This is a genomic window from Paenibacillus sp. GM1FR (assembly GCF_002803315.1).
In the GTDB taxonomy this organism is placed as follows: domain Bacteria; phylum Bacillota; class Bacilli; order Paenibacillales; family Paenibacillaceae; genus Paenibacillus; species Paenibacillus amylolyticus.
Genome location: NZ_MKZL01000011.1, coordinates 1038085 through 1153427, shown reverse-complemented (window position 1 = coordinate 1153427; position 115343 = coordinate 1038085). Strand labels below are relative to the sequence as shown.

General features: G+C 47.0%; 98 protein-coding genes (2 of these 98 only partly in view). 23 read left to right on the top strand and 75 right to left on the bottom strand.

Going from position 1 to position 115343, the window contains the following annotated elements; genetic code table 11:
• Positions 1-206 carry the 3' portion of a helix-turn-helix domain-containing protein gene (locus PAEAM_RS10885; protein WP_100527497.1) on the top strand. It extends 352 nt beyond the left edge of the window, so 206 of the gene's 558 nt are visible here — the last part of the coding sequence; its start codon lies beyond the left edge, outside the window; its stop codon occupies positions 204-206.
• Positions 207-260: 54 nt separating this feature from the next.
• Complete coding sequence (locus PAEAM_RS10880) at positions 261-734, top strand: YbaK/EbsC family protein (RefSeq protein ID WP_100527496.1); 474 nt, start codon at positions 261-263, stop codon at positions 732-734.
• 154 nt (positions 735-888) lie between these two features.
• Here the strand turns inward: PAEAM_RS10880 and PAEAM_RS10875 are convergent, their stop codons facing one another.
• The 10 genes from PAEAM_RS10875 to PAEAM_RS10830 form a co-directional block, all read right to left on the bottom strand.
• On the bottom strand, positions 889-3396 hold the full coding sequence (locus PAEAM_RS10875; protein WP_100527495.1) for a WG repeat-containing protein: 2508 nt from the start codon (positions 3394-3396) through the stop codon (positions 889-891).
• Between the two features lie 180 nt (positions 3397-3576).
• Positions 3577-4983 carry a DUF4179 domain-containing protein gene (locus tag PAEAM_RS10870; protein WP_100527494.1) on the bottom strand — a complete coding sequence of 469 codons (1407 nt, stop codon included), beginning with the start codon at positions 4981-4983 and terminating at the stop codon, positions 3577-3579.
• 13 nt (positions 4984-4996) lie between these two features.
• Positions 4997-5539, bottom strand: coding sequence for a sigma-70 family RNA polymerase sigma factor (locus PAEAM_RS10865; RefSeq protein ID WP_165789874.1), 543 nt, complete (start codon positions 5537-5539; stop codon positions 4997-4999).
• Positions 5540-5763: 224 nt separating this feature from the next.
• On the bottom strand, positions 5764-6042 hold the full coding sequence (locus tag PAEAM_RS10860) for a hypothetical protein (RefSeq protein WP_100527492.1): 279 nt from the start codon (positions 6040-6042) through the stop codon (positions 5764-5766).
• A complete protein-coding gene (locus PAEAM_RS10855; protein ID WP_100527491.1) occupies positions 6029-7861 on the bottom strand; it encodes a hypothetical protein in 1833 nt (610 codons plus the stop codon). Before PAEAM_RS10855 ends, PAEAM_RS10860 begins: the two co-directional genes overlap by 14 nt.
• Positions 7862-7865: 4 nt before the next feature.
• Positions 7866-11423 carry a DUF4132 domain-containing protein gene (locus PAEAM_RS10850; protein ID WP_100527490.1) on the bottom strand — a complete coding sequence of 1186 codons (3558 nt, stop codon included), beginning with the start codon at positions 11421-11423 and terminating at the stop codon, positions 7866-7868.
• Positions 11424-11442: 19 nt separating this feature from the next.
• Positions 11443-12666 carry a VWA domain-containing protein gene (locus tag PAEAM_RS10845; protein WP_243391298.1) on the bottom strand — a complete coding sequence of 408 codons (1224 nt, stop codon included), beginning with the start codon at positions 12664-12666 and terminating at the stop codon, positions 11443-11445.
• Entirely contained in the window at positions 12651-15119 is a 2469-nt protein-coding gene (locus PAEAM_RS10840) for a DUF5682 family protein (RefSeq protein WP_076317709.1), read from the bottom strand. The genes PAEAM_RS10845 and PAEAM_RS10840 overlap by 16 nt, the downstream gene beginning before the upstream one ends.
• Positions 15107-16207, bottom strand: coding sequence for an ATP-binding protein (locus PAEAM_RS10835; protein WP_017688223.1), 1101 nt, complete (start codon positions 16205-16207; stop codon positions 15107-15109). The genes PAEAM_RS10840 and PAEAM_RS10835 overlap by 13 nt, the downstream gene beginning before the upstream one ends.
• A gap of 421 nt (positions 16208-16628) precedes the next feature.
• Positions 16629-17606, bottom strand: a complete 978-nt coding sequence (locus PAEAM_RS10830) for an aldo/keto reductase (RefSeq protein ID WP_100527666.1) — start codon at positions 17604-17606, stop codon at positions 16629-16631.
• A 189-nt stretch (positions 17607-17795) separates the two neighbouring features.
• Here PAEAM_RS10830 and PAEAM_RS10825 point away from each other — a divergent pair, with 189 nt between their 5' ends.
• The 4 genes from PAEAM_RS10825 to PAEAM_RS10810 all read left to right on the top strand — a co-directional run bounded on the left by PAEAM_RS10825 (position 17796) and on the right by PAEAM_RS10810 (position 21249).
• On the top strand, positions 17796-18995 hold the full coding sequence (locus tag PAEAM_RS10825; protein ID WP_100527489.1) for a cytochrome P450 family protein: 1200 nt from the start codon (positions 17796-17798) through the stop codon (positions 18993-18995).
• Positions 18996-19035: 40 nt separating this feature from the next.
• Positions 19036-19377, top strand: a complete 342-nt coding sequence (locus PAEAM_RS10820) for a ribosomal protein L7/L12 (protein WP_243391297.1) — start codon at positions 19036-19038, stop codon at positions 19375-19377.
• Between the two features lie 170 nt (positions 19378-19547).
• Complete coding sequence (locus PAEAM_RS10815; protein ID WP_036613842.1) at positions 19548-19832, top strand: ArsR/SmtB family transcription factor; 285 nt, start codon at positions 19548-19550, stop codon at positions 19830-19832.
• Positions 19833-20064: 232 nt separating this feature from the next.
• On the top strand, positions 20065-21249 hold the full coding sequence (locus tag PAEAM_RS10810) for an MFS transporter (RefSeq protein ID WP_100527488.1): 1185 nt from the start codon (positions 20065-20067) through the stop codon (positions 21247-21249).
• A gap of 109 nt (positions 21250-21358) precedes the next feature.
• On the opposite strand, the gene PAEAM_RS10805 is transcribed toward PAEAM_RS10810, so the two are convergent.
• The 9 genes from PAEAM_RS10805 to PAEAM_RS10765 all read right to left on the bottom strand — a co-directional run bounded on the left by PAEAM_RS10805 (position 21359) and on the right by PAEAM_RS10765 (position 32127).
• Entirely contained in the window at positions 21359-22114 is a 756-nt protein-coding gene (locus PAEAM_RS10805; protein WP_076250445.1) for an SDR family NAD(P)-dependent oxidoreductase, read from the bottom strand.
• 323 nt (positions 22115-22437) lie between these two features.
• Positions 22438-24165, bottom strand: a complete 1728-nt coding sequence (gene poxB / locus PAEAM_RS10800) for a ubiquinone-dependent pyruvate dehydrogenase (protein WP_100527487.1) — start codon at positions 24163-24165, stop codon at positions 22438-22440.
• A 257-nt stretch (positions 24166-24422) separates the two neighbouring features.
• Positions 24423-25184, bottom strand: coding sequence for an SDR family NAD(P)-dependent oxidoreductase (locus PAEAM_RS10795; RefSeq protein WP_100527486.1), 762 nt, complete (start codon positions 25182-25184; stop codon positions 24423-24425).
• A 151-nt stretch (positions 25185-25335) separates the two neighbouring features.
• Positions 25336-25641: a Dabb family protein gene (locus PAEAM_RS10790; RefSeq protein ID WP_076317704.1), complete on the bottom strand. Its 306-nt coding sequence runs from the start codon at positions 25639-25641 to the stop codon at positions 25336-25338.
• Between the two features lie 149 nt (positions 25642-25790).
• Complete coding sequence (locus PAEAM_RS10785; protein ID WP_036613829.1) at positions 25791-26042, bottom strand: type B 50S ribosomal protein L31; 252 nt, start codon at positions 26040-26042, stop codon at positions 25791-25793.
• Positions 26043-26186: 144 nt separating this feature from the next.
• Complete coding sequence (locus tag PAEAM_RS10780) at positions 26187-26453, bottom strand: HPr family phosphocarrier protein (protein ID WP_026081056.1); 267 nt, start codon at positions 26451-26453, stop codon at positions 26187-26189.
• Between the two features lie 167 nt (positions 26454-26620).
• Positions 26621-27688 carry an NAD(P)-dependent alcohol dehydrogenase gene (locus PAEAM_RS10775; RefSeq protein WP_100527485.1) on the bottom strand — a complete coding sequence of 356 codons (1068 nt, stop codon included), beginning with the start codon at positions 27686-27688 and terminating at the stop codon, positions 26621-26623.
• A 105-nt stretch (positions 27689-27793) separates the two neighbouring features.
• The gene (locus PAEAM_RS10770) at positions 27794-29941 is read right to left on the bottom strand and encodes an alpha-glucuronidase family glycosyl hydrolase (RefSeq protein WP_100527484.1); all 2148 of its coding nucleotides are present in this window, start codon (positions 29939-29941) and stop codon (positions 27794-27796) included.
• The gene (locus PAEAM_RS10765; protein WP_100527483.1) at positions 29938-32127 is read right to left on the bottom strand and encodes a glycoside hydrolase family 52 protein; all 2190 of its coding nucleotides are present in this window, start codon (positions 32125-32127) and stop codon (positions 29938-29940) included. Before PAEAM_RS10765 ends, PAEAM_RS10770 begins: the two co-directional genes overlap by 4 nt.
• Before the next feature lie 219 nt (positions 32128-32346).
• Between PAEAM_RS10765 and PAEAM_RS10760 the strand changes: the two genes are divergently transcribed.
• Positions 32347-33258, top strand: a complete 912-nt coding sequence (locus PAEAM_RS10760; RefSeq protein ID WP_100527482.1) for an AraC family transcriptional regulator — start codon at positions 32347-32349, stop codon at positions 33256-33258.
• A gap of 30 nt (positions 33259-33288) precedes the next feature.
• On the opposite strand, the gene PAEAM_RS10755 is transcribed toward PAEAM_RS10760, so the two are convergent.
• Together PAEAM_RS10755 and PAEAM_RS10750 are read right to left on the bottom strand one after the other, a co-directional pair.
• The gene (locus tag PAEAM_RS10755) at positions 33289-34692 is read right to left on the bottom strand and encodes an aldehyde dehydrogenase (RefSeq protein ID WP_017688209.1); all 1404 of its coding nucleotides are present in this window, start codon (positions 34690-34692) and stop codon (positions 33289-33291) included.
• A gap of 90 nt (positions 34693-34782) precedes the next feature.
• Positions 34783-35085 carry an ArsR/SmtB family transcription factor gene (locus tag PAEAM_RS10750; RefSeq protein ID WP_100527481.1) on the bottom strand — a complete coding sequence of 101 codons (303 nt, stop codon included), beginning with the start codon at positions 35083-35085 and terminating at the stop codon, positions 34783-34785.
• Positions 35086-35356: 271 nt separating this feature from the next.
• Here PAEAM_RS10750 and PAEAM_RS10745 point away from each other — a divergent pair, with 271 nt between their 5' ends.
• The 5 genes from PAEAM_RS10745 (at position 35357) to PAEAM_RS10725 (ending at position 39335) form a co-directional block, all read left to right on the top strand.
• Positions 35357-36034 (top strand): GntR family transcriptional regulator, encoded by a 678-nt coding sequence (locus tag PAEAM_RS10745; RefSeq protein ID WP_026081054.1) that lies wholly within the window; start codon positions 35357-35359, stop codon positions 36032-36034.
• Positions 36035-36074: 40 nt separating this feature from the next.
• Positions 36075-37142: a mannonate dehydratase gene (gene uxuA / locus PAEAM_RS10740; protein WP_100527480.1), complete on the top strand. Its 1068-nt coding sequence runs from the start codon at positions 36075-36077 to the stop codon at positions 37140-37142.
• Positions 37139-38002 (top strand): SDR family oxidoreductase, encoded by an 864-nt coding sequence (locus PAEAM_RS10735; RefSeq protein WP_100527479.1) that lies wholly within the window; start codon positions 37139-37141, stop codon positions 38000-38002. Before uxuA ends, PAEAM_RS10735 begins: the two co-directional genes overlap by 4 nt.
• A 206-nt stretch (positions 38003-38208) precedes the next feature.
• The gene (locus tag PAEAM_RS10730; RefSeq protein ID WP_100527478.1) at positions 38209-38937 is read left to right on the top strand and encodes a DUF421 domain-containing protein; all 729 of its coding nucleotides are present in this window, start codon (positions 38209-38211) and stop codon (positions 38935-38937) included.
• Positions 38938-38963: 26 nt separating this feature from the next.
• Positions 38964-39335: a DUF4363 family protein gene (locus PAEAM_RS10725; protein WP_076328606.1), complete on the top strand. Its 372-nt coding sequence runs from the start codon at positions 38964-38966 to the stop codon at positions 39333-39335.
• A 115-nt stretch (positions 39336-39450) separates the two neighbouring features.
• Here the strand turns inward: PAEAM_RS10725 and PAEAM_RS10720 are convergent, their stop codons facing one another.
• From PAEAM_RS10720 to rpmG, 6 genes are all read right to left on the bottom strand, one after another.
• Positions 39451-40152 (bottom strand): M50 family metallopeptidase, encoded by a 702-nt coding sequence (locus PAEAM_RS10720; RefSeq protein ID WP_100527477.1) that lies wholly within the window; start codon positions 40150-40152, stop codon positions 39451-39453.
• Between the two features lie 43 nt (positions 40153-40195).
• A complete protein-coding gene (locus PAEAM_RS10715) occupies positions 40196-40678 on the bottom strand; it encodes a hypothetical protein (protein ID WP_100527476.1) in 483 nt (160 codons plus the stop codon).
• A 165-nt stretch (positions 40679-40843) separates the two neighbouring features.
• Positions 40844-41932, bottom strand: a complete 1089-nt coding sequence (locus PAEAM_RS10710) for a metal ABC transporter substrate-binding protein (RefSeq protein ID WP_100527475.1) — start codon at positions 41930-41932, stop codon at positions 40844-40846.
• Complete coding sequence (locus PAEAM_RS10705) at positions 41919-42812, bottom strand: metal ABC transporter permease (protein ID WP_047843303.1); 894 nt, start codon at positions 42810-42812, stop codon at positions 41919-41921. The genes PAEAM_RS10710 and PAEAM_RS10705 overlap by 14 nt, the downstream gene beginning before the upstream one ends.
• Positions 42758-43465 (bottom strand): metal ABC transporter ATP-binding protein, encoded by a 708-nt coding sequence (locus tag PAEAM_RS10700; RefSeq protein WP_100527474.1) that lies wholly within the window; start codon positions 43463-43465, stop codon positions 42758-42760. The genes PAEAM_RS10705 and PAEAM_RS10700 overlap by 55 nt, the downstream gene beginning before the upstream one ends.
• Before the next feature lie 49 nt (positions 43466-43514).
• Positions 43515-43664 carry a 50S ribosomal protein L33 gene (rpmG, locus tag PAEAM_RS10695; protein ID WP_036613813.1) on the bottom strand — a complete coding sequence of 50 codons (150 nt, stop codon included), beginning with the start codon at positions 43662-43664 and terminating at the stop codon, positions 43515-43517.
• Positions 43665-43833: 169 nt separating this feature from the next.
• Between rpmG and PAEAM_RS10690 the strand changes: the two genes are divergently transcribed.
• Positions 43834-44691, top strand: a complete 858-nt coding sequence (locus PAEAM_RS10690) for a stalk domain-containing protein (RefSeq protein ID WP_074095366.1) — start codon at positions 43834-43836, stop codon at positions 44689-44691.
• A 69-nt stretch (positions 44692-44760) separates the two neighbouring features.
• On the opposite strand, the gene PAEAM_RS10685 is transcribed toward PAEAM_RS10690, so the two are convergent.
• Complete coding sequence (locus PAEAM_RS10685; protein ID WP_100527473.1) at positions 44761-44979, bottom strand: GTP-binding protein; 219 nt, start codon at positions 44977-44979, stop codon at positions 44761-44763.
• A 99-nt stretch (positions 44980-45078) separates the two neighbouring features.
• Between PAEAM_RS10685 and PAEAM_RS10680 the strand changes: the two genes are divergently transcribed.
• Complete coding sequence (locus tag PAEAM_RS10680) at positions 45079-46119, top strand: permease (RefSeq protein WP_100527472.1); 1041 nt, start codon at positions 45079-45081, stop codon at positions 46117-46119.
• An 82-nt stretch (positions 46120-46201) separates the two neighbouring features.
• On the top strand, positions 46202-47185 hold the full coding sequence (locus PAEAM_RS10675; protein ID WP_100527471.1) for a TIGR03943 family putative permease subunit: 984 nt from the start codon (positions 46202-46204) through the stop codon (positions 47183-47185).
• Positions 47186-47307: 122 nt separating this feature from the next.
• On the opposite strand, the gene PAEAM_RS10670 is transcribed toward PAEAM_RS10675, so the two are convergent.
• The 6 genes from PAEAM_RS10670 to PAEAM_RS10645 all read right to left on the bottom strand — a co-directional run bounded on the left by PAEAM_RS10670 (position 47308) and on the right by PAEAM_RS10645 (position 54111).
• A complete protein-coding gene (locus tag PAEAM_RS10670; RefSeq protein WP_047843307.1) occupies positions 47308-48609 on the bottom strand; it encodes a pyrimidine-nucleoside phosphorylase in 1302 nt (433 codons plus the stop codon).
• 244 nt (positions 48610-48853) lie between these two features.
• Entirely contained in the window at positions 48854-49561 is a 708-nt protein-coding gene (gene deoD / locus PAEAM_RS10665; RefSeq protein WP_017688193.1) for a purine-nucleoside phosphorylase, read from the bottom strand.
• A 96-nt stretch (positions 49562-49657) separates the two neighbouring features.
• On the bottom strand, positions 49658-50836 hold the full coding sequence (deoB, locus tag PAEAM_RS10660) for a phosphopentomutase (RefSeq protein WP_047843308.1): 1179 nt from the start codon (positions 50834-50836) through the stop codon (positions 49658-49660).
• Between the two features lie 29 nt (positions 50837-50865).
• Positions 50866-52053 (bottom strand): NupC/NupG family nucleoside CNT transporter, encoded by a 1188-nt coding sequence (locus tag PAEAM_RS10655; protein ID WP_036613804.1) that lies wholly within the window; start codon positions 52051-52053, stop codon positions 50866-50868.
• A gap of 255 nt (positions 52054-52308) precedes the next feature.
• Positions 52309-52959, bottom strand: a complete 651-nt coding sequence (gene deoC / locus PAEAM_RS10650; RefSeq protein WP_036613998.1) for a deoxyribose-phosphate aldolase — start codon at positions 52957-52959, stop codon at positions 52309-52311.
• A 213-nt stretch (positions 52960-53172) separates the two neighbouring features.
• Complete coding sequence (locus tag PAEAM_RS10645; RefSeq protein WP_100527664.1) at positions 53173-54111, bottom strand: sugar-binding transcriptional regulator; 939 nt, start codon at positions 54109-54111, stop codon at positions 53173-53175.
• A 236-nt stretch (positions 54112-54347) separates the two neighbouring features.
• On the opposite strand from PAEAM_RS10645, the gene PAEAM_RS10640 reads away from it, so the two are divergent.
• Complete coding sequence (locus PAEAM_RS10640; protein WP_100527470.1) at positions 54348-54974, top strand: FMN-dependent NADH-azoreductase; 627 nt, start codon at positions 54348-54350, stop codon at positions 54972-54974.
• Positions 54975-55113: 139 nt separating this feature from the next.
• On the opposite strand, the gene PAEAM_RS10635 is transcribed toward PAEAM_RS10640, so the two are convergent.
• The 13 genes from PAEAM_RS10635 to PAEAM_RS10575 all read right to left on the bottom strand — a co-directional run bounded on the left by PAEAM_RS10635 (position 55114) and on the right by PAEAM_RS10575 (position 71407).
• Positions 55114-55464, bottom strand: coding sequence for a hypothetical protein (locus tag PAEAM_RS10635; protein WP_036613800.1), 351 nt, complete (start codon positions 55462-55464; stop codon positions 55114-55116).
• Positions 55465-55549: 85 nt separating this feature from the next.
• Positions 55550-56737, bottom strand: coding sequence for an MFS transporter (locus PAEAM_RS10630; protein ID WP_100527469.1), 1188 nt, complete (start codon positions 56735-56737; stop codon positions 55550-55552).
• A gap of 82 nt (positions 56738-56819) precedes the next feature.
• Positions 56820-58037, bottom strand: a complete 1218-nt coding sequence (locus PAEAM_RS10625) for a M24 family metallopeptidase (RefSeq protein WP_100527468.1) — start codon at positions 58035-58037, stop codon at positions 56820-56822.
• Entirely contained in the window at positions 58030-58875 is an 846-nt protein-coding gene (locus PAEAM_RS10620; protein ID WP_100527467.1) for an ABC transporter permease, read from the bottom strand. The genes PAEAM_RS10625 and PAEAM_RS10620 overlap by 8 nt, the downstream gene beginning before the upstream one ends.
• A complete protein-coding gene (locus PAEAM_RS10615) occupies positions 58868-59785 on the bottom strand; it encodes an ABC transporter permease (RefSeq protein WP_100527466.1) in 918 nt (305 codons plus the stop codon). Before PAEAM_RS10615 ends, PAEAM_RS10620 begins: the two co-directional genes overlap by 8 nt.
• The gene (locus tag PAEAM_RS10610; protein WP_076250384.1) at positions 59782-60912 is read right to left on the bottom strand and encodes an ABC transporter ATP-binding protein; all 1131 of its coding nucleotides are present in this window, start codon (positions 60910-60912) and stop codon (positions 59782-59784) included. The genes PAEAM_RS10615 and PAEAM_RS10610 overlap by 4 nt, the downstream gene beginning before the upstream one ends.
• A gap of 72 nt (positions 60913-60984) precedes the next feature.
• A complete protein-coding gene (locus PAEAM_RS10605; protein ID WP_100527465.1) occupies positions 60985-62121 on the bottom strand; it encodes an ABC transporter substrate-binding protein in 1137 nt (378 codons plus the stop codon).
• A 68-nt stretch (positions 62122-62189) separates the two neighbouring features.
• Positions 62190-64163 (bottom strand): hydantoinase B/oxoprolinase family protein, encoded by a 1974-nt coding sequence (locus tag PAEAM_RS10600; RefSeq protein ID WP_100527464.1) that lies wholly within the window; start codon positions 64161-64163, stop codon positions 62190-62192.
• Entirely contained in the window at positions 64160-66208 is a 2049-nt protein-coding gene (locus PAEAM_RS10595; RefSeq protein WP_100527463.1) for a hydantoinase/oxoprolinase family protein, read from the bottom strand. The genes PAEAM_RS10600 and PAEAM_RS10595 overlap by 4 nt, the downstream gene beginning before the upstream one ends.
• Positions 66209-66249: 41 nt before the next feature.
• Positions 66250-66987 (bottom strand): FCD domain-containing protein, encoded by a 738-nt coding sequence (locus PAEAM_RS10590; protein WP_240768039.1) that lies wholly within the window; start codon positions 66985-66987, stop codon positions 66250-66252.
• A 281-nt stretch (positions 66988-67268) separates the two neighbouring features.
• Complete coding sequence (locus PAEAM_RS10585) at positions 67269-67931, bottom strand: class II aldolase/adducin family protein (protein WP_100527462.1); 663 nt, start codon at positions 67929-67931, stop codon at positions 67269-67271.
• Positions 67932-68001: 70 nt separating this feature from the next.
• On the bottom strand, positions 68002-69492 hold the full coding sequence (locus tag PAEAM_RS10580; protein WP_100527461.1) for a rhamnulokinase: 1491 nt from the start codon (positions 69490-69492) through the stop codon (positions 68002-68004).
• A gap of 124 nt (positions 69493-69616) precedes the next feature.
• Positions 69617-71407, bottom strand: coding sequence for an L-fucose isomerase (locus tag PAEAM_RS10575; protein ID WP_100527460.1), 1791 nt, complete (start codon positions 71405-71407; stop codon positions 69617-69619).
• 411 nt (positions 71408-71818) lie between these two features.
• Here PAEAM_RS10575 and PAEAM_RS10570 point away from each other — a divergent pair, with 411 nt between their 5' ends.
• The gene (locus tag PAEAM_RS10570; RefSeq protein WP_100527459.1) at positions 71819-72835 is read left to right on the top strand and encodes a LacI family DNA-binding transcriptional regulator; all 1017 of its coding nucleotides are present in this window, start codon (positions 71819-71821) and stop codon (positions 72833-72835) included.
• 236 nt (positions 72836-73071) lie between these two features.
• Here PAEAM_RS10570 and PAEAM_RS10565 read toward each other — a convergent pair whose 3' ends face one another.
• Genes PAEAM_RS10565 through PAEAM_RS10555 form a run of 3 tightly spaced genes read right to left on the bottom strand, consistent with a single transcriptional unit; the run spans position 73072 to position 75780 of the window.
• Positions 73072-73965, bottom strand: a complete 894-nt coding sequence (locus tag PAEAM_RS10565) for an NAD-dependent epimerase/dehydratase family protein (RefSeq protein ID WP_100527458.1) — start codon at positions 73963-73965, stop codon at positions 73072-73074.
• A gap of 12 nt (positions 73966-73977) precedes the next feature.
• The gene (locus PAEAM_RS10560; protein ID WP_481856109.1) at positions 73978-74769 is read right to left on the bottom strand and encodes an SAM-dependent methyltransferase; all 792 of its coding nucleotides are present in this window, start codon (positions 74767-74769) and stop codon (positions 73978-73980) included.
• 30 nt (positions 74770-74799) lie between these two features.
• Positions 74800-75780 (bottom strand): Gfo/Idh/MocA family protein, encoded by a 981-nt coding sequence (locus PAEAM_RS10555; RefSeq protein ID WP_100527457.1) that lies wholly within the window; start codon positions 75778-75780, stop codon positions 74800-74802.
• 190 nt (positions 75781-75970) lie between these two features.
• On the opposite strand from PAEAM_RS10555, the gene PAEAM_RS10550 reads away from it, so the two are divergent.
• Together PAEAM_RS10550 and PAEAM_RS10545 are read left to right on the top strand one after the other, a co-directional pair.
• A complete protein-coding gene (locus tag PAEAM_RS10550) occupies positions 75971-76555 on the top strand; it encodes a bifunctional transcriptional activator/DNA repair enzyme AdaA (protein WP_207765565.1) in 585 nt (194 codons plus the stop codon).
• Entirely contained in the window at positions 76552-77370 is an 819-nt protein-coding gene (locus tag PAEAM_RS10545) for an SPL family radical SAM protein (protein ID WP_100527456.1), read from the top strand. The genes PAEAM_RS10550 and PAEAM_RS10545 overlap by 4 nt, the downstream gene beginning before the upstream one ends.
• Positions 77371-77538: 168 nt before the next feature.
• Here the strand turns inward: PAEAM_RS10545 and PAEAM_RS10540 are convergent, their stop codons facing one another.
• From PAEAM_RS10540 to paiA, 6 genes are all read right to left on the bottom strand, one after another.
• Positions 77539-78645, bottom strand: coding sequence for a Gfo/Idh/MocA family protein (locus tag PAEAM_RS10540; protein ID WP_100527455.1), 1107 nt, complete (start codon positions 78643-78645; stop codon positions 77539-77541).
• A gap of 96 nt (positions 78646-78741) precedes the next feature.
• Complete coding sequence (locus PAEAM_RS10535) at positions 78742-79467, bottom strand: ThuA domain-containing protein (RefSeq protein ID WP_100527454.1); 726 nt, start codon at positions 79465-79467, stop codon at positions 78742-78744.
• Between the two features lie 70 nt (positions 79468-79537).
• Positions 79538-80710 (bottom strand): Gfo/Idh/MocA family protein, encoded by a 1173-nt coding sequence (locus PAEAM_RS10530; RefSeq protein ID WP_100527453.1) that lies wholly within the window; start codon positions 80708-80710, stop codon positions 79538-79540.
• 54 nt (positions 80711-80764) lie between these two features.
• Positions 80765-81814 carry a LacI family DNA-binding transcriptional regulator gene (locus tag PAEAM_RS10525; protein WP_100527452.1) on the bottom strand — a complete coding sequence of 350 codons (1050 nt, stop codon included), beginning with the start codon at positions 81812-81814 and terminating at the stop codon, positions 80765-80767.
• Between the two features lie 507 nt (positions 81815-82321).
• Positions 82322-83404: a class II fructose-bisphosphatase gene (gene glpX, locus PAEAM_RS10520; protein ID WP_036613775.1), complete on the bottom strand. Its 1083-nt coding sequence runs from the start codon at positions 83402-83404 to the stop codon at positions 82322-82324.
• Positions 83405-84095: 691 nt separating this feature from the next.
• Positions 84096-84614 (bottom strand): spermidine/spermine N(1)-acetyltransferase, encoded by a 519-nt coding sequence (gene paiA, locus PAEAM_RS10515; RefSeq protein WP_100527451.1) that lies wholly within the window; start codon positions 84612-84614, stop codon positions 84096-84098.
• 124 nt (positions 84615-84738) lie between these two features.
• Between paiA and PAEAM_RS10510 the strand changes: the two genes are divergently transcribed.
• Positions 84739-85152 carry a DUF6198 family protein gene (locus PAEAM_RS10510; RefSeq protein WP_100527661.1) on the top strand — a complete coding sequence of 138 codons (414 nt, stop codon included), beginning with the start codon at positions 84739-84741 and terminating at the stop codon, positions 85150-85152.
• A gap of 82 nt (positions 85153-85234) precedes the next feature.
• Here PAEAM_RS10510 and PAEAM_RS10505 read toward each other — a convergent pair whose 3' ends face one another.
• The 19 genes from PAEAM_RS10505 to PAEAM_RS10415 form a co-directional block, all read right to left on the bottom strand.
• Positions 85235-87814 carry a glycosyl hydrolase gene (locus PAEAM_RS10505; RefSeq protein WP_100527450.1) on the bottom strand — a complete coding sequence of 860 codons (2580 nt, stop codon included), beginning with the start codon at positions 87812-87814 and terminating at the stop codon, positions 85235-85237.
• 362 nt (positions 87815-88176) lie between these two features.
• Entirely contained in the window at positions 88177-88695 is a 519-nt protein-coding gene (locus PAEAM_RS10500) for a (2Fe-2S)-binding protein (protein WP_100527449.1), read from the bottom strand.
• Positions 88692-91220: a molybdopterin cofactor-binding domain-containing protein gene (locus tag PAEAM_RS10495; protein ID WP_100527448.1), complete on the bottom strand. Its 2529-nt coding sequence runs from the start codon at positions 91218-91220 to the stop codon at positions 88692-88694. Before PAEAM_RS10495 ends, PAEAM_RS10500 begins: the two co-directional genes overlap by 4 nt.
• A gap of 33 nt (positions 91221-91253) precedes the next feature.
• Complete coding sequence (locus PAEAM_RS10490) at positions 91254-92168, bottom strand: FAD binding domain-containing protein (RefSeq protein WP_100527447.1); 915 nt, start codon at positions 92166-92168, stop codon at positions 91254-91256.
• 290 nt (positions 92169-92458) lie between these two features.
• A complete protein-coding gene (locus PAEAM_RS10485) occupies positions 92459-93106 on the bottom strand; it encodes a nucleotidyltransferase family protein (protein WP_100527446.1) in 648 nt (215 codons plus the stop codon).
• The gene (locus PAEAM_RS31755; protein WP_165789873.1) at positions 93072-94352 is read right to left on the bottom strand and encodes an XdhC family protein; all 1281 of its coding nucleotides are present in this window, start codon (positions 94350-94352) and stop codon (positions 93072-93074) included. Before PAEAM_RS31755 ends, PAEAM_RS10485 begins: the two co-directional genes overlap by 35 nt.
• A gap of 42 nt (positions 94353-94394) precedes the next feature.
• Positions 94395-95717, bottom strand: a complete 1323-nt coding sequence (locus tag PAEAM_RS10475) for a 5'-deoxyadenosine deaminase (RefSeq protein WP_036613764.1) — start codon at positions 95715-95717, stop codon at positions 94395-94397.
• A gap of 137 nt (positions 95718-95854) precedes the next feature.
• Entirely contained in the window at positions 95855-97450 is a 1596-nt protein-coding gene (gene ggt / locus PAEAM_RS10470; protein ID WP_100527445.1) for a gamma-glutamyltransferase, read from the bottom strand.
• Positions 97444-98685, bottom strand: a complete 1242-nt coding sequence (locus PAEAM_RS10465; RefSeq protein WP_100527444.1) for a pyridoxal-phosphate-dependent aminotransferase family protein — start codon at positions 98683-98685, stop codon at positions 97444-97446. The genes ggt and PAEAM_RS10465 overlap by 7 nt, the downstream gene beginning before the upstream one ends.
• A 6-nt stretch (positions 98686-98691) precedes the next feature.
• Positions 98692-99999, bottom strand: coding sequence for a Zn-dependent hydrolase (locus PAEAM_RS10460; protein WP_100527443.1), 1308 nt, complete (start codon positions 99997-99999; stop codon positions 98692-98694).
• Positions 99996-101399, bottom strand: coding sequence for an allantoinase AllB (gene allB / locus PAEAM_RS10455; protein ID WP_100527442.1), 1404 nt, complete (start codon positions 101397-101399; stop codon positions 99996-99998). The genes PAEAM_RS10460 and allB overlap by 4 nt, the downstream gene beginning before the upstream one ends.
• Before the next feature lie 43 nt (positions 101400-101442).
• Positions 101443-101820, bottom strand: a complete 378-nt coding sequence (uraH, locus tag PAEAM_RS10450; RefSeq protein WP_100527441.1) for a hydroxyisourate hydrolase — start codon at positions 101818-101820, stop codon at positions 101443-101445.
• The gene (gene pucL, locus PAEAM_RS10445) at positions 101820-103325 is read right to left on the bottom strand and encodes a factor-independent urate hydroxylase (protein WP_100527440.1); all 1506 of its coding nucleotides are present in this window, start codon (positions 103323-103325) and stop codon (positions 101820-101822) included. The genes uraH and pucL overlap by 1 nt, the downstream gene beginning before the upstream one ends.
• A gap of 239 nt (positions 103326-103564) precedes the next feature.
• Entirely contained in the window at positions 103565-105187 is a 1623-nt protein-coding gene (locus PAEAM_RS10440) for a PucR family transcriptional regulator (RefSeq protein ID WP_036613758.1), read from the bottom strand.
• A gap of 221 nt (positions 105188-105408) precedes the next feature.
• Positions 105409-108153 (bottom strand): CHASE3 domain-containing protein, encoded by a 2745-nt coding sequence (locus PAEAM_RS10435; RefSeq protein WP_243391296.1) that lies wholly within the window; start codon positions 108151-108153, stop codon positions 105409-105411.
• Positions 108154-108329: 176 nt separating this feature from the next.
• The gene (gene fumC, locus PAEAM_RS10430) at positions 108330-109718 is read right to left on the bottom strand and encodes a class II fumarate hydratase (protein ID WP_074095411.1); all 1389 of its coding nucleotides are present in this window, start codon (positions 109716-109718) and stop codon (positions 108330-108332) included.
• A gap of 132 nt (positions 109719-109850) precedes the next feature.
• The gene (locus PAEAM_RS10425; RefSeq protein ID WP_100527438.1) at positions 109851-110861 is read right to left on the bottom strand and encodes an aldose 1-epimerase; all 1011 of its coding nucleotides are present in this window, start codon (positions 110859-110861) and stop codon (positions 109851-109853) included.
• Between the two features lie 179 nt (positions 110862-111040).
• Complete coding sequence (locus tag PAEAM_RS10420) at positions 111041-111850, bottom strand: MBL fold metallo-hydrolase (protein ID WP_100527437.1); 810 nt, start codon at positions 111848-111850, stop codon at positions 111041-111043.
• A 180-nt stretch (positions 111851-112030) separates the two neighbouring features.
• Positions 112031-112303, bottom strand: coding sequence for a hypothetical protein (locus tag PAEAM_RS10415; RefSeq protein ID WP_036613754.1), 273 nt, complete (start codon positions 112301-112303; stop codon positions 112031-112033).
• A 210-nt stretch (positions 112304-112513) separates the two neighbouring features.
• Between PAEAM_RS10415 and PAEAM_RS10410 the strand changes: the two genes are divergently transcribed.
• From PAEAM_RS10410 to PAEAM_RS10400, 3 genes are all read left to right on the top strand, one after another.
• Entirely contained in the window at positions 112514-113746 is a 1233-nt protein-coding gene (locus PAEAM_RS10410; protein ID WP_074095414.1) for an aminopeptidase, read from the top strand.
• An 89-nt stretch (positions 113747-113835) separates the two neighbouring features.
• The gene (locus PAEAM_RS10405) at positions 113836-115068 is read left to right on the top strand and encodes an aminopeptidase (RefSeq protein ID WP_100527436.1); all 1233 of its coding nucleotides are present in this window, start codon (positions 113836-113838) and stop codon (positions 115066-115068) included.
• Between the two features lie 247 nt (positions 115069-115315).
• A protein-coding gene (locus tag PAEAM_RS10400; protein ID WP_100527435.1) for an RNA polymerase sigma factor crosses the window boundary here: on the top strand, positions 115316-115343 show its beginning. The gene runs 563 nt beyond the window's last position; the window shows 28 of its 591 coding nt (coding positions 1-28); it begins with the start codon at positions 115316-115318; the stop codon falls past the right edge of the window.

Below are 115343 nucleotides of genomic sequence, written 5' to 3'. Positions count from 1 at the left end.
ACCATCCATCTGAAAGGCACCTTGAAGGTGTGGAAGAATATGTTTTTGTGGTACAAGGTATGTTAGAAATGGTAGTCAACACAAAAAAAATTGTTCTAAAAGAAAATCAAGCACTCCGCTTTCGTGCTAATGTTTTTCATTCCTACAATAATCCCTATCAAGAACCATGTGTCATTTACAACATGATTTTTTACCCAAGAACATAGGCAAGTTTCATCTATGATCTTCTAGAAAATATTTAAAAATGAGGTGTGATGATTATGGCAATTGAAAAAGTAAAAGATTTTTTTAAACAATATGGTATGGATTCTCAAATTATCGAATTTGAAGTATCTAGTGCAACCGTGGATTTGGCTGCATCTGCATTAGGTTGTGAGCCAGAGAGAATCGCAAAAACACTTTCTTTTATGGTGAATGGACAAGCTGTTTTAGTAGTTGCTGCCGGGGATGCAAAAGTGGATAACAAAAAATTCAAAGAGTATTTCAAAACAAAAGCAAAAATGCTTTCTCCTGATGAAGCCATTGATATGGTTGGTCATGCCATTGGAGGTGTTTGTCCATTTGCTATTAAAAATGATGTTTCTGTTTATCTAGACATATCTCTAAAACGTTTTGACACAATCTATCCATCTTGCGGGAGTAGCAATAGTGCTATTGAACTTACAATAGAACAATTAGAAAAATACTCTAGTTATTCAGAGTGGATTGATGTATGTAAAGGATGGAATGATTGATTTATAGTAGTTCTATATGGGGTAGCGCCAACATTTTGACTGTTATATAAGCTAAGTATCAGCGGACATTTGCTTGAAGCAGGAAAAATCCGCTGTCTTTGTGCCTCAACGTCCTTAGCGTATATTTTCGTTAAAATGTTGGCTGTCCCCTCAATCAATTATGAAAAGCTCTCCAGAACGAACCTTCTGTATTAATGATATCCTTGATCTGGACAAAAGGAATCGTAAACGTTGGAAACCCTGCCGCATAGGGTGCGATATCATACGGGTTGAAGTAGAGATGAAGAGCATCCGCTGTGACAAAAAACGGCTGATCCGCACTAATCCCCGTATAGGTGTCCGGAAACACATACGAGTATTGAGGATCATTTTTGATCTGATCCCCCACAATCTGGCTCAACTCTTTTACATAGTCACTATTTGGTTTAAATAAATCCTTCAACTCATACAACTGACCATTCGTCAGATTAATGATCGCATAGATCATCGTAGGCATACCATGCGCTGCACCCGCCGGGTAGTTATAACCTGTGAGTTGCAGTTGCAGCAATTGCTGCTGATAAAACGTAATATCAAAATCACCTGTATACGTATAATCCAGCTGCTGATCGGCAGGGATCGGTTTAACTTGGGAGAGTTGCTTCAACTTGGCATTCAGCGCAATTTGCTCCGCTTGGTTCGTTAATCCCTCCACCTGCGGATAATATACGAGATAGTCCCTGTTCGGTTTGTACTTCTCTTCGCGTACACGGTACGGAGGATGAAGTGGAACGATTGTATTTTGCCGCCAGATGATCTGTCCGGCCCGGTTCACATACGATAAGCGCTGGTCTACATAGGCCTTAATCAGATCTGGTGCCACGACCTCCAGCGTACCCGAACCTTCTACATGTGGATACCCAGCGGCAGGTCTTCCACTCAGATCCAGCAGATAGGTTTGTCTGCCATCCGATGCGGAAGCAAGACCGTTTTTGTAATTGCCTACTTCGCGATATAGGAACTCCGTAAGTCTTCTGCCATTGGTATCTGCAATCGCGTATACAGAGCCAATATACGGCTGCTCCGGATGAATTGCTTGCCCCAGCGCATAACGATGCTCGCCTAGTTCGCGGATGTCATTATAGGCGGGTTGAATGATAAACGATCCCTCCGTATTAATAACACCGTAGATCGATTTGTAGTCCTCTGCTGTATTAACGATCGCTTGCCCGTTGTTAAAAGGAAATGCCGATGAAAATTTGGGCTGAATACGAATATTACCCCGTTCGTCGATGTACCCATATTTGCCCGAGGCCTCTTTTTGAAAAGCAAGCAGTCCATCCCCTAATGGTCCCACATAGGCATATGGATACGTTGCGAGCCGATGTCCATTGCGATTAATGAGTGCATATTCATTGTCCTTAATCTGCACAATCGCTTTACCATCTTGAAAATCATTCGCAGAAGCGAACTGTGCAGGTATCACCTCATTGCCCGACGCATCCAGATAACCATACCGACTCACCGATCCATCTGCCTGCCCAGGATTAGAATCGTAAAATAACGCTCGACCGTCGTTCATATTTGAGATATACGGGTACGCCCGTCTGGTCAGGACTGTACCTTGTTCATTAATCATCTTAAATCCTTGAGAATCAATTGTTATCGCCCGTTCTTCGGAAAAGGAATTGATGGAATCGTATACAGGTTGAACGACATACTGCCCCTGAAGATTAATAACGCCGGCACGACCATCCTTCACAACCACAGCCAATCCATTGGGCTGAAACGCTTGCGCGTCATCCAGAACCGGCTCAAGCCGAATGTGGCCTTGGGCATCCATGTACCCCCAACGCGTCCCACTCGTGGTTCGAACGGAGACTGGATATAACCATGTCGCTACCCGGGCATGACTTATAGGGACCATTGCCTGCTTAATTTTCTTTTCTAGCTCCAGCAGCGCCTCTCTGGAAGGGTACGCTTCCGGGAAGCTGAGTGCTTTTTGAACGGAAGCGAGTGCTGCGGGATACTGGCCCGCATGGTACTGAGCATCCGCAAGGTAATACCAGTAAAAGATATAATCAGGATATTGCTGGGTTAGTTGCTCGTAATATTGCACCACTTTGGGATAATAGGTTGCATATACGTCCGGTGCAGGAACCCATTTCCCATTCTGCCATCGGATAATCTCCACACGATAGGCTTCACCTGTGTCATGTATCCAGAGTGCAATCTCCACTTTCCCATCTCGGCCATGCGGACCAGGCATATCTATAATCTCTGCATAGCTATAGTATAGATCGTCAGGCGCCAGATCTTTGAGCCCTGATTCCGTCCACTCATATACGGCAAGCTTAGACCATATAGAACCAATCCGCCAACCGATAATGAGATTGTTCCTTGCCGTTGAAGTTACAGGGGCTGCAGTCATTAAAGTCACCCCATACCCCAATCCCTTAATTAGTGCCATCTTGATCCAATGTCCTTGAACAAATTTCAGAATGAGCAAATACAGCTCACCATTCAACTGATAGACTGCAGCAATCTCCGGCATACCGTCACCGGTAAGATCTGCCGCATAGATCGCTGGATGTTGAACAGGTTTATCAATAGTGACGACCGTTGCACCAGCCGGAATATGTTGATTCACAATTTGCGTTAACAGCGGTTCGCTCATGGACATCTCAGTTTCCTCCCTTATGACCGCATTCGCCTAATGGTATGCGTCATAAATCGGGATATGACATGTAATTCATTTTATATAAGTTGAACTAAAGAATATTCACACTTACCACTCCGATGACAGAACACCTTCCGATCGCTGTTATCCCCATATTTTTGATTCACCTTTTAATTATTCTTCTTACAAAGTTACTTTCTCTCCATTGATTAGCAGGTAGCTCACATCATTCACCGGAATGGTCTTAGGGGATATCCACTTAATGAGATCCTGATCCAGCTGGAGGAAACCTGATGCGCCAGACAACTTTGTACCATCCTTCAGGTGTACTTCAATACTCAAGTCCTCCATCCGAATCTTGTTCAGTGCCTCCCCTGTAAGCGTGACGCCAACTGCGGATAGGGTTACAGTTGCCCGTGAGGCTCCATTTGCATCAAGCTGAACGTTTCCTGTTTTACTCAAACCATTTTCACTCAAGTTAAAGGTCGTTTTCCAATTCCCTTGTATAACTTCACTAATACTCGTAAAGCTGCCTTGAAGTCTCAGCTTATCTAATTCGTTAACAGCGGACAGATCATACACATACTCATCGTAATCCCCACCAATGTCTACTCCATTTTTCATGTATCTCCCGTAGCTAATAGAATATTGGGGAATATCGAGCTTTTGACCTTGCTCATCCGTGAAGTAGAAGTATCCATGATTATACTCGCCAATCTCATTATCCGGATTAATCTGAATGTGTAACTTGCCATCCACAAAACCCATATTGGAAATATGCGCCCAATTAATACCCTCAACAGGGATATTCGTTACATCCTGATGCAATACCGGAATTGGATCGGTTTCCATTTGAATATCAATTTCACCTCCCCAGCCACTTATACGATCTCGATCCAGGATATCATAGCTATTGATTTGCTTTTCATGTAGCAACTTCTCCCAGTCCACTTGTACGTTGTAACCATCTTGAAGAGATGTACCGGACATCAGCGTATTAATCTGAACGGTAATTCGATTTTTGCTCACTTTTCCTTGAATGAGAAATCGGACAATAGCCGTTTTATTAGCTTCATCATAATGAATAATCTGAGCGTTGTTTGCATTACCTCCGGTGACCCTGTAATCATATACATCCAGCGTCTCGTCAATACGTTGACCCGTCAGATCCGATAATGAAACATAGATTTCCGTTGTATCTCCGTCCCTGACAGCACCTATAACCTCCATTCGAATCCCTTGATCTTCACTCACCTGGTGAACAGGCTGAAGAATGCCAATCCGATCTGCACCTAGAAAATGAAGAATAGAAGGCAGGTCAATGATGCCCATGGATGCAGCTGCCCCTGTAACAAGACATAACGATAACGCAGCGGTTACAGGAATATAGATGGCTTTGCGATACTTTCTTCTCCTATTCATGGACTCCTTTGTCTGTGCGGATGGAGCGGATGGATATAATATAGGTGGATAAAATGATGAATCTGATCTTGTAATGTTTGTTGGTTCATTCATCGCCAATTTATCATAGAACAACTTTTTAATGTTAAAGAGGTTCTGCTCAGTGAATTCTTTTTCGGATTCTCCCATATGATCGCCTCCTTTATTTCCTGTTCATCCACCATGTCCTCAATCGTTGCCTGGAGCGATAAAGCTTGTTATGGACTTGCCTAACGTGTAGGGACAATGCTTCCGATATCTCATGGGGTCTCTGTCCTTCGTAAAACCGACGTTTCATAATCTCCCGTTCCGGTTCTGGAAAAGATTCAATCATTTGATTAAGTTCCGTATATGTCTCTTTACTGACCATCTGAACCAACAAATCATCCGTTTGCACCGAATGAATCTCCTCTTCATATGTAAGCTCAGTTCTTCGATTAAGTTTCCGGTAGCGATCAATCGCTTTATGTTTTGTGATTGTTGCAAGGTAATTTTTCAGGCTACTTCGCCCAGATTGGAATGCATCCGGATTCTGCCAAAAAGCAAAAAATGTATCTGCTACGCATTCTTCAATCTCTTCTGTCGATGCATGATGTAGGATGGAATGAGCAATCTTCCATAACAAACCTGCATAGTGGTTCATCACCCATTCCATGGCTTCAGGATCACGATTCACTACTGCCTTCCGTATTTGTTCTTCTTCCACGATTACATGTACCCTCCCTTCCATCCTCATATGATCACGAGTGCTCGTGTTGATCCGTGCTTCCTACCTATATTCGTTTGGCAAATGACTTTTACTTACTCCACGATAAAAAAAGATTTGCAGTGTCCTTGTGGTCTTCTGCAAATCTTCTTATATCCTATAATACATCGTATTTATTACATCATATCGCTCTCATGGGTCTTCGCTTGGATTACTAACCAAAATTACGCCTCTTCTTGCACACTGAGCTGTACATATTGGGTGAGACGACAATACTGAAATAACAGCAACTCTTCATTACCTTGTCCAAGAGCCACGCTACGCCCTTCCTTGATGAGGTGATTCAACAACTCATGCAGGAAACTCATCTGCAACCGCAAGGATTCCGCTGCGAGCTGCTCAAGTACCTCAATATCTCGGATCGTAAACTGAGATAACCCGCGCAGCAGCAACTCTTCTGACCAGCCGTTAATTTTCTGCATGAACTGATTATATTCTTCCAAGTCTGCCCATCCTCCCATTACCGATATCCAGTTTCAGACTGAGCACCGTTTTGCCCTTCAGGAAACTGATTGGGCTAATCCGTTTTGGTTCCACACGCACAAAGGCATAGAAGTGTTCAAGCGATTGGGAACCATATCCTGACTCCAGTCTTTTGATCATCGCCTGCCAGTCAGATGAATACGGGAGAGTGAGTGCCAGTCTTTCCCCTTCGGTATTCTCAACCGTCAGGACAAGCTCCTGCGTTTGTTTGACAAAGTTATGGTCCACGATTCGAGCAACTCTGATCACTGCCAATCGTTCTTTGGGAGCAGCAAACAAGTCGAACGATCGCGATTCCTCTTGAAGTACTGACGTTACGTCTTGCATGGTTTTGCCCATATTCAACGTTTCCACACCCGTTCGTGGCAAAATCGCAAGTTTGGCACCTTCCCCGGAAGAGATCCGGCGTTCTTCATTCACTTTAACTGAATGGAATTGAACTTCTTCACCCACGAACTGGCGAAAGGTCAGATTAGGCAACCATGGTGTGAATGCACCATAATGCTCTGTATACGAGAACTGCTGATCATCATAATATACAGCACGTACATCGCTATAAGTGTAGATTTCCTCATCATCAAAACAATAGAAATAATAAGTGATTCCACGGAAACCGGATCGTGTCTCCCACGCATCAGCTCCCAGTCCATACAGGTGAAGTGAAGGAACCGTAAAGTATTTACTTCGAAAACTGCCAATGAGCTGACTCTGCTGAATGACAGATACCTTTTCTTCTTCAAGAACCTGGAGTGCAAGATACAGCTTGCTTACCCGATCCAACATGGATTGCATGGAGAAACGTATATGTCTGTTGAAAAACAACTGTAGTTCCCCTTGAATCCCTCGTAAACTGCGTTCTATGTCAGGTAGGTTGCCACTATGAGCTGCAATTGCCAAAGTCTCCAGTTGTGCCATATAGGACTGAGGAAGGCGGGCCAGTCCCGTCTTCAACAATCCTGCCAGCATAACCCGACATTCCTGCACTGTCTGAAGAGAGAACTTGGCTTCGTACACCCGTCCACTTAATGCATCCCTATCATCCAGGCCTTTTAGGTTGCGGTACCGTAGCAAAGCTTCAAGCTTGGCCATTTTCCCGGCTGTCTGCTGCACCTTACATAGTGCTTTTGCAAGGTTCGCTTCCTCAGTAAAAGACACCTCGATATTCTGGGTGGTCAGATGAACCGTAAGAAGTGAATCTTCAAAGATCTTAATTTCCTCTGGGTATCTCAGTCGGAAAACAACTTCCTCAATCATGGAAGAACTATACGATTTAATTAACACGGGAAGGTCAGACTCCGTCATCCAGCGGAAGCGAGACTCGATCTCACGTGATACTGTATGCGGAATTTCGCTTGGATCATCCACATTTGATACTAAGTTTGATGCTGATTCTGTTACTGATACGTTTTTTGGTACGTCCAACGGATCATTATCCGATATCCCTGAGTCCTTATCCAGCGTATGCTTCTCGTCTGCATTCATTGAATCCTCTGCCGTATATTCCCGTTGATCATACAGAATTGCAATAAGCACATGCTTGCAGATATGATCGGCCGGGCAGGAGCATTCCCAATGATCCAGCGTATTTTCAAGCGTACATTGTGTCCCGTCACTGAGCTGACAACTCACAGATGATGCATTCCATGTGTACGTTACACTTACACCATTGTCCAACTCTTTCAAAGACCTTTTGTACAACCCCTTGTTGGCATACCGAATCAAATAATCCTCCGTACACAGCTTCGAAAAACTTCGGAATTTTTCCTTGAATCCATTCACGTCATCAACGCCCCGTTGCTCTCAGAATGTCGTAGATCGTTTCACTGAACACGCGACCTGGAACGTTGCCTAGAGCAATGGGTTTGTTGTCACCATAGTAATAATATTGCTTGTTATTCGGTTTGAAGAAATGAAGGGATTCCAGGGTAATGTCATCCAATCCCTCGTAATACGTGATGCTCGTACCGCTGAATTGCAATTCTGCAACAAGATCTCCGTACTCTTTATAAAATTCATGATACCAGCCGCCGTCCTGTGCCGGTCCTTTGATCCAACCGTATTTCTCCAGTGCTTTGGGGAAAGCCGTTGGTGAAAAATCAGACTCGGGCAGATGATCGTATTCATTCTTCGTTTTATCCTCATCTTCTGGCTGGTGAATCTCACGATTCAATTGCTCGAATGGCTGCTTGATCTCGTAATCCTCCAACTGCGTTGTCCAACCTTCAAGCGTTGCCTGATCCAGTTCCAACGGGTGTATAAGTCCCACCTGCGCATCCGAAGGCAGATCGACCTCATCTTCATCCACAGAATTGAAGGTGCCGTCCTCCATATAACGGAAGGTGCTGATCAGAGCGCCATCCTCATACGTTCCCCAGATCAGACCAACAGCAAATTTTTGCATGATTACATTTTGTACAAACAATGCTTTCCACTCATCGGCAGACCACAGACGTTGCTTGGACAATGACTCTTCCAGACGCTGCGCCTGAATGTTAACCATGGATTTGAGATCTTTTTTCAGCTGTGTGAAACGTGCCTTGGACTGCGCTGCCAATTCAGGATCATCTTTCTGTGCAGGAGCAGGCAGACTTTTCACGGATTTGCCCGTTTCTTCATTTAAGACAACGACTTGTAAGTCTCCATTGACCTTAACCAGGAAGGAACGCTCTCCGTAACTCAGCTGCATAGTTCCTTTTTCATCAAAACCAAGTGTGGTGACCAGCCGATCCTCCAGTTGTTCCGAGGTAAGTCCCATATTATCGGCTGCAAGTTGCAATGCTTCTTCTGCTGCACCTTTCACCTGACGGTTCTTCACGCCACGTTTGATCTTGTCAATCGCCATAAGAGCGGATGGATCTTTCAGATAAGCGAGCACTTTTACAGCATCTGCTGCAATCGCGCCACGACTGTTTTCTGTCCATTCCTTAATTTGCGGAGCCAGAATATTCACAATGTGAATATCGCCAAAGAGTGCTGATACATACATCACCCATTTCTCTTTTGCAGGAGCACCTTCCTGAATCCAGACCTGGAGCAGTTCACTTGCAAAACGAGCGAGCGATGCCTCACTTACGTAATCTCGTAATTCATTCAACCGTTCATTAGGACCGGATGTATGATCCAATGATTGGACCAAAGCATACTGTTTAATCCGGTCATCTAAAGGCTGATTGTCTTCAATACGTATCAGTGAAGGGAGATCTTTCAAGGACAACCAGCTCAGTCTCGACAACTTTTTGGCATCCGCCTGATCAGCGAGTGCAGCATGGGCATACTCTGGACTTAGATCTGCGGTATCCAGCAGAATTTGGATCAAGCTCTTCCAATCGTCGGACTTCTCTTTCTTCAAAAGCTCACCGTACAGTTCCTTGCTGTTTTCCAGACTGCGGATTGCGGTCAGAGCCATTTCTTTGATCGCCACTTTTTTCTCCGAGAGGTAGACGAGCGTATACAAGTCCTGATCAGGAATTCGGTTGAATTCCGCTAACGCCACGCCGTTGGCCTTTTTGGAAGAATCCTGCAATCCGGCACGAATCGCTTCGGCCAATATTTTCTTCGATAACTCATCACGCTGTTCAAAGGTAATCTCCAGAATTAAAATGCGTGTATCTGTTGGCAGTTTCTTGTACTGTGTCAGTGCATAGTCCAGATTCTGCTGAATGATTCGGCGGTATTCGTCATGCGGCATCGATTTGTATCTGTAGTCGGTCATGCCATTAAGTGAGATCAGGCTGGTTAGCAATTTCTCACGTTGCACCTCAGGATCTTGCCCGTAACGTTGAAGCAGCTGCTCTCCACTAAACGCGTATGAATTGTACATGTCCGAGATAATATCCAGTGTCCAATCGGGATGAGTGGTCAGGATTGCGAACCTGCGCATCGCCTCTGAATCCAAGGGCAGAAAACTAATACTAATGAGGTTGTGAACACGCTTCTTATCCCGATTCAGTTGATTAAACAACCCGCGACTATTCGGGTCCTCCCAATATTCCTCCAGGGTGTTTTCCCCACTTAAGTATCTTGCAATCGCAAGTCCTTGACGTCCCCCGTCCAAAGGATGCCGAAGAGCGTTAAATACCGCTTGCTCCAGTAACCCCTCCGCATTAGGCAATGTCAATCCTTGATCCTCCATGAATTTCTGAATGCAGAGTTTGAGGAATGGCGGTTTGATAATCTCGTATGCTCGAATCGCTTGTTCAGGACGATTCGCGATCGCGGATTGTAACATGTTCCAAGATACCGTGTACGAATTAAGCTCGTCCCGCAACATTTCAACCAACTGATAAGGTTCATCCAGAGGCACAAGTCCAGCAAGTAGATCATTTGGACTCTTGGCTCTAGGGTCCATACTCAGCAAGTAACGGCGAACTTCAAGTGGATAAATCTCATGTAATTGATGTACTGTGTGAAGCAAAACATGCCCAATCTCACTATTTGTATCAAGGAACCGTTGTTTACCTCCACTAATGTTAATCAGGTACAACAAGGCACCACTCACAATTACCATAGTTTGATGGAATACTGTGTTTGAACATTGCTCTTTTGAAGAGAAAGACGTATTGGGATACAGTTCAGCTATGAGCTGACTACGCTTCTCCTTGAGGAATTCATCCTTCAATTCTTGGGAAGATCCGTTATGCTTCCCTTGAATATTACTGACCACTACAGGTTCAATCAACGTATGTAGCTCGTCCCGCAACTTATCTGCATCATTAGCCATCACATGTTGAAACAACACTGGTAACGATTGAACAGAAGATTGAACCTCTGCAAGATGAGAAGCCGTGTCACTGAGTCTTGAATATAATTCCAGCAGCATTAAAGCATTAATTACATCCCGGTAGTCCCCTTGACTGTCCGCTTTTTTGGAATCAAAAAGCCACTGGGCACGCTTTAATTTACTCTTTAATTCAGTCAGAATTTCGTTCTCGCCTGCAAACTGTTTGATCTTCTCCAACCGGGACAACAATCCATCCATGCGATCTGCGCTTTTGCTCTTCCCGCTTAATCCGTAGGCTTCGGAGTCATTTCCCATACAGACAGTAAAGGCATCCGTTCTCCATGAATTTCTTTTGGAATAATTGGATTCCAGATATATCACAATAGCCCCGGCACGGTAAAAGATATCTCCATCGTCTTTTTTGGCAAGCTTCATGAGCAGATCAATCGTTTGATACACATAATGACTCGAATTTCCCATCATATCCGGAAACTTGTCTGTCGTTCCCAAGACGTAATCAATAATTTCGGAGCTACGATCTGTTTTCAATGAATACTCGTTTGAACAGGTTACTGCGAATTTCTCCACCAAAGTTTCAACTGCGCGGTCTGCGGTAAGCATTACACATTCCTCCTTGAATTTAAGTGATGATCTCGCCAATCCAATCCGCGAGTTCGTTAGGCGTAATTGCTGCTACATGTGCCCCCATATTGGTTAATGTCTGTGCGGCATGTTTGTTATAGACTGAATCCCCGTTAAAATCGAGCGCGGTGAGAACCAGTAGCTTGCATCCTGTATCGATGATATCTTTACAGGCTTTGTACATTTGCGCGATCGGGTACCCTTCCTCCAGATCACTGACCAGAATAAAGATGGTTTTGCCTGGATTATCGATTAACGTCTCGCCATATCGCAACGCTTTGGTAATATGTGTGCCCCCGCCGAGCTGTACATTCATGAGCACGTCTACGGGGTCTTCCAGCCTGTCGCTCAGATCAACAACCTGCGTATCAAATATGAATAATTTCGTGCGCAGCGCATTCAAGCGATAGAAGATGCTGGCCATCACCGAACTGTAGATGACTGAATCCAGCATACTGCCACTCTCGTCCACACCAATGATGATGTTCCACTTGTTATGGGGCTGGATATTCCCGTCGAAATACAGACGATCAATTACAAACCTGCGCTTGTTTTTATCGTAATTCTTCAAATTCTTGGTGATAGTTCGCTTGAAATTCAGATTGCGCAAAGATCGTACTGAACTCGAGGTATAGCGACTGCGCTTGCCCATGATACTCGCTCGGGTCTGAGATTCCAGCTTACTACGCAGCTCTTCAACCACAGTTCGCACGATATCCTTGGCGCTTTTTAACACCTCACCTTTCATCCGTCCTTTGAACTGCATAATATTCTTGAGCAGATTCATGTTGGGTTCAAGGGATTCAAGCAGCTTTTTGTCCGTTAACAATTCTGTCAGCCCATAACGATCAAGCGCCTGTTTTTCCAATATTTCGACCGTTGGTTTGGGGAATAGGTCCCTGACTTTGTGCAGCCATTTTGGTACAGTCAGATTAGATGCACCGCGTCCTCCCTCTTTTCGATAACCTTGTTCTTCACCGTATTCACGGTTATAGAGATACCCCAGAATCTCATCGATTTCCGTATATTGAAATTCAGCCGAAGTGTATTGGTCTGTATTACACAACCCTTCTTCGGCCGATTCACCGAGAATCAGACGCCATCGATTTAAGGTTTCAGCAGAATGTTGATCCCCTCGGTTGCTTCCATCCGTATTGGAACTTCCATTGATTTCTCTGGTTTCGTCCGTTGTCCGATTCGCTTCATTCATATTAGCTTCCATGCGGCAAACTCCTTTCGAAGCGCTTCATCCCACGTCTTGGACTGAATCAGCATCTGTTCATCGACCGCAGGCCTCAACATCTCCTCTGGTTCAACCTGATGCAGACTCGCCACCCGTTCAGCAATCAAGCCCGTCTCCATTGGTGTAAAGTAGGTGAATGCCAACCGCAATTCCGGTACCATACTGATGAAGTCGTCGTATGACAGCTGTTCAATCAGATAATTCAACTCAGACAACAGCTGATCTTCATATAAAAAAGCGTCACGTGCTACAGTGAATACTCCCTGCAAAAAAAGTGCCGTTTGACGGGTCTGATCCGGTGTACCATGGATATACCCGCGAGCACGATCAACAATCTCATCCCTGGGCCTGTCACCTAGCCCTGAGGAAATAGCCACACACACACCCTCCAGCTGAGCCGGAAGCTGCTGATCCGACAGAAGCTCATTCAGATGTATTCGGAATGTCTCATCCTGAAAATACCCCTCTGATGACTCCGCGAGCATAGCTAACAGCTTCAATCCCTGAATAATGGCTTCATGTTCATCCGGATTGGCTCTGGAGAGCTGTAACAACTTGTCCACGGCGTTTCTATAAGCTTCGGATACCAGATCAGGGAGATGTTGCTCGTCAGATAATCCCAGCAACCTGCGGTGTTGATGAATTCGGTTCAAGATATGCAGACTGTTACATAAGGATAGAAAATTCCCGTCGGTTCTCAGCGCCGAGCGCACCTGTTCATAGAGTTTCATCGCTGTGTCTTGAAGCCCCATGAGCAACGCTTGAAGCATGAGTCGGGCAAGTTCACCGCTATGATGATCCGGTACTTCCTGCATCTGTTCTTCCATTTTGCGTGTAGCGGCCCCGGCAAGTGTTCCACCATAGAGAGAGTTCTCTATCAATCTGGCTTCAATGCGGGATGAGTACATATAAACCCAGGTTTCGCGAACAAGATTCATATCACGCTCTGCGATCCAGTCCGGCCCCGATTGCCGTTTCGCGAATTCCGGAACCAGATAGGTGATGCATTGAATCAATTGGCTTATCTGACGATGCTCCGGTTTCGCATACAGATCCAGCACTTTCTTGTGTTGACCTGTTGTACGAATCTGCAGTTTGTACTCTGTACAACGCGCCTTGAAGTCCTCCACGATGGGAATACTGAATGAATTGGGAGCCACGCTTCCAATGACGTCTCCTGTCAATAACTGCTGCAGCTCTTGCAGCGGTTTATCAGTCGCTAAGGTAAGCTCCCCCTTCACAAAGGAAGAGAGTGCTGCATCCATCAACTCATAGACGCCGCCTTCCCTTTTACCACGAAGCCCGGCAAGACCTTGTATCATACTGTATGCCTCAATTGCATCACTCGTTGATACATGCTCGTGTCCATCCCGTAATTGGCGCATCAGCCGAGATAACAAGTCCAGAGCCGTTAGATTATACGGTGTACTCTTTTTGCGAAGCAGCTGGTTCCAGATCTGATCGTAATAATTTACATAAGGCATGCCGCTCGCATATCCATTGAGCCGATCCGCCTCAGCAAAGGTATAGACCATCGGGTACATTTGTTGGTGAACCGTATCTGGATTAACCGCACTTTGTTGAGACGTTCCTGGTTTACCTTGTCCATCCAAACGTTGGTCTGTATGTCGTTTATTCATTTCTGGCTGTTCCAATTCCGATTCATGTTTCTCTAACATCAACAGTCCATACGTATGAAACCCACCGGTAATGACAAGCACACGGTCATGCTCCTGCACCGCTTGTTGAATATGTTGTTTCATATGTGCTTCTCTTGCCAGATCACCTGAAGACTGTAATCGTTCCGTGGAATAGCACATTCGGGATAAAGTACAATACGTGAATACATCCTGCACGAATGCCCGAGTGGATTTTTCCAGACCACCAATTTCAAACACCTTTTCCCACAATTCATCAAAACTGCGACAGTTTGTTTTTTGGCATAATCGGTTAATGAAATCAGACCCCGCAAGCAAGGTTTCGTCCTGAATAGAGATCTCCTTTTGTTCCGTCTGGCCGGATCTGGATGCACGAGTGGAGAAGTGTTGATAGTCCAGATCAATAAACTTCGCCGGAATATCCAGCCGTTTTGCTTCTTTCAAAGCTACATATTCAGGCGAATAACGAAGCATCGGATAATAGCAAGCTTCTCTCTCCAATTCACTCTCATAGGTATAGTACAGACTGACAGGAGGTATCGTTGCCTCATCACTCAGCACCGAAATTAATGGATTACCGCTCTCCGGTCCTTCGATCAGAATAATATCCGGTTTGTAGTCCCCGATTAATCGTAACAAGTGATATGAACATGCAGGGCTATGGTGTCGTATTGGATAATAGACCGTAGGATTACTCAGGTTATATACCTGGGACTCGAACAAGGATTGTAACTGATCAACATCAGGGTCCAGAACTGCTGTTAACCGATCCATTTTCTCTCCTCATAATAGTCCTTCCACATTCCCTCTTCTCTGGAACGCTCTTTTACGACCTTGGAGAAGTAGGTTTTGAGAATGGACAGATCCTTGTCGTTTTCCTTTGCAATGGTCCCCAGCATGTTCTGCACCAACCGATCCAGCCCAATAGCTTTATCTTCGTAATAATAGGAAGTCATCGCACTCTGGACATAGACAGACACCGCTTCCGCCGTACTCATGGATGCTTGAGGGGTATCGAGCTTGTATCCTTCCCGTGTCATGCCGGTGCGTAGTTCCATAAATGTTGTAGCCAGCAATTCAACCACATCCGGGTTAATGTCAATATCAATTCCACTATGTAATAACAGGCTTCGTGCCTGGGATTCAATAATTTTGGCTTCCATCTTCACGTTATGAATGGGCTTGATTGTTTCAAAATTGAAGCGACGTTTCAATGCACCACTCATTTCGTTAACACCTTTATCCCGAATATTAGCTGTAGCAATGACGTTAAATCCTGGTTGGGCAAACAGTACACCACCGTCCAGTTCAGGAATGCTCATAACCTTGTCACTGAGAATACTGATCAGACTATCCTGCGCTTCAGCTGGACAACGTGTAATCTCTTCAAAACGGGTAAGAATGCCTTTCTTCATGCCGTTATATAACGGTGATGGCACAAGTGCCGCTTCCGAAGGGCCTTTATCAAGCAGCATGGCGTAATTCCAGGAATACTTGATCATATCCTCTGTTGTGCCTGCTGTACCTTGAATCGTGTTTAGACTGGTACCGGAGATCGCTGCGGTCAGCAGTTCGCTAAGCATGGTCTTGGCTGTCCCGGGTTCTCCCACGAGCATTAATCCTCGATTGCCTGCCAGAGTAACCACTGCACGTTCAATTAACACGTCATTGCCATAGAATTTGCGGGTAATCGTGATCTCTTCTCCATTTAATAATGCAGGCTTATCCCTGCCAATAATAAAATCGCGCACATAGGCGGGAGATAACAGCCAGTTCGGGGGACGTTTCCCCTGATCTTCCTCTCGTAGCGCGCGTAATTCAACCTCGTATAATGTCTCGGCGGGTGGTTTAAGCATCTCCATCGTCAAGGTGTCTCCTCTCACGTAAACAGATCGTATGTTCTTATTCCTATCATTTTATCACAGCACTCCAGCAACTACCCGGTAAAACGATAAAAATGGTTGAAACGTCCTTCTTATCAGCACTTCTTCTAAGTCCATGGACATAGCCTCTAGCGCAAATATGAAGGTGAAATATCCTTACAGCCATGCCAACACACTGGTTTCGGATCAGAATCAGCATGCTTATTACCCATTTAAAAGCATTGTAGGTCATATGACCTTAGGATTCATTAAACTTTCGATCATGTGTTTCAACCAAATGAAGCCGATTATTACAAAGAAGACACAGGCCATCAGCAGCCTGTGTCTTCTTATATGTTCAAATCTCACCCAACATCTATGAATTTTGATCGAAACGAACCAATCTCTCAGAATTCCCTACTTACATTCTACGCCCGCATGAAGCGGAATACAGCTCGTACCACTCATAACGGGTAAGCTCAATATTTGTTGCATCACGACAGGCCAGAATACGTTCTGGTCGAATCGAACCAATGACAGGTTGAATCCCTGCTGGATGCTTCATTAACCAAGCCAGTACGATGGATTCCGGTGTAACTCCACGCTCCTTAGCCATTCGATCAACCAGTTGAGCCGTATGCTCAATCTCCGCGCGCTGTCCCTCAACTACCCTGCCAGTAAATCGCCCTTGAGCAAGTGGACCCCAAGCCTGCAGTTGAATATGCTCTGTCTGACAATATTCCATTGTGCCATAAGGAAATACGTTGTCTCTGGCTTGCGGCCGATTTACCGTCACACCAGCCTCTACGAATCCGATTTTGTCCAGACTCATCTCCAGCTGGTTCACAATCAGAGGTACTTTACTATGAAGCTGAAGAAGACGAATCTGTTCAGAACCCATGTTGGACACACCAAAATGGCGCACTTTACCGGAATGATGCAGCTCAGCCAGTGCTTCTCCAATCTCTTGCGGATGGGCAAGTGGGTCAGGACGATGTAACAGCAAAATATCCAGATAATCGATTCCGAGCCGTTCCAGGATACCGTCCACACTCGCCAGGATATGTGCACCTGAGGTGTCATAACGCTGCGGTCCTTCATCATCACCCACAAGACGTATACCACACTTCGACTGTATAATGATCTGTTCACGCAAGCCGGGAGTTTCAGATAAAACTCGCCCCAAGACATGCTCTGCCTTACCACGTGTGTAAATATCCGCCAGGTCAAAGTGATTAATGCCTATTTCGATAGCTGCTTCTACCGCTCGATGACCTTCCACAACAAGATCTGAAGTAATGGGAAGACCATCCCATTCACCCCCAAACCGCATACAGCCAAGAACCATTCGACTTGTCGGAATCTGGTGATGATGCAAAGGAAGTTGTGAGTAAGACATGTCAGCGTTCACCTCATTTTCATTTTTACCAAGCATAATAACCGATTCTCTCTACCATGTCTTCTTCCATCTTCCTCTATTTTCCTGCTCTATCATCCATATGAAGAAAAAACAAGGTTTCAAAAGCTTGTGTATTGAATATATAGAGGGTGCAGGTATTATGCAGGAATATGAGAGGAGATTTTGCATTTGAACCCAAATGAACCGAACGAATCCTCAAGGCCAGCGTTTTTTACCAAAGAATTCACGCATAACCCTTATCCGGTGTATGAAAAGTTAAGAAAAGATGAGTCCTTTTTCAGAGTCATGTTTCCTCACGGGGAATTCGGCTGGATTATTACGCGATACGAGGATGCAGTCCAGATCCTGAAAGATCCTCGCTTCAGCAAAGATATGGTCCGACGTTACGGCGCTGACAATCAAAGCATCTTCTCCAATAATATGTTGTTCTCCGATCCGCCGGATCATAAACGTCTTCGGGGACTTGTGCAGAAAGCATTCACACCCAAACTGGTCGCAGACATGCGGAGCCATATTCAGGACATTGCTGATGAACTGCTGGACAACCTCCCGTCACAGGAAAAAATGAATCTGATCGATGACTTTGCCTTCCCGCTGCCCATCATTGTCATTAGTGAAATTCTGGGAGTCCCTCTTGAGGATCGTGACAAATTCCGCATCTGGTCCAATACGATAATTGATGCTTCCATAGCCGAGAGCGCCGAGCTGTTTGAGCAGCATGCCAAGGAGTTTACGGATTACCTGACGGCCTGGTTTGCGAAAGTTCGCCAAGATCCCGGCACTGATCTGATCAGCCAGCTCGTCATTGCGGAAGAATCCGGGCAGCAATTAACTGAACAAGAACTGCTTGGCGTTGTCTCCTTATTAATTATTGCCGGTCATGAAACAACCGTGAATCTGATTGGAAATGGAATTCTCGCCCTGCTGGAGCATCCGGAGCAACGCGAACTGCTCATCAACCAGCCCGAGCTTATTCACAATGCCATTGAAGAGATGCTTCGCTATAACGGACCGGTGGAGTTCAGCACATCCCGCTGGGCTCTGGAAGATATTGAATTCCGTGGACAACGTATCGCTCAAGGTGACCTTGTCATTGTTGCGCTTGATTCCGCCAACAGGGACGAACAGCAGTTTAAGGATGCTGATATTTTCGATATCACACGTGAGAAGAGTCCGCATCTGGCTTTTGGCAAAGGCATTCATCTCTGCCTGGGAGCACCGCTTGCTCGTCTGGAAGGTGAGATTGCAGTCAGCACACTTCTGAATCGTTTTCCAAATATACAGCTTCAGGCAGATGTGAATGAACTGGAATGGAGACCTGGTATGAATGTTCGTGGTGTCAAGGAAATCCCGGTTCAACTAAAATAATGGCTAAATATGAATAAATGAAAGTGAGGCACATGACATCATGGAAATGAACACCTTGGTATGGATCGTTTTGCTGCTTCTGATCTTTGTGTTACTGGTCAGAGTCACCAGCCTGCAACGTCAATTGAATGAATTGAAAAGAGATGTGGAGCGTCTGGAGAACGGTTCAACCGCAGGCGCACGCTCCGACTTCAATTACACCTTGTCGCCGAAGGAAGCATCCCCTTCCCACACAAGCCAACCAGCCCAAACTGATCTGGATTTGGAGCTGCTTACACTTATACAACAAGGGAAAAAAATTATGGCGATCAAACGACTGCGTGAAGCCAGAGGTCTTTCGTTGAAGGAAGCCAAAGACTATGTTGATTCCCTGGATCGGTAATATACAACTCACATAACTCTCGGGGGAAGTTACTCCAGACTTTCGGCTGTTAACACAGACGCAGTAGAAATTATGGAATCTTCGTCCGAGAGTTTACTTTTCAAATGACATATGCTACTGTATTTCTATATTACTAGAAATAAGAAATAAAGACGAAAGGACGGATCATTATGCAATCAAACTCGAATGAGATTGAACAAGTCGTCAAAATTCATAAAGCACTGGGCGAGCAAACACGGTACAAAATCATTCAGATCTTATCGGGCGAAAGCAACCTGTGTCCTGCCGATCTGGAGAGCCGCCTTGTTACGGTTGCCCTATCGACTCTGTCTCATCATCTGAAACAGCTGTCCGATTGCGGCCTGCTTACATCGCAGAAGAAAGGTACTTATATCTACTACAGCCTGAACACGGAGACCGCACAAAAGTTTGTTCCCTATCTGCTAAATAAATAAAAAAAATTTGAGTTATATTTCTATATAATTAGAAATATTGAAACAACGCACGATATTTATTAGTAAAACTAGGTCACCTAAGTTTACGCTTATACCATTATTCATTATCTAGGTTGTAACATTACCATTCGGCAGATGGGTTGCATTCAGAGCATTCATGTCTTGTTCTATCGTCTTTATTTCTATATTTCTAAAAATATAATAATTATAATCAGAAAGAGGTTATGTTCCCATGTCTTCTACGCTCAAAATCTTTGTTCTTGCCTTGGTCAGTTTCCTTGTAGGAACGTCCGAATATGTCATTGCCGGCATTTTGGATCGCATTGCAGATACCATGAATATCTCTTTAATCGCTGCCGGACAGCTCATTACGATTTTTTCACTCGTATATGCGCTCGGTACACCTGTCATTATTGCACTGACTTCGCGCTGGGACCGTCGCAAGCTGTTGCTATACTTCCTCGGTCTATTCGTTGTGGCTAATGTTCTTGCTTACCTGTTGCCGGGTTATGGACTGTTCGTCGCAGCACGAGTGTTGATGGCTTTAGGCGCGGGCGTTGTTGTTGTCACGGCATTAACGGTTGCTTCCCAAATAGCGGCGGAGGGCAAACAAGCTAGTGCAATCGCCACAGTAATCACTGGATTTACGGCTTCTTTGATCGTTGGCGTTCCGCTCGGAAGGCTTGTAGCTGCATCTTGGGATTGGAAGCTTGTTTTTGCCGGTATCGCCGTTCTTGGCATTCTCGCCATGCTGGTAATCGCGGCCGCCATTCCGCCTTCCAAAGCAGAAGCGCCTGTTCCGCTGAAGAAACAACTGTCTTTGCTCAAACAGCCACGAATTGTACTGGCACTGCTGGTGACATTTTTCTGGTTAGGTGGTTATTCCATTGCCTACACGTACATTTCACCTTACCTTGTATCCGTTTCAGGAATGAGCGAAGCACTACTCAGTTCAGCTTTACTCGCATTTGGCATAGCAAGTCTGATCGGTTCAAAAGTTGGAGGGTTCAGTGCTGACCGTTTGGGTGTCAAACGTACGTTGATCACAGGCATGACATTGCATATCGTAAGTCTGGTCCTGTTGAATATAACGGCAAGCTCTCATCTCGCTGTCTTCCTTGTTCTGATTTTGTGGTCTTTTGCCGCCTGGTCTTCGGGTCCAACTCAGCAATATAACCTGGTCACCATGGCTCCGGAATCCTCTGGCATCATGCTTAGTCTGAACAGTTCGGTGATGCAATTAGCCATGGCTGCCGGCGCAGGTATTGGCGGAATCGCGGTCAGCAGCGTTTCATTATCATCCATTACCTGGATTGGCGCTGTCGGGGTTGCTGTTGCCGTCATCATCGTTATAGGCTCGTATCGTTCAGCACCTCTCAAAAGTACACAAACCAATACATCGCACAACGTTGCCTGATATGAATTCGTAGTATAAAAGACAAACCAAAAAGAGAGGCACTGTATGCATACAGTGGCCTCTCTTTAACCATTTTAACGGCTATTCTATTACCGATAAACAGAACTCTTTATTGGGCCGTAACTGCACCATCGATCGGATATACTGCACCATTGATATAAGGCGCTTCATCTCCAAGCAGGAAGGAAACCAGGTTCGCGATCTCTTCCGGTCTGCCCAGACGTCCAGATGGAATGCTATCAACGGTTGCCTTGAATACTTCAGGGTTGTCTTTACCGAACTGAATGACCATCGGCGTCTCAATTGTACCTGGGGCAATCGCATTTACACGAATGTTGTCCTTGCCATATTCAATCGCAGCTGTACGCGTCAAGCCCACCACGCCATGTTTGGTTGCTGCGTAAGGTGCAACTGCAGGTACACCAACAATACCGGCTGTGGAGGCCGTGTTCAGAATGGAACCTCCACCTGTTTTGAGCATTTCAGTAATTACATACTTCAACCCGTAGAATACACTTCTCAGGTTAATATCAATAATCTGGTCAAACTGCTCAATTGTATGTTCGATCAGCTTGATACCAGGACCAGCAATACCTGCATTATTAAAGAACATGTCGATTCGTCCGAACTCTTCGACTGTTTTTTTCACATAATTCTCAACTTCAGGTGCTTTACTTACATCTGCTTGTACAAAAATAGCTTTACTTCCCAGCTTCTCAATCTGCTTAACCGTTTCAAGACCTGTCTCTTCGACAAGATCCACAACGACAATGGATGCACCCTTCTCAGCCAGCTTCAATGCTGCTGCTTGGCCCAATCCACTTCCTGCTCCAGTAATAATGGCTACTTTTCCTGCGTGACTCATGTTGATCTCCTCCATGTGTGTGTGTCATCTTGTGATTGGATCGATGAATACGATATGAAACGTACTTACATGCAATGATGCAATATGTAGGTCAAAAATGGCATAAAACCTTCCTGACTTTACCTATTCTAATAGACTTTCGACATAAAAACAAATCATATAATATGTATTCATACTATATCACCTGTCACATTTTCAGCATTTTAATTGAAGGAGCACACAACTATTACGTCTTGTTGCATGCTCCTCTTTTACAAAAAAAATACTTTTTAAGTCAGTATCTCTACAACTTCAAACGGTGCATATCCGCTTATCAAAACACTTTAACGCAGTAAATTTGTTTTTGCCAATTCAATAATTTCGTCCCCGCGTCCGTTGAGCACGGCTTTCATCATCCACAAGGTGAATCCTTCCGCCTGTTTGATATCAATCTTCGGAGGTAAGGACAATTCCTGACGATTCACCACCACGTCAATCAACACAGGACCATCATGCTGAAGCGCACGCTGCACAGCTCCTTCGAGTTCATCCGGATCCTCAACCCGAATACCTTCCATGCCCATGGCTTGAGCAACCATCGCAAAGTTGGGATTGACAAGCTCTGTTCCCGATTCCAGGAATCCGGCAGCTTTCATCTCCAACTCAACAAAACCGAGTGCTCCATTATTAAACACCACAACTTTAATCGGCAGATTATGCTGTTTCAATGTCAACAGATCACCCATCAGCATCGTAATACCGCCATCACCCGACAACGAGATGACTTGTCTGCCCGGATCAGCGACCTGAGCACCAATTGCCTGTGGCAAAGCGTTTGCCATCGTACCATGACTGAATGAACCGAGCAGCCTGCGATTACGAGACATCTCGATATAACGGGCCGCCCATACTGTCGGAGTTCCGACATCACAGGTGAAAATGGCATTTTCAGCTGCGGCATCACTAATGACCTTGGTCAGGTACTGCGGATGAATGGGCTTTTTACCCGGTTTTCCAACGGCCAGCTCGTCCAGATCTTTGCGTACTTTCACATAACGATCCACACTTTTACGCAGATGTTTGTCACTGTGTTCTTCTGTCAGATAAGGAAGCAAAGTTTCAATGGTCGCTTTCACATCCCCACATACGCCGTAATCCAGCTTCGTGCGCCGACCCAGATGGGAAGATTGAATGTCGACCTGAAGGACTTTCGCATCTTCGGGATAGAATTGGCGATATGGGAAATCCGTTCCCAGCATTAATAATACATCACAGTCCATCATGGCATGATAACCGGATGAATACCCAATTAGACCCGTAAGACCCACGGAATAGGGGTTGTCATACTCCAAATATTCCTTGCCTCGTAGCGCAATAACCATCGGGGATTTCAAGCGATCACAGAGCTGCATAAGGGGTTCCCGAGCGCCCGCGCAGCCTGCACCGCACAACAACGTAATTTTTTTGCCTTGATTCAGATATTCCGCCAGTTTAACGAGTTCCGGCTCAGAAGGATGTACCACGGGGTTGGTTGCGTGATACACATGCTCAGGTACAGGAAGATCCGCTGCTTCAAGTCCTGCTACATCCCCCGGCAATACAACGACGGACACACCTGAACGTGCAACTGCTGTCTGAATGGCCATCGTCAGAGAACGTGGCATCTGTTTGGCTGTTGTAATGACTTCACAATAATCGCTACATTCCTGAAACAGATACTCCGGATGGGTCGCCTGAAAATATTCACTGCCAATCTCGTCACTTGGGATATGTGCAGCGATAGCGAGTACAGGAACACGATTGCGGTGACAGTCGTACAGACCATTAATCAGATGCATATTACCAGGACCACTGCTACCTGCGCAGACAGCGATACTTCCACTGACCTGAGCGTCCGCCCCAGCAGCAAATGCAGCTACTTCTTCATGACGTACATGAATCCATTCGATCTTGCCCGAACGACGGATGGAGTCGAGTACCGCATTCAAGGAGTCTCCAACAATGCCATATATGCGTTTGATGCCAGCGTTCAATAAGGATTCAACCAGAACGTCCGCGACTGTTTTTTTCATAAGTGATGGGTCTCCTTTAATTGCTCATTTTGATTATGTTTCCACTCGGTTAATATACCTATTCTTATACCCCAATCTTCTGAAACCCGAACCAACTCAATATGTATGTCTGGATATATGAAACTAAAAACACCCCCTTGAACCGTTATTTCATTGTTAGCAAAATGCCAAAAAATCCGCTTGTCGAATGACAAACGGATTACGGTTAAACTACGTTTATTGTTATTTCATGTGAATTCCCAAATCCAAATCAGACACTAGATAGCAGGCATCACATTGCCACCACTTACCGGGATATAGGCACCTGTGATAAATGAGGACAGATCCGAAGCGAGAAAAGCTACCGCATTGGCGATTTCCTGATCTTCACCCCTGCGCTTCAGCGGCACGGTACGCGTATATGCCTCATCATGTCCAGGCTCACTGGACCGATTACGTTCGCTAATTGTCCATCCAGGTGCAACCTGGTTTACGGTAATCTGATACTCACCAACCTCCTTGGCAAGTACGCGATATACGCCATCCATTCCACGCTTACCAGCGGTATAGGCCGATTGGTGAGCGAAATTTTGCATGGCACATTCCGTATTGATGCCAATGAACCGACCGGCTCTGATATCTTGCATATGTGGTATGAAAGCTTTGGCAAGATACACACTCTGCATGACACAGGATTCAAATTGGCTCAAGTAATCTTCAGGAGACTGTTCCAATACCGTTGTCCATTCATATTGAATGACCGCATTGGCAACAACGATATCCACTCCGCCGAGGACAGACTGAATCTCATCACGCATCCGAAATGCTGTATCCTGCTTTGTAATATCTCCCTGTACAATAACAGCCTGACGACCGAGTGCTTCAATCTCACCTTGAAGCTCCCGAGCCTTGGTATCATTATTTATGTAATGTAGAGCCAGATTGGCGCCACAGGCTGCCAACGTGCGGGCGATGACTCTCCCCAGCTGTCCGGTTGCTCCTGTAACTAGAGCCGTTTTTCCTGAGAGATCCAATTGCATAACAGCGAAAACCTCCTTGTATTAGTTTGTTCGAAAACGATTTCGTAAATATGTTATTTTTGTTCATTAATGACGCGTTATTCAGAGAGATATACAGCATTGTTCAATGCTGTATATGGTAGTTCAACTTTTTTCCTATATGTGGAGACTATTAATTATGATGTTGAATGAGATCAATTTCCTGGAAGCGACTGACTTCCTTTTCCCAACGCTCTTCTACATATTGACGGTGAACCGGGTGATTGTTGTATGCATCATACGCAGCCTGATCCGCAAAGACCATAGAGAAACTGTAGTCAAACTCATTCTTCTCACTTACCTGTTTCAGAACCTGAAATTGCTCTACGCCAGGAATGACAGCCAGTGCATCCGAACTTTCCTTCAAAAAGGCTTCGGCCTCCGGTGTATCTTTACCCGCGTAAAGTGTAAACGTTACCATATGTGTGATGCTGCTCATCTCTATTTCCTCCTCCAATATGTTCTTACTCGTTTCCTAGTGTACATCCGAATGTGTTGTAAGCGCAATAATTGGTTGAATTAATTTTTAATGTACACAAAAAGACCTCAGGACAAATCCCGAGGTTTTTTTGTAATGTATGGACAAACTTATTTGGTGATGTTGTATTTACGGTTAAATTTATCAACACGGCCACCGATATCCACGTTTCTTTGTTTACCAGTGAAGAACGGGTGGGATGCGGAACTAGTGTCCACACGGATTACTGGGTAAGAGTTACCGTCTTCCCATTCCATAGTTTCGTTAGAGAACTTCGTGGAAGAACTCAGGAATTTGAAATCAGCACTTGCATCGTAAAAAATTACGAGTTGTGTCTTTGGATGGATGTCAACTTTTGGCATAATCTATTTACACTCCTTTAATATGGGTACTTCTTTAGAATCAAACTACATTTTATTATACTCTTTTTTTGGACAAAGTACCAGCAGGTTTTGAGGAATAGCTAAAAAAAATATGATATCTGTGATTTTGCACCTAATCAGGTGTCACGCCGTCCCTTTCTCCAGTACATTCAACATGTACTCCAAAGCCTCCAGTTCATCCCTGCCTCTTGTCTGTAATCTGACAACACTACCATATCGAATGGGTAGTAACGCCATTCCAAGCAGGCTTTTGACATCTACACGATGCTCATGCTCAGACTCCATATACGACAAAATAATATCCGAGGAAAAACGCGACGCTTGAGAAGATACCGACATCAAATCATCCCGATGAAAATCAGCGTGTATCATAAATTCATGTACTCTCACAACCTTCAGTTCCTTTCGCTAAGTACTTATTCACCAATATGGTGTGTATCCATTTATATATTAAAATCTTCATGAATTATACCATGTTATGGGAGCTTGACCCATACTTTTTTGCAAAAAAAACAAAAAAAAAGAGTCCTGAACCGCAGGACTCTTCCAGGTTGTTCTTACATACCATTCGGATATACCATGACCTTCAGACTGCCGCTTTTATTGTGTAATGCACGCTCCATCGCTTGCTGTGTCTCTTCGAGTGAATAACGATCTGTAATCAGGGACATCACGTCATGCTGGCCGGAGCTCAGAAATTCAATTCCTGCCGGATACGTATTGGCATAACGGAATATGCCATAGATATCAACTTCATTGTCCGCAATAAATGGAACATTGAGTGCGATCTCGTCCTGTGCAGGCAGGCCCACAATCGCAAGTTTTCCTCCACGTCGAAGTGAATACAGAGCAGATTGTAGCGCCTTCGGATTCCCCGCTGTTTCCCATGCAGTATCAACACCCACACCATTTGTTAACTCGCGAATCACAGCCAGCGCATCTTCATTCCGCACATTAATGGTATGAGTGGCACCCATGCGGCGAGCTGCTTCCAGCCTAACTTCCTCCAGATCCGTTACTATGATCTTCTCTACACCGAAAGATTTGGCAGCAGCCACAGCCATGAGTCCAACGGGACCCATGCCCATAATCGCCAGGGTTGTACCCGGAGCCAGTTTGCTGCGGCGTGCAGCGTGAATACCAACAGAGAATGGCTCGTTCATAGCTGCTTCCTCATAAGACAGATGATCCGGGATCGGGAATACCATATCTTCACGCATCACCATGTATTGTACAAATGCCCCATCCACCGGAGGGGTCGCTAGAAATTGTACATCCGGACACAGGTTATAGCGACCTTCCTTGCATGCCGTGCAGCGTCCGCAAGTCACCCCAGGCTCAATAGCAACCCGATCCCCTGTTTTCAGACGTGATACGTTCGAGCCAACAGCAGCAATGATCCCCGCACACTCATGACCCAGAATGATCGGTTTCTCCACCACAAATCTGCCAATGCGTCCATGTTCAAAATAATGCACATCTGAGCCACACACCCCGACAGCCATAACCTGGATTAACACCTCATCCGCAGCCGGTTGCGGGACAGGTTGTTCCTCAATAATAATGTGTCCTGGCTCTGTCATGATAGCAGCTTTCATGGTCTCGGGCAGTTGATGTTGTCCCATACGGTTCTCCTCCTCATGTATGTCCATGCTGTCTATTGTACATCAAAGAAAACAAGGATCTTCTTTCTTCCTAATTACCAAGTTCATCTGCATCCGCAATTCCACTCAATAGATAGTTCGACCTTGTTCATCCGCAATGCCGCTCTTGCGATAGAAGTAGGTATTGATCATGTCCCGCCATTCCTTTGCATGTTCGGCCTGGTTGTCCTGTAATGAAGCAACTTTACTGAAAATGACTGGGTCGATTTTGCCCTCCAGCTGTCTCCATGTCTCGGCTAACGCCTCCGCCTGCGCAACACCTTCAAAGTGTGTATCATAAATATGTTGAATGACCGTTTTACCCGAATGCAGAACATGGGTGTACGGCACGTGATGGAAAAATAAGATCAGCTCATCCGGACAGGTGTCTACGGACTCATAACGATCAGCATTCTCAGGGTGATACTGTGAAGTGTATCCTGTACCGCTGTTCACGGTTCGATCTACACCAATGCCATGACAATCGGCAAAGTGATACGTTCCCCATTTGGAATACTCGTATCCATCTACATTCGGCCCGTAGTGATGTTCTGGATTAACCATCCAACCCACACCGAGAGGCGCAGTGTAATTCTCATAGATATCTAGTGAAGTCAAAAGCATGCCCGTAACCTGCCGCACAACTTCGTCTTCATGTCCAAAAGTGAGTCTCACCCACTCATCGGCAATCTCTTCCGCGGACAGCTCCGGGTTCCACGCAAGTCTTCCATATCCATATAGATTCGCCTGAGCGAGTGGATGTCCTGTCCAACAGGCATCTGCACCAATATTGGATACTGCGGCGAAGCCACTGTATGGTCGTTTATACAGAGAACCGTCCGCAATTCGCTTGATCTCTGAACCTTCGCCTTTGGCGTATGTGTCAAAGTCCAATACTTCTTTCCACTGGGGAACCAGATAACAGAGATGACGTTGTTGCCCCGTATACTCCTGTGTAATCTGAAATTCAATCACCTGATTTGTATTTTCCATAGCACCGAACAGCGGGGATACCGCCTCTCTCACCTGAAAGTCCATCGGCCCGTTTTTGATCTGCAAAATGACATTTTCAGCAAAACGCCCGTCCAGCGGCGTAAAGTGGTCATAGGCTGCACGTGCACGGTCAGTGGAACGATCCCGCCAGTCCTGCTTGCAGTTATAGACGAAGCAACGCCAGATGACCAATCCACCGAATGGCCGAAGGGCTTCAGCCAACATGTTCGCACCGTCGGCATGATCACGGTTATACGTGAACGGTCCCGGACGATTCTCGGAGTCTGCCTTGATCAGGTAACCGCCAAAATCGGGAATCGCTGCGTACACCTTGGCCGTTTGAATGTTCCACCATTCCCGTACTTGCGCATCCAGCGGATCAGCTGTACGCAATCCACCAATCTCAATTGGACTTGCGTAGTTGGCGCACAGGAACAATCGAATACCATACGCTCTGAATTCAGCGGTAACCTTCGCCACATCACTAAGATAACGTTCCGTCAGAAACAGGCTCTCACGGCGGTGTACATTGACGTTGTTGATCGATATAGCATTGATTCCCGTGGAAGCGAGCAAACGTGCGTAATCCCGGATGCGTCCCAAGTCCAACGTGAATTCCCCATTATCATAGAAAATGGATTCTCCTGCGTACCCACGCTCAATGCTGCCGTCCACGTTATCCCACTGATTAATCATCCGTAGCGCATTGGCTGGCTGCTCTCTAATGAAGCTCCACTTATTCACAGCGTCATCCGCCTCATGTGCTCTTCCTTGATCCATTGTCAGCTCACGAAGCAGATGGAATGCACCATACAGCACACCTTGGGGAGTCTCTGATCCAATGACCAGTACACCTTCGCTCTTGTTCTCACGAATGATGTACCCTTCCCCTTGAACAGTTGAACGCTCTGTCTCGCTGAACGACCCAGCAACCGAATCGCTCTCTGTCCAAGTGCCGATTCGTATTGCGGGAGCGGAAGCATGATTGTCCCGTTCACTTTCCTGAGCATCAGACAGATGACTGACCGACGGTTTCACGCCATATAACCTCTCCAGTCCCCGTGAAAGTTCGGTCAGAGCTGTTGTGATCACTCCATGGTTCTCTTCCACCAGTATCAGTTTGCTCCATGCAGGAGCCGTCTTTTGGGTAAACTCATTCGCTCTTGGCAATTCAGAGTGATATCCCAGCCACGCATCGTACTGTGGACCCGACAAAGCAGATTGAACGACGGATTGGCTCATTGTACCGCCTCCTTGCTGGCATAGATCTGTGCAAGGTGATTCCCTTTTCCTTCGAGTAGCCATAGAATCGACGTTACACCACGCGGATAGTACTTGCTGCCAACCGCCACACCAGACAGGATCTGGTCACTCCAGCACCAGTAGGATTCCTCCGGATGCAGCAGCCAGTTGACATGGGCCGCGTCTGCTGCCTTGCCTGTCTCATTCCATTCCACACCCAGCAGCTCTCTAGCGATAAACTGGGACAAATAGATTTTGCTCAGCCACGAGTTATTGCTTGTTGAGGACAGTTTCCAGCCTCCATCTTCGAACAGACATGTTCCCGGGACAAGAACCGTCTTCAGATGAGTTTGGAGTGCTTTCAGATAAGGGCCAAAGCGACCATTGACATCCAGTGCTGCTTCACAGCCTGTAAAGTACGGGAACACCAGACCTTCAATCGCCGGAATGATTCGAGAATCATTATTTTCTGCAATAACAGCTGGAATGTAGCCGCCATCAGTCAATTGTGCAGCAATACTGGCAGCGCAGCGATCTGCTTGAAGCCCTGCTTGATGGGACAGATCTGCCAACTTCTCAGTTGCGAACAGCTTCTCCAATGCAACATAGACCGCCCAACATTTACCCGCCAGATAGATATTATTGCGAGACTGACCAAGTGACACATCCAGGCTGTCGTAAGTTGTAATCTCCGCTCCACCTTGGGTACGACTGCTATCCAGACCCATCAGACCGTTACGCTGCTCTGCGTCGGGATGGTCACGATTAAGCATGCTTTCGAAGCAATCCTCGATAACAGGCAACATGTTTTTCACAAAAGCTTGATCCTGTGTCTGTTCAATGTATACTGTCGCGCAGCAGAGCCAGTTCACCAGCTCCTCGTGGCTCATCTGTGAGAAACAGTCGTCAATGCCAACCAACTCATATGCCGAGTGTCCAGGGCGTGAGAACACATTGGCAACACCAATATCATGGGTAAAGGTAATTCCGCCCGGATATAACTTCTCTTCCCCCGGGAAACGAACCTGATCCGTATAACTGTATCGTTTCACAAACCACTCCAGCTCATTACGCACCGTCCATGGATTCAAGGCAAGCTCGAAGTACAACTGATCAGCCGTCAGATCAAGTGTGTTCATCATCCGATACTCCCCTTCGTTCACCACCCAGAGTGGCTCACCATCGGCATCCAGCAGTTGAGTACTGGCATAATAGCTGTGAATGGAATGAGCAAGCATGAATGATTGATCTTCGGTCAAAGCAGCCGATCCAAGGCGCTGTTCAACCTCTCCACAGGATGCAGTCAACTCACTAAAGCGTTGTAGTGCATACTCTCCTGCTGCCTGAATATCGGAGAAATAGCGCGTATACCAATACGTTGTATCCATTCCGGTCGTCACAATGCCCCCGCGATAGAAACATACTGCGAATTGATACGTACGTTTCTCTCCAGCCGGAACCTCCATCAGTAGTGCAGCGGTTGAGCCCAGTCCAAATGCCAGATTCTCCCGATGTTTCTCCTGCAACAGTTTCTCCAGCGTAAATCCGCGTGCGGGCCACAGTCCATCATCTGCTGACATAATCGCTGTAAGTCGACCTTGGCCCACACCTGTGATGGAGCCACCTTCCGGTCCCCCAATCAGACGCATCGCAGAGTACGGATCATTGCCCTGATAGCCAAAGTAGGCTTTGCGGGGTTGTTGACCTGCCGTATTGTCAATCGTCATCTCAACCAATACGGCAGGTACGAGTGCATCCATTAATTCTTCACGATCCCCATTCGTTGGATCAGGTACTGGACGTACAGGCGAGTAGATACGGAACGTCAGATCTCCAGCGGTCCACGTATCCGTACCTGAGGTAAATTCACGGGTAATATCTTCATCGCGAAAAGCCGTAATAAGAGGTTTTGGAACTTTGGACGCTGTTGTCGACGCCGTTTCCCCGTTATCCAACTTCTCTACATCATAGCGGCTGCTCTCATCCTCGGAAGCTTCATAAAAAGGAAACGCCTGATAATTGTCGCCATCACGAGATTGTAATCCAATATATACATTCTGGTCTGCCGGCTTGCCGAGTTCAAGACCCAGCCCGCCTTTGGCTCCTTTGTAACCCAGTGTAAAACTCGCAAAAGCACCAATGGGTGCGTGATGTGCATTATAAAAGATGGATTTGGACGTATTCATGAATCATAACCCCTCTCAGAATGGTTGCATACGTTTTCATTAGCCCCATCCTAACACGTGGTTCCACCTCCGACCATGATCAAATCAATCGGATATTTACCCAAATCAAGCTGATAGACTATAATAGATTAAAGCGGTTACACAAAAACATTCCATTAGATATACGTGCGTAATCAAAATCACATTTTTTGAACAACCTCATATGAAGGGGGATCTTCCATGTCTTCAACGTATTTGCCTCCTACTTTGGGAGAAAGTGTCCATGAAGTTTTTTATCCAGATGTACAAACAACGGTCAATCTGTTTGCCATTCATTTACGAAGTGTGGGTATGGACTGGGATTATCCGGCACATGAGCACCCTCAATATGAATTGAATTATGTCACGGAAGGCGAGCAACGCATGATGGTGAATGGTACCCTATACATTCAAAAGGCTGGCGAACTGCTCCTGATTCCTCCGGGAAGCATTCATTCCAGCCAGAGCCATAACGGCAAGGGATTCACGTATTTTTGCATGCATTTTGACATTGATGATCAGTTGTTCTTATCGTTGCTGGCGCGCATCAAACAAGTGCGATTCAGTGCGGATAGTCCGGTTACACAGCAGATTGAGCCGGTTCTGCGCAAATTGATGTCATCTGCGGATGATGAAACAGCAAATACGATGGTACAGCGTATGCAGCTTCAATCTGCGGTATTTGAACTATTTGGCCATCTGTGGGAGGCGGTCTCGAAAGAGGCAGCTCACTGGTTTACCGACGGACACGAGAAGATCGAACTCGCCCACCAGATTCGTAATCGGTTGCAAGGCCTGATGAGTCAGCAATTCAAACAGGGACACGAGTCCAACGGTCACTATGGCATTGATGATATTGCAGCAGAGCTGGGCATCAGTTCTTCTCACTGTAATCGCGTGTTCAGGCAGGTGTTTGGTCAGTCTCCACGTGCTGTATTATCCCAGTTGGTTTTGCATGAAGCGAAGCTTCTTCTGGGCAATCCGAAGCTGTCCGTTCAAAATATTGCCGTCATGCTTGGTTATAAGGATATTGCCCATTTCAGTCGTCAATTCAAGCGCTGGTCCGGCATGTCACCCTCCCGTTACCGACAGGAACAGCCTGCTCTGGAATAGGTCTAGTAGCAGGCTGTTTGTCTTTCTGATTTATTTCAACAAACGCTTAATCAACTTCAGCTTGTTATCATACGGTGGATACAGAATCGGCAGATTCAACTTGGTGCTTTTTTTCAGTACACTTTTGAGATGGGAGAAGGTTTCGAAGCTGTACTGCCCATGATACGAGCCAACACCGGAATGACCAACACCGCCAAACGGCAGACGTGGATTCGCTACATGCGTGATCGTATCGTTAATGCAGCCGCCTCCAAAAGAAACTTCGCGCAGTACTTTGTCCTGAACCCGGGTGTCGGAAGTGAACAGATACAAGGCGAGTGGTTTCGGCCGCTTTACGATTTCTACAATGGCTTCATCAATGTTACGGTAGCTAATGATTGGCAGAATGGGGCCAAAAATCTCATCTTCCATCGTTGCTGCATCCCAGGACTCCGCATCAATTAAAGTAGGTTCAATGAAGCGATCTTCCTCATCCGAAGCTCCCCCATATATCACTTTGGCCTGATCCCGCTCAATCAAAGTCGTCAGACGTTTAAAATGTCCCTTGTTCACGATTCGCCCATAGTCCTTGTTGTGCTGGATATCCGAACCAAAGAAAGACACGATTGCTGCCTTCATCTCTGTAATTAACGGTTCCTTCACGCGCTCATGCACAAGTAAATAATCGGGTGCGATACAGGTCTGTCCTGTATTGAGCAGTTTGCCCCATATAATGCGCTCCGCAGCCACTTTGATATCCGCCTGTTCATCCACGATGACCGGACTTTTGCCTCCCAGTTCTAACGTAACGGGAACGAGATTTTTGGCAGCTGCCTCCATCACAATCTTACCAACCGGTACACTGCCTGTAAAAAAGATATAGTCGAATGGCGCGTTAATCAGCGCTGTTGTTGTATCTTTTGCACCATCGAGCACTTGTACGTATGCCGGTTCGAACACACTCGCAATCATTTCACGTACAACAGCGGACACCGCAGGTGTATTCTCTGACGCTTTGAGCACGGCTGTGTTACCTGCTGCAATAGCACCTACCAATGGTTCGATTAAGAGTTGAAAAGGATAATTAAACGGTCCGATGATCAGAACTGCCCCGTAGGGTTCGGGTATGATATAACTTTTCGAACCCAGGAGCGCCATTTGCGTTTTCACTTTAACGGGTTTCACCCATTTATTCACTTTACGAATGGTGTGTGTGATGCTGTCCATCATAAATCCGATCTCGGTTGTGTAGGATTCAAACTCACTTTTGCCCAAATCCTGATAGAGAGCTTCTGTCAGTCTGGATTCGTACTTTTGAATGGCCTGCTTCAGTTGGGTCAGATGGGCAATTCGAGCTTCTGCCGATCTTGTTGCCCCGGAACGAAAGAACTGTCGTTGCTGCTCTAAAATCTGTTCAACTTCCTGACTGGTTACTTCCTGTATAGTCGTTGTCATATATACATACTCCTCTATTCATTATTGATCAAGCGTTTAAACTTACGAACCTATAAGGCACATGCAAAAGCATGTTTTATCACGATTAATCTACAGACACTCTTCTTCCAAAGCAGCTACCAGTTCCTTCAACAGTTTCACCGATGCATTCAATGAAGCCGAATAATAACGCTGTGTGCCCTTCTGCTCCACAGATATAAGTCCCTTCTCTAACAACAGCTTGAGATGATGAGATATGGCTGGGCGGGATAGGCTGGATTGTTCGGTAATTTCATTCACTGTCATTCTGCCTTTCTCGGTGAGTGTCAGCAAAATGGATTGACGGTGGTTGTCACTTAACACCTGAAATAACGGGATACAGGTTTGAAAAACGCTAATTGCTTTTTGTCCCATGGGTTCACCTCTATACTATTTCTTCTTCATTATTTCTACGTATATTTCTCTGTTTGATGTCTGTTAGTTTAAACATTCGAACCTAATGACTGAATTGTACTCTTTAATCACTTGAACTGCAAGTGAACCATCAACTAAATTTAAAACAATACCGATAAAGCGCTTCCATACTACCATACAAGTATGGTAGTATGGCATTGAAGGAGTTGAAGTTGTGGAATATACCCCAAAGTTATCATCCAAAGCCGGTTTGTTGCCTGTTGCGAGCAATATGTCTTCCATGAATAATAAGCAATCTTACTCAACGCGAGATGTCGTTTACTTCACGCTGAAACAACTCATTTTGAGTCTGAAAATGCCTCCGGGAACAGCTATTTCTGAGAAGGAAATTTCGCTGGAGTTCCAGGTAAGCCGGACACCTGTTCGAGAAAGTTTTGTAAGGCTTGCACAGGAAGGTCTGCTGGAAGTGTATCCACAGCGCGGCACATACGTCTCTCTGATTCAGGTCGATCTCGTTGAGGAAGCACGGTTCATGCGTGAACAGCTCGAACGAGCCGTAATCAGGCTCGCCTGCGAGAACTTTCCGAACGAACAGATGGTCGCTCTTGAACAGAACCTTGCGTGGCAACAGGAATGCAGGGTCAAACCGGATGATGAACGAATGTTCCAATTGGATGAGGAATTCCATAGCACTCTTTTTGCAGGCTGCAACAAAAGCAACACCTGGACTGTTATCCAGCAGATGAATGTACATTTGAATCGAAGTCGCATGTTACGCCTGTCCTCGGACCACCAGTGGGATCACCTGATTGAACAGCACCGGTCTATGGTCAAGGCCATTCAGCAGCATGATGCCGACACAGCAGAGCGACTGATGCAGGAACACTTGCATTTAACTGTCACCGATTTGGCTGTCCTGCAGGATACATATCCGTCCTATTTTCAATGACTGAATTTTTCTTCCTACTATTCATGATGAGGTGAACGTGATGAGAATGGTTTTTCGCTGGTTCGGCGAAGGCAATGATACGGTAACGCTGGATCATATCCGGCAGATTCCGGGTGTTGAAGGTATTGTGTGGGCACTGCACGATGTTCCTGCTGGCGAGGAATGGCCGATGGACAAAATACTCGCTGTCAAAACAGCAGCAGACAAGGCCGGGTTACATCTGGATGTCGTTGAGAGTGTAAACATCCATGAGGATATCAAGTTGGGCCTGCCATCAAGGGATAAATACATTGCAAATTATATTAAAACAATGGAGAAACTGGCTCAGGTGGGTGTGAAGGTCATCTGTTACAACTTTATGCCGATCTTCGACTGGCTTCGCACGGATATGCACAAGGAAATGGAGGATGGCTCAACTGCCCTCTTCTATGAGCACAGTAAACTCGCAGATATAGAACCTCTAGAACTCGTTCGACGCATTACGGAGAACTCCGCACTCACCATGCCAGGTTGGGAACCGGAACGATTGCAGTATTTAACAGGTCTGTTCGAAGCCTACAAGGATGTAACCGAGGAGCATATGTGGGAGCACGCACGTTATTTCCTGCAAGAGATTATGCCTACAGCCGAACGGCTGGGGATTCGAATGGCCATCCATCCGGATGACCCGCCATGGCCAATCTTTGGATTACCAAAGATTATTACAAGTCAGGAGAATGTTCGGAAATATTTGAATCTTTATGATAGCCCTTACAACAGCGTGACACTATGCAGTGGCTCTTTGGGAGCGAATGCTGATAATGACATTATCGGGATGATACACGAGTTCAAGGATCGGATTCCATTTGCCCACATTCGTAATGTAAAAATCTACGATAACGGTGACTTTATCGAAACCTCACATCGCAGTCAGGATGGCAGTGTTGATATTGCAGGGGTTGTTGAGGCTTATCACGATATCGGTTATGAAGGTTATGCAAGACCCGACCACGGTCGTCATCTCTGGGGAGAACAGTGCCGACCTGGGTATGGACTCTATGACCGGGCTTTGGGCATCATGTATCTCTGGGGCGTCTGGGATTCCCTGCAAAGGAGGGCAAAAGCATGAGTGAACGTCAATATGAACGCTCATCTCGTCTTGAAGGCAGAACAGCTGTAATCACCGGAGGTGCTGGAGTATTATGCCGCTCCATGGCGGAAGAACTCGCTCGGCACGGTGCAAGTGTAGCCATCCTGAACCGCACGGTGTCCAAGGGACAGGAAGTTGTATCTGCGATAGAAGCTGCCGGTGGCAAAGCGATTGCTATTGCCTGTGACGTAACCCAGGCCGATAGTGTGCAAGCAGCGGCAGATTCGGTACTGGAACAGCTCGGACCATGTGATATTCTGATCAATGGCGCGGGTGGCAATAACGCCAGTGCCAACACCACAAATGAAATCTTCAGATTGGAAGATCTGGAAAAGAGCGATGTCACTACATTTTTTGATGTGAGTGTAGAGGGATTTCGTCAGGTGATGGATTTGAATTTTGTCGGTTCTCTCATCCCTACTCAAATCTTTGCAAAACATATGATAGAGCGCGATGTTCCCGCTACTGTCATAAACATTTCTTCCATGAGCGCCCCATCGCCCATGACGAAAGTTCCTGCGTATAGCGCTGCGAAGGCAGCCATTAACAACTTCACGCAATGGCTCGCCGTTCATCTGGCCGAATCCGGAATTCGTGTCAACGCTATTGCACCCGGGTTTTTCTTGACCGAGCAAAACCGTAATCTATTACTGCAACCAGACGGCTCACCTACGGAACGTTCCAGTAAAATTATTGCTCATACACCCATGCGCCGTTTTGGCAAACCGGAAGACCTGCTTGGCACATTGATGTGGCTTGCGGATGAAAGGCAGTCCGGCTTTGTCACTGGCACAGTCATTCCGGTAGATGGCGGATTTATGGCGTATTCAGGTGTATAACGATTAACGTGTAAATGAATCAGTTCAACTAATATAGGTATTTAATGAAACCGAAGCTTGGGATACATACCCAGGTTTCGGTTTTTTGCGTTCAAGCATAAGATCATCTAGCGTAGGAAAAGCTTGTTATAATACATGTTCAAAAGCAAACTTTTTAAACAACCTCTTATTAGAGCTACGGTGAACTAAAGGAAGGTGATACATATATGATGGAAGAAACATGGGTTGTTGCCGTACGGTCTATTATTGCCTTTCTGACCCTGATCATCTATACAAGGGTGCTGGGCAAACAGCAGATGGGTAACTTGACGTATTTTGATTACATTAACGGTATTACAATCGGTTCCATTGCGGGTACGTTTGCAACCGATCTCTCGTCCAAGGCGTGGATTCATTTTGTGGCCTTGACCATTTTCACAATCATTACGATCATCTTTCAGTATATTACGCTGAAGAATCGCACCATCTCCAAATTAATGGACTCAGACCCCACATTGATCATCCAGAACGGTAAAATTCTCGAACAGAACCTGAGTAAAATGCGAGTCAAATTTGACGAATTGACCATGATGCTGCGGCAAAAGGATGTATTTGATATTACGACGCTGGATTATGCGATTCTGGAACCGGATGGCAGCCTCTCGATTGTTTTGAAACCTGAGAATCAGCCTGTAACCGCCAAAGACATGCATATGCATCCTCCAAAGAGTAAGCTGATGACTGAGATTATCATTGATGGCCTGCTGATTAAGCAAAATCTGGAGGAAAGACACAAAGATATTAATTGGCTCAGTGAACAGCTTAAGAAACAAAAGATCACGATACAGGATATTGCTTTTGCCGCCATATTGCCTAATGACAAATTGTATGTTGATCTGTTCGAAGATAAAATCACCGAAAAAATCGATATGGGCGATTATGAGGGACCTTTCTAAAATCTTTACATCAAGGAGGCGGTTGAATGAAAACGCGTTTCTGGCTGTTATATGTGCTTCCGATCTTCCTCATTCTTGTATTCGTTGCGATTATGGCTAGCGGAGCCTTTCTCAAAAAGCCCTTTGGCAACGATGATCGCTTGCTTGAATCTATACAAACGTTAGAGAAACAGGTTGAAGGTAAAAAATGGACTGAAGCCAAGTCTCAAGTTAATTACGCAATGAAGGCCTGGGATAAAGTCGTCAACCGCATTCAGTTCAGTGTGGAACGTGAAACGATATATGATATTCTGGGCACGCTTGCTCGGATCAAGGGCGGCGTTGCGGCAGAGGATGATAAGGCGATTATGGAAGAGATTTATTACTTTTATGTGTTATGGGATAATCTTGGAGATTAGGTTCAATATCTTTAATATCAGGCTTGAATATAAGAAGTAAGTCCAACAACAAAAGGCACTATCCTTTTATGAAGAAAGGAAGTGCCTTCTTTGCTTTGATATAACTTTATATCCATTACGCTCTTCGTAATCCCCGAGACCGTGACGATCGCGAAGTGCCTTCTTTGCGGAAAAAGAGACCGAGTGCTCCCTTGGCACACCACAGTGCAAACAAAGCGAACAGCGTGCCCCAAAACAGCGCGGGAAGGAATGTCTGTTGAGCGAGATTCGCTGCATCCCCTGCCCGTGAAGGCTGAGTCCAGGACATAAATCCAACGTATACAGCACTAACAACCGACTCTTCCAGCGTAAGAAACGCCAGTAACAGATAATAGTACTTCACGATCTTGGCACCAAAAATCATAATGACAACGTTCAGTACGATGAACCCGGTCAGCCATAACATGCCGAACTCCCCTCTTACATATAACAGGAGCGACACCAGAGCGACAGCCGTCATAATACCAAGTCCCCACATGTGCAAGCCTTTGCGGTATAAGTAAAACAACAGCAAGGCGAACAGTGATGCACTGATATATCCCGCCAGAGAAACCAGGATCGATCTGCCTGGCGTCAGCATGGAAGAGTAAGTTACACCACTATGATCAGCGTATAATTCAATGCGCAGCACTTTACCGGACAATACCAGTGTCATTAGTGCATGACCGAATTCGTGAATCATCGTATCCAGGTTACGGAACAAGGACGAAAATGGGATGAATCGTGTAAGAAAGACGGAGCCTAGTAGAAAAAGTATCGTATTGACCCACTTATTCAATCGTGCCATACCTCCTTTACCTTCAAGTAAACAAGCCTATCCTTTATATTACGCTTTTTTCACTCGATTCGTTTCGGCTTCCAAACTGTAAGGCACAGTGCTCCATCCACCAGCAGAAGCTCCGATTGTGTCCAATGAAAAAAGAAGATAGATCATAGCGGCCCTTTTCGGCCTCTAGCGTAACGAGCAGTCGATTCCGCATCCGACGGATAGCATAGTGCACGAATTGATCTGCAACCTCACTTTGTATCAGGGTAACATAAGCATAAAGGGAATGATCGACAGGTTCATCAAGCGGACTCACCCCTGCACATGAAAATTCCGTCCTCACGCCCGCACTCTGAAGTATGGACAATGCCTTCACAAGCTCGGCATCAACTTCAACACCGTTCCAAATCTCTGTTTTCTTCGCGGATACTGTATGTTTATCACGTTCCGTCCAGTGCATCAGCTCCAGCTTACGCCGTCTCCACAGATGGGCAGGCTGTTCACTTAACAGCACTTCATGTTCCTCATTTAAATTCATGCAATGCGTCCTCCTGTTCTCCTTGATCCGGTCACCTTATTAAACAAAGAGAGAGCACATCCCTGTGCTCTCTGCTTTGCAAAAAGGCAAAGGAATGGCGATCCATTCCTCAGCATGTTGTATTATTGTACCTTTTTCGGTGACAGGCATCAAACTGATTTTTAATTATTCGTTTAGTGCCAGTTTCAGAGCCTCCAGATTCTGTCTCATCACGCTAATGTAGTCCATTCCCGCCGCAATTTCTTCCTCGGTGAGTCCCTCAATCGGATTCAATACAGCCGTCTTGGCCCCCACTTCACTTGCGATCGTCTCAGACACTTTGGATGAAACCAGTGTTTCGAAGAAAATGGTCTTCACCTGATGCTCTTTCGCAAAATCAATGACAGATGCCATCTGCGCTGCTGAAGGTTCTTGCTCAGGAGACAATCCTGCGATGGGCACCTGTTGCAACCCATATTCCTTGGCAAGGTAACCAAATGCAGCGTGTTGTGTGATGAAATCCTTGCGTTTGCTATCCGTCACAGCCGCTTTGAAGTCCTGATCCAGTGACTCCAATTGAGCAATGTAGGCATCTGCATTCTGCTTGAACTGTTCAGCATGTTTCGGGGCAGCCTGCGCCAAACCTTCTTCAATATTGCGCACTTCCTTTACAGCCAATGCAGGTGACAGCCATACGTGGGGGTCTAGTCCACCGTGATCGTGATCATGTCCTGCTTCTGATTCTGCTTCTGCCTCTGCGTCATGATCATGGTCGTGTTCTTCTGTAGTCGCTTCATCCGCATGCTCATGATCGTGGTCATGTTCTGTTGCCTCTGAATCTTCTTGATGGTGTTCATGCTCTCCACCTTCAAGAAGGTTGATGCCTTTGCTCGCTTCCACCTGAATGAGTGAAGCATTGCTCAGGCTTCCGGTGACCTGATCAATCCAAGATTCCATGCCCGCACCGTTGTATACAAGCACATCCGCTTTTTCAATGCTGGCAATATCTTGTGGTGTAGGCTCCCAATCATGGGGCTCCATTCCTGCTGGAACGAGTGTATGCACATCGGCCAGATCACCTGCCACATTTTTGGTGAACTCATACATCGGGTAGAAGCTGACCTGCACGTTTAATTTTGCGGTTTCCGTCTCGACTGGAACGGAATTGCCTGTCGAAGCTGTATTTGCATCAGAAGCGGATTTTTGTCCGCAGCCTGCGACGATAAGTGTGAGACTGAACAACAATCCGAGCGTAGCTTTTTTACTGAATTTCATGTGATGTATTCCTCCTAGAATGGTTGACCAGAATGACGTGCTGTGATTTCGTTTCTTTGCGGTGACGCTTGCGGTTATATCGTGCAATCAGCTTTTGCGCTGATATTCCAGTCAATAGGATGACCAACAGGATAAGTGCAATTGTTCCTCCCGGTGGTGTATTTAGATGGTAAGATGTTGTGAGTCCGCTAAAAATACCGATTAAACCTGTAATTACCGCGACAATAATCGCTGCTGTAAAACTGCGAGACACTCTTAGTGCCAAGGCAGCAGGCAATACAATGAGAGCAGACACCAGCAACACTCCGACGATCGGCATGGCTGAAGCTACAGTCATTCCTGTCAGAATAGCAAATGCAAACGATAACCCTCTTACCTGAACGCCTCCAATGGAAGCAGTCTCTTCATCAAACGTAAAGTTATACAACGGTCTCCGGAGCAGGATGAAAAAAAGTAAACCAATGACACACACACCTGCCATCATCCACAATTGTATATCGCTAACCGCGACAATAGATCCGAATAAGTATGAGCTGAAGGTCTTGGACAGATTGGTTTTAAGACTCATCAACACTACAGCAAGAGCCAGTCCCGAAGTCATGATGATCGCCACAGGTACCTCGCTGTAGGTTCGGTAGCTTCGCCGTAGTTGTTCAACCAGTAATGCACCGATAATTGCAATGGCGAATCCGCAGATCACGGGGTTAAGATTCATGACCGAACCGAGCGCAACCCCTGCCAGTGAGACATGGGATAACGTGTCTGCCATAAGGACCTGCCGCCTGAGCATCAGATAGACCCCAAGAATTGGAGCGATGACTCCAATCAGTCCACCTGCCCAGAAGGCACGTTGCATGAATTCGTACTCAAACACTGCCATTCCTCACTTTCTTTCCGCTCCAGAGTAATCGTACGATCCAATCGATTCCCCATCTCTTCCAGTCCGTGAGTAACCATAATAATCGTTAACCCATGAACATCAGCATAGTGGCGCATCAGATTGTAAAATCCTTCACGGCTGTGGCGGTCCATTCCCGTTGTTGGCTCATCCAGTACCAGAACTTGCGGTTGCCCAGCCATAGCTCTGGCAATACAGATCCGCTGCTTCTGTCCACCAGACAGCTCACCGACGCGTGTATTCCGATATTCCCACATGCCAACTTCCCGCAAACTGCGTTCAACGATGGCATCCTGCTCTGCTGTGAAGCTGCGGAATAATCCCAGCCTGGTGTAACATCCGGACCGGACCAGTTCATTCACCGTACTGGGAAATCCACTATTAAACGATGCCACCTGCTGGGGCACATAACCGATATTGGACTTGTTCCCACGTTTCAACTGCGGATTCATATGTATCGTGCCGCTCCAGGGCTTCAATAGCCCTAGTAGCAGCTTTAACAGGGTCGTTTTGGCAGAACCATTGGGACCTGTGATGCCTATGAACTCTCCCACATGGATATCCAGCGACAGTTGATCAATGACCGGCTCTTTGCCATATCCAAATACAACATCACGCATGGAGGATAGTATCATGCCTTTCCCTCTTTTCGTAAATATTACGATTTAAAACGAACAAAAAAATTTAGCGTGTTTCCCGGTGGATCGTCATTTTCTTCAAACGTGGGGAGTACTTCTTCATCTCAAGTCTCTCTGGATGGTTACGTTTGTTCTTGGTTGTTGTGTAGTTGCGGTCCCCGCACTCGGTGCAGGCTAAAGTTACAATGACTCTCATGGTTGTTGCCTCCTCTTATTTAATCGTAATTATTACTATTTAATGATATTAGTCTATAGCTTTTCTTTTGTCAACTCCATATCTGTTACAGTAAAATTTTGTATGCACAATATAATTTCATATGATATACTTCTTTGGTATCATTATACTTTACCTACGGAGGAACTAGATGAAGATCAAAAAATCAACTTTTATTGGGTCATTGGTAGCATGCAGTTTGGCTTTCGGTGCCCTGGGTGTAGCAGCTTCAAACGGAATTCAAGATATTGAAGCAGCACTCGACAGCAACATTAGCTTTAAAGTAAACGGTTTGTCTTGGACACCCAAGAATGAAGCTGGAGACAAACTGAATGCACTGGTATATGACGGTGATGTATACTTGCCTGTAAGTACCACAGCAGAAGCACTCGGAGCCAACGTATCTCTGAATGTTAGCAACAAAGTTGTAAGTATCACTAATTCAGGTAGCGGTAAGTCCAGCAGTTCGAGTAGTAATAACAGCAGTACAGGTACCAAAGGTTCTGAAGATTCAAGTAAACCAAGTAGTTCAAGTAACTCAAGCACTTCTGGCTCAATCAAGATGACTGGAACTGACGCTCAGATGATAGTCAAATTGCAGAAAGAATCTTTAACATTGATCAAAATGTATGGTAAAGCACTTAAAACAGGTAGCACTAGTGAATTTGATAAATACATAGATGCTAAAGTTATTGAAAATCCCGAGATCGATATTTTTGATCTGGGTAAGCAATCCCAGAAAGATAAATTTAAGACTACAGTCAAAGGTATCATTGCAGCAAATGATAAAAAAACGCTGACTAAATATGCAGATCAGTTGATTAATGTGAAATCAGCTGATGTTAAAGTGATTGCAATGAATGATAAAACCAAAACAAGACACAGTTACAAAGCCATTTATTATCCACAAGGATGGACGGGTTCCTATGGAGTGTACCTTACCTTTGTGTTTAGTCCGCAAAAAAGTGGCAACGGTGATTTTTATCTTGGCGATTTGTACTTTAGCTAAAGTCCTTAATGCAATATAATCATTGATCTTCAGGGGCACTATTGCACTTGAAGATCTTTTCTTTTCACTTCAACTCCACGCTGGAAAAGGATCTTTCAGTTCACGCCAGTTCATCAACATCTCCTCCTCCGTAAGAAGGGTCTCATCCAATGTACGTTCAATCTCCGCCCGGTCCATGTCAATGCCGATGAACACTAATTTGGTTACCCGGTCATCCCACTCATCATCCCAGTCCGGTATGCTTGGCAGCGTGTCGCCAAAATGAAGTTGCCTTTCCTCCTCACTCATCGTACCTACCCATATTCCTGCTGGTGCAAGCTGCTTCGGTATGTTGCCGCACGTACAAGCATATATTTTAGCAAAGTCCTAGTTGTGGAGGTCTGTTTCATGAAAATGGCAGCCAATCTGAAGCTCCTGTCCTTGCTGATTCCTTGTGCATTTCTTGTTCCCGTGTTGATCACAATGGCTCCAGACTTGAAGGAAGCATGGAACAGTGAAGCTTTGCAAAATATGAAAACCGTATTCATAGGTATTTTCCTTGAAGCCGCACCTTTTCTGCTCATGGGTGTGCTGTTGTCCTCGCTCATGCAGTGGTTCGTATCCGAAGATATGGTCCGCAGACTCACGCCCAAAAATCCGATCGGTGGTGTGCTGGTTGCAGGGCTACTCGGTATTATTTTTCCCATCTGTGAATGTGGCATGATCCCGGTAGTGAGAAGGTTGATGCACAAAGGCATGCCAGCCTATATCGCAGTGACGTTCATCCTGAGTGGTCCCGTAGTCAATCCCATCGTATTTACCGCAACTTTACTTGCCTTTCCCTCCCATCCTGAGATTACCATTGCCCGTATGGGACTGGCCTTTGCTGTAGCAGCTTCCATAGGCATGCTCGTGTATGTGTTTGTTCGTCGAAATCCCCTTCGGATGCCAAAAGTCGCAGTGACAGAGGTTAAGACACATCCTGGGTTTAAAATGGCACAACCTCATGCTCATGCACACGCAAACGCTCATGATCATAACCATGTAAAAAACTGGCGTAGCTTCTTCATCCACGCCGGAGATGAATTTGTCGATATGAGCAAATATCTGGTGATCGGTGCCTTGATTACAGCCTGCATCCAGACATTCATTAGCCGTAGCGATCTGATCTCACTTGGTAATGGTCCTGTTGCCTCTTACGTGTTCATGATGGGATTTGCTTATGTACTGTCTCTCTGCTCTACGTCCGATGCTTTTGTGGCTTCTGCGTTCTCACATACGTTTGCACTTGGGCCGCTGGTATCCTTCCTTGTACTTGGTCCAATGCTGGATTTCAAAAGCACCCTGATGCTGCTCTCCACCTTCCGTACCCGGTTTGTTATTGGTCTAAGTCTAGCCATTATCACGCTTGTCTTTGCCGGCTCGTGGTTGATTAATCTGCTGGTATAAGGGTTGAGCAACATACTTCATGACCTAAATGATTAATCCCATGAACTTTCATCCTGACGATGAATAGAAATGAGGTGATGTTATGAACCACACTATCTATACAATGAACAAACCTGCTGTTCCAAGGTCACACGTAATCCAATGGCATAACTTGATCCGTGCGGTCTGGATCGGCGGGCTTGCGGTATACATTATTCACTTGAATTCAAGTGACTCGCTTCATTATTATTTGGCTCCTACCATGCAAAAACTGCTGTTATGCTGTCCTGTTCCCTTATTGTTTATTGCCATTATCATGGCTTGGCATGGACTGTTCAGTAGAAACGAGGTTCATTGCGATTGTGAGCATCCACCACCCTCGGGGTTCCTACGCAGCTCGTTGGTATATGGTCTGATTGCTATCCCCTTGTTGCTGGGGTTTCTGTTACCTGATCGGGCTCTCGGCAGTTCCATGGCCAGTCAGAAAGGCATGTCTCTCACCTATGCCCCTCCCGAGATTCGTCGAAAAGAGTCTTTACCTGATCCGGCAACGCAATTGAATGTACAAGATCTCACACAAAAACCAACGACCGTTCAGGCTGCTTCGGCTACCAAAGTACAATTCATTCCCCAAGACGAGTATAGCCGCGAATTCGCTGAACTGGCGGAGAAGTTGTATGCAGAACAGGTCATTCGAGTCTATCCTGAGATTTTCTCTGAAACCCTCGGCACGATTGATATGTTCCAGCGACAATTTGCAGGCAAAGATATCTCGTTAACCGGGTTTGTCTACCGTGACAAAAGCATGGATCATGAATCACATTTTGCACTAGGACGATTTCTCGTCATGTGTTGCCCAGCGGATGCGGCTCCCTTTGGCGTGATGATTCACATCCCCGAAGCGGATAGCTTCCCTACAGACAGCTGGGTGCAAATTGATGGCAGCATCGGCTCAGCACAGGTGAATGGTAAGGATACGATTGAAATTCGCGCCACAAAGGTGACACCTGTAGCCGAGCCATCCATGCCTTATATTTATACCAATGCGGACTCGGTGATGGCTTATGAGAAAATAAAGAGCCCGTAGTTGCTAGTAGTAGTAACAACTTGCACCTCAACGACAAAAAGCCCCAAAGCTATGGATTACATAGCTTCGGGGCTTTCATGTTAAGTCAGACATGAGATTACATCTCGTCTTCTCTGATTGTATTATTCCGTTACGATATCATGAACCAACACAGGAGCATCAGCATGATCCGCAATTGTAATGTTTTCTTTGATCTTCGCGATGACGTCTGCTACGTCTTCACGATTGGCATGGATCGTTACGAGGGACTCACCAGCTTTGACTGGGTCACCCACTTTTTTGTTCAGCATCAGACCAACAGCGAGATCGATCTCGGACTCTTTTGTTGCACGGCCTGCGCCGAGCAGCATTGCTGCAGTTCCGATTTCGTCAGCGACGATTCCGGCAACATAGCCGTCTTTATCTGCTGGGACTTCAACCAGATATTGTGCTTGTGGCAAACGATCTGGATGATCCACAACCGAAGCGTCTCCGCCTTGGTTTGCCAAGAAATCTTTGAATTTCTCCAGTGCTTTACCGTTCTGGATCACTTCTTTCAATTTCTCCTCAGCGTGCTCCAAGGAATCTGCCTTGCCAGCAAGGAATACCATCTGACGTCCAAGTGCCATACACAGTTCTTCCAGATCTTTTGGACCTTTACCTTGCAGGGTGAGGATGGCTTCTTTCACTTCAAGTGCGTTACCAATCGCCAGACCCAGTGGTTGGGACATATCGGAGATAACAGCCATCGTTTTACGTCCAACATTGTTACCGATGCTTACCATGGCATGTGCCAATTCTTTAGCATCTTCCGTTGTTTTCATGAATGCACCAGCACCTGTTTTAACATCCAATACGATTGCATCTGCACCTGCTGCAATTTTCTTGCTCATTATGGAGCTGGCGATCAGTGGAATCGAGTTAACGGTAGCTGTTACGTCACGCAGTGCATAGAGCTTTTTGTCTGCAGGCGTAAGGTTACCACTTTGCCCAATAACTGCAACCTTGTGTTCGTTTACGAGGCGAATGAACTCTTCTTTTTCAAGCTCTACGTGGAAACCAGCAACGGATTCCAGCTTGTCTGTTGTACCACCCGTGTGACCAAGTCCACGTCCGGACATTTTGGCAACAGGTACATCTAGCGCAGCAACAAGCGGAGCCAGTACCAGTGTTGTTGTATCGCCCACTCCTCCCGTGGAGTGCTTGTCTACTTTGATGCCTTCGATAGCGGACAGGTCAATCGTTTCACCGGAATTTACCATCGACATTGTCAGATCAGCGCGTTCCTTGTCTGTCATATCTTTGAAGAATACTGCCATCGCCCATGCGCTGACTTGATAGTCCGGGATCTCTCCTTGTGTGTATCCTTGAACAACAAAATCAATCTCAGCAGTTGTCAGTTCTTTTCCGTCGCGTTTCTTAGCAATAATGTCTACCATTCTCATGATGATCTCTCCTTGTGTGTGTATTGATCGTATTGAACACTTTGTTGTTAGTCCGTTACGGCTCCGGATCGTTCCTTAGATCGCTGTTGTCTCCAAGTTTTTTTGATTCCATTTTGCAATGGGGAAAACTCGGAGACAAAGGCGAACGCTTTGCTTCTTCAGAATCGATTCCAGGTCCTTCACTCTGTGCTTAAAACAAAAGTTTCGATCCACATCAATTGATTATGAATATAAAATGCAACAATTACAGTGTGATTGCTGTGTCCAGGGCAACTACCATCATGTCGTTGAACGTTTTTTGACGCTCTTCGGCAGATGTTTCTTCGCCTGTCAGCAAGTGGTCACTTACCGTCAGGATGGTCAGTGCGTTAACACCAAACTTGGCAGCAATAGTGTACAATGCTGTTGTTTCCATCTCTACGCCGAGTACGCCATGTTTCATCAACTTCTCGGTTACGGAACGGTCATCGCGGTAGAAAGAATCAGAGCTGAACACGTTACCAACGTGAATCTTCATACCTTTAGCTGTTGCACGGTCATAGGCTTCTTTCAGCAGGGAGAACGTAGCGATTGGTGAGAAGTCATATCCACCGAATACGTGTTTGTTCATGCTGGAATCTGTACATGCTGCTTGTGCAAGGATAACGTCACGTACTCGTACATGCTCCTGCATACCGCCACAAGTTCCTACACGAATCAGGTTTTTTACGCCATATTCGCTGATCAATTCGTTAGCATAGATTGCAAAGGACGGAATTCCCATCCCTGAACCTTGCACCGAAATCCGGTGTCCTTGATATGTACCTGTGTAACCGAGCATTCCACGAACTTCGTTGTAACATACAACGTCTTCGAGGTACGTATCTGCGATATATTTCGCGCGCAAAGGGTCTCCTGGCAATAAAATCGTTTCTGCGATATCCCCGGGTTTTGCTCCAATATGTGTACTCATGAATGAATCTCCTCCAGTTATACAATTAGTCTATTATGATGGCAGGACCGGAGCAGCCAAGCTACTCCGACCTCCCCTATCCAGTTTTTGAAAAACTTATTTCAAATCCTTCAGGAAGCTGGTGCCGTATTCCGGCATTTTCACTCCAAAGTTCTCGGCTACGGTTGCGCCAAGGTCAGCAAATGTGCTGCGCAGATCAAGCTTTTTGCCCTCGCTGAAGCGCGGAGAGTAGGCAAGCAGTGGTACATATTCACGTGTATGGTCTGTACCGCGGTATGTTGGATCGTTACCATGGTCAGCTGTGATCAGCAGCAGATCATCATTGGTCATTTTGGCAAAAATCTCGGGCAGCCGTGCATCATAGTCTTCAAGTGCCTGAGCATAACCTTGCGGATCACGACGGTGACCGTACAGGGCATCAAAATCAACCAGGTTCAGGAAGCTGAGTCCAGTGAACTCTTCATCCATTGTTTCAGACAACTTGTCCATGCCATCCATGTTAGAGACGGTACGAACAGCCTTGGTTACACCTTCGCCATCATAGATATCTGCGATTTTACCCAAAGCAATCACATCAAATCCGCTATCTTGCAGTTCATTCATAACAGTACGACCAAAAGGTTTAAGCGCATAGTCATGACGATTTGCAGTACGTTTCCAGTTACCCGCTTCACCTACAAATGGACGTGCAATAATGCGGCCGAGCATATACGGATCTTCAAGTGTAATTTCACGGCAGAACTCACAGATCTCATACAGCTCTTTCAGTGGAACAACGTCCTCATGTGCTGCAATTTGCAGAACCGAATCGGCGGATGTATATACGATGAGCGCGCCAGTTTCAACATGCTCTGCACCCAGCTCATCTAGAATTTCCGTGCCACTGGCCGGTTTGTTACCAATTACTTTGCGGCCCGTTTTCTCTTCAATGCGCTGAATCAACTCATCGGGAAAACCATTCTCGAACACACGGAAAGGTGTATCAATGTAAAGACCCATCAGCTCCCAGTGACCTGTCATTGTGTCTTTGCCTCTGGATGCTTCCTGCATCTTGGTGTAATACGCTTTAGGTGCATCCGCTACAGGGACACCCTCAATTTCTTTGATGTTGGACAGTCCGAGACTGGCCATGTGAGGCATTTTCAGACCTCCGCGTTCACGTGCAATGTGACCAAAGGTATCTACATCAAAATCATCAAATTCTGCTGCATCCGGCGCTTCGCCGATCCCTACAGAATCCATAACGATCAGATGTACTCTTTTGAATGTTGACATAACCTAAGCACTCCTTCCAATAATCCGGTTTACAAGAACAGTCCAGTAATGATCGCTGACAGCACGCTGACAAGCGAAGCACCGTAAAGCAGTTTCAGACCGAAGCGGGCGACCACATTACCTTGCTTCTCATGGAGTCCCTTCACCGCACCAGCAATGATACCGATGGAGGAGAAATTGGCGAACGAAACGAGGAAGACAGATACGATACCCGTTGTTCTGGCAGACATTGCAGTCTCCTTCAAATTAAGCATAGCTACGAATTCGTTGGATACCATTTTGGTTGCCATAATACTTCCTGCCTGAATCGCTTCTTTCCATGGAACACCCATGATGAAGGCAAATGGTGCAAACACATAACCAAGTAGCTCTTGGAACGAAATGCCAAGCACCGCGCTGAAAATTCCGTTAACAAGTGCAATCAAGGCAACAAAACCGATTAACATCGCAGCTACGATGATAGCAACTTTGAATCCATCCAGGATGTATTCGCCGAGCATTTCGAAGAAGGACTGTTTCTCCTCTTCCTGCACTTCCAATATATCTTCTTCCTCTGTAACCTCATAAGGATTCACAATCGAAGCAATGATAAAACCGCCAAACAGGTTCAGTACAAGAGCTGTAACCACATATTTCGGCTCGATCATGGTCATATAAGCACCAACAATCGACATCGATACCGTGGACATCGCCGAAGCACACAAGGTGTACAGCCGATGTTTTGGCAACAACCCAATTTGTTTTTTCACAGAAATGAACACTTCAGATTGCCCCAATACAGCCGAAGCAACCGCGTTATATGATTCCAGTCTGCCCATTCCGTTGATTTTGCTTAATACCAGACCAATATATTTTATAACAAAAGGCAAGATTCGGATATACTGCAATATCCCAATGAGTGCCGAGATGACAACAATCGGCATCAATACGCTGAGGAAGAACGGTGCCCCCCCGCTCTCTGCACCTACGGTAGTTAAACCCCCAAATACAAATGCGATACCTTCATTCGCATAGTCGAGTAAACTTTTAAATACGGTCGCGAAACCGCCAATTAAAAAAGTACCCACTCCTGTATTCAACAGAGCATAAGCTAGTATAACTTGCAAAACAATCATGATAGCCAGCGGCCGGTAACGTATCTGCTTTTTGCCGTTGCTTGCGATATAAGCCAGTCCAAAAACAACGAGTAAGCCGATAATGGCAATTAGAAATTTCATTTGAACTCTCCTTTGAAGGTAGTTAAGCCGGATGTGAATCAGCTCAAAGGTTTTTCATGCGTGTAATGAAATAAACCTTTCAGAAAATAAGTAAAGCGCTTACAACAAATTCGTTTTATATCAATTTTCATGCTAAAAAATAAAAAGGCTTTTCAGGCTTGAATCTTGTTCTCCATATTAATGTTTAACATGAAGAACAAGTCCACTCCCGTAGGCAAAGCCTAGATGTTATCTAACGAGTCAGATTCCAACGAATTAATAAGAAGATGTAGACTGACCACCCTGCATGATCTTCACGCCAGAGCTTGCACCAATACGAGTCGCACCCGCTTCGATCATTTTTTGCATATCTTCCAGGCTACGTACGCCACCGGAAGCTTTAACGCCAACATCAGGACCTACAGTACGACGCATCAAAGCGATATCTTCTGGCGTTGCTCCACCTGTGGAGAAACCTGTAGAAGTTTTAACAAAATCAGCTCCAGCTCGCACAGCTGCCTGACAAGCACGTACTTTCTCTTCATCCGTCAACAGACAAGCTTCAATAATAACTTTCACCAAAGCTTTACCCGCAGCCGCTTCAACGACAACACGAATATCTTGTTCAACGTAATCATCTTTGCCATCTTTCAAAGCACTGATGTTGATGACCGTATCGACTTCAGTTGCACCTTTAGCAATCGCATCTTTCGTTTCGAAAGCTTTTGTCTCCGATGTAGATGCTCCCAGAGGGAAACCAATAACGGTGCAGATATCTACGCCAGTACCCTGCAACTGCTCAGCAGCATAAGCAACCCAGCCTGGATTAACACATACGGAAGCAAACTGGTATTGCTTCGCTTCTTCGGTTAACTTGGCCATTTCACTTTGCGTTGCGTCCGCACGAAGCAACGTATGGTCGATCATTTTCGCTAATTGTGGTGTAGTCAATTGAATCTCTCCCTTATCTGAACTAGTTATTTTCTATACACTTACACTAACATGAACATATGTAAAAATCAACTTGAACTTTTGTTCACAATTACACTTACAGTTCTTCTTCGTTATATTTTCTGCCTAAAAAAGAAAAACATCCGCCCTTTTTGCGTGGCAGATGTTGTCATCCATATTCATTTGAAATCAGAATCGCAGTAATGCCTGTGCTGTGTACTGGTCCGTAACCAGAATATTCGCGTAATGACCTTTGAGCGCGGCGTGAATGGCTTCAATTTTGCGTTGTCCCCCGGCAACAAGAATTGATTTTTCCTTATTTCTCAATTCGGCTAGATCAATTCCAACGGTTCTGTTGTTAATCTCTTCACTGATCAACTGACCTTCCGCGTCGAAAAAGCGTGAACAAATGTCACCTGCACCGGAGTTCATCAGCAATTGTTGTTCTTCTTCATTGAAGTAACCGAGCCTGAATAGTAACGCATCTTCCTTCACAGTACCTACGGTAAATAACGCGATGTTAGCCTGTCTGCCAAGTTCCACGATTCTGCCGATATGCCGATCCGCTTCCACCATGTTTTTTACTTCAATGTTGTCGAAAATAACGGGCAGTGGCAGATACCTTGGTACCGTATGGAATGCCTCAGCGAACAAATGTACAATCTCAGCAGCATACGTATTGACATGGGAGTGGCTTACGCCCCCCTTCAATTGAACGACTTCGACACCTTTGACCTGCTTGGGACGAAGTTGGCGTGCTACAGCATGCATGGTTGTTCCCCAAGTCACCCCGATAATATCTGCATCCTGAACCGTCTCTTGAAGATAATCCGCTGCTCGTTTACTGATATGCTTCTGTATTTCCTCATCACTCTTCAACGGGGTAAAACACACAAGTGCCGTATCCAGATCATATTTTGACTTAAGTTCTCCGGCAATGATGTCGATATCCTCCAGCGGGTCCATAATTTCAATCCGGACATATCCACGATCTTTGGCGTACTGAAGTAACCTTGATACGGTTGGACGCGACACGCCCAACCTTGCGGCAATATCCTGCTGGCTATAATCGGACTGATAATACAATTTCGCTGCTTCAATGCTTAATCGTTGCTTCTCCAGGTCCATTCCCATGTGCGCTCATCTCACTCATCCTATTGTCTTTGGAAAATAAATACTCGTCCTGTATATTATACATGGATTGAGTATCCGGTCACTATATAGCATCCAATTCAGTATCATGATCAATCCATACATATCCCTTTCTGACGTATAAAACGGGGGAAACGATGCATACTACTGCGGTCGCTTTATTACTAACAAACATCGGTTCCCCCATGAATCGCACAGAGAGGAAGAATTACATGTCTACCTTATTGTATATTACTGCCCATCCTCACGATCATGAAACCTCCTTCAGCATGGCTACGGGCAAAGCATTTATTGATGCGTATCGTGAAAGTCACCCTTCTGATGAGGTCGTTCACCTCGATCTGTATCGTTCGGATATTCCGCATATCGATGCGGATGTCTTCAGTGGTTGGGGCAAACTGCAATCGGGCAGTGATCTGACTTCCGAAGAGCAGACCAAAGTAAACCGTTTGAATGAACTGTCGGATCAATTTGCCTCAGCAGATAAATATGTTTTTGTAACACCGATGTGGAACTTCTCGTTCCCTCCTATTCTGAAGGCTTATGTGGACTCGATCTGCGTAGCTGGCAAAACATTTCGTTATACCGAACAAGGTCCTGTCGGACTGCTGTCTGATAAAAAAGCACTGCATATTCAGGCTCGCGGCGGCATTTATTCCGATGGCCCAGCGGCTCAGATGGAATCCGGTCATCGTTACTTAAGCATTATCATGTCATTCCTCGGTGTGCCGAAGCTTGATGGCATTTTTGTTGAGGGGCACAATCAATATAAAGATCGTGCAGATGAGATCAAGCAACAAGCTATCGAGCAGGCAACTACTTTCGCAAAACAGTTTTAATAGAAGTAGTTCAAAAAGTCCGCTTTTGAACACTCACTTAAAGTGTAGTAAACAATTAAAACATAAACAAAACCCGCGTGTGACCCAGGAGATAATCCCAGGGAACACGCGGGTTTTCAATGTATAATCAACCTAGAGCTTATTGATGTCCAGCGCTGGCACGGCTCATGGTTTCAAGTTTACGTGTGATCGCATGACGGTCTACTTTCAATCCCCAGATCATTTCAATAATCTGCTCTTTCTCCTCAGGACTGTCGGCATGCTTCAATTGCATTAACAGATCATGCATTTGTTCATTAATGCCTTCGAATTGAATCCATAAATCCTGTCTTACCTCTTTGGAATCCAGATGATGATTCGCATCGACTTCTTCCTTCAATGCTTGCAGAATAGCATCTTTCCATTCGTCATCACCTAGCTGTTTCGCAATGTTCAGGAGATCCAGATAATCGTCAACAAGAAGTGAGTTCAATTCAGCATGTGTTTTCATCGTTTATTGCATCCCCTTTTCGTCTATTTACCAAGTATTATACTCGGTATTTTAGGATATGCAATAGCTGTCGGAAAAAGTTGATTTATGTAGCCTGTCCCTTCAACCTGTGAACAAGCAAATTACACAAGACAAAACCGATCAAAACATACACACCGATCATCCCCACAATGCCTATCCATCCAAAATGACTGTAAAGCAGTCCACCTCCTGTTCCACTTACGCTTGAACCAAGATAGTAGAAAAATAAATACAACGCATTAGCCTGGGATTTGTGCTGAATAGCCACAAGTCCAACCCAGCTGCTTGCGATGGAATGACCGCCAAAGAAACCAAAGGCAAACAGGGCGAGTCCGATAATTTTGACCCAAAGCGCTGGATGAACGGTACAGACTGCACCAGCCAGAATAATTCCCAGCGCGATTCCAAGCACATGTGACCTGCCATACCGATCTGCCAGCCTGCCCATCCAGGTGCTGCTTACCGTGCCCATCAGATATACCACAAAAAGACTTCCAACGATAGACTGGCTCAGATGATAGGGTTCACCCGTTAATTCAAAACCGATATAGTTGAAAAGGGTCACAAATCCCCCCATCAGGAGAAAACCGAGTCCATACAGGCATAATAGCCTCGGATTGCGACATTGTGACCACAAAAGAGGTATTGGATTTTTGAATCCGGGTGCAGCTTTGACAAAATGACGGGATGGCGGGATAACAAGCCAAAAAATAACGGCTGCACACAGTCCAAGAATACCAATGAAACCCACAGCAGCGCGCCAACTGAACCAATCTGTCACCACACCGCTGAAGAAACGGCCGGCCATGCCACCTATCGAATTGCCACTGATATATAGGCCCATAGCATAACCAAGACTTCTAGGTTCAATTTCTTCTGACAAATATGTCATGGCTATCGCTGGCAACCCCGCGAGTGCCACACCCTGGAGAATACGAAGCAGAAGAAGCTCCGTATATCCCGGGCTGAATGCGCTGAGCAAAGCAATAACAGAAGATATCACCAGTGCAGCTGTCATTATAAAGCGTCGGCCCACAGAATCAGACAAGGACCCGATGAACAGCATCGTCAGTGCCATGGCGATCGTTGTAACGGATAACGTAAGACTGGCGTGTGCCGGCGTAATGGAGAATGCGTTGCTAATCTCAGGCATCAGGGGCTGGAGGCTGTAGAGCAAAGCAAAAGTGACAAAACCTCCGGCGAACAGTGCAAGGCTAATGTTACGAAACGTCTTAGTTCCCTGCTGAATCATGGATGTTCCAACTTTCCCAGTAAGAAAGCTTCTTGGATCGACTGTGGTCTGATCGCCGGTCAGCGAAGCCTTCCATCTATCGTTATTTAGTGAACAATTTCCGCTCCATATGGGTTAAAAACTCATAACCATCTGGCGTTACAACAATTGTATCTTCGATTTGGAATCCACCAGCACCTAGCTCGTAATACGGTACCTCAACACATAACACCATACCGGGCTCCAGTATACGCTGGTCCCCAGGGGAGAGGGTTATATCGTCGTACAGTTCCAACCCGATGGCATGTCCGACATGCTGACGTCGGTAATGTGGAATCCCTTCACGCTGTACGCGAGATACTGCCGCATGGAATACTTCCGACGCCTTGACGCCAGGGCGCACCGTTTCAAGTGCCGTCTCCCATCCACTTTTGACCGCAGCAAAATGTTTTTTCATCCAGGCGGTAGGCTCCCCTGCAACAACCGTGCGGCCCGTATCTCCCCAGTATCCTTCCAGCTGTAGGCAAAGATCGAAACGGATCTGATCTCCGGTCTCAATCGTATGAAAATAATTTTCGATGAGTGGCAACGCACTACGTGGCCCTGCCCCTACCGCTGTCATTGCCGGAGTTCCACCTGCTCTCATCACAGCCAGACGATAATGATCGGCAAGTTGCTTCTCATGAACACCTGCAGCAATCAGGTCAATTAGTTCCTGTTCAATCCGTTCATTTAATTGGGCAGCCTGACGCAGTTGCTCAATTTCAAAAGGTGTCTTGACCAAACGGATTTCTCGGAACAGCTTATATGCAGGAATTACCGGTCTGTCAGGAACCTCCTCCTTGATTCTAGCCAGAATATCGGGAGCGATCCGCATCTCATCGATTCCAATCGGCTGATCTTCGATCTCAAGCTGTTTTAATGCAGCCTTGAGTGCTTCAACAGGACCCGGATGAATAACCGTCGTTTGCAGAAGAGAATAAAAGAGATCAATGTCGTCAGTGGAAGGTTTGCCTTCAATTGAACCTTCCACAAAGAAATCACTGTAGGCAAATATATCTACCCCCGTAATACCGAACTGAGCTACAACGCCTAACCGATTCGTTGGAATGACGATACAAGACTTTGCAGATCTGTCGGCAGGTAAAACCGCATAAATCTGCATGGTCCAGTTGCTTGCACGTAGCTGGGACCCGATGACATACTGAATGTTCTCTGGAGTTGTTGCGATCAGGGCGCTTAGCCCTTGAGTTTTCATCACTTCTTCCGCCCGGTCCCGGTTCAGACCTGAGCTATGGGATAGATGCTGTGAATTATTCATTTTGATCCAGACCTCCTTTTGTTTTCCTGCGACCAAACAAACTTTCAAGTCCTGGTACAGAGCGCAAAACTAGTTTAATCGTCATAAACAGAGCCAGCGCAAACGCGATCAAAACAACAGATACCACGGCTATCGTTGGGTCCTGCCATTTCTCCATATACAGGAATAGCTGTATTGGCAACGTGTAGCTGTCCTGACGGAGCAGCAACAGTGCAGCCTCGACCTGATCAAAAGTGAAGACAAAAGCGATTGACCCTGACAGAAGCAGGGATAGTCGGAGCCGTGGAAGTGTAATCGTGAAAAAAATACGCATCGGCCCTGCACCAAGGTCCGCGGCAGCTTCCCGATGAGCCGGGTGCAGATTGGCTAACGCACTGCCCACAATAGTGAGCACAAATGGAAGTACAATGACCGCTTCACCCAACATAAGTGCAAACAATCCACCTGCAATATGCATTTTGGAGAATAAAATCAGGTATGCAATACCTAGCGTAATTTTTGGCATAACCATCGGAGATACAAAAAATGCCCTTAAGATACCCGAGCCCGGGAAAGGGTATTGCACGATTGCTAGCGCAGCAAGCGTACCTGTAATCAAAGCCAGCAGAACCGCCCCTGTAGAAGCAATAAGGCTGTTCTTGAATGCATCGAGAAACTGGGTCTGCTCACTCAGATTGGCATACCATTTCAAGGTGAGACCTTCCGGGGGAAATTTGCTGGCTGAACCTGAGCCTACAGATGTCAACATAATCATCAGCAGTGGCAGCAGCAAATAAATCGCTACGGCGCCCACAAAGATGTAGAGTAACAGCTTGGTGCCCCTGTTCGACTTAACCATACGCCTGACCTCCCTTACGGGAACGACGGAACATCAGCATTTCTGCTCCTTTATTCACAAGCAACGAGACGACAATGGAAGACACAAGCAAGAACAGGCTGGCAACCGCAGCCATCGGCCAGTTCGTGTCCAAGGTTCGCTGATATATAAATACCGGAAGTGTCATGACTCTTCCCCCGCCGATCAGCTGAGGTGTGGTGAATGCGGTGAGACATAGCGTAAACACAATCTGCACCCCGCTTGCAATACCTCTTGCCGATAAAGGCAGGGTAATGGTCAGGAATGTTCTCCAGCTGCCCGCCCCCAGATCCTGAGCAGCTGCCTTTAAGGAAGCGTCACTTTGGGACAGTACATTCAGGATCGGAAAGACCATAAATGGCAGGAAAATATGGACAAGGGCCACAATAACACCTGTCTCGTTGTATATCATGCTGAACCCTTCCTCGGTAAGCCCCAACCGGATGAACAGCCAGTTCATGAAACCCTGTTTGGACAGTAACAGCTGCCATCCGTAAGAACGCACAACCGCGCTGACCAGTAGCGGAAGAAACGTGAGCAGCAGCAACAATTGCTTCATGCCAGGCTTCTTTAGACCCGCTATGCAATACGCCAGTGGATAGGCAAGTAGAAGACTCCATAGCGTAACCTTGAAGGCAATGCGAAACGTTGTGCCAATCAGCTTCCAATAGTAAGGATCAGACAGAAACGCACGATAGGCCCCCCAATCCCAGCCCCGAATAAGCTTTCCATTCTCATACATATCAAAGCTATATCTGCCAAAGATCAGCAACCCGCCCAGATACACGATGCCCATCAGAGCAAGCGCAGGCAACAGAAGCAGCAACCGGGTTACCCATGTGCGGTTTCCAAAGGAATACAGATTCACGATCCGTTCCGCGATCCGGTTCATATTCTTGCCCCCTGTACACGGTCATCAATGGGTTCGGATAACAAGAGCGCGTCCTCTGGATCAAAGCCAATTTGTATTGGCTCACCTGGACTATAACGTGAAGCTCCCCGCTGATGCAGCACACTGGCCTGAACCAGAAAACCTTCAGCAATCTGCACACTGTATCGAATATTTGCTCCGCCATACACCGCTTCAATCACGTGTCCATCCAGCTTGTTCAGGCAATGAGTTGCATCTTCTCCAAGTCGAATATACTCATTGCGGATTGATAAGGAATGTCGTGCTCCCGCTTTCGGTACAGCATTGCCATCACTGACTTTCACCAGCAATGGCTTGCCGAAGCATTCCACCCGAATTCCATTCACATCATGTCCCAGTAATTCCGTCTCAAAGAGATTGGTATCTCCAATAAACTTGGCCACGAAACTATCGGTCGGTCTTTCATAGATTTCATCAGGGGTTGCGTATTGCAGCAGCCTTCCATCGCGCATAACGCCAATTCGGTCAGACATATTCATGGCTTCGCTCTGATCATGCGTTACAAAGATAAACGTTCCGCCGAATTCACGCTGGATGCGTTTCAGTTCACGCTGCATATCGAGACGCAGCTGCATGTCCAATGCAGAGAGAGGTTCATCAAGCAGTAGCACTTCGGGTCTGTTGATCAGTGCGCGAGCAATGGCGACGCGTTGTGCCTGACCCCCGGACAGCTCGGATACAGCACGCCTGCCATAGTCTCCGAGCTGGACCAGATCAAGCATTTCACCTACCTGCCGTTGGATATCGACTTTTGGTAACTTCTTCACCTTTAGGCCATAGGCAATGTTGTTGAATACATCCATATGAGGGAACAGCGCAAGCTGCTGAAAAATCATATTGCTATTGCGTCCATAAGCCGGGATGCCAGTAACATCCCGACCTCCCAGCATAATGGTGCCCTGATCCGGCTGCTCAAGTCCGCCAAGCATGCGAAGCAGTGTTGTTTTGCCACAGCCACTCGGACCAAGCAAGGAAACGAATTCCCCCTTTTTCACTTGGAGTGTTACTTGATCAACGGCGGCTCGCTTACCATAAGTCTTCGTGACTTCCCTTGTTTCAATGGATATGGTCTCTTGTCCGCTACTCATCTCTGATTCCCTCCCATCCATTCCAGGTTCAGAGCAGAACCCGGAATTATTGTGTGCCTGGCAACAATCCTTTTATTGAAGTTTTGTTTTCACGAGACGGTCCCATAGTTCTTTCCAGGAAGAGCTGTTCTGTGCAAGCACATCCCAGTCTGGATTAATACCATTACTTTGCGTTTCCACGGAGAATGAAGGATCATCCTTGTACTTGTCCGGAACTGCAGCTGTCGTACTGGTTACCGGCGTACCCGTTGCTTCTGCATATTGTGACAGCGCCTCGGCGCTCAACAACTCGTTAATAATTTCATTTGCAACACGTGCTTGCTCAGGTGTTGAGCCCTTCACTACCTGAAGTGTGTACGGGAAGGAGATGGCACCTTCACTCGGATACGCTACGGCAAGTGGAGAACCACCATCAATCCATGTCTGTGCAACCTGTGCACTGAATGGGGCAATGAGCGCATCACCTGACTCCAGCAGTGCCTTCAGCTGATCATTGGATGAAACCAATGTGCCAATCTGGTCACTGCGATCTGCCCAGAACTGGAAGGCTGGCTCGGGATTTTCATAGGATGCGCCAATCTCTTGACCTTTGGTAGCAATAAGTGGGGAGATATAGGAATAGAACATGTAGTCCCAGAGCGCAGTTTTTCCTTTGAACTCCTCGTTATCCCATAGATCGTTCCAGCTGGTAGGTGGCGTTTTCACCAGATCTTTGTTATATACCAGGGCGAAGCTCGAAACGCCCCAGACCACACCTTTATTGTCTGGCTTGTGGAAGGACTCGGGAATATCCTTAATATTGGTCACGATGCTGGTATCCAGTGGCTCCCACATGTCATCATTCAAGCCTTTTGCCGTCGCATCTGCATTGAAGTAACCGAAGTTAACAATCGGATTGTTGGCATCAGCCTGCTTGCCTGCGACCATCTTGGGGTACATTACCGAATTGGAGGATTCCTCAAAGGTGACTTCAACGTTGGGATGTTCTTTCACATACTCGGCAACCACTTCTTTCGGAACGACATCCTGATTGGAGCCAGCCCAGATAAACATCGTCAGCTTAACTTTGTCTCCGCTTGCTCCTGAAGAGTCGCTCTCTCCGGCAGTATTACTTGAGCTGCCTGCTCCACCGCAGGCGGAAAGCACCAATGTACCGGCCAGTGTCAGAGAGGCGAGGCTGAGAAAGCGTTTTTTGTTGGATTTGAACATGCAAATTCCCCCATCCATGTAGTTGGTTTTACCGATAAGACAGAACTAGATAGTCTCCATACACTTGATCAATGCAATCCTATTTGCTGGCGTAAACCTTCCATAATGTCGGATATCTCCCGTGGATCTACAGATAGGGAATCCTTATACTTCTCCTCTACAACGCCCATGGTCTGACGCTTCAGGTAGTCTCTTAGTGCAAGCGGAGCATTCAGCAAGGCCTGATTCAGTGTTACCTGCATCTCATCGCTCCATATGTCTTCAAATTGCTCCCGCGCCTTGCCAAAGGCGAATTCCTCCTGCTGCCGTGGTCGCTTGGCTCGCATTTGTTCGGTATCGCTCTCGTTCAGCTCCAGGCCGTCAATCACAACACCATATAACTCAAGAGCTTTCTCCGGGGATACCAGCCCACTTCTTACATCCTCCAGAACTACGCGTGGTTCACGTTCAAGTGGATCACCATATCCGCCTCCGCCTTGCGACAGGAACGTAACCGTTTCTCCAGGTTGAAGCAACAGCTCATCAATTCTTCCCAGATGATGCTCACTTGCACGTCCAGCATTAAGAATCGCTTCTCCATGTGAACCTACGCCACCACCGAGCCTGCCCCAGGGCTGGAACTCCATACGCTCCATGTTTCTGGCCGTCATCACGGTATCCGGTGTTAGAATTCTGACGCACAGGTCAATCCCGCTTCCGCCACGGAAGGTTCCTGCACCCGCCGAGTCAGCACGAAGACCATAATGCTCAATCAACACAGGCATCTCGGATTCCACCGTTTCCGCAGGAATATTCCGAAGATGACCGACCGCAAAATCCATGCCATCAATGCCGTCTTTCATCGGCCTAGCTCCCGAACCTCCGCAGATCGGCTGAATTACGCCCACCTTTTTCTTGCCATCGGATGCATCTGTCATCGCCATCATGACAATGCAGGCTTGTCCAGCTCCTGCCGCGGGAACCATACTGCCCTGAGCTTTCCCTAGTGCTCCCGTGATAACGTCCATCAGCCGGATAAAGGTCGCAGCACGTGCCCCAACTGCTGCCATCGGCTCCGGGTTTAGTACGGAAGCAGGCGGCGCGTAATTTCGAACCATACGAATCATGCCCGAATTCCAAGGAATGGTCGGATCGAGCGTACGGAAATAACGAATGAGTGCGGGCACCAGCATGTAATGGCCCTGTTGGTTGTGGGTAGGAATGTTGAATGAAGCCCTGACCTGAGGATCGGTGCCGCTAAAGTCCAGATGAATGTCACTACCTGCAATCGTCATCTTGCAACGCAACCGAATAGGATATCCCCCTGGTCCTTTCTCCAGATAGTCCCAGAAGTCATAGGAACCGTCCGGGATATCTTGCACGATAACACGTGCCTTCAGCTCGGCATATTCCAGCAAATGTTCGATGCCCTGCTGGATTTTTCCCACGCCATATCGTGCAATGAGTTCCTCAAGCCGTTGCTCTCCCCGATTCAATGCAGCCATAAGCGCTTTGAGATCACCGAGATTTTGCTCCGGAATTCGGCTGTTGTCCAGAAACATGCGCAGGATCTGCTCGTTCAGAACACCAGCTTCATACAGTTTGACTGGTGCAATTCGAATGCCTTCCATATGAATATCGTAGGCGCTGGGAGATACGCTCCCCGGTACCTTGCCGCCCACATCGGATGAATGAACAAAGCACATGCCGTAAGCGATGATTCGCCCTTCGTGAAAATAAGGCTTGATGAGATGAATGTCTGGAAGGTGTGTGACCATGCCTTTAGTGGAATAAGGATCATTACATATGACGAGATCCCCTTCTTTCCAGTCTTCTACACTGTTAATGGTCGCAGCAGCAGGGATGCCCAGGGACAGGTTGTAACCCGTCTCCAGCGGTGACCCAAACGTTTCCCCGGATGGAGATAAGAGGTAGGTTCCAAAATCGCCAGTTTCTTTGACAAAAGCGGTGAATCCTGTACGCAGAACAACATTTGCCATTTCTTCCACGGCAGCTTGAATCCGGTTGTTAAAAATCTCAAGAAAGACCTTGTCGCCGATCATGCTTCCACCTCCCCAATCACGTTCCCGTGGACATCCCGGTATACCTTATATCCAGGCGGGATAAAGATCGTTGTATCATATTCCTCCACAATAATGGGCCCGGGGATGGGAGCATCCACCGATGGAATTTGTCCCCTTTTCAGTACCTTGGCAATCTGCTGTACATGGTCAAAAGTGATGAGCCTTTCTTCCGCTGCACTCTCATCAAATGGCAAATTTGCCGGATCTACCGTGTTATGGGTAGGTAAAACACCAACAATGGTTGCTCTGAGACTTACAAACATTACCTCTGCCTCTGGCTGACTAATGCCAAATACGTTTTGGTAAGATGTATGGAATTTAATCCCTGCCTTCTTGGGATCTTGAATTTCTTCCAATGTCAGCGTGACCTCAAGATCAAAGGCCTGTCCCTCATATCGCATATCCGCACTGTACAGGCAATAAATATTGTCCAGCTTGACACCACCACGGGCTTCCTCATCTACCCAGCTACGTCCCAGGTTTTCCAATTCAGCAAAAAGAGAGCTTAATTCACCAGACTCCAGAGTCTGAGTGCTTTTGTGTAACGTATGAACGAAATCATTGCGGAGATTGGCAACCGTGCAGCCCATGGCACACAGTGTTCCCGGAGATGGCGGGATCAGCACTCTGCCGATACCTACCTCACGTGCCATCAGAAAAGCATGCATCGGGCCGGCTCCACCATATGCGAGCAACGTAAAATCGCGGGGATCAACACCCTTGCGAGCCATGAGGGGAGAAAACTGGGCATACATATTGGCGGTTGCCACATCAAGAATGGCTTGCGCAGTCTGTTCGGCATTCAGTCCAAGCTTCTCTCCCAGATTGCCCAGAGTACGCTCTGCAAGTTCGGGATACAGGCGCATTTGTCCGCCAAGGAAATGGTCAGCATGCAGGATACCGAGCTGTAGATAGGCATCTGTGGTTGTCGGCTCTTCTCCCCCGCGCTGATAACATGCCGGACCGGGATTGGCTCCCGCGCTGCGCGGTCCAACCTTGAGTACGCCTACGGAATCAAGCCAAGCAATTGAACCACCACCAGCCCCAATCGCTGTTACATCAACAGCGGGAATGATGACAGGAAAATCTCCAACCTTGTTCTCAGAAGAATAACTCGGTTCTTTGTCAATGAGGGCAACGTCAACACTTGTCCCACCCATGTCAAATGTGATGACCTGATGAATGCCCGCTCGTTCAGCAATATGCGTCGCGGCGATTACACCGGAAGCAGGCCCGGACAGAAGCGTACGTACCGGCTCATTAGCCGCTCTGGCAGCCGTCATAATTCCACCGTTGGACATGGTCGACAGCAAGTTGGCTTTGAGGCCGTATGCCTGAATCCCTTCTTGCAGACGCAGGAAGTAAGACCCCATCCGTTCACCTACATAAGCGTTCATGGCCGTTGCGAGTGTTCGTTCGAACTCACGCTGTTGTGGCCAGATGGCGCTGCTTCGGCAGATGAACAGTTGCGGATAACGTTCCCTGATCAGATCTTCCGCAAGCTGCTCATGAGCGGGATTCACATAAGCATGTAAAAAGCTAATCGCCAAAGCGGTAACGCCATCCTCCACCAGCTCATCCACCGCTTGCAACAGTTGTTCCTCATTCAGTGGCTGGAGTATGCCCCCACTCGCAATGACCCGTTCATCGACTTCCTTAACGCGATGTCTCGGTACCAGCGCATCGGTCTTGTCACCATACAGATTGGTTGTATCCTCAAGTCGCAACCGGCGGATTTCAAGAATGTCACGGAATCCTTTAGTGACCAGCAGACCTGTAACTGCGCCATTTCGCTCAATCAACGTGTTGACACCAAGCGTTGTTCCATGCACAAACAGATCAATCTCATGAATATTCACGCCACTCGCCTTCAACTGATCAAGTGCGTTAAAAATCGCCTGTTCCGGAGCTACTGCAATCGATGGCGTCTTCAGCGCCGCAATCACCCTGCCCTGATGGTCCATCACCAGCGCATCCGTGAAAGTACCTCCGATATCTATGCCTAGACGGTAGTTTGTGTCCACAAGCTCAACTCCTTTATCACCGGGTCTGTTTCTAAGGAATGTTATTGGTTTTGCATGGCGAAATAACGTTTGACATCATCGATCATTTGGTTGATATGATTCACCATTGCCGCTTCAGCCTGCTCCGGAGAGCCCGCTACAATAGCATCCAGAATCTGCTGATGATCTACAACTAATTCACTTCCTACTCTCCGGCGAATATACGCTGTTTCCAGAAAATCGCGGCTTGTTTCCCATACCAGTTCAACCGCGTGCAGAAGAATTTGGTTTTGCGCAGCATAAGCCAGCAATCTGTGGAACTCCCGGTCCTCCTCATATGGTATAATATTCTTGGAAAGCAATTCATGCTGGTTGGCAATAGATGCTTGCAACAGTACTATGTATTCTTTCGAGGCACGTTGTGCTGCCAAGGAAGCGATCTCCCGCTCAAGTGCCCTTCTGGCAACGAGAACATCCAACAGAGCCTTTTCCCCAGAATGGTTCAGCATCTGAATTAACTGTGAGTTCACGCTTTGTTGCTGCAAATCTTTTTCCAACGTCTTCATTCGATCCAGACCCTGTTCGGTCAAAGTTCTTCCCTTGCGACCTTCCAGAACTGTAAAACCTTCAACATCCATCTCCATAAGTCTTCTTCCGATGGTTGCCTGACTCAGACCATACGTTTTGCCCAAAGTATGAACCAACGTACTGGCCCCGATGGGAGCATTAGCGTCTCGAAGCTGCTTTAGCAGTTCGTATTCCAACTCCATTTCGTTTAGCTCAGGACCCACTGATTTCACCCCTCTTAGTTACTTAATTGTTTTTTTAATCTTCTTCGTAGTTGTTACTCACTGATGATTAACGTTAGTATACCTTGCAGACATCACAATTTCAACAATTCTCATCAAAATAGTGCGAATTATTCCCTCAGCTATACTGTGCACCTTTTCAATTCAAAATTAAAATTAAAAAAGAGCATTTCACATCCTTTATTCCAGCGTTTATCTGGAGGATGCAATCTGCCCTTAACGTAGCAATCTTTTAAGATCACGAATGTAATCATTAATACTCAAATCAGGTATCAGGACTTGAGTTGTTGCAGTAACTGCACACGGTAGGCTTCACTTTCAAGCGATTGAATTTCCTTATATTCTTCGGCAGTAAGCACTTGGGGTTCCCCGGCTGCTTTGGCGATCATATATACCTTCGCGCTTTCTTCCACCACTTGGGTGCGGTAATAGGCTTCGCGGAGGTTTTTACCGGTCGTAACCAATCCGTGATTGACGAGAATGAGTGCCGTATGTTCTTCTACCTTTGCTGAGACTGCATCGGCAAGAAGCTTCGTCGTTGGCAGAACGTATGGAACAAATCCGATATCACCTACCAAGGCGGACTGATCAGGGAACAAGTGTGGCAATTCATCGAAAACGAGACTAAGTGCGATCGTATATGCCGGGTGCGTATGCACAATGGCTTGGATATCAGGACTCACACGATAACTGTACAGATGCATCAATACTTCGGAAGAAGGGCGTGTTGCTCCCGCGCTAGTCGCCCCTGTCTCGATATCAATAGCGATCCATTCGTCAGGCTCCAGATCCTCAAGTGCATAACCACTAGGAGACAACAACATCGTTCCCCCAGAGCGAGCGCTCAGATTCCCACCGGGTCCTACCACCAACCCTTGGGCAACTGCTCTACGTGCATACTTCGTTAACTCTTCCCTTACTTGCTGTTCAGACATGTTGCTCACCACTCCTCATACTTTTCTTTTTAGCATTTTGCGTCAATGCTCATTGCATTGAATCTGTTCATTACCTTTTGATTTGATTCAGACTTTGGTAGTTTTCATAAGCTTCCTGCCACAGCTCTGTATCCTCAGGCTCATAGGTCTCGGGGGAAAAGGAAGCAGCCATGACCTCCCGTACCTCGGCCAAGCTACTCACTTCTCCATGCGCAAGGAATTGCAGCATGCAATTCCCGGCTGAAGTCGCCTCTGCCGGGCCTGCCACCACCGGGACACCGGCTGCATTGGCTGTAAACTGGCACAATAGTCGATTGTGCACACCGCCGCCAACCATATGAATGACACGAGGTCTTATACCTGTAATCAACTGCAATTCATCCAGCGTCTGTCTGAATTCCAATGCAAGACTTTCCAGAATGCAGCGCACAATCGCTCCAGTCGTTTCAGGCACAGTCTGTCCGGTGAGACTGCATTGTTGCCGTATTCGTTCAGACATATTTCCTGGCGCCAAATACACGCCATCTCCCGGCGATACATAACTTTGATGCGGCGTTGCCAAGGTAGCCAATTGAATCAGTTCTTCATGTGTAAAAGGTTGATTCTCCCGCTCCCACTGTCGTTTGCATTCCTGTAGCAACCACAAGCCTGAACGATTTTTCAAGGTGCGTACTTTTCCACTTACCGTCCCTTCATTGGTGAATCCTAATGCACGACTTCGGTTATCCAATACAGGTGTATCACGCTCCACCCCCATAAGAGACCAGGTACCACAGCTGATAAAAGCAAAATCCGAATCCATTGCAGGAATCGCTGCCAAGGCAGATGCCGTATCATGTGAGCCCACAGAGACTACCTGCATCGGTCCAGTCCGTAACTCGGCGCACAACTCATTTGTTAGATCGCCCAGCACGGTACCCGGTTGAACGAGTTTTGGAAATAATGTTTCCGGTATACCGAGACGCCCGATCAGATGTTCATTCCAACGCGCCTCGCCTGCATGCAACAGCCCGCTGGTACTTGCAATCGTATACTCACAAGCCTGCTGACCAGATAGATAATAGTGAAATAAATCCGGCATAAATAACATGCGCACATCCGTACGCAAACCTTCGGCCTGCTCTCGTACACTGCCTAGTAGTTGAAATACTGTATTGATCTGCTGCGGCAAAACGCCGGACATGGCATACAGTTCTTCATCTTTCACCATGTGCAGAACTTCTTCCATCCACTGTGCGTTGCGTGCTTCCCGATAGTGACGTGGGTTCGAGCACAACCTTCCCGCACCATCCACCAGTCCATAGTCCACTCCCCACGTATCCACAGCTATAGAACGGACCGATGGAGAGATGCCTTGCGTCCCTTTCACAATGCCTTGTTTTAATTCATGAAAAAGTCGCAAGAAATCCCAATACAATCCGTCCCCCAGCTGCACGGGTTCGTTGTTGAATCGATGCACTTCTTGTAACGAGAGTCTATTTCCGTCAAAAGAACCACGGACTACGCGTCCACTACCGGCGCCGTAATCGGCAGCAAGCACATGTGTTGCTTGATTGCCCATTCTTTCAAGCCTCCTTAACTCTTCGCGATAAGCCGTATTCGAGTTCTGAGCACAGCTTTCAAGAGAAAGCCATGTTACCTCATCTCACAAGGAACATGGCGTTTGACAGGAATGGAACTTTATTTTAACGATACAACGGGCCAAACACACTGCAAGCACGGTAGTCTGCACTCTCCGGCTCACTTGTGCCGAACAATCCCCATGCACGCGGACGGAAAATTTCCGTTTCAGGTACATTATGCATATTTACCGGAATGCGAAGCATGGAAGCGAGCGTAATCAGATCTGCACCAATATGTCCGTATGAGATGGAGCCATGGTTCGCTCCCCATTGATTCATGACCTCGTATACGGAAGTAAAAGCTCCCGCTCCAGTTAGAACAGGTGCAAACCAGGTGGATGGCCAGGTTGGATCTGTCCGCTGATCCAGCGTATCATGTACATCTTCAGGCAGATCGACCGTGTAACCCTGAGCGATTTGCAGCACTGGTCCCAGTCCTTTGACCAGATTCAGACGTGTCATCGTTACAGGCATGCCGCCTTTGGTCAGGAAATCCGCTGAATAGCCGCCCCCGCGGAAATACTCTACGGATGCCGGTCTCCACGATGTTGCTTTCAGGCAGTCCTGAACTTCCTCATCTGTAATTTCCCAGAATGGCTTGAGTACAGGCTTACCATCTCTGGACTGTTGCCCAGTGCCATCCAAGGCTGCCGAACCAGAGTTGATCAGATGCAGGATGCCATCCTTTGCATTTCCTTCCAACTGGTGTCCCGTCACACGTTGTACTGAATCCGGACTCCAATACGTACGCACATCAGCAAAGATCTGTGCCGTATGTGTCAGCAGCGAACCGAACAACATGGACACGCCATTCAGGCTGTCATTCTCCGTTGCAACCAGATAAGGCGCACGTTTGCCATTCCAGTCAAAGGAAGAGTTTAATATCGACTCCAGAAAATCTCCGTTAGGTGAATGATCTGTCCACTGCCGTTGTCCCTGGAAGCCGGATACAATCGCGTGGTGGCCCATCGATTCCTCTGTGAAACCAAGCTGAGCCAATCTTGGGTTGCCCGCCATCAAGTCACGCACAATTTGGGTCATTTTCACAACGGTTTCCCATTCGTACTCTTTGCGTTTGCGATCCGTTTGCAGATGGGCAGCGTTGTTGTCCGGACCTTCGCTACAATTCTCCTTCACCCAGGCCAGTGCGAGCTTATACTCCTCGGGGTCGTAGATTTCTTCTTCGATACGACGAGTGAGTTCACTCATATCCACGTATTCATTACGCATGCCCAGATACTCCTGGAAAAATGAATCGTTCACAATTGAGCCTGCAATCCCCATGGATACTGATCCAATAGACAGATAGGCTTGCCCTTTCAAGGTCGCGGCTGCAAGTCCCGCACGGCTGAACCGGAGCAATTTCTCACGCACATCCTCGGGAATCGTTGTATCTCCGCCGTCCTGCACATCCTCTCCATAGATCCCAAAGGCCGGAATCCCCTTCTGTGCATGGGCAGAGAGAACTGCCGCCAGATATACAGCACCCGGACGTTCAGTTCCGTTAAAACCCCAGATGGCTGTAGGAATGGATGGTGACATATCCATCGTTTCCGTACCATAACACCAGCATGGTGTCACGGTGATTGTTACGCCAACGTTCGAACGGCTGAACAATTCTGATGCTGCGGCCGCCTCGGCCACCCCGCCAATACAGGTCTCAGCCACAACACACTCCACTGCGGACCCGTCAGGATAACGTAGTTCTGCTGCAAGCAACTCGGCAACAGATGTCGCCATCCGCATCGTTTGTTCTTCCAGTGACTCCCGAACACCTTTGCGTCTTCCATCAATCGTGGGACGAATACCAATCTTGGGGAAAGCCTGTTTATAACGATAATCCTGATGTGTCATACTGGAATGTCCTCCTTCAATTCGTTTCATAGAATTTGGGTTGAATTGAGTAGCCTTCTGTCTGATCCATGTGCAGTGATTGGAATAAGATAATGACGGAAATACAACCGATACCCGGGTGGCACGCAAGAGCTGCATACACAGATTACCAAGAGCCTTATTTTAGTTTGAATACGTTTACATATTTAAAAAATAACAATAAACCATTTCATTAATTAGCTATGTATGTAGTTCCTCTATTCAAGAAAATGGAACGTGCATGAGCGAATTCAACGAAATGGTTTATGTAGTAAAGACGTTCAGAACCCTTTAGGGTTATCGGTAACCCTAACATAGCACGAGCCTATCTTGCTGTCAATTGACATTATCCTATAGAATGGTAAGACTATGTTGCGGAAAGGTTAGATTCTAATGATTACCATTTACGATATTGCCAAAAAAGCCAACGTCTCCGCCATGACGGTCTCCAAGGTCATTAATCATACAGGCCGTATAAGTTCCGCGACACGTGAACGTGTGCAACAGGTGATCGACGAACTGGGTTACATCCCGAACTCCAATGCACGCAGCCTTGTGCTTCAACGAACTCAGATGCTCTCTCTTCTTATCACGGATATTACCAACCCTTTTTATACCACACTGGCCCGTGGTGCTGAAGATGCAGCCCATCTTCGTGGGTACCGTCTTTTATTCGGCAATAGTGACGAGGATTACAATAAGGAAAAGGATTACGTGGATGCGATTCTGTCTACTCGTGTGGATGGTGTACTTTATGCTCCGGCGGGAGATCGTTCACTCACTCATCTGAAACAGCTGCAGGAACGTCACATTCCGTTTGTCTTTCTGGACCGCACCGTACCTGGTATTACGTCAGATATCATTGCTGGAGATAGCCGGGAAGGCGCGATTGAGCTGATCCGATATCTGGTGCAATTGGGGCACCGGCGCATTGCACTGGTCAATGGTTCTTCGGAGGTTTCTACCGCCAGACTGCGGGAGGAAGGATATGTAGCGGGTTTACGAGAGGACGGAGCTGATATCGATCCCGAGCTTGTGCTTCGAACCGGGTACCGGGATTTCAGCGATGAAGAAGGACTGGATCGACTACTCTCTCAACCGGATCAACCAACAGCCATTTTTGCCGCCAACAACATGCTGGCGATTGGGGTCATTCGGCTTTTGCGCAAACGAGGACTGCGTGTACCAGAAGACATTTCCGTTGTGTGCTTCGACGATCTGGATCTGGCTTCTGCTTTTGATCCTTTCCTAACTGTAGCTGCACAGCCAGCATATGACTTTGGGTTTCAGGGCGTACAGATGCTGATTGACCGAATTGAGGGCAAGGCCCCTTCCGAAGCCCAAACCGTCATTCTACCGTCAGAACTGCGCATACGGGCTTCGGCTACTGCTCCACGTGAGCAAGAATAGAGTTAAGCACGTGAGTTGACTAAATATTATCGTGTAAATGATTAGTCCCACTTATCTGGATTAGGTCCCGTTCAAACTCGAAAAATGTACATCATAAACAGGGTGCACCGGAGATTACGCTCTGGCTGCACCCTGTTTTACATTCATTCGTTGAAATAATTCGTCGTTCAAGCCGTTTGGTTCGTCTGTTTCATTCAGGCTCGTCGTTTCATTTGAGTTCCATCCATGCCGATATTCTACCGCTCCGACTGTAATGCTAAAGCGACCTCACGAACGAGTCCCGGGAACCAGTCCATCAAAGGTTCGAACGTATACCCCGCTTGTTCAGCTTTGGTCGTCTCCATCGTCCATGATTGCTCAATTCCGAAGGGTGACATGTCCTCTTTCACCGTTTCCGTGAGGATCTGGGACTGCATGCCCGTGACCGTCTCGATCAGATGTATCATGGCTGACAGTGTAATCGCACCCTTGGAAGCTGCATTCACCGGACCGGTAATGGACGAATGTCCAAGCCAAGCGAGAAATCTTGCCGCTTCGGTGGAATTGATAAATCCAATCTCCGCATCCGGATTTGGCATGCCGATCGGTTTTCCTTTTTGCACATGTTCAATATGAAAATGAAGTCTTCTCGTATAATCATCAATCCCGAGTACAATGGGAATGCGCATCGCCACAACCGGGAAATCCGCTTCCTGGAAAAATACAGCCTCCGCAAGCCGTTTGCCTTCTCCATACGAAAAATCATCTGCACTTCCATACTGTAATGGATATGTATACGGGTCAAAATCCGTTTCCTTAAATCCAGGTCTGGGATCACCATACACCGAGAGTGTGGATGTCAGAACGTATCTTTTGGTGCGTCCTGCAAAAGCTTCACATGCCGCTTTCGCCGCATCTGGGGAATAACAGATATTATCGTACACAACATCCCACATGTCTGTCTGTGCAACCTCTGCCAGAGATCCCGGGTCTTCACGATCCATCTTGATTCGGTTTACTTCGGGTCCGAAGTCAACATCCGTTTTACCACGAGTTGCGACTGTGATCTGAGACTTTCCTTCCCACAGCAAGTGATCCACCAGACGTTTACCGAAAAAACGTGTACCCCCAAGTATAAGTACTTTATTCATCCAAAAAACCTCCTATCTTGTTCGATTATGTTTAACAATTTGAAGCATGGTATGAGCATTCCGTTGAAACTCATATGAAGTTGGTTCTTCGGATACCGTACACCCACGCTCTTCGAGTATTAATTTCAACTCATCCATGTGCTTGTAACGTTCGCCAGACAGATCCACTGTTGGAAAAATGCGAACCTCTTGTTTGGTCACACGCAGCAGCTCCATTACGGTTGCAACATGAAAATCAACATCCAATCGATCCGCATACGTAAACAGGAAATGGGCGGATAACGTCAGATCGAATTGTTCATCTGCAAAGGGTAGATCCGGGAGCACAGACGCCACATAATGGTCAGGAAACATTCTCATATCTGCAACGCAATCTGTGATGGCACGAGTTCGCTCTTCCTTTAACCCCTGGATTGATCCAAATTGATCCCACACATATATGCTTTGCACAGGTTCCATCTGTTTCATCGTATGCTCAATGTCCTGAAATCCCTTTACTTCAAGCTCGTCGATCTCATGTTCGTAGGCAATATCCACGGCCACGGGATCAGCACCCAACTTGCGCGCCTGGCTACTGAACGAACACGCTCCACCTGGACAATCCAGAATAGACTTGCCATTAATCTCGTCCACCGTCAGGTTGAACATCTTCATATATTCTTCGAAGGTTCTTCCTATGAAAACGATCTGTTTCAGTTCCAAACCTCCAGAATCATTGGACTGCTGATCTTCTCTACTGTTCTTCTGCACTTCTCTACTGTTCTTCTGCACTTCTTTACTGTTGCTCTGCTCATCTCTGCTCATCTCGTCTCAGCTTCCTTTCCTGCGCTTGAATCAATCGTTAGGGAACACAAGCCCAATCTGCTTCCGAATCTGATCCATAACCTGCATCGTCACATAAGAGCGTTCATACGTGTTCATGTCAGACTCCTTTTGGCCCTGCTCAACCAGATTCACGAACTCCTCCACTTCATAATACATCGCCGGATGGTTTTGTTCGACTGTGAGCTGCTCCACCGTACCGTCATTGTAACGTATCTCTGCATGTTCCGGTGAGCCAATCTTGTCAATGATGATGCTTCCCAGCTCACCCATGATTTCGCTTGGTAGATGAGAGTTGGAGATTTTGGAGTATGTAACGACCGCATCCATCCCATCATAGTCCAGCAGCACACTACCTTGTCCATCCACGCCAGATTCCAGCATCATCGCTTGGGATTGAACCCGGTTAGGTTCACCGAACAACGTAATCAATGGATAGAGACAATACACACCGAGATCCATTAACGCCCCATTAGCGAGTTCAGGCTTGAACGCGTTCAGGACAATCCCCTCTTTGTACTTGTCGTAACGCGAAGAATACTGAGAGTATCCTGCTACGTATTTGCGGACAGGACCGATTTTATGCAGGCTCTTCTGCACCATTTTGAACTGGGGAACAAGAGTCGATTTCATCGCTTCCATGAGCAGAACCTCGTGTTCTCGTGCAGTATCGATCATACTCCGAACTTCGGCGCTATTTGCAGCCAGAGGTTTCTCGCACAATACATGTTTACCGTTTCTCAGAAAAAGCTCAGCCTGCTCCGCATGAACCGTATTCGGTGTTGCGATGTAGACTGCATCAATCACATCACTTGCCGCCAACTCTTCCAGATCGGTGAATCGGTGTTCAACATCATATTTATCTGCGAATGCATTAGCCTTATCTTCAGTTCTTGAATACACGGCGGTTAATTTGAATCCTTCAACCTGTGCTGCGGCTTCAAGAAGCCTTTCTGTAATCCAGTTGGTACCCACTACTCCAAAACGAACCATGCTTACCTACCTCTTTCATCTATAAATTTCATTTGAGATATAAACCACTTCCATACTGTATATTGTAGCTCATATTTCGTTCAGATTGAAGGAAGGGGCCATATCCCCAAATATTGATATCTTGCTTTTTAAGTTAGAACTTCGTCAATCCCTTCGAATCAAGGGTATAATTAGAGATGAGGTGATCACCGTGGAAAGTCGAGATCAAGATCGCATACTGCCCGAATCTATAGATGAAAAATACTGGCACGCCATCATCCACAACGATAATTCTTATGATGGAACGTTCTTTTACGGTGTGCAGACAACGGGTATCTTTTGCCGACCTTCCTGTAAGTCAAGAGCACCCAAAGCTGAAAATGTGCTGATATTTCAAAATGTTGAAGAAGCATTGGCACGAAAGTTCAGACCCTGCAAACGTTGTAAACCTACAGGCGAGCGGGTACCTGATCAGGAGTGGATATACGGGATCACGGATTACATTGAACATCATTACGCCGAACCTCTAACCTTGGATGTCCTTGCCACTGTAAGTCATGGCAGTCCTTATCATCTGCATCGTGTGTTCAAGCGGATTACAGGCCGCACACCGGTTCAATATATTCAGGATAAACGAATTACCGAAGCCCGGAAGTTGCTTGAACATACCGGACTTACCGTCACCGATATTGGCCGCCATGTCGGTATACCTAACTCAGCTTATTTCATTACTGTATTTCGCAAACACACAGGTCTCACACCTGCACACTACCGCGAAAGGCATGAGAACTTATGAAGACAAATCTTACTTACAAAGTACCCAAAACGTTACTCAACAAGGGGACAGGGTTCCTTAATGGCTATACACATACACTGAATCCTTACACAGGCTGCGCCTTCGGTTGTTCTTATTGTTATGTCAGACAGATGCCTGTCTCCCTATTTCGTAAAGAGGATTGGGGGAGCTGGGTTGATGTGAAACAAGAGGCCTCCCGAGTGTTGGCCAAAGAGTTGCAGCGTGCTCTGACGAAAGGCAAAGTCACTCTGTTCATGTCATCCAGTACCGATCCGTATCAACCCGCCGAATACAAAGAGTGTATCACGCGTTCATTGCTTGAAACGATGGTACAGTATCCTCCAGATTTCGTATTAGTCCAGACCCGTAGTCCACTCGTTACCCGGGATATAGATCTGCTACAGCAGTTAGGTGACCGGGTTCGGGTCAGCATGACGGTGGAGACAGATCTGGACGATATGCGGAAGCATTTCAGTCCTTCCGCTCCCCCAATTGCAGGCCGATTACGTGCACTGGAACAGTTGCGGGATGCCGGAATACCCACGCAGGTTGCGATTGCTCCCGTATTACCCAGCAGTGAACAGTTTGCTGCCATCTTGAGACCTCTGGTTCAGCGTGTATGCATTGACGATTATTTCATGGGCGATGGCAGCGAGGGCAAGCGAACCCGGCGACTCGGCATGGAGTCGCTCTATCAGCAAGTGGGGATGGAGCATTGGTATCATCCAGATGCGTATCAGACTGTAGTTCAGCGAATGAAAGACTATTTTGCCGAGGATGAGATCTGGATCAGTCAGGCGGGATTTGAGCCCTAAATGGCTATATAAGTTGGACTAAAGAATATTTACACTGGACACTCCAATGACCGAACAACCTTCCGATCGCTGTTATTCCCAGATTTTTTTGATTTAATAAAAAACAGCCCCTTTCCTTGTTCGAAGGAAAAGGGGCTGTTTATCATGATATAAGTCATAATGGCTATCTTATTTATCCAATGTATACAATGGCAGATCCACCGGCAATGCAGCCGGGCGCTGACACGAGCTTTTCATCTGGTAGAACGTCTGCTCATCTGATGAATCGTGGAATGCCCACATGGCTTCAAGTACGTGGTATGCCAGTTCCCCACTCGCACGGTGTGCACGTCCACTATGTGCTGCATAGGCCATATCTGCCACACCGATGCCGCGTGTATTTTCCTGATATCCTGGGAGAAGCGGAACTTCCGTCCATTCATGTTCACCCAGCAAGCGATAACGAACTGGACCGCCGAAGGTATTGGGATCAGGTACCTGCAATGTACCGTGCGTGCCATATATCTCAATCGGTGGCAGTGCACTTCCGCCAAATACGTCAAAGCTCGTAATCAGTGTGCCAATGGCTCCCTGTTCAAACTGTAACAGACCGGTAACATGAGTAGGAATTTCGACGGGAACCGTCTGACCCCTCTTTTTCTCACTCGTAATCGTCCGTTCTTCCATGGCTTTACCTGTCATACCTGCGATCGACTTGATCGGTCCCATCAGTTGGATCAATGCGGTGAGATAGTACGGACCCATGTCAAACATTGGCCCACCGCCTGACGCGTAATAAAACTCCGGATCTGGGTGCCAGTGCTCATGACCACGGCTCATCATAAATGCGGTCGCCGCCACCGGCTTGCCGATTACCCCTTCTTCCACCAATTGAAGTGAAGTCTGGATACCTGAACCAAAGAACGTTTCTGGTGCACAACCCACAAGCAATCCTTTACGCTTTGCTGTTTCGAGCACGGCCTGCCCTTCTTCACGGGTAACCGCGAGCGGTTTTTCTACATACACATGTTTGCCAGATTCAAGCGCCCGCAAGCATACATCCGCATGAACGGAAGGAATCGTCAGGTTGATGATCAGCTCAATCTCGGGATCAGCCAAGATTTCGTCGACGCTGTATACGTTAGGCACGTTATAGGCTGCTGCCTGCTCCTCGGCACGTTTCCGGTCGAGATCCGCAACAGCAACAAGTTCCAGCACCTCGAATCGGTGACAGTTTTCCATATAAATACCGCTGATTTTACCGCAGCCAATAATGCCTACTTTCATTGTTTTCATGCCTGGGGCTCCCTTCGCCGTGGATCAGAAATGGTTTATCCGTTAAGGATGAATGGTTAACACTGAAGTTACGTTTGCAATCCAACTACAATCTCATTAGTTCTGGTTGTCCGCCATACCTGTGTACACTTCGGTTGCTGAACTTACTCGACTCTTGGCAAGCTCTTTGCCTGCTGCTGTCCATTTGAAACCACTGCGCATCATTTCAGTCACGGGTTTCATGTCTACAATGTCTGCATGGTGTCCCAGGGAGTTGTAGAATACCCGCCCTGCGCCCCAGCGTTTCGTCCAGACAACAGGCATATCTACAGGACCATTCGCCGCATGCGGACCAGCCACCACTGGGAAACGAGTTGTTGCCAGCACTTCCACTGCCGGGTCTACGTGCAGGTAGTACTGTTCACTTTTCACCTGAAAATCTTCGATATGATCCAATAACGGGCTAGAGCCACGCTTCATGTTCACCATATACTCCACACCATCGTTACCTGGATGAGCAACCCATTGTCCACCCGTCATAAACTGCCAGTCTACATTATTTCGGAAAGCATCACACATCCCGCCATGAAGACCAGCCAAGCCCACACCACTCTGAACAGCCGCTGATACGTTATTGACGAGTTCCTGCTCAATCTGTCCCATTGTCCACAACGGCACGATCAGATCCAGACCCATCAGCTTCTCTGCATCCGCATAAGACTCCAACGTATTCGAGACTTCAACCTCAAACTGCTCTTCCTTCAAAATACGCTCAAAAATCGCTGCTACCTGCTCCGGTTCATGTCCATCCCAGCCGCCCCATACAATCAGTGCTTTACTCATCGTTTATTCACTCGCTTTCACCTAGTTTAGTTGTGTTCAACCTTATTTCTGACGTCACTGTTTTGCTTGCTCACATCTCTTCAAGCGTCACCCAGCGCCGTTCTGTTACCGAACGTTCTACCGCTTCCAGTACAGCCTGACAAGCGACCCCATCGTGGAAACTCGGTGATGGTTGGCGTCCTTCAGAGATTGCTGTCACCAGCTCCAGCATTTCATGGGTGAACGTGTGCTCGAATCCAATCGTATGTCCAGCAGGCCACCAGGCTTCGGAATATTTGTGTGCCGGATCGGTTGCCAGTACACGGCGGAATCCCTGTACGTCCTCTTCATCCTTTGTAAAATACACTTCCAGTTCATTCATCCGTTCAAAATCAAATCGTACACTGCCGAGACTGCCGTTAATCTCAAACGAGTTCGTACTGCGATGCCCCGCTGCAAAACGTGTAGCTTCGAAGCTGCCCAGCGCCCCTCCTGCGAATCGTGCCAGGAACAACGTAGCGTCGTCGACGGTCACTTCTCCTTTCGGTGCATCCGCGTTCGAGCTGCCCTTTGCACTCAGACCGGTCATCTCGGCTGCAAGTGGTCGTTCTTTGATAAATGTTTCGCTCATGCCGATGACTTCCTGGAATTCACCAACGAGGAAACGAGCCAGATCGATTAAGTGCGCGCCCAGATCCCCATGGGAACCGGAGCCAGCCACTTCTTTTTGCAAACGCCATACCAGCGGGAACGAAGGGTCCATGATCCAGTCCTGCAAGAAAAAAGCACGGAAATGATAGATTTTACCCAGTCGTCCGCTCTCCACCAGATCCTTCGCTAGTTGTACCGCTGGTGAGAAACGGTAGTTGAACCCGACCATATGTGCGACTCCAGCATCCTCTGCTGCCTGAAGCATCTCGCGCGAATCCGCAAGCGACAGGGCAAGTGGTTTCTCACAAAACAGATGTTTGCCCTGACGAGCTGCTTCCAACGCAATTTCCTTATGGGCATCACTTGGTGCGTTAATATCAATCAGATCGATATCATCCCGCTTTACCAGTTCACGCCAATCCGTTACACTTTCGGACCAACCGAACTGATTCGCTGCCTGGTGCACTCCCTGCTCGTTACGTCCACAGATCACAGACATCTCAGGTTGCAACGGAGCAGACGGGAAAAACATCGGCAGACTGCGATAGGCATTACTGTGGGCCTTCCCCATAAACTTGTATCCAACCATTCCGACACGAAGACGATTTGACATGATCATTTCCTCCTTTGGAATAATAAAAAGTCTTTCAATATGTGTACCAATAAACTATTGACGGATAGAAGAAGCACGGATGATCAGTTCGGTAGGCAACAACGCTCTCGCTGATTCGGTTACCGCTACAACAGAGTTATTCGCTTTATGTGTGTCACCCACAGACCCATGCATAAGCTTCGATACTGCAAGTTCACCCATCTCAAAAAATGGAACCCTGACGCTGCTCAGCGGCGGAACCGCCATCTCGGCGGCATCGGAGTCGTCATAACCCACAAATGCCGGAAAATCCCCAGGCCCTATTCCCCGCTCACGCAAACCATGCATGACACCAATGGCCATCCGGTCATTGGCCGCAAATACAGCATCAATCTCATGTAGGCGATCTGCTACAGTCGCTGCCGCCTCAATGCCACTTCTTCTACTATAATTCCCCTCAAGCAATAGACTCGGGTCCAGCTCCATACCTGCTTCTTGTAAGCCACGACGGACACCTTCCATTCGCTCCTGGCTGTTGGAATAGCTGTCTGGACCATTGAGAAAAGCGATTTTGCGATACCCCTGATCCGTAAGATGACGTATGGCAAGTCTGCTTCCTTCCACATGATCCGCATCCACTTCCGTGAACGATTGGCCCTCAAAATGCTGATTCATGACACAAAATGGGTGTCCTTCCTGATGAAGTTGCTGCATGGCCGCCAGTTCTTCATGATCATCTCTGGCACCAAGGATAATGCAAGCGTCCACTTTCTGACGCCGGAACAGATCCGCATAATTCATCACTTCACCGGATGTTCGGAACATAACCAACAGGTCCATGCTATTGTCTCTGGCTTTGCTTCCAATCCCACTCAGCATTTCCGAGAAAAAATACGCCGAGAACAGGTGCGCCTTCGGAACATAAGGTAATACCACACCAAGGTTCCCGCTTTTACTTCTGGCAAAACTGCGAGCAAGAGCGCTGGGCACATAGCCTAACTGTTCGGAAGCTTCAAGAACCTTGCGGCGTGTCTCTTCTTTAATAGGGCCTACCCCATTAAGCACCCGGGAGACCGTCGCCTCGGAAACACCCGCAAGATCAGCCACTTCTTTACGAGATGCCATGAATTTCACCCCCTTTTATATAAGTTGAACTAAAGATTATTTACACTGAACTACGATGACAGAACAACCTTCCAATCGCTGTTATCCCCAGATTTTTCGATTCCTTTTTATAAAGGGGAAAATCCGGGGATAGCGTATGCTTCCGATGCAGCTTTCTTTCAGAAAGCTTTTAGGCGAACGCTTCGCTTTTTCAGGTTTTTTCTATCCTCTCCGTTATCGTGCAAATGATTAGTTCAACATATATAGCTCATCAATAAATCAAATAGTAATTAAAAATCGATATTTATGTACGCGCGTACATTTTCTCATGCCATGTAACCGTTGTCAATGCTTTTAACACAAAAAAATAATGAGGGTTTGGGTTAATCCAAGCCCTCATTATTATCTTGCCAGAGATGGTACTTTCATTAACTTCATGCTCTGTAATCTTAGGGGTTCAAGTTACTTATCAACCTTAAATACAACGATTTCAGTTGATCCTGTTTGTTCAATTATGGGGAGTGCAGCTCACAACGTCGTTGTAACGCCAAGATCAACGGAGGATTGACTAAACTCAGCTTGCTCCATCGTTTTCGCATGACTCGGAATGCGATCCGAGGGTTCTGGCGTGGATTGGAGCTGTCTTACTTTGTGCAACACTTCTTTGTTCGGCAGGAAGTGTTGGGAACGAATAAACCGAATTGTTTTGGTTTTGGCACGCATAACTATCGAATCCGTCTCGGCACGATCATCCGCAAGATATCGTACCCCTCCCAAGATCTCACCTGGCGTCACACCCGTTGCGGCAAAAATGACATCCTCCGTGCCGATCATATCCTGCATCGTTAACACTTTGTAGGGATTATCGATCCCCATCTGCAAGCAACGCTGGAATTCGTCTGCGTTGGCAGGCATCAGACGACCTTGGATCTCACCCCCAAGGCAAGATAGCGCTGCGGCAGCCAGCACACCTTCTGGCGCTCCTCCAGATCCGACATACAGATCAATGCCCGCCTCCGGGAAGGCCGGTGCCATCGCACCCGCAACATCACCGTCACTGAGAAACTTGATCCGTACGCCAACCTTGCGTAGCGTCTTGATGGTACTCTCGTGTCGCACACGATCCAGAATCATCACAGTGAGGTCCGAGATGTTTTTGTTCAATGCGGCAGCGGCTTTCTCCAGTGTGACTTCAACCGGGTCTTCAATGCTGACCTTGCCTACAAGCGCAGGCCCTACCGCCAGTTTCTCCATATACATGTCCGGTGCGTGGAGCAGGTTACCTTTTCCCGCCACTGCAATAACCGATAGAGCGTTGTTTAGTCCTTTGGCCACGATTTCTGTACCTTCGAGCGGGTCTACAGCCACGTCAACCTCAGGGCCCTCAGCGTTGCCTACTTCCTCGCCGATGTACAACATGGGTGCTTCATCCATTTCTCCTTCACCGATTACCACCGTGCCGCGAATGGACACGGAATCGAACATGGCGCGCATGGCCAAAGTAGCCGCTTCATCTGCACTGTTCTTGTCACCTCGTCCCATCCAGGGTGCTGAAGCTAACGCAGCCAATTCTGTTACTCTGACAATTTCCAACGCCAGTTCGCGTTCCATTTTTCCCACTTCCTTTCCAATTTCCAAAAGCATAACGTGAAAGCGGTACTAAATCCATCGCAAATCCATATGAAATTGATCTATAATCGGCGTAGTAGCACCTTTTTAACGATTAACCCCTTATTTATCCAATTAATATATTGATCGATTTCGCTCCTTTTTTCGGCTGGTTTTAAGAGTCCAATCCTCCTGATTTCTTACTTGAAATATTAATTTTATTTTCCATTTTCCGCTCTAAAACTAAATAATTCAACATGGTGGATTAACACGTCCGTTTCATGCGCAAAAAGTTCTTTTAACATGAGGTATATACAACTTATATACTGATTATTAAGAACGTAACGCTATCTAACAAACTACGAACGAAAACGATTTTCGGCCGACTGTCCAAACGTAGGAATAAACTAATAAATTGTATTGATGATCCTTGAGATCAGCCTATTACCTTCACGATTATTGAGCAAAATATTACTGCCAATTATGTATTAATCAGGCCTTTAACTTTTGCTAAAGCCATAGATGCAGCTTATGAAGGTCATCGAAAATAATAAGTTTACATAATATTTATTATGTAATAAAGTTCGTCAATTTCTTCATTTTATGATTCAACGGTTCTGGCAAAACATAAAAAAGCCCGAAAGAATTCTGCTCAATAGCATTTTTCTCCCAAGCTTTTCCCTCGATGATCCCGTTACAGTATCGTTTTTTTCATTATAAAATCAATCTGTTTCTCATCTCCCATGTAAAAAGCATGAGCTCCTGTCTGTACAAACCCCATCTTTTCATAAAATGCGATGGCATTTTCATTTTTCTCCCACACGCCTAACCAGATATTCGTTTTGTGTTGTTCTGTTGCCATCTCTATGGCTTTATTAAGCAGTACCTTACCCAAGCCATGTTTTTGGAACTCTTTCTTGATGTACACACGCTCGATCTCAAGAGATTCCACACCCATATTCTCAGACTGAGCATCATTGATATTTACCTTCATGTACCCTGCCACTTTGTGGTTGACATAAATAAAAAGAAATTGTGAATCCGCAATAGACAGTTCAGTTTCTAATTGCACCCTATTAAATGCCTTTTCCAGATAAGCTTTCATATTTTCGGGTGAATTTTGCGCTTTAAACGTTTCATTAAACGTCTCATAACTAATCTCCTGCAGTTCACATACATGTTCAATGGTACATATCTCTATACGAATCGTCATCTATATTCACGTTCCTTTATCAAGTTAATCGTTTGTTGCAAATGCACTAAAAAAGGGTTACATTGAATTTAGCTCAATTTTGTTGTATTTGCAACATAACATCAAAAAAAGAGGTTGAATGAATTTGAAATATGTACTTTTTGTCGCAGGTATTCTAATCTTAACACTTGGCATTTCCCTTACCATCCAATCTGAACTGGGCACCTCACCGTTTGATGCACTTCTGGTAGGGCTGTCACATCATGTAGGGCTTTTACAGACCAATTTTGCACCCATTCCGATTGACCGCTTAACATTAATCTTGCATGAAATCACTCAAACGCCCTTATTTGTATCGAGAACATTCATTTACCTTGTATTTTTAATTCTGGCGTTTCTGCTCAGTGGGCCAATCGGGCTTGGAACGTTGATAACCGTATGTTGTGCAGGTGTACTTCTTCAGTTCATTATGGGCCATACGAAAAGGATAATAGATCGCATATTAACAGACATGGATACATCGTCACATACTAAAAGTGAAAAAGAACATTCGGTCTAATCGGTGTACTCCTTCTACACCATAAAAAGGCTGGATCAGAGGTTTAATCCCTGATCCAGCCCATTAAACGTGCTACCTACCTTTACGGCTCAATTCCCCATACCAGCTGACCGTTCACATACCCGGTAACCTTATCATGGTTTGCGAACTGACTACCGGATGCCTTGAACGAGTAATCATTAGTCTGTGTGTAATTCGTCCAATTGTTTTTGGAAAAGCGTGTTTGAATCTCTGCGCTCTGGCCCGCATTCAGTGATCCCGCCGCACTTGTAAAGCCCACTTCCAGATAATGATCCGCTCCGGCAACTGGAGTCGCCAGTTTAACAAATTGGCTCGTTACATTCGCACTGCCCATACTGGCCCAGTCGGACCAGAAACTCTGAGTTTCCTCCCCGTCAATTGTATAGTAATACCGGAGTTTTACATCACTTAACGGAATAGCCGAATTGCCTGAGTTGACCAACTTGAACTTGGGTGATACGCCGTTGGTCGATGCACTTGTATTGCCGTTAAAAGCTTGAATCGTCAAATCCCCTGCTGGCACAGTAACCGTGCTGTCTACCACATTCACCGTTAACACAGCGTTATTTCCTCCATTGAATTGAAAGGTCAATACATTCTGACCCAAGGGCAGCGTAGCGAGATAGGATTTATTCAGAACTACAGCAGAGCTGGATGCCGTATAATTCTGACCTGATACAAGCGTAACATCTCCCTTTGTGATGCTTGTAAGCTGACGGCCGTTTAAGGTGAGAGATACGGTAACATGCTGCGCGGGATTCGTCGCTTTATCAAATGTTGCATTCACAGGAGAAATTACAGCATTTGTACCCGGTGTTGAATCCACAATTTTGACTTTTAACACAGGGTCCTGACCTTGATTAAAATCCAGAACAATCGAATGCTCGCCAACTGGCAGGGTTGCCAGATAAGCTTTTTTCAACAGCAATGTGCTTCCGCTCAAGGTATAGTCTGTCGTTGCGGTCAATGCATTGTTGCCTGCCCGGATAACAGTCAGCGTATTGCCGTTTGCATTCACGGTTACAGCTTTGTCGCTTTGATTGGGTGTGTATTTGTCAAATTCAACGTTTCCAGGTGTGATGGATGCACTGGGGTTGGGATTGTTAACCTTTAGATTTGGCAGCTCATCCAACGTAATGACATAATCACTTTGATAAAGCGTTTTCAATGTTGCCGGATAATTAAAAGCAGAACTCATCAGATGCTCGCCATACCAAGGACAGAAGTACAGCCATCCTGATTTCTCCTCTGTCAGATTTTTCACGCTTGGAATCGTGTCGTTCTCCGTCATGGCTACCATTTTCGTACCGTTCGTCAACTCAACAAGTTTATAGAAAATCGAGGTAATTGCATCCTCATTGGGCACGCCAGACAAACCGTCATAACGGTTGTAGATTGTATTGTACTTATCATATCCGACAAGATCTACCTGATCATCGCCCGGATACCAGGCTGGAGAAGTGCTGTATACGTAGCTGTTGTAAGTCCAGATCAGATTATGCAAGCCATACGTCTCGGTCAATTCGGTATATAGCAGATCCCATAGCTCTTTGTACACTTCTGCACCTGCCGAAGCCCACCAGAACCATGCACCTTCCCCGTTCAGCCCGCCGTTGCCTTCTGCTTCATGATACGGACGGAAAAGCACTGGCACATCGTTATCTTGCAAAATCAGCAATTGTTCTGCCAGATCCTCGATAGTCATCATAACGTATTGATACTCTTTCGTACCGGGAATTACCGCATTTGCTGTATTAAAATTCGTTTCTGTTGGCTTGTAGGTAGCCTCTTTCCAATCCACAAAGTCCCCAAGCTCATACGTATTGAAATTACGAGGTACATTGATATGCCAGGAAGCTGTTGCAATACCTTCACGGTTATTCACCCAATCAATCATGCGATCAGTTGTACCGTCCTCCCAACCATACAACGGATTATAATTCATCAGATCAAAGCCACGGATTGCCGGGTACTTTCCGGTCAGATCATGAATCCATTCGAATTCAAGCTCTGTATCTCCGTCATTCCCTCCTCCATAGATCTCTTGCTGACCAGAAATAATGTTGTTTCCGTATACCTCCGTTAAATAATTCATCAAAATTTGTGTTTCCGGTGTAGCTTCAGGATCAGTGAGAACTGGCTGCACATTCAGGGGATCCAGATCCGCATGATCCACTGTAAAAGTATCAAAATACGCGAAGCCCCAGCCAGCCTTCAGCTCAATCGTGTTGGCACCCTGATTCAGCTTGTGAAAGCCAAAATCGAAGTCTGACCATGTTGTCGTGTAAGGTAGCATGAACGCCCCTTTCGTAACACCATTCACGATTAAATTTTGTGACCTGCCATCTGCACTGAGCTCCTGCATATATCGTGTGGAGATCGCGTACATGCCGGTTTCCGGGACAGTTACTGTGAAGGTTAATGTGCCAGAGTTCTGCATCCAGACAAATCCGGCCCCTGAGAATCCGGGCTTGGGTTGCCCATAGATTGAAGTAACCACTTGAAGATCCGGGGTGAGCTGAGCATCTTCGCTTTCGATGGTGAACAATGGTGTGTCTGCATGAACGGGCGCTGTCATTAATCCAAGCAGTAGGACCAATGCCAGCATCATTGCGGTTGCCTTTTTGAGCAAATTTTTCATCAATTCCATCTTCCTTCCCAAGTGAAATATGATAATGAAATGTCAATGAACCCATTCATGATGGCGCTTTCATTTTAAACATAGCATGCACACCAATATTTGTAAATATATGGTGAATGAGAATGTTTGAAATTCTTTTGTACCAGTACTTTGAACATTATATTTCCTTTCTCTCATCCGAGTTGATAATTGACGAAAACGGTTCATAATCTAATCAATTTAGCGTATGAAACTTCATCTCACATTAGATGTGCACTTGAAAGAAAAACTGATAAACAACAAAAAAAGCATTCCTATTCGGATGCTTTTTCACGTATGTTTCTTCAATTGCCCTTGCTTATGTCTGCGTCCTGCGTCCCGCCTCAACTTACGGTTTCCTCGGCAGACGTTTCTTTTACCACACAGCGTTCCCCTGCCTTGCGTACCGCCCGAATAATGCCACCGTAGCCGGTACAACGACACAGATTTCCACATAATCCTGTTTCAATCTGTTCTTGAGAAGGCTCAGGATGTGCATCCAGTAATGCCTTGGTTGAGATCACCATGCCTGGAGTACAGTAGCCGCACTGAAAACCACCTTCCTCCACAAAAGCCTGTTGAATCGGATGCAGAGTGCCTTTCTCCTCGCCGTGCAGACCTTCAATCGTCATAATGTCACTGCCTTCACATTGATAAGCCATGACAAGACAGGAATTCACGGGTTCTCCATCCATCAGAACCATACATGCGCCGCAGCGACCAACTTCGCAGGATATTTTGGTACCCGTTAGTTGCAAATGAGTCCGAAGCACATCGACAAGTCGGGTCGTTTGCGCGATCTCCAGATGTTTCTGTTCGCCATTCACAACGGCTGTCCAGTGATTCTCAAGTGGTTTACTCATGATGGACTCACTCCTTCCTGCAAAGGTACATTTAAAGGTCTGACCAGTTGTTCCCTCGGTACAGGAAGACGGTTAACCCATACGCCTGTCGCCTGGTGAATTGCAGCTGTTATGGCCGGCGCAAGCGCAACGGAGCCTATCTCACCGATCCCCCTAGGACCAAACGCATCACCTTCGGGTAAGTCTTCAATAGCCTCAACCTCCAGATTGGTATGAATATCCTGAATGGTTGGGATCAGATACGTGTCGAGGTTCGTGGTTACATAACGGCTGTCCTGCATGACCGCATCCTCCGTTAACGTGAATCCAAGCGCCATGACACTGCCACCTTCAATCTGTCCGATATAACCCATCGGGTTGATAACTGGACCTGCCGCAACAACATGGCGCGTATCAAGAAGCTTGGTTTCTCCGGTCAAAGTATTTACTTCCACCTCTGCCGCAACCGCCGCATACGTATACAAATAATGCCCGCCTACCACATTGTCCGGCGTAGTTGGATAATCGAACTTTGTATCGAAAATCCATTCATCGGCTTCGCCCTGCGTCGTGAGTTCGGCATACGAGATCAATAAGCCTGATGAAACTCCCTCTTTCGCCAGGTATTGAGATGCACCTAAATAACTACTTTCAGCAGTTTGATCACTTTCAGTCCCTCCAGCAACGATATCAGCCACTTTAGTTCTTTCAGCCTTCTCTAGTTTTCCTGCTTCTTCAGACGTTTGATTTACGCCTTCCAGCGCCAATGCTACTTTCTTCTCGCTCTTTCCTGTTCTTTGCACATCTGTTTCTACTTCTGAACTTTCGGCAGGAAGCTGGCCTTTGCGCCATATACCACCAGGCCCTGTCACCAGTTCATCTGCCGGAATGCCCCACATTTCAGACGCAACAGTGAGAACACGGGAACGAAATGGAGTCTGCAAACGTTGAAGAGCCATCCAGGCCATCGTTGTTGAACGTGAAGCTGTACTTGATCCGCTGTGTGGCACTCGATCCGTATCTCCAATGATGATACTGAGATCCGATGTACTGCATTGGAATAGATCACATAACATAATTTCCAGAGTTGCAATGAGCCCCTGACCAAATTCCTCGTAGCTGAATGCCACCTCAATCTTGCCTTCGTTATTCAGGGACAGGCGGCCTCCGGCAGGGTCCGGAATGCCGTAACCCAGCCCTGCACCATGCATGGCGATGGCTGCTCCGACTCCGCGTTTGATCCACGGCGGTAGAGTAGGATCTGCCGGGGGACTCTGATGTTTTTGCCACAGTTCGGAGCGATCCAATGCCTCCCATACTTGGGACAGTCCATCCGTAACCAGAATGCGTTGATTCAGCGGTCCAGGATCATTCTTTTCCCTCATATTACGTCTGCGGAACTCCCAAGGGTCCATGTCCATGATTTCTGCAAGCCGATCCATCTGGCCTTCCATGGCAAAAATCGCCTGATTCCCGCCAAATCCGCGAAACTCACCTGACAGCCCGTTATTCGTATATACAGATACGCCTTCCACATCCACATTTGGAATAGCGTACGGTCCAAGGCAATGCTCGGTACAGAAGTTCAGTACGGGTGCACCAAGTGTGGCATACGCTCCGGTATCTGCTGTTATACGGACACGATGCGCTTGGATGATGCCTTCTCGACTCATGCCGGTCTGCATTTCAATCTTCATTGGGTGACGTTTCAGTCCTGCACGCACGGATTCTTTACGAGAATTATGCATTTTCACAGGACGTCCGCATCTCAAGGCCAGTAGTGCACCATAGGGCTGTACGTTTAGTTCATCTTTTCCGCCAAATGAACCACCAATCGGTGAAGACACCACCCGGATATCTTCTTCAGGACAACCAATAATGCGTGCAAGCTGCATCCGGTCTTTATAACCATGTTGCGTTGCAGCGTATACATTCAGCCTTCCCTCTTCATCCGGGACAAACAGGCCACCTTCTGTCTCCATGTACGCATGCATCTGGCGAGGCGTATAATACGTCTCTGTCACGATATGATCACAAGTGGCAAAAGCTTGCTCGGCATCTCCACGTTTGATCTCCGTCCGATGCAGCACATTACCTGGACCATGCTCATGCAGCTCTGGTGCGCCGGGAGCCAATGCAGCGTCTGTACTATTCAGCGGAGTGAGTTCCTCATACTCTACGCGAATCGCATCCAGCGCAAGTGACGCACGTTCCGGGGAATCCGCAGCAACCGCTGCAATGGCGTCCCCAACATAACGTACAATATCCTCGCAGAACACAGGCTGATCCGGGGTCGCTATGCCAAAACGATTCAGACCAGGCACATCTTTGGAGGTCAGCACCGCATAGACACCTTCCAACGCCTCAGCTTCCGAAGTATCTATAGACAATAGACGAGCATAAGGATATTCGCTTCGCAATACTCTGCCATGAATCATGTCAGGTAGCGTCATATCCGTCAGATATTGAAGCTGGCCTGTAACTTTGGGTGCCCCATCTGGCCGCAGGTGCCAGCGTTTCCCGCTCTGTTGCCGATTCAGCAGCATGATGCCTCTCCTCCTTTGCTTGATCGAAGTCTTCTATTCGTGAAGTGCTTCCCATAACCCGGCACCAAGCATGTTGCCTGCGGTCTGTTTGCGATAATGTTCCGTTGCAAATGCATCGCCATAAGTCGTAAATTCGCTAGCCACGGCAGCTGCAAGAGTCGCCGCTTGCATAACAGTAGCTTCGCTACCAAGAAGCTGTCGTTCCGAATCCAGAAGTCGCATCGCCATGCCTGAGCCTCCACCAGCCGCAATCGCAATCTTGGTCCAGCGGTTATCCAAATCAATCTCACCGTATAACGCAACCGTCACCAGCGAAGCACTGAACGTCTCCCGTCGACCCAACTTGCGGTAAAAGGAAACTTCTCGTGCTGCATGTCTCTGCTCACTGTCCGCATCAAGCAGAGAGAACGGTCTCATCGGGATATGAATCGAGATTAATACATCCCCTGGATTACGGCTGCCATTCCGTCCACCCTGAAGCCAGGAAGACATGCTGCGGGTCTCGATTCCGCTATCCGTCAACCAGTGCAGCTTCGCATCATATACAAGCAAAGCAGGCAGCGTATCCCCTACTCCGCACACAATATTCCCGCCAATGGTTGCCACATTTCGAATGGAAGGGGCCGCAATTGCATTCACCGCTTCTTGCAGGATCGGCAGATGATGCAGCAACGCTTGTGCAGCACATTCCTTTAATCGGGTCATTGCGCCAATGACCATCTCATCTCCACGAATAGATATACCGCTCATTCCAGGAATACAACCCAGACTAATCATGTGTTCAGGCGCTGGAACCAAGCCGCCCTCCCACTGGGTTCGCAGCAATGTTCCACCTGCCGTGAAACAACATATCCCTTTCAGTCTACTTCTCAACGTTTGCAGTTCTTGCAGATTCTCAGGCTGCCATACCGATGGCATGGCTCCAGAACCGTATGCCGGTGTTACCATCGCTGCATCCCCTTTCTCTCTCTTCCTTGGGCAGGAAATTCAACCGTCTGATCCAGATAATTCTTCAAATCATATGAGAGTTCAGCAGCAACGTCAATTACCTTTACATCGTTTTGGATAAATGTATAAAACCTGCGTTTTATTTGTGCTTGATGCATCATGATCTATCGAAAGCTAACATTGGCTCTCTTTCACCATACGTGAAAAGAAGACAAACAGGCCAACCAGACTGCCTGGCTGACCTGATCATGTAATTAAATTATACATAGTTAATAATCTTCTCCTGTTATTTAGTCTGTCTGCTGCGATTCATATACATGACTCAGAATGCGTTCCAATTCCGGTTCTGTATCCGCATCCCAGAAACTAGTCTCAGACAGTGGTACATGTACACCTGAATAGTTAGCGCTGCGCATAATCTTGCGTGCCCCCTCATCTCCATCCAAGGACAACAGAGGACCGAACATATGGGAGCGAAAAGCAACGGGCGGCTTACCTCCCTCACCGTCAGTAGCTGCGACATAGTCACACAGTTTGTGGGTAGCCAGTGCTGTGGTTACCCGATTAATATCCTGTGCTTGTAATAAAGGCTGATCACCCAGTAACATGAGAATGCCCTCCGGTTTGTACTCCATGGCCGACAATACGCCAGAATGAAGAGAATTGGCCATGCCGCAGGCATAGTCAGCACAGACCACAATTCGAAGTCTCGCTGTGGGATGGTAGGCATAGGTAGCAGAATCAAACCATTTTACAGGTAGCCATGCCAGCGAATCTTCCGGTTTGACCACACAGACCACTTGATCTAGCTCCGAATTCAACGCAGCTTCCAATGACCATGCAGCCAGTGACCTTCCGTCAGGCATGACAACCGAGAGTTTATCCCGACCAAGGCGACGACTCTTACCAGCTGCCAGAACTATGCCCGTCATTCGCATGTGCAACGCTCCCCCTCTGCACCTCAGAACTCAAGGAAGAAACCTTATGTTTATATGCGATCAATTCCGCTGCAATGCTGATGGCGATCTGTTCGGGACCGTCTGCTCCGATGCTCAAACCAACGGGAGAATGCACATATTTCAACGGTGGTAAGCCATCCAGCAGACGGGCTGTTCGTGTTTTGGAACCCATGATGCCAAGATACGCGTACTCACAGTCCACTACCATCTCCAACAGTTCACGTTCGCGGGGAAAATTGTGACTCATTAAAATCAAATAATCTCCGTTGTTTACGTTTAACAAAGGCATAATCTCACGTGGGAAACCCATTACCAGTTCAGCTTCAGGGAATCGTTCCGAGGTGCATAAGGACTCTCGCCAATCGGCTACGACTACTCGGAATCCTGCGGATTGGGCGAGTCTGGCAACAGGAATAACATCATTCCCGGCTCCGATGATAATCAGGCGAGGTTTAGGCGTGTACAGCGAAGTAAGTTGCTGCGGGAGGTCCCAGGGATTCGTTGAAACCGTGTTGTTTGTCGCTATTTCAGCATCAGACTCAGAGATATGTTGTGAATCACCGGATAGATGGGAAGAGTGAGATTCGTTTGACAAAACAGGTACCACTTCAGGCACAAGCGTAAGGCGAGGTATGTCGGGAGAATATTGTTTTGATGCCGTATGTTCATGCTTGATATTACCACTGCTGTGTTGTACATCAACCTGCAATGAAGCTGGATTATAATTCGCCACGCGATCAGGAGGAGGGACGAGCGAAGGACGCAAGACTGGCTGGTGTCGGGTACCCGCTGGTTCAATCCGTCTCCAGCCATATTGAACCCTTGTGTAATCATTTTGGAACGTTCGGGTTAACGCTGTTGCAACGCCGGATTGAAAACACTCTTGCATCTTCTGTAACGTATGTTGGAGTTCACCACACACAGGTTCAAGCAGCACAACAACGAGTCCGCCGCAGCCAATCGTCTCACCCCAGGACAGATCATCCTCGGGACGCATGTCGTATTCCGCGAATTCCATCTGCTTCGTATCCAGCACATGGCTCACCCGGGCCTGAAGATCACTCTCCAGACATCCCGGACTGATACTGCCAACCATTTTGCCATCCTCAGTCAACAGCATAGAGACTCCCTGCTTACGGTAAGCATGACCCTCTACCTTAATCGCTGTTGCGAGCACGCAGCGCGTTTCACGGGCTGCAATTGCACACAGATCATGCATTTCCATAGCGGTCTCCATCCTTTCTGGAATTGCATAAACTTCCTTCGATCAGATACGTTTCATCAATCTTGCAATACTCTTATCCGACTCACGCAGCACAATGCCACGATCAATCGTCTGAATCTTACGATTCTTGAGCACGATACTTCCGTCAATAATAACGGTATCCACACAGCTACGTGTTGCGGAATACACTACGCGGGAATAGACATCCGTCTCATAGGAAGGGTACGTGTGGAAATCATCCAGATCCAGCAGCAGCATATCTGCCTTTTTGCCCACTTCGAGACTGCCAATTTCCTTCGACAAGCCAAGCACCTCTGCACCGCCCATGGTAGCCATGCGTAATACGGTCCGAGCATCCATCACCGTTGGACCATGAGGAATCTTCTGCATCAGGGCCGTCAGGCGCATCTCCTGAAACATATCCAGATTATTGTTGCATGCGGCACCATCTGCCCCAATCCCAACCGCGATCTGCCGATTCAGTAGATCCGGAATATCTGCTACCCCGGAGGAAAGTTTCATATTTGATCCAGGACAGTGAGTGACTTTGACACCGCGCTTGCGGATGATCTCCTTCTCTTCCTCACTCAGCCATACACAGTGGGCCAGCACCAATCTTGGGGTAGCCAGACCGATATGATCAAGGTATACGATATTACGCATTCCGCGTTCGTGTTCTACCAGTTCAATCTCTCCGCGATTCTCGGAGGCATGGGTGTGGACTTTGACATGATATTTATTCGACAGGTCGCGCACCTCTACCAGCAATTCTTCGGTACACGATACAACGAAGCGTGGACAGAAAGCATACTGAATGCGACCTCCGCCAAACCCGTTCCATTTCTCCAGCAGATCCACACTCTGTTGTAGCGAAGTTGCTGTATCCTCACGCAGGGGTTCCGGAACCTCGTCCCCATGATCCATCATCACTTTGCCAGAGATGACCCGGATGCCGCTCTGTGCCATCGCCTGAAACGCCGAGTCCGTGTGATGTACCGTCTCCATATCCAGAATGGTCGTGGTTCCGCTGGAGATCAATTCGCCGAGTCCAAGCATTGCCGAATAATACACGGACTCCTCATCATGTGCTGCTTCCAGCGGCCAGATTCGTTGACGGAGCCAATCCATCAGTTCCAGATCATCCGCACGTCCACGGAACAAGGTCTGACACAGATGAATATGCGTCTGAATGAAACCTGGCAACAGCACTTTGCCACGAGCATCAATGACCTGGTCAGCCTGAACGTCAATGTGAGCTGCAATCTCCTTGATTTTGTTATCCTCGATCAACAGATCTCCGATGAACACTTCCTCTTCTGCATTCATCGTCACAAGCTGTGCGCCTTTCAGCAGGATCGTTCCCATGCCAATCTCCCCTATCTGTGTCTGTCTATATAGTACAACTCATACATATTTACACTCTCACTCCAATGACAGACTAACCTTCCGATCGCTGTTATCGTGTAAATATCTAGTTGAACTTATAAGTGTTCATGTAACTGTTACCACCCAATAGCCATGCCATCGCCTCTGGGATCTGCTGCGCCGCTAATCATGCCGTCCTCACGAATGACAATGCCTTGCGATTGTCCCATAATGCCGTCCCACGGCGCTCTCGCTTCAACGTTATGTCCCCATTGGGCAAGGGTTGCACATACGTCATCGTGATATCGGTTCTCCACACGCATCGTATCGCCTTCTTCGCCCCAGGTACGTCCATACACCCAACGCGGCAGGCTGATTGCTTCCTGAATGTTCAGCCCATAATCAAGCACTCCGGTAAGCACAGATAATTGTGTCTGCGGCTGCCCTTCTCCCCCCTGTGTACCCACGAGCATATAAGGTTTGCCATCTCGTGTAACAAGGCCCGGCATGAGGGTGTGGAATGAGCGTTTGTTGGGTTCCAGAACGTTGGCATCCCTCGGATCTAAGGAGAAAAACGACCCCCGGTTCTGCATGATAACCCCCGTATCCCCCGGAACATACGCTGCACCGAAGTCAAAATACAGGCTTTGGATGAATGAAACGGCATTGCCTTCGCTATCAACAACCGCTGCATACGCCGTGTCCTGACCTATCGTTTTGGACAAAAACGGCTGTGCCACAGGTGGAGCAGACTGAATCTCATTCCACAGTTGGTCTCCGTAACTCTTGGATAACAGAAGATCCAGCGGAATGTCCCTGAAATCCGGGTCCGTCAGATAACGGTCACGATCACGAAACGCCTTTTTCACCACTTCCGCCATCAGATGATAGAATTCAGGTGAGGTACGTGCTACAGAGGACAGATCCGTATGCTCCAGCATATTTAACATCATCAGCATCGAGAATCCCTGCGAGTTGGGCGGCATCTGATGAACTTCATAGCCACGATACTCCGTGCTAACGGGTTTCACCCACTCGCCACGATGTCCTGCAAAGTCTGCTGGGGCAAGCATGCCCCCATCCTCACGAATAGCTGAAGTCAGACGATCCGCGAGTTCTCCTGTATAAAAAGTATCTCGCCCTTCCGTCTGAATCAGACGAATGGAGGCAGCAAGATCAGGCTGGATCAGCAGTTCACCTTCCTGCAAAAGTGTACCCAAAGGCGCAAATACCGCTCGCAGCGGTGAATGGTCCATAATGAAATCTTCATCCCTTTCCATCCACAGGCGGAGATTCCGGGATACAGGGCATCCTTTTTCCGCATACTGCGCGGCAGGTTCAAGCAACTGCTCCCACGGTAACTTACCGTACCGGGACCAGACTTCCCACCAGGCATCCACCATTCCCGGAACCGTGATGGCACTAAGTACACCGCGTTGAGGGATGGCATTCATGCCCATCGCTTTGAACGTATCGGCATGAATGCCTGCGGCTGAGCGGCCACTTCCGTTATAGGCGGTAATCTCACCGCTGGCTCCGTCATAAATCAGGAAGAAGGCATCCCCTCCAAGTCCGGTCATATGCGGATATACCACACCCAGAGCTGCACTGACCGCAACAGCAGCATCATAAGCATTCCCGCCCTGCTGGAGGATAGAGCTTCCAACTGCACTCGCCAGATAATGAGGAGAGGTGACCATGACCTCTCTGGAGATTGGCATCTGGTTTAACATAAAGCGCCCTCCTTCCCTGCATACACATCCAATGCCGCCTGCACTGCTTCACCGGCAGGTAGTAAATGTCGATGACGTAATAGAACAGCTTCCAGCGCTCCGAGCACATGAAGTACGTTCTTGCGCTGGCAGCTGAATCCCATTGTACCGATCCGCCAGATTTGTCCTTTTAACGGTCCAAATGAACTGGCAATCTCAATGCTGAAATCGTTCAGCAACATGTTGCGCACCGACTCACCATCAATCCCCTCCGGAATCGTGATACAAGTAACCACCGGAAGTTTGCTTGACATATCCCCGTACAGTTGCAGTCCCATTCCCTGAATTCCAGCAACCAACGCACGTTCATTTACCAGATGTCTCTGGAATCTGGCCTCCAATCCTTCTTGCAGCAGAATACGCAATCCTTCGTGAAGACCATATAGCATGGAAGTGGCCTCCGTATGGTGGTTCAACCTTGCTGAACTCCAGTAATCCTGCAATTGGCTCAGGTCAAAATAATTACTGGCAATCGTGCGGCCTTCTGCCCGCGCACTGGTTGCATCTCGCAGTCCGCGTTCAACTGTTTTGCGGCTCATTAGTTTCTGTTCCACACGACTGTTGTACGTAAGAGGCGCCATCCCTGAAGGAACGGACAGGCACTTCTGCGTACCACCCATTACCGCATCCAGATGCCAGGCATCCGTCTCCACCGGAGTCCCACCAATGGTTGCTACAGCATCCACGACGAGTAAGATATCAAGGTCGCGACAGGCTTTGCCAATCTCGGCAAGGGGCTGCATCTGACCGGTGGAAGTTTCACCGTGAACCATCGCAACCAGACTCGGTTTATGGGTATGAATCGCCTTGATCACTTCTTCTGGATCAAATACCGTTCCCCATTCCGTTTCAAAAAAAACAACCTCTGCACCGCAGCGTTCCGAGATTTCAACCAGCAGATGTCCGAATCGTCCGTAGATCGGGACGAGAACTTTATCACCGGGCTGGATCAGACTGACCAACACAGCTTCTATCCCTGAACGGGATGTACCATCGACTGGATAACACCACTCGTTATCTGTCATATATAACTCTCGTAGCATCGCCATCGTCTCGTTCATCAAAGATGTGAACTCCGGGTCAAACTGCCCCAGGATCGGAAAAGATAATGCTCTAAGTACGCGTGGATCAACCTCAACGGGTCCCGGGGTCATAATGGTCCGCAAGGACGGAGATAACTCTTTATAGTTGGACATCTTCATTCAACTCCCGTAACCGTATTTATAGAGTAGCCGGACCAGAACCCGAAAACCGTGCATCAGGTCTGCTTCAGCTGTATATTCAAGTGGATTATGACTGATACCGTCCTGACTCGGCACAAAAATCATGGCCGTTGGACAAGCCGGCTGAAAAATCTGCGAATCATGTCCCGCGCCGCTTGGCATTAACCAGTAGGACAACTGCACCTGCTCACAGGTATCCTGAATGTCTGAGATCATCTGCGCATTCATGGGGATGGGTGTGACAGATAGATGTTCTTCCCAGTCCAGTCCAAGCTGCTGCTCGGCTGCGATACGACTAAATGCCTGGAGCATATCCTGCCAGCAGCGATCAATACTCTCCTGCCGGATATGGCGGATATCCAGTGAAAACACCGCCCGTGCTGCAACCACGTTCCCAACACCCGGATCGGCCGTGATTCGCCCAACCGTGGCTACGAGCGGTTCGCCAACATCCAATGCGATACTCCTTACCGCAGCAATCATCTCGGCTGCTCCGGCAAGTGCATCCTTGCGCCAGGACATCGGCGTCGTCCCCGCGTGATTCGCTTCACCGCTTACGGTGATACTGAATCGCTTCTGACCTACAATGTCGGATACAACTCCAATCGAATGTCCAAGACGTTCCAGAACCTGACCTTGCTCAATGTGAAGCTCAATAAAGGCACCGTAATTTTTCGCGGCAGGTCTATATGCACTATCGGGTCCAAAGCCCGCATCGCGGATCGCTTGTGCAAAGGTAATGCCGTCTTGATCTTTTAGATGCTCTATATCTTCCAGTGTCGTTATTCCTGTTATACTGCGTGAACCCCAATACGCGAAAGGGAAACGACTTCCTTCTTCTTCGCATAACGACACCACTTGAAGTGTGCGCATCGGTGCTCCGAAATGCTTCTGCAAATACTCCAATGCCAGGACTCCCGCCACCACACCGTAAGCACCATCATATTTGCCACCATACACCACAGTATCAATATGTGATCCGGTCACAATCGGTAATTCTTCAGCACCAGTCGCTGATTCCTTACCCTCGCTCTTGAGTGTGCCATACAGATTACCGGACTGGTCAAATTCGGGAGACAGCCCTTTCTCCTGCATTTTGGCTGCAAGGGCATCTTGTGCTTCACACCAAGCCGAGTCATACAACAGTCGTGTGACGCCGCCATGTGCATCCGCACCATATGTCGACAGCCAGTCAAGCATGCCTTGCAGCTCCACCTGTTCCACATCCGGCAAAGGAAGAGGTGCATTATTGGTACCGGATGACCGGTATACTCCAGACTCCGTCATGGCGTCTCCTCCGTTCCCGCTTCGATGGGACTAGAAAAGTAAGCCGCAATGTGTTGCCCGAGAGGCACAGGAGATAATCCGGATTCCGAGTTATAAACACGCTGCCCACGACAAAGTACGTCTGCAATCTGACAGTTAAATGTACGTCCCACATAAGGGCTCTGTTTATGCGTATAGAGCAGATCCTCTGTGTTCAGGCTTGTGCTTTTCTCCCAGTCAATCAGGACCAGATCTGCATCCTTGCCAATCGCAATCTCTCCTTTGTGCTCCAGACCAAGCCTTCTGGCAGGCTGAAGGGAGAGCACTCTTCCGAGCAACGGGAGGTCGATATCCCGCTGAAGATGTCCGTCCTCCAGCATGATTAACAATGTGCTTTGCGCACCGGATATACCGCCCCAAATTTCGAAGAAGTTATCAGATTGTTTCATGGATGGAGGACATGGAGAATGGTCTGAGGCAATAATATCAATCAATCCCGAAGTCAGTGCATCCCATAACTGCTCCTGTTCGGAAGAGCTGCGAAGCGGTGGAGCACATTTTGCCACAGCACCCAAACGGACCACATCCTGATCGACCAGCGTCAGATAATGAGGGCATGTCTCCGAAGTGACGTCTTGCCCACGCCGTTTAGCCGCTGCAATCAAGTCCAGCGCTTCCCGGGTGCTAATATGCACAAAATGCAGCGCACAACCGGTCAGTTCACCATACTTCAACGCCCGGGCAACCGCGACGACTTCAGCTTCCACAGGACGGGATCGGATATAATCCATCGGTTCAGTCTTTCCCTCCGCAATGCTTCTCACAGCGAGTTCGGCAACGATGCCTTCGTCCTCTGCATGAAGTGCCAGCACACGGTTTAATTTGGCAAGCTCATGCATTCCGTCCAGCAATGTATGGTCATCGGCTCTGGCAAAAATATCTTCCCCATCTCCACCCGGCTCAGACATAAATGCCTTGAATCCGGCAGCACCCAACCCTGCCAGTGGAGCAAGTTCATCACGATTGCCGGGAACCAAACCGCCCCAGAACGCATAATCAACATAGGATTGGTCTGCAGCTGCTTTCTTTTTCATCTCCCATGCTTCCGGCCTTGTGGTTGGTGGTACGCCGTTAAGTGGCATATCGACATAGGTCGTGATTCCCCCTGCGGCAAGGGCTGCCGAGCCCGATCGAAATCCCTCCCAACTGGCGAGTCCAGGTTCATTGAAGTGTACATGAATGTCCACGACACCCGGCATCACTGTAAGCCCCTCAGCTTCTATGATGCAAGTCGCTTCACCAGCGGTCAGCCGCGTGGATAGTTCCGTTATTTTCTCACCAGTAATGCCGATATCCAGTTGTTCTACCCGATCTCTCAGCACCACCCGGGCCCCCCGGATGATGGTATCAAATGTTGTCATGTGGATGACCCTCCCCCTGAATCAGAACCGGATGTGTGCATATTCAGCTTCCCCGGTATGTACTGTAACCTCCTGGAGCAATCAATAACGGAATATGATAATGGCTTGAGGCATCAGATACGGCAAAACGAATCGGAACAATCGTCCATAATGCCTGGCCTAGCTCCTCCAACGAACGCTGTGCGTAATAACTCTCGACATGGAATTGAAGCTCATATATCGCTGACTCCAACTTGCCTCCATCCAGCAGAGGTGCATCCAAACGTCCATCCGCATTGGTCACGGACTCAGCCACTTTTATCTTGCTTTCCTGTTCTCCATCCCTCTTCAGGGTATACAGCTCGATCCGAACACCCGCAGCAGGCACACCTTTGGATGTATCCAGCACATGTGTTGTAATTCGTCCACCAGATATCGACATCAGACGTCACCTTCTTTCCCGGAGTTACGGCCGTCTGCTCCCAGATCATCCCTTGTCATCGAGAAACCCTGGAATCCATATGGTGGTCTCGGCTCGGTAAATACTTTGCCTTCTCCCTCTTTCACTTCCTCCAGCACCGTCTCCCAAGTCCGATTGTTGGACTCAAATGAAACCTCACTCAGTTGCTCAAATCGACTTAACAACCTTCGTCCAATCTGGTAGATCAGATGTTGAATAGAAGCGGATCGACACTCATGAAATACCGCAGCAGCCAAATCTCTGACCTGTTCCGCCGCTACATACCGTCCACGCTGATCGTCCATGCCATCTCTCGGATCTTCATAACGCCAATTGATGTTCAGGAAAATAAATAACGGTCGATCCCATGTCTCTGGAAGAGTGGTATATTCATCCTGCATAAATCCGGCAAATTCACTGCCTTTGACCTTGATCAGTCTCAGATCGGCTACACCACTGAAATGGTTGCTGAGTTCAATCGAGTCTCCTGTTCGTTCTGCTTCCACGGCAGCTGTCGCACGATCATTCTGCGAATAACGAAATACGAGCGCACTCGGTCGATAACTTCCTTCTAATCCAATGGGTATATCTTCAAAAGGAATCTGATCTGCTGTCATCTGAACCTTGCTCATCTGCGGATACGTCTCCAGGAAACGCCGACTTACCAGCGCAAGAAATCCTTCCACCGTCGCACCTGTGTAGTCCGCTGCATGTTTGAGAATGAAATTTTTCATCGAATCGGTTGCGACCACCAGCGAATTATCCCCTTCTGCAAAAGAAGGCAAGAATTCATCCCCCTGCACAGCCACCTTGATGTTCAATCCAAACAGAATATTACTGCGTCCCATAAAAGGAGATTCCGGAATGGACTGGATACCCGTCAACGGTTTGGCGTAGGAACGGTACATCCACACATCCCCTTTGCCGTAATACATCGTCCGCTGCTGCACTGCGGCTGGCTTGCTCACGAACTCATGTTCATGACCGATCTGTGCAAGCCACTGCTCCAAACGAATGCCCGCTATCTTGAATACTTCTTTCATTGCAGTCTCGAATTCTTCTTCCCTGCCTCGGCGATGACGTTGTCTCATGGATTCGAGGATGGAGCTTGCGGTATGGCCTTTTACGGCCAATATGAAAGGAAAGCCAAATTGGCTTGTATATGCTTTGTTTAATTGTTGAAGTTCGTTGTATTGCTCTTGTGAGAGTGAATCAAGTCCTGCACCAGCCTGCTCCTGAATGGAGTTGCTGCTCATGCTGATACGTGCTCCAAGATCCGGGTGATTTCGAAGCAACTGCAACTTCACCTGGTCATCCGATGCCTGAACCACGTTTTTCATTACTTTCATCATCTGTTCAAATGAATCAAAAGGTCGTGAAAGCCCGGCACGCTCAGCCACCCATGGTGATTCCTCAAATAAGCCGCCAAACGTATGCACAAACTGTGTGATAGACCAGTTGTTAACAAGTTTAATTAAGTCGCTCATGTTAGAACCTCCGGTCTGTTGTGGATTATTGTTCTTCATTCTAAGTGCCGTTCAATGTCACGACAACAATATTTACGCAATTTTGTAATATAACATAACATCAGAGTTGTGATTTGTTTGCTGTGCACGGGGAGAGCAGCTTTTGTGGTCCTTAAACATGAAAGAACCGCATTCCATCAAGGGAATGCGGTTCTCGGGGATATGACCCGTTAGCATTGTCATGTTGCACAATGTACGGTCTAGAGTTGGACATTGTGGGGTCTTGCCGCTGCTTTGTCCCGCACGAACTTGCGGAAGGTGAATACCAGCTTTAACTTAAGCAAATCATTTGTTTTCTTAAAGTCCATTTGCAGCAAGCTGCCAACTTTCTCCATCCGATAAGTGACCGTGTTGCGATGCACAAACAGTTGCTTGGCAGCTTCATTGATCAGTCCGTCATTCTCGATAAAGGACTCCAATGTATTCATCAGCACCTGATTGGGATCACCATCCCTGGCAAGTAACGGTTCAAGTACTTTATTGCAGTAGTTCTCCATGATGTTATCCGGTACGTGTTGGAACACATAGGCAAATTCGAGCATTTCAAATTGCAACGCACGGTCTTTCATGCCGAATCGACGAGCCAGTTGTCGTGTATCCAGACACTCCTGGTATGCTTCACGGAGCGATTTGGGTTCATGTTTCATTTTGCTTATCCAGAAACGCGGAGCCGGTGCCCCTTTTGCTTCTTGCGCTGCCAGAACATCACCGAAACGGCTCAAGAGAAAACTTGACAGCTCCTCTCCATAATCTCGCCCTGTTGGGCAGGTGTAGATGGACAGAATGCCATCTTCGATCTGAAAATGCTGTGAGGCCGTGAATTGCATCAGCGGATTGTATTGCAACTCGCGATGAATCTGTTTAAGCAGCTTTCCCTCGGCAAACAGAGTCGGCTCAAGTGTAATCAATACGCACTGATAGGTTCCCTGGAACAGATGTACACCTTTGTTTTCACTCAAAGTGGTCAATTCCTGAACAGTCATTTTGTTATCCAGATACTGCGAAAGCAGTGTGCGCATCTCATCTTGCACAGTCGGATTAATATGCTCGCGATAAGTCATATCCATATAAAATGCCAGTACATCGGCAGCCTGCTGGAACAGTTCTTCCTCCGCTCGAAGGGATAAGGCTGAATCGGTAAACACAAGCAACGATCCGTATTCTTCATCATTTTGCTTGATGGGTACGCGATGACAACTTCCCTGATTCCATTTCACTCGGTGCATGACGGATTTCCAAGGCCAGCCTTGGGTTACAGCATCCCCTGCAATGCCTTCACTACCATACAGCACATGCCCACGTGAACCAATGACGGCAAGCGGATAGTTCAGCACCGTGGCAAGTTCGGCAAACACATTCCGATGTGGCTGCTGTTGCAGTGCAAACTGCATTAATTTCTTCTGTTTCTGCACAACCTCATGCAGTAATCGGTTACTGCGTTCATGTTCAGCCTTGAACAAGGCATTCATCTGGTCCGAGAAGGTGAATTGAAAGGGGAGCTCAAGCAGTGGCAACCGAAGTCGATCAGCTTCTTCGACAATACCTTGGGGAATGGACTGCCAGAAACGCCCCAGCTTGATGCCGAGTCCTGCGCAGCCGCGTTCATTCAAACGTCGCATCAAACGTAGTGCATCCGTCTCACTGTCTTTCATAATAAAAGCAGTGGTGAACAACATTTCTCCGGATTTGATCCAATCCGCGATATCAGGAGCGTCCATGACATTAACGGATTTCATCATCCGTGAAGTCCCTTCTCCACCCGCAACCAGTTTGGCCTCTGACAACGGGTATACCTGTAAAGCCTCTTTAACCGTAAGTTGCATGGACACTACCTCCCATATATATAACACAATGTTATGTCATTCTGGTTAACGAAACTAAATTTCGCATTGTTTTTCTAATTAAATCCATATTTATGCGTTCAACTTTTATTTATTGTTAAGTATTATAACATCAATTTTCTGAATAAAGCTTACACGGCAAAAAAATAAAACCTATGACCTAATTACAGCGCACTTTCCTGTAATCGGCATAGGTTTTTAGATCAGATTTCCATGGTTTCGGGATTCATCCATAATTTCATACGGGATAATACATCTTTGATATTCAATGGCTTGCTGAGATAGTCCGAAGCACCTGCTGCAATACATTTCTCCCGATCCTCTTTCATGGCCTTGGCTGTCAGCGCAATAATCGGAAGCTGAGTCAGACCAAGTCGTTCACGGATCTGGCGAGTTGTCTCATAACCATCAAGTTCCGGCATCATAATATCCATCATGATGATATCAGGTTTGACTCCTCCACGCTCCAACAATTCCAGACACTCGTACCCGTTTTGCGCTGAAATGACATTCATACCGTATTGCTCAAGGGCGTTAGCCAGGGCATATACATTACGTATATCATCATCAACGACAAGTACTTGGCGTCCGCTGAGCAACGCTTCTTCCAGAGGTGTCAATAAAACATCCGATTGTCCGGAAGTGATTGAAGGAAGCTTATTGATCTCAGGTGTAGTGGTAGCCACCTCATTCAGGAACAACCGCGATGCATTCATAGTCTCAGGTTCATCTCTTCGCAGTGGCAGGAATAGCGTGAACACACTGCCATGTCCTTCACGACTTGTAGCCGAGATTGAACCCCCCAACAAATTCGCAAGCGATTGAGAGATCGACAGGCCAAGTCCGGTTCCTCCGTATTTACGTGCTGTAGCTCCATCCGCCTGTTTGAAAGCATCGAAGATCTGCACGAGTTTGTTATCCGCAATTCCGATCCCTGTATCACTGACGGAAAAAGCAATCACGTCGGTCTCTTGATCTTTCAATTCAGGATGAGCCAGACTCATTTTGGAGATGGTTAAGGCAACTTCACCCTCACTGGTGAACTTGAATGCGTTCGAGAGCAGGTTTCGGAGAATCTGATGCAATCTCATCTCATCCGTCACGATCGTTTCCGGTAAAGGACTTTGGAGCTGAATTCGGAAATCTATTTTTTTCTGTTCCGCTGTTTTCAGGAAATACTGGTTCATAACTTCAGGAACACTGCCCAGATAGACATCATCGAAATCCACTTCCATCTGTCCGGCTTCCACCTTGGATAGATCCAGAATATCATTGATCAGATTCAGCAGGTCTTTTCCTGATTTGTGAATGACTGAAGCATAGTTCTGCTCTTCACTATTCAAGTGTTGATTTTTATTTTCAGACAATATCTCAGATAAAATCAACATGCTGTTGAGCGGTGTCCGCAGTTCATGGGACATGTTCGCCAAGAATTCGGATTTGTACCCCGAGCTCGTTCGTAACTGATCTGCCACAACCGAAAGTTCATTGGCTGATGTCTCTGCAGCACTCTTCTGTACTTCCAGACGATCGTTAAGCATATGAAGTTCTTCGGTCTGCATTTGCAGTTCCTCCGTCTGAGACAACATCTCTTCGGTCTGAGCCTGAAGTTTCTCCGATTGTGCCTGTAATTCTTCATTCAGAACTTGTGACTCATCATATAATTGCTGTAATTCCATGCGAGTGACGGTAGAGTGTAGGGAAACACTAAAAATATCCGTCAGCTCTTGCATCAGCTTCATATCATTCTCTTGCAACGGCTTCATTGAAGCAAGCTCGATTACTGCAATCGTTCTGCCTTCGAACAGGACCGGGACTACAGTAAGTGATGTGGCAGATGTATACCCAAGACCCGAAGAGATTCGGATATAGTTCTGGGGCAGATCATTCATGCGTAGAACTCGCTTCTCCACAGCACTTTGACCTACAAGCCCCTCACCCGGAGCAAGCGACACTTTACCGAGCGAACGTTCTTTCTCTCCATCCCCAGCATATGCAGCCACGCGCAGCAGTCGATTGTCTTTCCAGTAATATAAGACGCTATAGGGAACTTCAAACAACATGGCTAGCTCGTTCAGGAACAAGCGGGACAATCCTTCCATATTGGTCGGGTTCTGTAAGAGTGTGGCAATGCCTGTGATCTGGTCTTTGACCCGATTCTGTTCCTGTACTTCATCCAGTAATTTGTTGGTTTCGTGGCCCAGGTCTCCCACTTCATCATGTGTGCGCACCTGAATTCGCTGCTTCAGGTTTCCACCTTTGGAGATATCACTGATGGTTTGCATAACATCTCGCAACGTTTTGACGATATTTCCTGATATCACAATCGCGGCTGCAATGGATAATGCTGCAATAATACCCCACAGCGTGTACATAATCGACAGCAGTGTAGAACTGCGTCTGGCAAGTTCAGTAACCCTCGCCTCGGTCAGAGTGATCTCTGTGTTACGGAAGGTTGTAAGTTGAGAGCGCAGTAGATCAATTTCAGTTTTACCCGGATCAGATTCGAAGAATGCAACTACTTTTGCTTGATCCCCTTGCTTTTTCAAGTCTACCGACGGCTCCCCAGCAATCTCAATCCAGCGTGTAATATGAGCTTTGATGCTTTGCAGACTCTGCTGCTGTGAAGGATTATCGCTAATGAGAGCATTCAACTGATCATAGTTGGAACTCCACTGGGATAGGCCTTGGGAATAAGGCTCCAAGTAACTTTCATTACCTGTAATCATGAATCCACGCTGTCCTGTCTCCATGTTCAAGACATTTTTTTCAATCGCGTTGGTCAGATTATGTACTTCCAGATCATGATGGGAGATAAAATCATTTTCCTTCTGTAACACATTAATTTGGGCCGTAAGCACTAACAGAACAGCTCCAAACAAAAGCACAACCACAAGATAGCCCAATAAAATTTTGGAGCGTATCGTAAATCTTCTCGTTTTTGACAACGCGGAAACCTCCAAATATATACGAATCCCATAATTAAATTAAAACTGGTGCATATGTAGTTTATATGTATACGTATAGTCTGACAAGCTTTAAGTTCATCGGTAATCATAAGAAAAACGACCTGCTTGTGCAGGTCGTCCTCTTCAGTGATCTATATTGCTCATTTTGGCTGATTTTAGGCCTTTGGAGCGATCATTTTGGCTGGATCGACATATTGATCAAATTGCTCTTCGGTAAGCAGGCCCGTTTGTAACGTCGCCTGTTTCAAAGACAAACCTTCTTTATGTGCAAGTTTCGCGATTTTGGCTGCATTCTCATAACCAATATGCGGGTTAAGCGCTGTAACCAGCATAAGCGAATTGTTCAGATTATGTTCAATCTGATCCAGATTAGGCTCGATGCCCACGGCACACTTGTCATTAAACGCAATAATGGAGTCCGCCAAGAGTTGCACGGATTGCAAGAAGTTATAGATGATAACCGGTTTGAATACATTCAGTTCAAAATTACCCTGACTTGCCGCGAAACCAATCGCTGCATCATTACCCATGACCTGCGTAACCACCATAGTGATGGCCTCGCTCTGAGTTGGATTGACTTTACCTGGCATAATGGAGCTGCCTGGCTCATTCTCAGGAATACGGATCTCGCCCAATCCACTACGAGGACCACTGGCCAACCATCGGACATCATTGGCAATTTTCATCAAATCAGCTGCAAGCGCTTTAACCGCACCGTGCGCATACACAACTTCATCATGACTTGTAAGTGCGTGGAATTTGTTTGGTGCAGATACAAAATCTTTCCCCGTATGTTTGCCAATCTCCTTGGCAGTGAAGTCCCCAAAGTCCGGATGTGCATTAATGCCCGTTCCGACAGCTGTACCGCCGATCGCAAGCTCCTTCAGATACTGTACGCTTTCACGGATCATACGCTCACTCTTGCCCAGCATGGCTTCCCAACCACTGATCTCCTGACCAAGCGTAATTGGTGTTGCATCCTGGAGGTGGGTACGTCCAATCTTGATAATATCCTTGAATGCCTCCGACTTGTCTGCAAAAGTGGCTTTTAATACCGCAATGGCCGGCAAGAGTTGATCCTCAACAGCCAGAACACCCGCGACATGCAGAGCCGTTGGGAATGTATCGTTGGAGCTCTGGGACATGTTCACGTCATCATTTGGATGCAGACGCTCTTCCTTGCCCTTTTGCTCCAGCAGTTGGTTCCCCAGATTGGCAATCACTTCGTTCACGTTCATATTGGATTGTGTTCCGCTTCCCGTCTGCCATACTACCAGTGGGAAATGGTCATCAATTCGGCCTGCAATAATCTCGTCTGCTGCATAAGCAATAGCATCGGACTTAGCCGCAGATAATTTACCTAATTTATGGTTACTGGCCGCAGCACTTTTTTTCAAAATGGCAAGGGCACGGATAACTTCCATCGGCATATGTTCACTGCCAATCGGGAAGTTCTCCTTGCTGCGCTGCGTCTGAGCTCCCCACAGCCTGTCGGCTGGTACTTTCATTTCGCCTAACGTATCTCTCTCAATGCGGTATTCCACTTGCTTGTCCTCCTCCAAAAAGATGGTCTGGGTCTCTACAAAGCTTGTGTATCTCGTCATATTATACATGATTTACGAGCAGGTTTTCACCTTTTCGACAAAATTGTAAGCGTAGTGCAAAATGAGCGTGAATTATTTTTGTGACGCAATTGGATACAATCGGCTGCTCTGTTCGAATAGTTCACCTGGTTCCAAACCGATCAATCCGATTTCTTCTGCAGGTATGCCTTCAACATTAGGAGCGTTAACCAGGTTCATCTGTGGTTCAGGACAGAAGAATTCGCCACCCATGTTATTGTTCCAGATCATCCAGTGCTTGTAGGAAGTACCCACATCGTATACCAGTTTGTCTCCAGTACGGTGATCCGTAAGTTCCATATAGTTACGTCCATTCTGCGGCTCCGCAGTGTAATGATTATCCATGGCAGCAAAGAACGGACTGACCCCGTCTTTCTTCAATTGTTCTTCCTCAGGTGTAAGCGGTTGAAATTGTCCTGTTGGCAGAGAACGCTCGTTCAATTCACGACGTTGTCCAATCGTAACTTTGGCCGTGTAATCCGAGGCTTGACTGTCCGGTGCAAAAGGTACAGCAATCGCCGTATGGAATGCAAACAAATTCGGCATATATTCAGTCCCGTTGTTGCGAACGATCAATTGCTGCTGAAGTCCTTGGCTGCTCAAAGAGTAACGAAGCGTCACCGTGAACGTAAACGGCAGGTACTGATGGAATGTATGCCCTTCTTTCACGTCCTGGCTAAGCAACACATAACTCTCCAGCTGATCCGAACCGTATCCCTCAACCTTCCACTCGGCATCATGCAAAAATCCATGCAAATGGTTACCTGTAGCCGGTTCGTTCACAGGCAACTGATAGACTTTACCATTCCAGGGGAAGCGTCCATCCTCATAACGGTTCGGTGGAGAAAGAATCGGAATTCCATAGACCGCAGGTGCAGCCATAAACTCATCCATCTGATCCTGATTCGGTTCTCTCAAGTAACGAAAATCCTTTTCTGTATCACGAAAAGCAACGAGGTTGGCACCCACGCTAGGAATAACTGCCGCTTCAAACTGATTAAAACGAAGCCAAATGGCCGGAATCCCTCCAAATTGTTCTTCAAATGCTGCATTTTGCTGTGTCATCGTTATATGTACCTCCTGCATACTAAGGTTATATTATACGGCTCGACTATATCATGCCCGAGCGCAAAATACCAATCTATGATAGAGAACAAATTCATAATAGAAAGACAAAAAAGACAGGAAAAAGACAGCTGTAATACGTTACGGCTGTCTCTGCTGCCTTTCATATGATGGTTCAATTAATCCACATATTTGCCGTGATCCGGCACAGTGCTCTCTTCAAAGTCCAGATCAAGTCGCTTCAAGGATTCACTCAGCATATCTCCGCTCAAGGCATGCCCATGCCCGGTAATCGCAAGTTTCGGCTCCAGATGCCTTATATGCTGTACAGATTGATGAGCAGCCTGCCAATCGGTTGTAAAATAGGAAGGCGGGCCATGCAACTGTTTGTCCTGAAGCAACACACTCCACAGCGACTCCTGCTTCACTGTGATGATTGCGTCCCCCGCAATTAACAAACGGTCTGCTTCCCGAAACAGCGACACATGTCCAGGCGTATGACCTGGCGTGTGCACCCACTCCCATCCTGATAGACCTGGAACGGAATGATCTTTAGGTAGACTGAATATCCGATCATCCAGATTGATTGCCTCATTGGGATAAGCAAATGACAACCTGGACATCAGACCTCCACCCACAGAAGGGTCCGCTGGCGGGTAATCTTTTAATCCCGTTAAATACGGAATTTCAAGCGGATGAGCATACACTGGCACACCCCAGAATTGTTCCAGTTCAATAACGGTTCCTACATGGTCGAAGTGACCGTGTGTCAAAATGATCGCAGATGGCGGACCTTGAAAACGTTCGTTTGCAACCTGAACAATATGATCCGTGAACCTCGCCATTCCAGTGTCCACGAGGACCCAGTTCCTGCTTCCTGGCTCTCCGATGAACACGACATTAACGAATAGTGTACGTAGACTGAGAATATCGGGCGCGACTTCTTCAAGCCCCGTCAACCCTTCTGTAATCAGATTGTCAGATGCCATTCACGGTTACCTCCCATTAGGCGGATTGTCTCTCTGGTTCCATTCATCTCGTAGACTTCCCTTTTCTGGATCATCTATTCAACATTTCCAATAAAATAGACGGTATACACCCTGTTTCGGGCATACACCGTCTAGTATAGTCATCGACACAACACAATAGAACAAGAACATCTCGGCCAGTTAAGCCGGAAATGCCTCCAAAGCAGCATCGAGCAATTGATTGTACAGATCGTCATCATTCTCAAGCAACTCGTCCATCCGCAGTAACTCTTCTTCATCACCGGATTGCTCCGTGAAATGCAAGCTATAGTCCCAATCTTTTCCGTTCTTGCTCATGAAGGTAATCTCATATACTGACTTTTCGCCTTCTGTGCGGTAAACGGTATTTCCCACGTATCCTTTTTCACCTTCACGGCGCATTTCAGTACTTATAATTTCAATATTCACAATCATTCTCTCCTTTAATCTTTCATCTACAGTCGGTCTCCAACATTTCTGGTAAACCTAGTTTGGTAATTATTATTGGTTAATTGTACAATATATAACGTAGCAACGTATACCTTATTCAATGAAGGAACCATTCTGAGTCCTTACATAGTTGTAATGAGGACTATAATAGCCAACAAGCTACGATATTATTATCACATTGGAGGAAAAAATAGCATGAATACTTTTGAAACGAATCTGCAGCAATATGCTGAACTGGCTGTACAAGTCGGTGTCAATGTTCATCCTGGACAGACACTCGTGGTTAACGCTCCAATCTCGGCAGCACACTTTGTACGACTGATTGTCAAAGCAGCCTACGGTAAAGGTGCGAAATTGGTCAAAGTAAACTGGAGTGATGAAACCGTTACACGTCTTCATTACGATCTTGCACCTGATGAAGCCTTCTCCATTGAACCAAAATGGTTTGCAGCTGAAATGACTGAACTGGTTGAAGAAGGTGCCGCTATTCTGCACGTCATCGCTGAAAATCCGGATCTGCTGAACGGTGTAGCGCAGGAACGCATTATTACTAGCCAAAAAGTGCGCGGCAAAGCGCTCGAAAAATATCGTTCTTATCAGATGGCTGACAAATTCAGCTGGTCTATCGTGGCCGTTCCTTCTCCGGAATGGGCAGCTAAAGTGTTCCCGGATCTTCCAGAAGCGCAACAAGTAGACCGCCTATGGGATGTCATTTTCAAAACAGTACGGATCGGTGAGCAGGATGCTGTTGCCGAATGGAAAACCCATTTGCAAAACCTGGATTCCCGCGCTGATCTGTTGAACAACAAAAAATACAAGAAGCTTCACTATACAGCTCCAGGCACAGACTTGACCATTGAACTTCCAGAAGGCCATATCTGGGTATCCGGTGGAAGTGTGAATGAGCAAGGACATGTCTTTATTGCCAATATGCCTACGGAAGAAGTATTCACGGCTCCGCTGAAAACGGGTGTTAACGGTACAGTGCGAAGCACGAAACCACTGAGCTACGGCGGCAACCTGATTGACGGTTTCTCACTAACATTCGAGAACGGCCGAATTGTTGACTATACCGCCGATCAAGGTCTCGATGCACTCAAAAACCTGATCGAGATAGATGATGGCGCACACTATCTGGGTGAAGTAGCCCTCGTTCCACATCAGTCCCCAATTTCCGATACCAATATTTTGTTCTACAATACTTTGTTTGATGAAAATGCCTCCAACCATTTGGCGATTGGTAATGCCTATGCCTTCTGTCTGGAAGGTGGTAAAACGATGTCCAAAGAAGAGCTGATTGAACGTGGCATGAACTCCAGCCTCACTCATGTAGACTTCATGATTGGATCCGGAGAAATGAACATCCACGGTGTGACCTCCGAAGGCACGGAAGAGCCGATCTTCCTGCAAGGAAACTGGGCATTTTAATCCCGTTTGATGTGATTAGGAGAGAGGAGATTACTCCTCTCTTTTCCTGCGTCAACAGGTCAAAAATTCAACAAATGGAGGGAACTCATATGTTAAGTTTTGAACAAAAACTGGATCGTTACGCTGAACTTGCTGTAAGAGTAGGTGCTAACGTGCAACCAGGACAAGTATTTGTCATCTCTGCGATGATTGATACCGCTGAATTCGTACGTTTGCTGGTACGTAAGGGATATGAAGCTGGCGCCAAGCAGGTGATTGTAAAATACGGAGATGAAACCGTCAATCGATTGCGGTTCGAGATGGCCCCTGAGGAATCCTTCCAAGAGCCGCCGAAATGGCATGCAGCGGAGCTTGAAGAACTGGCGGCCAATAATGCAGCCTTTCTGACCGTATTGTCATCCAGCCCAGATCTGATGAAAGGTATTGACCCGGAGCGGATTTCCACTCATCAGCGTACATATGGCCAGGCGATGGCCAAGTACCGTCAGTATCAACAGGCGGATAAAATGAGCTGGACGGGTGTGGCATGTCCTTCCCCCGATTGGGCAGCCAAAGTATTCCCGGATCTCCCGGCAGCTGAGCAGGTTAGCCAGTTGTGGGAAGCCATTTTTGCTGCGGTGAGAGCCGATCTGGAGGACCCTGTAGCGGCTTGGGAACAGCATATTGAACGACTGGAGACCAAAGCCGTTGCCCTGAACAACAAGAAGTATCAAGCATTACATTTCCTCTCCCCAGGGACGGATCTTACTGTCGAGCTTCCAGAAGGTCATATCTGGGCGCAGGCAGGTAGCGTGAATGAGCAAGGCACCCCTTTTGTCGCGAATATCCCGACAGAGGAAGTATTCACCGCTCCAGCCAAACATGGCGTTAATGGCAAGGTGTCCAGCACCAAACCACTCAGCTATGGCGGCAGTATTATTGATCGTTTTTCACTCACATTTGAGAACGGACGTATCATTGATTTTAATGCTGAAAAAGGTCAGGATACGCTGGAAAGACTCATTTCCATGGATGAAGGATCTCATTACCTCGGCGAAGTCGCTTTGGTTCCTTTCCATTCACCGATCTCTGAGAGTGGTATCCTGTATTACACGACATTGTATGATGAGAATGCGTCGTGCCATCTTGCGATTGGCAGTTCCTATGCATTCAATATCGAAGGTGGAAAAACGATGTCTCCTGAAGAGCTTGCAGCTCGCGGCATGAACACCAGCATCACCCACGTGGACTTCATGATGGGCTCTCCCGAGACGGACATTTACGGTATCACGGCAAACGGCGAACGCGAAGCCATCTTCCTTAAGGGAGACTGGGCATTCTAACTTATTACGGAGAGTTATCTCCCTTAATGTAATTTCTCTGAATAGTCGAAAAAGGCTGTCTTGCAATCATGTTTTCATGGTTGGCGAGACGGCCTTTTATTAATTTTCAGCAAACTTTCCCGGAGCTACACACGCTCTCCTCGTCTGGTTTTTCTCGGACCAACCTCCCATTGTACCGTTTCCATATTATGTTGTAAAATGTAATGATACCAATGTTTGTGGATTGTTCACCAGAAAGGAGAACATCATGGCCAATCGGCTCCAGTTATTACTAG

Bases quoted from the DNA above. Each gene is read 5' to 3' on its own strand.
- PAEAM_RS10700 (WP_100527474.1), bottom strand. From the start codon at position 43,465: ATGATACTATCCTCCATGCGTGATGTTGTATTTGGATATGGCAAAGAG.
- allB (WP_100527442.1), bottom strand. From the start codon at position 101,399: ATGACAACATTTGATACCATCATCCGGGGGGCCCGGGTGGTGCTGAGA.
- PAEAM_RS10870 (WP_100527494.1), bottom strand. From the start codon at position 4,983: ATGGGAGAATCCGAAAAAGAATTCACTGAGCAGAACCTCTTTAACATT.
- PAEAM_RS10505 (WP_100527450.1), bottom strand. From the start codon at position 87,814: ATGAAAAATTTGCTCAAAAAGGCAACCGCAATGATGCTGGCATTGGTC.
- PAEAM_RS10495 (WP_100527448.1), bottom strand. From the start codon at position 91,220: ATGCTGCTGAATCGGCAACAGAGCGGGAAACGCTGGCACCTGCGGCCA.
- PAEAM_RS10765 (WP_100527483.1), bottom strand. From the start codon at position 32,127: ATGAATACGTCCAAATCCATCTTTTATAATGCACATCACGCACCCATT.
- PAEAM_RS10655 (WP_036613804.1), bottom strand. From the start codon at position 52,053: ATGAAATTTCTAATTGCCATTATCGGCTTACTCGTTGTTTTTGGACTG.
- PAEAM_RS10840 (WP_076317709.1), bottom strand. From the start codon at position 15,119: ATGGATCGGTTAACAGCAGTTCTGGACCCTGATGTTGATCAGTTACAA.
- PAEAM_RS10490 (WP_100527447.1), bottom strand. From the start codon at position 92,168: ATGGTAACACCGGCATACGGTTCTGGAGCCATGCCATCGGTATGGCAG.
- PAEAM_RS10880 (WP_100527496.1), top strand. From the start codon at position 261: ATGGCAATTGAAAAAGTAAAAGATTTTTTTAAACAATATGGTATGGAT.
- PAEAM_RS10555 (WP_100527457.1), bottom strand. From the start codon at position 75,780: ATGGTTCGTTTTGGAGTAGTGGGTACCAACTGGATTACAGAAAGGCTT.
- PAEAM_RS10645 (WP_100527664.1), bottom strand. From the start codon at position 54,111: ATGGACCTGGAGAAGCAACGATTAAGCATTGAAGCAGCGAAATTGTAT.
- PAEAM_RS10540 (WP_100527455.1), bottom strand. From the start codon at position 78,645: ATGAAAACAATGAAAGTAGGCATTATTGGCTGCGGTAAAATCAGCGGT.
- PAEAM_RS10630 (WP_100527469.1), bottom strand. From the start codon at position 56,737: ATGATTCAGCAGGGAACTAAGACGTTTCGTAACATTAGCCTTGCACTG.
- deoD (WP_017688193.1), bottom strand. From the start codon at position 49,561: ATGAGTACACATATTGGAGCAAAACCCGGGGATATCGCAGAAACGATT.
- rpmG (WP_036613813.1), bottom strand. From the start codon at position 43,664: ATGAGAGTCATTGTAACTTTAGCCTGCACCGAGTGCGGGGACCGCAAC.
- PAEAM_RS10770 (WP_100527484.1), bottom strand. From the start codon at position 29,941: ATGAGCCAATCCGTCGTTCAATCTGCTTTGTCGGGTCCACAGTACGAT.
- paiA (WP_100527451.1), bottom strand. From the start codon at position 84,614: ATGACGATTCGTATAGAGATATGTACCATTGAACATGTATGTGAACTG.
- PAEAM_RS10560 (WP_481856109.1), bottom strand. From the start codon at position 74,769: ATGAGCAGAGATGAGCAGAGCAACAGTAAAGAAGTGCAGAAGAACAGT.
- PAEAM_RS10805 (WP_076250445.1), bottom strand. From the start codon at position 22,114: ATGAGTCACGCAGGAAAAGTAGCCATTATTACTGGAGCAGGAAGTGGA.
- PAEAM_RS10525 (WP_100527452.1), bottom strand. From the start codon at position 81,814: ATGGCATCTCGTAAAGAAGTGGCTGATCTTGCGGGTGTTTCCGAGGCG.
- PAEAM_RS10420 (WP_100527437.1), bottom strand. From the start codon at position 111,850: ATGGCATCTGACAATCTGATTACAGAAGGGTTGACGGGGCTTGAAGAA.
- PAEAM_RS10785 (WP_036613829.1), bottom strand. From the start codon at position 26,042: ATGCCAAAAGTTGACATCCATCCAAAGACACAACTCGTAATTTTTTAC.
- PAEAM_RS10570 (WP_100527459.1), top strand. From the start codon at position 71,819: ATGATTACCATTTACGATATTGCCAAAAAAGCCAACGTCTCCGCCATG.
- PAEAM_RS10475 (WP_036613764.1), bottom strand. From the start codon at position 95,717: ATGGGAACGATCCTGCTGAAAGGCGCACAGCTTGTGACGATGAATGCA.
- PAEAM_RS10545 (WP_100527456.1), top strand. From the start codon at position 76,552: ATGAAGACAAATCTTACTTACAAAGTACCCAAAACGTTACTCAACAAG.
- PAEAM_RS10730 (WP_100527478.1), top strand. From the start codon at position 38,209: ATGATGGAAGAAACATGGGTTGTTGCCGTACGGTCTATTATTGCCTTT.
- ggt (WP_100527445.1), bottom strand. From the start codon at position 97,450: ATGTTAAACCAGATGCCAATCTCCAGAGAGGTCATGGTCACCTCTCCT.
- PAEAM_RS10625 (WP_100527468.1), bottom strand. From the start codon at position 58,037: ATGAATAATTCACAGCATCTATCCCATAGCTCAGGTCTGAACCGGGAC.
- PAEAM_RS10605 (WP_100527465.1), bottom strand. From the start codon at position 62,121: ATGTTCAAATCCAACAAAAAACGCTTTCTCAGCCTCGCCTCTCTGACA.
- PAEAM_RS10735 (WP_100527479.1), top strand. From the start codon at position 37,139: ATGAGTGAACGTCAATATGAACGCTCATCTCGTCTTGAAGGCAGAACA.
- PAEAM_RS10790 (WP_076317704.1), bottom strand. From the start codon at position 25,641: ATGAGCAGCATCACACATATGGTAACGTTTACACTTTACGCGGGTAAA.
- PAEAM_RS10600 (WP_100527464.1), bottom strand. From the start codon at position 64,163: ATGATCGGCGACAAGGTCTTTCTTGAGATTTTTAACAACCGGATTCAA.
- PAEAM_RS10715 (WP_100527476.1), bottom strand. From the start codon at position 40,678: ATGAATTTAAATGAGGAACATGAAGTGCTGTTAAGTGAACAGCCTGCC.
- PAEAM_RS31755 (WP_165789873.1), bottom strand. From the start codon at position 94,352: ATGGAAATGCATGATCTGTGTGCAATTGCAGCCCGTGAAACGCGCTGC.
- poxB (WP_100527487.1), bottom strand. From the start codon at position 24,165: ATGAAAAAAACAGTCGCGGACGTTCTGGTTGAATCCTTATTGAACGCT.
- uraH (WP_100527441.1), bottom strand. From the start codon at position 101,820: ATGTCGATATCTGGTGGACGAATTACAACACATGTGCTGGATACATCC.
- PAEAM_RS10610 (WP_076250384.1), bottom strand. From the start codon at position 60,912: ATGAGTAGCGGACAAGAGACCATATCCATTGAAACAAGGGAAGTCACG.
- PAEAM_RS10410 (WP_074095414.1), top strand. From the start codon at position 112,514: ATGAATACTTTTGAAACGAATCTGCAGCAATATGCTGAACTGGCTGTA.
- uxuA (WP_100527480.1), top strand. From the start codon at position 36,075: ATGAGAATGGTTTTTCGCTGGTTCGGCGAAGGCAATGATACGGTAACG.
- PAEAM_RS10575 (WP_100527460.1), bottom strand. From the start codon at position 71,407: ATGACACATCAGGATTATCGTTATAAACAGGCTTTCCCCAAGATTGGT.
- PAEAM_RS10750 (WP_100527481.1), bottom strand. From the start codon at position 35,085: ATGGGACAAAAAGCAATTAGCGTTTTTCAAACCTGTATCCCGTTATTT.
- PAEAM_RS10815 (WP_036613842.1), top strand. From the start codon at position 19,548: ATGCAATCAAACTCGAATGAGATTGAACAAGTCGTCAAAATTCATAAA.
- PAEAM_RS10775 (WP_100527485.1), bottom strand. From the start codon at position 27,688: ATGGGACAACATCAACTGCCCGAGACCATGAAAGCTGCTATCATGACA.
- PAEAM_RS10680 (WP_100527472.1), top strand. From the start codon at position 45,079: ATGAAAATGGCAGCCAATCTGAAGCTCCTGTCCTTGCTGATTCCTTGT.
- PAEAM_RS10580 (WP_100527461.1), bottom strand. From the start codon at position 69,492: ATGGGCAATCAAGCAACACATGTGCTTGCTGCCGATTACGGCGCCGGT.
- PAEAM_RS10725 (WP_076328606.1), top strand. From the start codon at position 38,964: ATGAAAACGCGTTTCTGGCTGTTATATGTGCTTCCGATCTTCCTCATT.
- PAEAM_RS10485 (WP_100527446.1), bottom strand. From the start codon at position 93,106: ATGCGAATGACGGGCATAGTTCTGGCAGCTGGTAAGAGTCGTCGCCTT.
- PAEAM_RS10440 (WP_036613758.1), bottom strand. From the start codon at position 105,187: ATGCAACTTACGGTTAAAGAGGCTTTACAGGTATACCCGTTGTCAGAG.
- PAEAM_RS10675 (WP_100527471.1), top strand. From the start codon at position 46,202: ATGAACCACACTATCTATACAATGAACAAACCTGCTGTTCCAAGGTCA.
- pucL (WP_100527440.1), bottom strand. From the start codon at position 103,325: ATGAGCGACTTAATTAAACTTGTTAACAACTGGTCTATCACACAGTTT.
- PAEAM_RS10690 (WP_074095366.1), top strand. From the start codon at position 43,834: ATGAAGATCAAAAAATCAACTTTTATTGGGTCATTGGTAGCATGCAGT.
- PAEAM_RS10565 (WP_100527458.1), bottom strand. From the start codon at position 73,965: ATGAATAAAGTACTTATACTTGGGGGTACACGTTTTTTCGGTAAACGT.
- PAEAM_RS10795 (WP_100527486.1), bottom strand. From the start codon at position 25,184: ATGCAATTGGATCTCTCAGGAAAAACGGCTCTAGTTACAGGAGCAACC.
- PAEAM_RS10500 (WP_100527449.1), bottom strand. From the start codon at position 88,695: ATGAGTAAACCACTTGAGAATCACTGGACAGCCGTTGTGAATGGCGAA.
- PAEAM_RS10810 (WP_100527488.1), top strand. From the start codon at position 20,065: ATGTCTTCTACGCTCAAAATCTTTGTTCTTGCCTTGGTCAGTTTCCTT.
- PAEAM_RS10425 (WP_100527438.1), bottom strand. From the start codon at position 110,861: ATGACACAGCAAAATGCAGCATTTGAAGAACAATTTGGAGGGATTCCG.
- PAEAM_RS10745 (WP_026081054.1), top strand. From the start codon at position 35,357: ATGTCTTCCATGAATAATAAGCAATCTTACTCAACGCGAGATGTCGTT.
- PAEAM_RS10755 (WP_017688209.1), bottom strand. From the start codon at position 34,692: ATGACAACGACTATACAGGAAGTAACCAGTCAGGAAGTTGAACAGATT.
- PAEAM_RS10710 (WP_100527475.1), bottom strand. From the start codon at position 41,932: ATGAAATTCAGTAAAAAAGCTACGCTCGGATTGTTGTTCAGTCTCACA.
- PAEAM_RS10530 (WP_100527453.1), bottom strand. From the start codon at position 80,710: ATGTCAAATCGTCTTCGTGTCGGAATGGTTGGATACAAGTTTATGGGG.
- deoB (WP_047843308.1), bottom strand. From the start codon at position 50,836: ATGTCAACATTCAAAAGAGTACATCTGATCGTTATGGATTCTGTAGGG.
- glpX (WP_036613775.1), bottom strand. From the start codon at position 83,404: ATGGAACGCGAACTGGCGTTGGAAATTGTCAGAGTAACAGAATTGGCT.
- PAEAM_RS10835 (WP_017688223.1), bottom strand. From the start codon at position 16,207: ATGGAGATGCTTAAACCACCCGCCGAGACATTATACGAGGTTGAATTA.
- PAEAM_RS10875 (WP_100527495.1), bottom strand. From the start codon at position 3,396: ATGTCCATGAGCGAACCGCTGTTAACGCAAATTGTGAATCAACATATT.
- PAEAM_RS10760 (WP_100527482.1), top strand. From the start codon at position 32,347: ATGTCTTCAACGTATTTGCCTCCTACTTTGGGAGAAAGTGTCCATGAA.
- PAEAM_RS10620 (WP_100527467.1), bottom strand. From the start codon at position 58,875: ATGGTTAAGTCGAACAGGGGCACCAAGCTGTTACTCTACATCTTTGTG.
- PAEAM_RS10820 (WP_243391297.1), top strand. From the start codon at position 19,036: ATGGAAATGAACACCTTGGTATGGATCGTTTTGCTGCTTCTGATCTTT.
- PAEAM_RS10640 (WP_100527470.1), top strand. From the start codon at position 54,348: ATGTCTACCTTATTGTATATTACTGCCCATCCTCACGATCATGAAACC.
- PAEAM_RS10670 (WP_047843307.1), bottom strand. From the start codon at position 48,609: ATGAGAATGGTAGACATTATTGCTAAGAAACGCGACGGAAAAGAACTG.
- PAEAM_RS10465 (WP_100527444.1), bottom strand. From the start codon at position 98,685: ATGTCCAACTATAAAGAGTTATCTCCGTCCTTGCGGACCATTATGACC.
- PAEAM_RS10850 (WP_100527490.1), bottom strand. From the start codon at position 11,423: ATGCTTACCGCAGACCGCGCAGTTGAAACTTTGGTGGAGAAATTCGCA.
- PAEAM_RS10685 (WP_100527473.1), bottom strand. From the start codon at position 44,979: ATGAGTGAGGAGGAAAGGCAACTTCATTTTGGCGACACGCTGCCAAGC.
- PAEAM_RS10460 (WP_100527443.1), bottom strand. From the start codon at position 99,999: ATGACGGAGTCTGGAGTATACCGGTCATCCGGTACCAATAATGCACCT.
- PAEAM_RS10415 (WP_036613754.1), bottom strand. From the start codon at position 112,303: ATGATTGTGAATATTGAAATTATAAGTACTGAAATGCGCCGTGAAGGT.
- PAEAM_RS10585 (WP_100527462.1), bottom strand. From the start codon at position 67,931: ATGTCTGAACAGCAAGTAAGGGAAGAGTTAACGAAGTATGCACGTAGA.
- PAEAM_RS10405 (WP_100527436.1), top strand. From the start codon at position 113,836: ATGTTAAGTTTTGAACAAAAACTGGATCGTTACGCTGAACTTGCTGTA.
- PAEAM_RS10635 (WP_036613800.1), bottom strand. From the start codon at position 55,464: ATGAAAACACATGCTGAATTGAACTCACTTCTTGTTGACGATTATCTG.
- PAEAM_RS10830 (WP_100527666.1), bottom strand. From the start codon at position 17,606: ATGTCTTACTCACAACTTCCTTTGCATCATCACCAGATTCCGACAAGT.
- PAEAM_RS10705 (WP_047843303.1), bottom strand. From the start codon at position 42,812: ATGGCAGTGTTTGAGTACGAATTCATGCAACGTGCCTTCTGGGCAGGT.
- deoC (WP_036613998.1), bottom strand. From the start codon at position 52,959: ATGATCGACCATACGTTGCTTCGTGCGGACGCAACGCAAAGTGAAATG.
- PAEAM_RS10845 (WP_243391298.1), bottom strand. From the start codon at position 12,666: ATGGAAGCTAATATGAATGAAGCGAATCGGACAACGGACGAAACCAGA.
- PAEAM_RS10535 (WP_100527454.1), bottom strand. From the start codon at position 79,467: ATGAGTAAAGCACTGATTGTATGGGGCGGCTGGGATGGACATGAACCG.
- PAEAM_RS10615 (WP_100527466.1), bottom strand. From the start codon at position 59,785: ATGAACCGGATCGCGGAACGGATCGTGAATCTGTATTCCTTTGGAAAC.